Origin of the sequence: Rhodococcus ruber NBRC 15591 (assembly GCF_001894945.1) — a bacterium.
In the GTDB taxonomy this organism is placed as follows: Bacteria; Actinomycetota; Actinomycetes; order Mycobacteriales; family Mycobacteriaceae; genus Rhodococcus; species Rhodococcus ruber.
In genome coordinates, this window is sequence record NZ_BCXE01000019.1 from 1 (window position 1) to 112,541 (window position 112,541).

The 112,541-nt window shown below is 70.8% G+C and carries 114 protein-coding genes (1 of these 114 running past the window's edge); 61 read left to right on the forward strand and 53 right to left on the reverse strand.

Features of this window, described 5'->3' with window-relative positions:
* Positions 1-51: 51 nt before the first annotated feature.
* The 3 genes from RR3_RS11550 to groL all read left to right on the forward strand — a co-directional run bounded on the left by RR3_RS11550 (position 52) and on the right by groL (position 3,331).
* Complete coding sequence (locus tag RR3_RS11550) at positions 52-828, forward strand: HAD-IIA family hydrolase (protein ID WP_010592202.1); 777 nt, start codon at positions 52-54, stop codon at positions 826-828.
* A gap of 100 nt (positions 829-928) precedes the next feature.
* Positions 929-1,456 carry a DUF6764 family protein gene (locus RR3_RS11555; RefSeq protein WP_010592201.1) on the forward strand — a complete coding sequence of 176 codons (528 nt, stop codon included), beginning with the start codon at positions 929-931 and terminating at the stop codon, positions 1,454-1,456.
* Positions 1,457-1,705: 249 nt separating this feature from the next.
* Complete coding sequence (gene groL, locus RR3_RS11560; RefSeq protein ID WP_010592200.1) at positions 1,706-3,331, forward strand: chaperonin GroEL; 1,626 nt, start codon at positions 1,706-1,708, stop codon at positions 3,329-3,331.
* Between the two features lie 467 nt (positions 3,332-3,798).
* On the opposite strand, the gene RR3_RS11565 is transcribed toward groL, so the two are convergent.
* From RR3_RS11565 to RR3_RS11580, 4 genes are all read right to left on the reverse strand, one after another.
* Positions 3,799-4,788: a bile acid:sodium symporter family protein gene (locus RR3_RS11565; protein WP_026137885.1), complete on the reverse strand. Its 990-nt coding sequence runs from the start codon at positions 4,786-4,788 to the stop codon at positions 3,799-3,801.
* Positions 4,789-4,901: 113 nt separating this feature from the next.
* Complete coding sequence (locus RR3_RS11570; RefSeq protein ID WP_003937438.1) at positions 4,902-5,108, reverse strand: PspC domain-containing protein; 207 nt, start codon at positions 5,106-5,108, stop codon at positions 4,902-4,904.
* Between the two features lie 85 nt (positions 5,109-5,193).
* Positions 5,194-5,577 carry a phage holin family protein gene (locus tag RR3_RS11575; RefSeq protein ID WP_048772226.1) on the reverse strand — a complete coding sequence of 128 codons (384 nt, stop codon included), beginning with the start codon at positions 5,575-5,577 and terminating at the stop codon, positions 5,194-5,196.
* A 94-nt stretch (positions 5,578-5,671) separates the two neighbouring features.
* A complete protein-coding gene (locus RR3_RS11580; RefSeq protein ID WP_225222511.1) occupies positions 5,672-6,106 on the reverse strand; it encodes a PASTA domain-containing protein in 435 nt (144 codons plus the stop codon).
* 111 nt (positions 6,107-6,217) lie between these two features.
* On the opposite strand from RR3_RS11580, the gene RR3_RS11585 reads away from it, so the two are divergent.
* On the forward strand, positions 6,218-7,249 hold the full coding sequence (locus tag RR3_RS11585; protein ID WP_010592196.1) for a patatin-like phospholipase family protein: 1,032 nt from the start codon (positions 6,218-6,220) through the stop codon (positions 7,247-7,249).
* A 9-nt stretch (positions 7,250-7,258) separates the two neighbouring features.
* Positions 7,259-8,110 carry an alpha/beta hydrolase family protein gene (locus tag RR3_RS11590; protein ID WP_017681260.1) on the forward strand — a complete coding sequence of 284 codons (852 nt, stop codon included), beginning with the start codon at positions 7,259-7,261 and terminating at the stop codon, positions 8,108-8,110.
* Between the two features lie 3 nt (positions 8,111-8,113).
* On the opposite strand, the gene RR3_RS11595 is transcribed toward RR3_RS11590, so the two are convergent.
* A complete protein-coding gene (locus tag RR3_RS11595) occupies positions 8,114-10,126 on the reverse strand; it encodes a prolyl oligopeptidase family serine peptidase (RefSeq protein WP_048772229.1) in 2,013 nt (670 codons plus the stop codon).
* Positions 10,127-10,210: 84 nt separating this feature from the next.
* Between RR3_RS11595 and RR3_RS11600 the strand changes: the two genes are divergently transcribed.
* The 6 genes from RR3_RS11600 (at position 10,211) to RR3_RS11625 (ending at position 17,776) form a co-directional block, all read left to right on the forward strand.
* A complete protein-coding gene (locus tag RR3_RS11600; RefSeq protein WP_064065802.1) occupies positions 10,211-11,527 on the forward strand; it encodes a wax ester/triacylglycerol synthase domain-containing protein in 1,317 nt (438 codons plus the stop codon).
* A 136-nt stretch (positions 11,528-11,663) separates the two neighbouring features.
* Entirely contained in the window at positions 11,664-12,503 is an 840-nt protein-coding gene (locus RR3_RS11605) for an SDR family oxidoreductase (RefSeq protein ID WP_017681257.1), read from the forward strand.
* A gap of 135 nt (positions 12,504-12,638) precedes the next feature.
* Positions 12,639-14,042 carry a dihydrolipoyl dehydrogenase gene (gene lpdA, locus RR3_RS11610; RefSeq protein ID WP_040270821.1) on the forward strand — a complete coding sequence of 468 codons (1,404 nt, stop codon included), beginning with the start codon at positions 12,639-12,641 and terminating at the stop codon, positions 14,040-14,042.
* A 153-nt stretch (positions 14,043-14,195) separates the two neighbouring features.
* Entirely contained in the window at positions 14,196-15,293 is a 1,098-nt protein-coding gene (locus tag RR3_RS11615) for a ferredoxin reductase (RefSeq protein WP_026137882.1), read from the forward strand.
* Between the two features lie 16 nt (positions 15,294-15,309).
* Positions 15,310-16,713, forward strand: coding sequence for a fatty acid desaturase family protein (locus tag RR3_RS11620; RefSeq protein WP_010592190.1), 1,404 nt, complete (start codon positions 15,310-15,312; stop codon positions 16,711-16,713).
* Positions 16,714-16,882: 169 nt separating this feature from the next.
* Positions 16,883-17,776 carry a hypothetical protein gene (locus tag RR3_RS11625; RefSeq protein ID WP_040270787.1) on the forward strand — a complete coding sequence of 298 codons (894 nt, stop codon included), beginning with the start codon at positions 16,883-16,885 and terminating at the stop codon, positions 17,774-17,776.
* Positions 17,777-17,829: 53 nt separating this feature from the next.
* Here the strand turns inward: RR3_RS11625 and atzF are convergent, their stop codons facing one another.
* The 13 genes from atzF to RR3_RS11690 form a co-directional block, all read right to left on the reverse strand.
* Entirely contained in the window at positions 17,830-19,557 is a 1,728-nt protein-coding gene (gene atzF, locus RR3_RS11630) for an allophanate hydrolase (protein WP_064065801.1), read from the reverse strand.
* On the reverse strand, positions 19,554-23,099 hold the full coding sequence (gene uca, locus RR3_RS11635) for an urea carboxylase (RefSeq protein ID WP_371851034.1): 3,546 nt from the start codon (positions 23,097-23,099) through the stop codon (positions 19,554-19,556). The genes atzF and uca overlap by 4 nt, the downstream gene beginning before the upstream one ends.
* Positions 23,100-23,210: 111 nt before the next feature.
* A complete protein-coding gene (locus tag RR3_RS11640) occupies positions 23,211-23,906 on the reverse strand; it encodes a GntR family transcriptional regulator (protein ID WP_029539848.1) in 696 nt (231 codons plus the stop codon).
* A 70-nt stretch (positions 23,907-23,976) separates the two neighbouring features.
* Complete coding sequence (locus RR3_RS11645; protein ID WP_064065799.1) at positions 23,977-24,507, reverse strand: carboxymuconolactone decarboxylase family protein; 531 nt, start codon at positions 24,505-24,507, stop codon at positions 23,977-23,979.
* A gap of 5 nt (positions 24,508-24,512) precedes the next feature.
* Complete coding sequence (locus RR3_RS11650) at positions 24,513-25,202, reverse strand: GntR family transcriptional regulator (RefSeq protein WP_064065798.1); 690 nt, start codon at positions 25,200-25,202, stop codon at positions 24,513-24,515.
* Positions 25,202-25,894 carry an urea ABC transporter ATP-binding subunit UrtE gene (gene urtE, locus RR3_RS11655; RefSeq protein ID WP_048772245.1) on the reverse strand — a complete coding sequence of 231 codons (693 nt, stop codon included), beginning with the start codon at positions 25,892-25,894 and terminating at the stop codon, positions 25,202-25,204. The genes RR3_RS11650 and urtE overlap by 1 nt, the downstream gene beginning before the upstream one ends.
* A gap of 1 nt (position 25,895) precedes the next feature.
* Complete coding sequence (gene urtD, locus RR3_RS11660; RefSeq protein WP_048772247.1) at positions 25,896-26,678, reverse strand: urea ABC transporter ATP-binding protein UrtD; 783 nt, start codon at positions 26,676-26,678, stop codon at positions 25,896-25,898.
* Positions 26,675-27,793, reverse strand: a complete 1,119-nt coding sequence (gene urtC / locus RR3_RS11665) for an urea ABC transporter permease subunit UrtC (RefSeq protein WP_064065797.1) — start codon at positions 27,791-27,793, stop codon at positions 26,675-26,677. Before urtC ends, urtD begins: the two co-directional genes overlap by 4 nt.
* Positions 27,793-28,677: an urea ABC transporter permease subunit UrtB gene (urtB, locus tag RR3_RS11670; protein ID WP_064065796.1), complete on the reverse strand. Its 885-nt coding sequence runs from the start codon at positions 28,675-28,677 to the stop codon at positions 27,793-27,795. Before urtB ends, urtC begins: the two co-directional genes overlap by 1 nt.
* Positions 28,678-28,714: 37 nt before the next feature.
* The gene (urtA, locus tag RR3_RS11675) at positions 28,715-29,983 is read right to left on the reverse strand and encodes an urea ABC transporter substrate-binding protein (protein WP_017681248.1); all 1,269 of its coding nucleotides are present in this window, start codon (positions 29,981-29,983) and stop codon (positions 28,715-28,717) included.
* 184 nt (positions 29,984-30,167) lie between these two features.
* Complete coding sequence (locus RR3_RS11680) at positions 30,168-31,154, reverse strand: hypothetical protein (RefSeq protein WP_234420102.1); 987 nt, start codon at positions 31,152-31,154, stop codon at positions 30,168-30,170.
* Positions 31,155-31,313: 159 nt separating this feature from the next.
* On the reverse strand, positions 31,314-32,726 hold the full coding sequence (ramB, locus tag RR3_RS11685; protein ID WP_017681246.1) for an acetate metabolism transcriptional regulator RamB: 1,413 nt from the start codon (positions 32,724-32,726) through the stop codon (positions 31,314-31,316).
* Between the two features lie 51 nt (positions 32,727-32,777).
* A complete protein-coding gene (locus RR3_RS11690) occupies positions 32,778-33,932 on the reverse strand; it encodes a globin domain-containing protein (protein WP_010592174.1) in 1,155 nt (384 codons plus the stop codon).
* 532 nt (positions 33,933-34,464) lie between these two features.
* On the opposite strand from RR3_RS11690, the gene aceA reads away from it, so the two are divergent.
* The 5 genes from aceA (at position 34,465) to RR3_RS11715 (ending at position 40,607) form a co-directional block, all read left to right on the forward strand.
* A complete protein-coding gene (gene aceA, locus RR3_RS11695; protein WP_010592173.1) occupies positions 34,465-35,754 on the forward strand; it encodes an isocitrate lyase in 1,290 nt (429 codons plus the stop codon).
* A 117-nt stretch (positions 35,755-35,871) separates the two neighbouring features.
* The gene (locus RR3_RS11700; RefSeq protein ID WP_003937464.1) at positions 35,872-36,768 is read left to right on the forward strand and encodes a 3-hydroxybutyryl-CoA dehydrogenase; all 897 of its coding nucleotides are present in this window, start codon (positions 35,872-35,874) and stop codon (positions 36,766-36,768) included.
* Between the two features lie 108 nt (positions 36,769-36,876).
* Entirely contained in the window at positions 36,877-39,162 is a 2,286-nt protein-coding gene (gene metE, locus RR3_RS11705; RefSeq protein ID WP_010592172.1) for a 5-methyltetrahydropteroyltriglutamate--homocysteine S-methyltransferase, read from the forward strand.
* 68 nt (positions 39,163-39,230) lie between these two features.
* Positions 39,231-40,271 carry an NAD(P)-dependent alcohol dehydrogenase gene (locus tag RR3_RS11710; protein ID WP_010592171.1) on the forward strand — a complete coding sequence of 347 codons (1,041 nt, stop codon included), beginning with the start codon at positions 39,231-39,233 and terminating at the stop codon, positions 40,269-40,271.
* A gap of 69 nt (positions 40,272-40,340) precedes the next feature.
* Positions 40,341-40,607 carry a DUF4235 domain-containing protein gene (locus RR3_RS11715; RefSeq protein ID WP_010592170.1) on the forward strand — a complete coding sequence of 89 codons (267 nt, stop codon included), beginning with the start codon at positions 40,341-40,343 and terminating at the stop codon, positions 40,605-40,607.
* A 29-nt stretch (positions 40,608-40,636) separates the two neighbouring features.
* Here RR3_RS11715 and RR3_RS11720 read toward each other — a convergent pair whose 3' ends face one another.
* Complete coding sequence (locus RR3_RS11720) at positions 40,637-41,434, reverse strand: SigB/SigF/SigG family RNA polymerase sigma factor (RefSeq protein WP_010592169.1); 798 nt, start codon at positions 41,432-41,434, stop codon at positions 40,637-40,639.
* Positions 41,431-41,862, reverse strand: coding sequence for an ATP-binding protein (locus tag RR3_RS11725; RefSeq protein WP_010592168.1), 432 nt, complete (start codon positions 41,860-41,862; stop codon positions 41,431-41,433). Before RR3_RS11725 ends, RR3_RS11720 begins: the two co-directional genes overlap by 4 nt.
* A 281-nt stretch (positions 41,863-42,143) precedes the next feature.
* Here RR3_RS11725 and RR3_RS11730 point away from each other — a divergent pair, with 281 nt between their 5' ends.
* Positions 42,144-42,563, forward strand: a complete 420-nt coding sequence (locus RR3_RS11730; protein ID WP_064065795.1) for an STAS domain-containing protein — start codon at positions 42,144-42,146, stop codon at positions 42,561-42,563.
* Between the two features lie 64 nt (positions 42,564-42,627).
* Here the strand turns inward: RR3_RS11730 and RR3_RS11735 are convergent, their stop codons facing one another.
* From RR3_RS11735 to RR3_RS11745, 3 genes are all read right to left on the reverse strand, one after another.
* Positions 42,628-43,089: a DUF4383 domain-containing protein gene (locus RR3_RS11735; RefSeq protein ID WP_010592166.1), complete on the reverse strand. Its 462-nt coding sequence runs from the start codon at positions 43,087-43,089 to the stop codon at positions 42,628-42,630.
* A gap of 98 nt (positions 43,090-43,187) precedes the next feature.
* Positions 43,188-43,550, reverse strand: a complete 363-nt coding sequence (locus RR3_RS11740; protein ID WP_026137879.1) for a hypothetical protein — start codon at positions 43,548-43,550, stop codon at positions 43,188-43,190.
* A gap of 9 nt (positions 43,551-43,559) precedes the next feature.
* Positions 43,560-43,793: a metallothionein gene (locus RR3_RS11745; protein ID WP_010592164.1), complete on the reverse strand. Its 234-nt coding sequence runs from the start codon at positions 43,791-43,793 to the stop codon at positions 43,560-43,562.
* 213 nt (positions 43,794-44,006) lie between these two features.
* Here RR3_RS11745 and RR3_RS11750 point away from each other — a divergent pair, with 213 nt between their 5' ends.
* The 3 genes from RR3_RS11750 (at position 44,007) to RR3_RS11760 (ending at position 44,894) form a co-directional block, all read left to right on the forward strand.
* A complete protein-coding gene (locus tag RR3_RS11750; protein WP_010592163.1) occupies positions 44,007-44,270 on the forward strand; it encodes a DUF6480 family protein in 264 nt (87 codons plus the stop codon).
* Positions 44,271-44,369: 99 nt separating this feature from the next.
* Positions 44,370-44,609 carry a microaggregate-binding protein 1 gene (gene mbp1 / locus RR3_RS11755; protein WP_010592162.1) on the forward strand — a complete coding sequence of 80 codons (240 nt, stop codon included), beginning with the start codon at positions 44,370-44,372 and terminating at the stop codon, positions 44,607-44,609.
* A gap of 84 nt (positions 44,610-44,693) precedes the next feature.
* The gene (locus RR3_RS11760; protein ID WP_010592161.1) at positions 44,694-44,894 is read left to right on the forward strand and encodes a hypothetical protein; all 201 of its coding nucleotides are present in this window, start codon (positions 44,694-44,696) and stop codon (positions 44,892-44,894) included.
* On the opposite strand, the gene RR3_RS11765 is transcribed toward RR3_RS11760, so the two are convergent.
* The 3 genes from RR3_RS11765 to RR3_RS11775 form a co-directional block, all read right to left on the reverse strand.
* The gene (locus tag RR3_RS11765) at positions 44,851-45,600 is read right to left on the reverse strand and encodes a PAS and ANTAR domain-containing protein (RefSeq protein ID WP_017681244.1); all 750 of its coding nucleotides are present in this window, start codon (positions 45,598-45,600) and stop codon (positions 44,851-44,853) included. The genes RR3_RS11760 and RR3_RS11765 overlap by 44 nt on opposite strands.
* A 59-nt stretch (positions 45,601-45,659) precedes the next feature.
* Complete coding sequence (locus RR3_RS11770) at positions 45,660-46,232, reverse strand: type 1 glutamine amidotransferase domain-containing protein (RefSeq protein ID WP_017681243.1); 573 nt, start codon at positions 46,230-46,232, stop codon at positions 45,660-45,662.
* A gap of 63 nt (positions 46,233-46,295) precedes the next feature.
* Positions 46,296-47,834, reverse strand: a complete 1,539-nt coding sequence (locus RR3_RS11775) for an FAD-dependent oxidoreductase (protein ID WP_064065794.1) — start codon at positions 47,832-47,834, stop codon at positions 46,296-46,298.
* Positions 47,835-47,947: 113 nt separating this feature from the next.
* Between RR3_RS11775 and RR3_RS11780 the strand changes: the two genes are divergently transcribed.
* The 6 genes from RR3_RS11780 to RR3_RS11805 all read left to right on the forward strand — a co-directional run bounded on the left by RR3_RS11780 (position 47,948) and on the right by RR3_RS11805 (position 52,777).
* A complete protein-coding gene (locus RR3_RS11780; RefSeq protein WP_064065793.1) occupies positions 47,948-48,955 on the forward strand; it encodes a DNA topoisomerase IB in 1,008 nt (335 codons plus the stop codon).
* A 90-nt stretch (positions 48,956-49,045) separates the two neighbouring features.
* The gene (locus tag RR3_RS11785; RefSeq protein WP_228287080.1) at positions 49,046-49,504 is read left to right on the forward strand and encodes a hypothetical protein; all 459 of its coding nucleotides are present in this window, start codon (positions 49,046-49,048) and stop codon (positions 49,502-49,504) included.
* A complete protein-coding gene (locus RR3_RS11790) occupies positions 49,501-50,730 on the forward strand; it encodes an NRAMP family divalent metal transporter (RefSeq protein ID WP_064065792.1) in 1,230 nt (409 codons plus the stop codon). Before RR3_RS11785 ends, RR3_RS11790 begins: the two co-directional genes overlap by 4 nt.
* Positions 50,727-51,131, forward strand: a complete 405-nt coding sequence (locus tag RR3_RS11795; protein ID WP_017681240.1) for a hypothetical protein — start codon at positions 50,727-50,729, stop codon at positions 51,129-51,131. The genes RR3_RS11790 and RR3_RS11795 overlap by 4 nt, the downstream gene beginning before the upstream one ends.
* The gene (locus RR3_RS11800) at positions 51,118-51,435 is read left to right on the forward strand and encodes a PRC-barrel domain-containing protein (protein ID WP_010592153.1); all 318 of its coding nucleotides are present in this window, start codon (positions 51,118-51,120) and stop codon (positions 51,433-51,435) included. The genes RR3_RS11795 and RR3_RS11800 overlap by 14 nt, the downstream gene beginning before the upstream one ends.
* A gap of 160 nt (positions 51,436-51,595) precedes the next feature.
* Positions 51,596-52,777: a zinc-dependent alcohol dehydrogenase gene (locus RR3_RS11805; RefSeq protein ID WP_010592152.1), complete on the forward strand. Its 1,182-nt coding sequence runs from the start codon at positions 51,596-51,598 to the stop codon at positions 52,775-52,777.
* Between the two features lie 30 nt (positions 52,778-52,807).
* Here the strand turns inward: RR3_RS11805 and surE are convergent, their stop codons facing one another.
* The 3 genes from surE to RR3_RS11820 form a co-directional block, all read right to left on the reverse strand.
* Complete coding sequence (gene surE, locus RR3_RS11810; RefSeq protein ID WP_010592151.1) at positions 52,808-53,599, reverse strand: 5'/3'-nucleotidase SurE; 792 nt, start codon at positions 53,597-53,599, stop codon at positions 52,808-52,810.
* 4 nt (positions 53,600-53,603) lie between these two features.
* Entirely contained in the window at positions 53,604-54,578 is a 975-nt protein-coding gene (locus tag RR3_RS11815; protein ID WP_064065791.1) for a PfkB family carbohydrate kinase, read from the reverse strand.
* Between the two features lie 74 nt (positions 54,579-54,652).
* Positions 54,653-55,291, reverse strand: coding sequence for a DUF2231 domain-containing protein (locus RR3_RS11820; protein ID WP_082900273.1), 639 nt, complete (start codon positions 55,289-55,291; stop codon positions 54,653-54,655).
* A gap of 72 nt (positions 55,292-55,363) precedes the next feature.
* Here RR3_RS11820 and RR3_RS11825 point away from each other — a divergent pair, with 72 nt between their 5' ends.
* The 6 genes from RR3_RS11825 to RR3_RS11850 all read left to right on the forward strand — a co-directional run bounded on the left by RR3_RS11825 (position 55,364) and on the right by RR3_RS11850 (position 59,994).
* Entirely contained in the window at positions 55,364-56,443 is a 1,080-nt protein-coding gene (locus RR3_RS11825; protein WP_010592148.1) for an NAD-dependent epimerase/dehydratase family protein, read from the forward strand.
* 35 nt (positions 56,444-56,478) lie between these two features.
* Positions 56,479-56,937 (forward strand): SRPBCC family protein, encoded by a 459-nt coding sequence (locus tag RR3_RS11830; protein WP_017681238.1) that lies wholly within the window; start codon positions 56,479-56,481, stop codon positions 56,935-56,937.
* Complete coding sequence (locus tag RR3_RS11835; RefSeq protein ID WP_017681237.1) at positions 56,934-58,529, forward strand: phytoene desaturase family protein; 1,596 nt, start codon at positions 56,934-56,936, stop codon at positions 58,527-58,529. Before RR3_RS11830 ends, RR3_RS11835 begins: the two co-directional genes overlap by 4 nt.
* 63 nt (positions 58,530-58,592) lie before the next feature.
* Positions 58,593-58,964 carry a hypothetical protein gene (locus tag RR3_RS11840; protein ID WP_235435230.1) on the forward strand — a complete coding sequence of 124 codons (372 nt, stop codon included), beginning with the start codon at positions 58,593-58,595 and terminating at the stop codon, positions 58,962-58,964.
* 102 nt (positions 58,965-59,066) lie between these two features.
* The gene (locus RR3_RS11845; RefSeq protein WP_017681235.1) at positions 59,067-59,708 is read left to right on the forward strand and encodes a HemK2/MTQ2 family protein methyltransferase; all 642 of its coding nucleotides are present in this window, start codon (positions 59,067-59,069) and stop codon (positions 59,706-59,708) included.
* Positions 59,709-59,784: 76 nt separating this feature from the next.
* Positions 59,785-59,994 carry a CDGSH iron-sulfur domain-containing protein gene (locus RR3_RS11850; protein WP_040270934.1) on the forward strand — a complete coding sequence of 70 codons (210 nt, stop codon included), beginning with the start codon at positions 59,785-59,787 and terminating at the stop codon, positions 59,992-59,994.
* A 112-nt stretch (positions 59,995-60,106) separates the two neighbouring features.
* Here the strand turns inward: RR3_RS11850 and RR3_RS24905 are convergent, their stop codons facing one another.
* Positions 60,107-60,262 (reverse strand): DUF6131 family protein, encoded by a 156-nt coding sequence (locus RR3_RS24905; RefSeq protein WP_003937495.1) that lies wholly within the window; start codon positions 60,260-60,262, stop codon positions 60,107-60,109.
* Positions 60,263-60,427: 165 nt separating this feature from the next.
* Here RR3_RS24905 and RR3_RS11860 point away from each other — a divergent pair, with 165 nt between their 5' ends.
* On the forward strand, positions 60,428-60,841 hold the full coding sequence (locus RR3_RS11860; protein ID WP_064065790.1) for a DUF5709 domain-containing protein: 414 nt from the start codon (positions 60,428-60,430) through the stop codon (positions 60,839-60,841).
* A 61-nt stretch (positions 60,842-60,902) separates the two neighbouring features.
* Here the strand turns inward: RR3_RS11860 and RR3_RS11865 are convergent, their stop codons facing one another.
* Positions 60,903-61,916, reverse strand: a complete 1,014-nt coding sequence (locus tag RR3_RS11865) for an iron-containing redox enzyme family protein (protein WP_064065789.1) — start codon at positions 61,914-61,916, stop codon at positions 60,903-60,905.
* A 74-nt stretch (positions 61,917-61,990) separates the two neighbouring features.
* Between RR3_RS11865 and RR3_RS11870 the strand changes: the two genes are divergently transcribed.
* Positions 61,991-62,905 (forward strand): SDR family oxidoreductase, encoded by a 915-nt coding sequence (locus RR3_RS11870; protein ID WP_371851033.1) that lies wholly within the window; start codon positions 61,991-61,993, stop codon positions 62,903-62,905.
* Positions 62,906-62,911: 6 nt separating this feature from the next.
* Here the strand turns inward: RR3_RS11870 and RR3_RS11875 are convergent, their stop codons facing one another.
* Entirely contained in the window at positions 62,912-63,400 is a 489-nt protein-coding gene (locus RR3_RS11875; protein WP_010592139.1) for a DUF6328 family protein, read from the reverse strand.
* Positions 63,401-63,533: 133 nt separating this feature from the next.
* Here RR3_RS11875 and RR3_RS11880 point away from each other — a divergent pair, with 133 nt between their 5' ends.
* Complete coding sequence (locus RR3_RS11880) at positions 63,534-63,755, forward strand: hypothetical protein (RefSeq protein ID WP_010592138.1); 222 nt, start codon at positions 63,534-63,536, stop codon at positions 63,753-63,755.
* Positions 63,756-63,768: 13 nt separating this feature from the next.
* On the opposite strand, the gene RR3_RS11885 is transcribed toward RR3_RS11880, so the two are convergent.
* Genes RR3_RS11885 through RR3_RS11895 form a run of 3 tightly spaced genes read right to left on the reverse strand, consistent with a single transcriptional unit; the run spans position 63,769 to position 65,786 of the window.
* Entirely contained in the window at positions 63,769-64,629 is an 861-nt protein-coding gene (locus RR3_RS11885; RefSeq protein ID WP_010592137.1) for a PPK2 family polyphosphate kinase, read from the reverse strand.
* Between the two features lie 30 nt (positions 64,630-64,659).
* Entirely contained in the window at positions 64,660-65,004 is a 345-nt protein-coding gene (locus tag RR3_RS11890; protein ID WP_010592136.1) for a DUF4873 domain-containing protein, read from the reverse strand.
* 41 nt (positions 65,005-65,045) lie between these two features.
* Positions 65,046-65,786, reverse strand: a complete 741-nt coding sequence (locus tag RR3_RS11895; RefSeq protein WP_040270853.1) for a TetR/AcrR family transcriptional regulator — start codon at positions 65,784-65,786, stop codon at positions 65,046-65,048.
* Positions 65,787-65,938: 152 nt separating this feature from the next.
* Between RR3_RS11895 and RR3_RS11900 the strand changes: the two genes are divergently transcribed.
* From RR3_RS11900 to RR3_RS11930, 7 genes are all read left to right on the forward strand, one after another.
* Positions 65,939-67,192, forward strand: coding sequence for a DUF445 domain-containing protein (locus tag RR3_RS11900; protein ID WP_225222515.1), 1,254 nt, complete (start codon positions 65,939-65,941; stop codon positions 67,190-67,192).
* Positions 67,193-67,252: 60 nt separating this feature from the next.
* Positions 67,253-67,786 carry a helix-turn-helix domain-containing protein gene (locus RR3_RS11905; RefSeq protein WP_010592133.1) on the forward strand — a complete coding sequence of 178 codons (534 nt, stop codon included), beginning with the start codon at positions 67,253-67,255 and terminating at the stop codon, positions 67,784-67,786.
* A gap of 1 nt (position 67,787) precedes the next feature.
* A complete protein-coding gene (locus RR3_RS11910; protein WP_064065788.1) occupies positions 67,788-68,627 on the forward strand; it encodes a hypothetical protein in 840 nt (279 codons plus the stop codon).
* A gap of 75 nt (positions 68,628-68,702) precedes the next feature.
* Positions 68,703-68,996 carry a DUF2516 family protein gene (locus RR3_RS11915; protein ID WP_003937507.1) on the forward strand — a complete coding sequence of 98 codons (294 nt, stop codon included), beginning with the start codon at positions 68,703-68,705 and terminating at the stop codon, positions 68,994-68,996.
* An 82-nt stretch (positions 68,997-69,078) separates the two neighbouring features.
* Positions 69,079-69,981 (forward strand): AurF N-oxygenase family protein, encoded by a 903-nt coding sequence (locus tag RR3_RS11920; protein WP_010592131.1) that lies wholly within the window; start codon positions 69,079-69,081, stop codon positions 69,979-69,981.
* A 70-nt stretch (positions 69,982-70,051) separates the two neighbouring features.
* Positions 70,052-71,089 carry an alpha/beta fold hydrolase gene (locus tag RR3_RS11925; protein WP_017681229.1) on the forward strand — a complete coding sequence of 346 codons (1,038 nt, stop codon included), beginning with the start codon at positions 70,052-70,054 and terminating at the stop codon, positions 71,087-71,089.
* Positions 71,090-71,152: 63 nt separating this feature from the next.
* Positions 71,153-72,694, forward strand: coding sequence for a molybdopterin-dependent oxidoreductase (locus RR3_RS11930; RefSeq protein WP_082335476.1), 1,542 nt, complete (start codon positions 71,153-71,155; stop codon positions 72,692-72,694).
* Between the two features lie 18 nt (positions 72,695-72,712).
* On the opposite strand, the gene purU is transcribed toward RR3_RS11930, so the two are convergent.
* On the reverse strand, positions 72,713-73,600 hold the full coding sequence (gene purU / locus RR3_RS11935) for a formyltetrahydrofolate deformylase (RefSeq protein WP_017681766.1): 888 nt from the start codon (positions 73,598-73,600) through the stop codon (positions 72,713-72,715).
* 43 nt (positions 73,601-73,643) lie between these two features.
* Positions 73,644-74,504, reverse strand: a complete 861-nt coding sequence (locus RR3_RS11940) for a class I SAM-dependent methyltransferase (RefSeq protein ID WP_017681767.1) — start codon at positions 74,502-74,504, stop codon at positions 73,644-73,646.
* A 490-nt stretch (positions 74,505-74,994) separates the two neighbouring features.
* On the opposite strand from RR3_RS11940, the gene RR3_RS11945 reads away from it, so the two are divergent.
* Entirely contained in the window at positions 74,995-78,474 is a 3,480-nt protein-coding gene (locus RR3_RS11945) for a protein kinase domain-containing protein (protein ID WP_443096429.1), read from the forward strand.
* Between the two features lie 73 nt (positions 78,475-78,547).
* Here the strand turns inward: RR3_RS11945 and RR3_RS11950 are convergent, their stop codons facing one another.
* On the reverse strand, positions 78,548-79,096 hold the full coding sequence (locus RR3_RS11950; RefSeq protein WP_010592124.1) for a GNAT family N-acetyltransferase: 549 nt from the start codon (positions 79,094-79,096) through the stop codon (positions 78,548-78,550).
* A gap of 64 nt (positions 79,097-79,160) precedes the next feature.
* On the opposite strand from RR3_RS11950, the gene deoC reads away from it, so the two are divergent.
* Positions 79,161-79,826 (forward strand): deoxyribose-phosphate aldolase, encoded by a 666-nt coding sequence (deoC, locus tag RR3_RS11955; RefSeq protein WP_010592123.1) that lies wholly within the window; start codon positions 79,161-79,163, stop codon positions 79,824-79,826.
* Between the two features lie 13 nt (positions 79,827-79,839).
* Here the strand turns inward: deoC and RR3_RS11960 are convergent, their stop codons facing one another.
* Complete coding sequence (locus RR3_RS11960) at positions 79,840-80,577, reverse strand: LmeA family phospholipid-binding protein (RefSeq protein WP_010592122.1); 738 nt, start codon at positions 80,575-80,577, stop codon at positions 79,840-79,842.
* A 102-nt stretch (positions 80,578-80,679) separates the two neighbouring features.
* Between RR3_RS11960 and RR3_RS11965 the strand changes: the two genes are divergently transcribed.
* Complete coding sequence (locus RR3_RS11965; RefSeq protein WP_010592121.1) at positions 80,680-81,297, forward strand: type IV toxin-antitoxin system AbiEi family antitoxin domain-containing protein; 618 nt, start codon at positions 80,680-80,682, stop codon at positions 81,295-81,297.
* Here RR3_RS11965 and RR3_RS11970 read toward each other — a convergent pair.
* The 3 genes from RR3_RS11970 to RR3_RS11980 all read right to left on the reverse strand — a co-directional run bounded on the left by RR3_RS11970 (position 81,243) and on the right by RR3_RS11980 (position 83,180).
* Positions 81,243-82,076, reverse strand: coding sequence for a hypothetical protein (locus RR3_RS11970; protein ID WP_064065787.1), 834 nt, complete (start codon positions 82,074-82,076; stop codon positions 81,243-81,245). The genes RR3_RS11965 and RR3_RS11970 overlap by 55 nt on opposite strands.
* A 9-nt stretch (positions 82,077-82,085) precedes the next feature.
* The gene (locus RR3_RS11975) at positions 82,086-82,592 is read right to left on the reverse strand and encodes a DUF2505 domain-containing protein (protein WP_064065786.1); all 507 of its coding nucleotides are present in this window, start codon (positions 82,590-82,592) and stop codon (positions 82,086-82,088) included.
* 84 nt (positions 82,593-82,676) lie between these two features.
* On the reverse strand, positions 82,677-83,180 hold the full coding sequence (locus RR3_RS11980; RefSeq protein ID WP_010592119.1) for a DUF2505 domain-containing protein: 504 nt from the start codon (positions 83,178-83,180) through the stop codon (positions 82,677-82,679).
* A gap of 71 nt (positions 83,181-83,251) precedes the next feature.
* On the opposite strand from RR3_RS11980, the gene RR3_RS11985 reads away from it, so the two are divergent.
* The 4 genes from RR3_RS11985 to RR3_RS12000 all read left to right on the forward strand — a co-directional run bounded on the left by RR3_RS11985 (position 83,252) and on the right by RR3_RS12000 (position 87,990).
* Positions 83,252-84,298 carry a UDP-N-acetylmuramate dehydrogenase gene (locus RR3_RS11985; protein WP_064065785.1) on the forward strand — a complete coding sequence of 349 codons (1,047 nt, stop codon included), beginning with the start codon at positions 83,252-83,254 and terminating at the stop codon, positions 84,296-84,298.
* Positions 84,299-84,364: 66 nt separating this feature from the next.
* A complete protein-coding gene (locus RR3_RS11990; protein ID WP_043804083.1) occupies positions 84,365-85,540 on the forward strand; it encodes a L,D-transpeptidase in 1,176 nt (391 codons plus the stop codon).
* A 521-nt stretch (positions 85,541-86,061) separates the two neighbouring features.
* Positions 86,062-86,271 (forward strand): hypothetical protein, encoded by a 210-nt coding sequence (locus RR3_RS25155; RefSeq protein WP_010592116.1) that lies wholly within the window; start codon positions 86,062-86,064, stop codon positions 86,269-86,271.
* Between the two features lie 120 nt (positions 86,272-86,391).
* Positions 86,392-87,990, forward strand: coding sequence for an MFS transporter (locus RR3_RS12000; RefSeq protein ID WP_010592115.1), 1,599 nt, complete (start codon positions 86,392-86,394; stop codon positions 87,988-87,990).
* A 213-nt stretch (positions 87,991-88,203) separates the two neighbouring features.
* On the opposite strand, the gene RR3_RS12005 is transcribed toward RR3_RS12000, so the two are convergent.
* Positions 88,204-88,947 (reverse strand): SDR family NAD(P)-dependent oxidoreductase, encoded by a 744-nt coding sequence (locus RR3_RS12005; RefSeq protein WP_010592114.1) that lies wholly within the window; start codon positions 88,945-88,947, stop codon positions 88,204-88,206.
* Between the two features lie 62 nt (positions 88,948-89,009).
* Positions 89,010-89,966 carry a TauD/TfdA dioxygenase family protein gene (locus tag RR3_RS12010; protein ID WP_040270874.1) on the reverse strand — a complete coding sequence of 319 codons (957 nt, stop codon included), beginning with the start codon at positions 89,964-89,966 and terminating at the stop codon, positions 89,010-89,012.
* Positions 89,967-90,361: 395 nt separating this feature from the next.
* Here RR3_RS12010 and RR3_RS12020 point away from each other — a divergent pair, with 395 nt between their 5' ends.
* Entirely contained in the window at positions 90,362-91,618 is a 1,257-nt protein-coding gene (locus RR3_RS12020) for an ROK family protein (RefSeq protein WP_064065784.1), read from the forward strand.
* A 78-nt stretch (positions 91,619-91,696) separates the two neighbouring features.
* Here RR3_RS12020 and RR3_RS12025 read toward each other — a convergent pair whose 3' ends face one another.
* The 3 genes from RR3_RS12025 to RR3_RS12035 are packed head-to-tail and all read right to left on the reverse strand — an operon-like array spanning position 91,697 to position 94,004.
* On the reverse strand, positions 91,697-92,731 hold the full coding sequence (locus RR3_RS12025) for a tocopherol cyclase family protein (RefSeq protein ID WP_064065783.1): 1,035 nt from the start codon (positions 92,729-92,731) through the stop codon (positions 91,697-91,699).
* A 5-nt stretch (positions 92,732-92,736) separates the two neighbouring features.
* Entirely contained in the window at positions 92,737-93,198 is a 462-nt protein-coding gene (locus RR3_RS12030; protein ID WP_010592109.1) for an SRPBCC family protein, read from the reverse strand.
* 23 nt (positions 93,199-93,221) lie between these two features.
* Positions 93,222-94,004 (reverse strand): PIG-L family deacetylase, encoded by a 783-nt coding sequence (locus RR3_RS12035; RefSeq protein WP_010592108.1) that lies wholly within the window; start codon positions 94,002-94,004, stop codon positions 93,222-93,224.
* On the opposite strand from RR3_RS12035, the gene RR3_RS12040 reads away from it, so the two are divergent.
* Positions 94,003-95,193: an MFS transporter gene (locus RR3_RS12040; RefSeq protein WP_040270889.1), complete on the forward strand. Its 1,191-nt coding sequence runs from the start codon at positions 94,003-94,005 to the stop codon at positions 95,191-95,193. The two genes, RR3_RS12035 and RR3_RS12040, sit on opposite strands and share 2 nt — an antisense overlap.
* A 5-nt stretch (positions 95,194-95,198) precedes the next feature.
* The gene (locus tag RR3_RS12045; RefSeq protein ID WP_029539844.1) at positions 95,199-96,020 is read left to right on the forward strand and encodes an alpha/beta fold hydrolase; all 822 of its coding nucleotides are present in this window, start codon (positions 95,199-95,201) and stop codon (positions 96,018-96,020) included.
* Here RR3_RS12045 and RR3_RS12050 read toward each other — a convergent pair.
* Positions 95,995-97,173 carry an acyl-CoA dehydrogenase family protein gene (locus tag RR3_RS12050; protein WP_064065782.1) on the reverse strand — a complete coding sequence of 393 codons (1,179 nt, stop codon included), beginning with the start codon at positions 97,171-97,173 and terminating at the stop codon, positions 95,995-95,997. The two genes, RR3_RS12045 and RR3_RS12050, sit on opposite strands and share 26 nt — an antisense overlap.
* A 63-nt stretch (positions 97,174-97,236) precedes the next feature.
* Here RR3_RS12050 and RR3_RS12055 point away from each other — a divergent pair, with 63 nt between their 5' ends.
* From RR3_RS12055 to RR3_RS12070, 4 genes are all read left to right on the forward strand, one after another.
* Positions 97,237-97,938: a winged helix-turn-helix transcriptional regulator gene (locus RR3_RS12055; protein WP_064065781.1), complete on the forward strand. Its 702-nt coding sequence runs from the start codon at positions 97,237-97,239 to the stop codon at positions 97,936-97,938.
* 107 nt (positions 97,939-98,045) lie between these two features.
* Positions 98,046-99,383: a D-inositol-3-phosphate glycosyltransferase gene (mshA, locus tag RR3_RS12060; RefSeq protein ID WP_010592103.1), complete on the forward strand. Its 1,338-nt coding sequence runs from the start codon at positions 98,046-98,048 to the stop codon at positions 99,381-99,383.
* Positions 99,380-99,898 (forward strand): type III secretion system chaperone family protein, encoded by a 519-nt coding sequence (locus RR3_RS12065; protein ID WP_026138013.1) that lies wholly within the window; start codon positions 99,380-99,382, stop codon positions 99,896-99,898. The genes mshA and RR3_RS12065 overlap by 4 nt, the downstream gene beginning before the upstream one ends.
* Positions 99,899-100,277: 379 nt before the next feature.
* Positions 100,278-100,616, forward strand: a complete 339-nt coding sequence (locus RR3_RS12070; protein ID WP_017681788.1) for a transglycosylase family protein — start codon at positions 100,278-100,280, stop codon at positions 100,614-100,616.
* Positions 100,617-100,700: 84 nt separating this feature from the next.
* Here the strand turns inward: RR3_RS12070 and acmB are convergent, their stop codons facing one another.
* Both acmB and RR3_RS12080 read right to left on the reverse strand, forming a co-directional pair.
* Entirely contained in the window at positions 100,701-101,891 is a 1,191-nt protein-coding gene (acmB, locus tag RR3_RS12075) for a methyl acetate hydrolase AcmB (protein ID WP_017681789.1), read from the reverse strand.
* Positions 101,892-101,991: 100 nt separating this feature from the next.
* Positions 101,992-103,008: a helix-turn-helix transcriptional regulator gene (locus tag RR3_RS12080; RefSeq protein WP_064065780.1), complete on the reverse strand. Its 1,017-nt coding sequence runs from the start codon at positions 103,006-103,008 to the stop codon at positions 101,992-101,994.
* Positions 103,009-103,205: 197 nt separating this feature from the next.
* Here RR3_RS12080 and RR3_RS12085 point away from each other — a divergent pair, with 197 nt between their 5' ends.
* Complete coding sequence (locus RR3_RS12085) at positions 103,206-104,792, forward strand: AMP-binding protein (protein ID WP_017681791.1); 1,587 nt, start codon at positions 103,206-103,208, stop codon at positions 104,790-104,792.
* Between the two features lie 4 nt (positions 104,793-104,796).
* Here RR3_RS12085 and RR3_RS12090 read toward each other — a convergent pair whose 3' ends face one another.
* Entirely contained in the window at positions 104,797-106,437 is a 1,641-nt protein-coding gene (locus tag RR3_RS12090) for an FAD-dependent oxidoreductase (protein ID WP_064065779.1), read from the reverse strand.
* A 117-nt stretch (positions 106,438-106,554) separates the two neighbouring features.
* Complete coding sequence (locus RR3_RS12095; RefSeq protein WP_064065778.1) at positions 106,555-108,321, reverse strand: hydroxysqualene dehydroxylase; 1,767 nt, start codon at positions 108,319-108,321, stop codon at positions 106,555-106,557.
* Between the two features lie 131 nt (positions 108,322-108,452).
* Here RR3_RS12095 and RR3_RS12100 point away from each other — a divergent pair, with 131 nt between their 5' ends.
* The 3 genes from RR3_RS12100 to RR3_RS12110 all read left to right on the forward strand — a co-directional run bounded on the left by RR3_RS12100 (position 108,453) and on the right by RR3_RS12110 (position 111,326).
* Positions 108,453-109,199, forward strand: coding sequence for a phosphoglyceromutase (locus tag RR3_RS12100; RefSeq protein ID WP_010592094.1), 747 nt, complete (start codon positions 108,453-108,455; stop codon positions 109,197-109,199).
* A 145-nt stretch (positions 109,200-109,344) separates the two neighbouring features.
* Positions 109,345-110,532 (forward strand): sensor histidine kinase, encoded by a 1,188-nt coding sequence (locus RR3_RS12105; RefSeq protein WP_010592093.1) that lies wholly within the window; start codon positions 109,345-109,347, stop codon positions 110,530-110,532.
* A gap of 104 nt (positions 110,533-110,636) precedes the next feature.
* Positions 110,637-111,326: a winged helix-turn-helix domain-containing protein gene (locus RR3_RS12110; RefSeq protein ID WP_010592092.1), complete on the forward strand. Its 690-nt coding sequence runs from the start codon at positions 110,637-110,639 to the stop codon at positions 111,324-111,326.
* Here RR3_RS12110 and RR3_RS12115 read toward each other — a convergent pair.
* Positions 111,308-112,138 (reverse strand): DUF3109 family protein, encoded by an 831-nt coding sequence (locus RR3_RS12115; RefSeq protein ID WP_010592091.1) that lies wholly within the window; start codon positions 112,136-112,138, stop codon positions 111,308-111,310. The genes RR3_RS12110 and RR3_RS12115 overlap by 19 nt on opposite strands.
* A gap of 45 nt (positions 112,139-112,183) precedes the next feature.
* Here RR3_RS12115 and RR3_RS12120 point away from each other — a divergent pair, with 45 nt between their 5' ends.
* Positions 112,184-112,541: the 5' end (the start) of a Ppx/GppA family phosphatase gene (locus RR3_RS12120; protein WP_082752488.1), read on the forward strand. The gene runs 596 nt beyond the window's last position; only the first 358 of its 954 coding nucleotides appear in the window; its start codon is at positions 112,184-112,186; its stop codon lies off the right edge, out of view.

A 112,541-nucleotide genomic window follows, 5' to 3' on the forward strand; every position in this document is an offset into this window, starting at 1 on the left:
GACATTCGGTCCGTGGGCGGCGGGGGCGGGGCGACCCGATAGGCTCGCACCATGGCCGGTGTGGACGGGGTGTTGTTCGATATCGAGGGCGTGATCGTGACGTCGTGGGTGCCCGTGCCGGGCGCCGCCGAGGTGCTCGCCGGGCTTCGTGAGCGGGGCGTGCATCGGGCCTTCCTGACCAACACCACGTCGCGGACGTGTGCGCAGATCGCCGAGACCCTCTCCGGCCTGGGCATGCCGGTCGAACCCGCCGAGATCGTGACGGCCGCGTCCCTCACCGCCGAGTATCTGCGGCAGACCTACCCGGACCGGCGCTGCTGGGTGCTCAACCACGGCGACGTGGAGGCGGACCTCGCGGGCATCGTGCGCGACGAGGACGATCCCGAGGTGGTCGTGCTGGGCGGGGCCGGGCCGGAGTTCAGTCACCGCGCCCTCAGCCGTGTCGCCGAACTGATGCTCGACGGGGTGCCGGTGGTGGCGATGCACCGCGGCGCCACGTGGCAGGCCGCGGACGGGTTGCACATCGACACCGGCGTCTACCTGCCGGGTCTCGAGGAACTGAGCGGGCAGACCGTCGTCGCGGTCGGGAAGCCGTCGATGCGGGGCTTTCTCGCCGCGGCCGAGCTGATGGGCACCGAACCGGACCGGATGGCGGTGGTGGGCGACGATCTCCACGCCGAGGTCATTCCGGGCCAGCGCCTCGGTATGACGGGAATCCTGGTGCGCACCGGCAAGTTTCGGCAGTCGGTGCTCGATCTCGCGGTCGAGCGTCCCGACCGGGTGATCGATTCGGTGGCCGACCTGCCGGAGCTGCTCGACACGCTCTGACGACCTCTCGCTCCGGAAGGGTCCGGCCGGTACCCTCGCGCCGGGGGAGTCGCCCCCGTCCGCAGTATCCGAGCCCCGGCCCAGCGCAGAGGAGACCTTGTTGTCCATCCGATCCATCCGTGCCGTCGTAGTCCCCCGCCGTCTCCTCCGGGCCGGTGTGGTCGCCGCTCTCGGTGTCGCATCGGCGGCCCTGCTCGGCGTGGGCACCGCCGCGGCGGCACCGGTGACGTGCGTGTCGCCGCCGTCGGCCAACGAGATCCTGGTGTCCGACGCCGCGAGCTGCGGTGCGACGGCCACCGAGGGCGGCACGGCCCACTCCTTCGCCTCCGAGAGCGGCACCGCGGTGTCGTCGGCCCGGACGGCCGGCGCGGCCGAAGCCCGTGCGACGGGCTTCGGGACGGCCTTGAGCGGCGCCGGGGACGGTGGCCGCGCCTACGCGTACGCCCTCGGCGGCGGGCTGAGCCATTCCTCGGCCCAGGGCCCGGTGACGACGGTGTCCGTCGCCGGCTGGGGTTCGGGGGCGACGGCCGATCCGACCGGCGTGACCTGCGTCGGTCCGCAGTCGTTCGCGGTCAACACGGCCACCGGCCAGTGGTGCGCCGTCGGCGTCGGTTCCACGCGTCGCTGAGCCCACCCCGGACCGGTCCTGCACGACGAGGGTGGCGGGTGCTCCAAACCTTGCACTCGCCACCCTCGAGTGCTAAGAATGCTCTTGGCACTCGCAACACGTGAGTGCCAGGTCGGGACGGTGAGGCCGGGAATATCGACACCCCTGGTCGTCCGTCGCGGGCACTGCTTCCGGCCGAAGGCGTACATGGGGCGACCCGACGAGCGGTCGCCCTGCGTGTCACCCCCATATCCGGAGGATCACTTCGCAATGGCCAAGATCATCGCGTTCGACGAAGAGGCCCGTCGCGGCCTCGAGCGGGGCCTGAACAGCCTCGCCGACGCTGTCAAGGTGACGTTGGGGCCCAAGGGTCGCAACGTCGTGCTCGAGAAGAAGTGGGGCGCCCCCACGATCACCAACGATGGTGTGTCCATCGCCAAGGAGATCGAGCTCGAGGACCCGTACGAGAAGATCGGCGCCGAGCTGGTCAAGGAAGTTGCCAAGAAGACGGACGACGTCGCGGGTGACGGCACCACCACCGCCACCGTGCTCGCCCAGGCGCTGGTGCGCGAGGGTCTGCGCAACGTCGCTGCCGGTGCGAACCCGCTCGGTCTCAAGCGCGGCATCGAGAAGGCCGTCGAGGCCGTCACCGCCAAGCTGCTCGACACCGCCAAGGAGGTCGAGACCAAGGAGCAGATCGGCGCCACCGCCGGCATCTCCGCGGGCGACCCCGCGATCGGTGAACTGATCGCCGAGGCCATCGACAAGGTGGGCAAGGAAGGCGTCATCACCGTCGAGGAGTCCAACACCTTCGGCCTCCAGCTCGAGCTGACCGAGGGTATGCGCTTCGACAAGGGCTACATCTCGCTGTACTTCGCCACCGACGCCGAGCGTCAGGAGGCCGTGCTCGAGGACGCCTACATCCTGCTCGTGTCGGGCAAGATCTCGACCGTCAAGGACCTGCTGCCGCTGCTGGAGAAGGTCATCCAGTCCGGCAAGCCGCTCGCGATCATCGCCGAGGACGTCGAGGGCGAGGCCCTGTCCACGCTGGTCGTCAACAAGATCCGTGGCACCTTCAAGTCGGTCGCCGTCAAGGCCCCCGGCTTCGGTGACCGTCGCAAGGCCCAGCTCGCCGACATCGCCATCCTCACCGGTGGCGAGGTCATCAGCGAAGAGGTCGGTCTCTCCCTCGAGACCGCCGGCCTCGAGCTGCTCGGCCGTGCGCGCAAGGTCGTCGTCACCAAGGACGAGACCACCATCGTCGACGGTGCCGGCGACGCCGACGCCATCGCCGGTCGCGTGAACCAGATCCGCGCCGAGATCGAGGCGTCGGACTCGGACTACGACCGCGAGAAGCTGCAGGAGCGCCTGGCCAAGCTGGCCGGCGGTGTCGCGGTCATCAAGGCCGGCGCCGCCACCGAGGTCGAGCTCAAGGAGCGCAAGCACCGCATCGAGGATGCCGTCCGCAACGCCAAGGCTGCGGTCGAGGAGGGCATCGTCGCCGGCGGCGGCGTCGCGCTGCTGCAGGCCGCTCCGGTTCTGGACGACCTGAAGCTCGAGGGTGACGAGGCCACCGGTGCCAACATCGTCAAGGTCGCCCTCGAGGCTCCGCTGAAGCAGATCGCCTTCAACGCCGGCCTCGAGCCCGGCGTCGTCGCCGAGAAGGTGCGCAACCTGCCCGCCGGCCACGGCCTCAACGCCGCCACGGGCGAGTACGAGGACCTGCTGGGCGCCGGCATCAACGATCCGGTCAAGGTCACCCGCTCGGCGCTGCAGAACGCGGCGTCCATCGCGGCGCTGTTCCTGACCACCGAGGCTGTCGTCGCCGACAAGCCGGAGAAGGCCGCCGCTCCCGCCGGCGACCCGACCGGCGGCATGGGTGGCATGGACTTCTGATCCACCCCCGACCGTCTTCGAGGCCCGGTTCCACTTCGGTGGGGCCGGGCCTCGTGGCGTCGGTCGTTCGGGTGATTTCTCCGATTTCCGCGTTCTCGGGTCGTCGACTCTTGTAACAATGGCGTCGCGGCCGTACTTCCAGGACCGCGCATCCGTGACACGGACGAAATCAAGGAGGAGTCGCCATGGGATCTCTCGCGGACATCATCGGCTGGGTGCTCGAAAACTTCGATCTGCTGGAAGTTCTGGACTCGCTGAGTGCAGACGACTAGCGGCCACCCACGACCTGGACGGAGAAGATCATGATCGGCAGCCTGCTCGACCTCATCACGCCCATCCTCGAACTGATCGCCGACCTCGGCTCGGGCAGCGCGGACTAGTCCCGGCCCGAGAGCACACCCGAATCGCAGCCGCAGCGCCGGGATCTCCCGCCGCTGCGGCTGCGTTCGTGTGAGGTGCCGACCGGGTCAGACCGCGACGGCCGGGGCGGCCGCGCGCTTCGCCAGCCGCGCCGCGATCGCCGCGCACACCAGCAGCTGGATCTGGTGGAACAGCATGAGTGGCAGGACGATCAGTCCGATCGGTTGGCCCGGGAACAGGACCGTCGCCATCGGCAGGCCCGTGGCCAGGGACTTGGTCGAACCGCAGAACAGGATCGTCGCGCGGTCCTCGTAGGCGAAGCCCAGGCGCGGTGCGCCGAACCACGTGAGCGCCAGGACCAGGGCGAGCAGCACGAGGCACACACCCGCCAGGGCGAGCAGCCGCCCGAGCGACAGGCTCGACCAGATGCCCTCGTTCATGCCGCGACTGAACGCGACGTACACGACGAGCAGGATCGAGCCGCGGTCGACGATCTTCAGCGGCCCGCCGTGCCTGCCGACCCATCCGCCGATCCAGCGGCGCAGGAGCTGGCCGGCCAGGAACGGGACCAGCAGCATGAGCACGATGTCGAGCACCGCGGAGGCGCTGAACGTCACGCCCTGCGTGGTCATCGTCAGCGCGACGAGCAGCGGCGTCACGACGATGCCCAGCAGGCTCGAGGCACTGGCGGAGACGACCGCACCCGCGATGTTGCCGCGGGCCACGGAGACCAGCGCGATCGACGACTGCACCGTCGACGGCAGCAGGCACAGGTAGAGGACCCCGAGATACAGCGGTTCGGTCAGGACGGTCGGCACCAGCATCTTCGTCGCCAGCCCGAGCAGCGGGAACAGCGCGAACGTGGTGGCGAGGATCGTCAGGTGCAGGCGCCAGTGCCGGAGGCCCTCGAACGCCTCGCGCGTGGACAGTCGCGCCCCGTAGAGGAAGAACAGCAGACCGATGGCGATTTTCGCAGCCCACGTGAAGATGTTCAGGGCCGTGCCCGAGACCGGCAGCAGTCCCGCGACCGCGACGGTGGTGAGGATGCCGACGAGGAACGGGTCGAGGCGACCGAGCACGGGAATCCTGGAGAACATGAGTCGACGCTAGGACACCGCCGGGACGAGCCGACACCCGGTGTGGGAAGCGTGCACCCTCTCCGGCGTCCCGGAGCGGGTGCATGCTTCCTGGAACGGGTGCAGGCTCGCGGTCACTCCGGCAGCAGCATCCAGAGCGCCAGGTAGACCAGGGCGGCGCCGCCTCCGGTCACGAACGCGGCGACCACCACGCCGGCGCGGACGAGGTTGACGTCGATGCCGAAGTACTCGGCGAGGCCGCCGCACACACCGCCGAGCATGCGCTGCGAGCGGGACCGGGCGAAGGGACGGGGAGCGGGGGTGTTGTTCTCGAATGTCATGCGACAAGAGTGCCGCCACGGGCCTGCCGGTCGCATCGGGTGACGCCCCGATTCCTACCCTGATCTTTCGTCTCGGGGTGTGTCCTCAGCGCTTCTGGGCAAGCGTCTTCTTGAAGACCACCAGGGGCAGCAGCATCCGGGCGACCAGCGCGACGGCCCACACGATCACCGTCGCGAGGATCCAGGTCGCCGCGCCACTGATCTGCAGTCCGTCGCTGACGAGTGAGGTGACGATCAGCGCGACCAGCGTCGAGACGAGCGCGCTGCTGCCCAGGAGCGCCGGGGTCTTGGTGACCGCCAGCTGGCGCAGCAGCGGGTCGACGAGCATCGCCGTCACGGTGAACAGGGCGACGGCGATGACGAAGGCGACGCCGTCGAGCGACATGCCGGGCAGGACCCAGGCGCCGACGAGCAGCGCCAGGGCATTGGCGAGCAGTGCGACGACCGCGGACGCGAGCAGACGGACCATGCGAGGAGAGTAGCCTTCCCGGCCGGGTCGGTGAACCGGAAAGACGATCGGGCGGGCCGGAATCCCGGCCCGCCCGATCGTCGGCGAGAACTCGTCAGTTGCAGACCACCGTCAGGCCCACACCCCGCCAGATCGGCGTCTCGACACGTTCGAACTCGTTCTTCTCGTGGTTGTACTGCATGTCGACCTCGGTGCGGTAGCCCCGGTCGCGCTGCCCGGTGACGTGGCAGTGGCCGGACGCCGTGCCCGCGCGGTTGACCACGCCGTACGGCACGCCCTGCGCCTCGAGCGTGGCCCGGGCGCTCTGTTCGCTCATGCCGACCACGTTCGGGACCGGCCGGGTCGCAGCCTGGGCCGCCGCCGTCCCGGCGCCCAGGAGCACCGCCGTCCCGGCGCCCAGCAACACCGCCGTCCCGGCGCCCAGCAGCACCGCCGCGGTGCACACGGCGGCGACCGAGGCGCGTATCGAACGTCCTGCGCGGTGCGCGGTTTCGGGTACGACGAGAGAACTGCTCGAAGTGGATGTCATGCCTTCGAGCGTGCCGGGCGCAGGACCCGCTCCACATCGGGTGACGCCCCGATCCGCACCCTGAACTTTCTTCTCGGGGTGCGCGCCGACGATGCTCCGTAGGATCTGGGAATGGCCGGACCGACGCGGGTGGCGCTCGCCCTGGGCAGCGGGGGTGCCCGCGGCTACGCCCACATCGGTGTGATCGAGGCGCTCGAGGAACGCGGACTCGAGATCGCCGGTGTGGCGGGCTCGTCCATGGGCGCGCTCGTGGGTGGGTTGTACGCGGCCGGCAGGCTCGACGACTACACCCGCTGGGCGACGTCGTTGACGCAGCTCGACGTGCTGCGGCTGCTCGACGTGTCGCTGTCCGCGCCGGGCGCCATCCACGCCGAGAAGATCCTCGACAAGGTGCGCGAGATCCTCGGCGACACCCCCATCGAGGGGCTGCGGATCCCGTACACGGCCGTCGCGACGGACCTGGCCGCCGGACGATCCGTCTGGTTCCAGCGCGGCCCCGTCGACGTGGCGATCCGCGCGTCCATCGCGATTCCCGGCGTGATCACCCCGTACGTGCTCAACGGGCGGGTGCTCGCGGACGGCGGGATCCTCGATCCGCTGCCGCTCGCCCCGATCCTCGCCGCGGGTGCCGACGTCACCATCGGTGTCAGTCTCGGGGCCGAGGAACGCGACGTCGACGGCGGCGCCCCGGCCCACGCGAGTGCGGAGCCGCGACCGGTCGACGAGTGGATCGGCCGATTCCGCCGCAGCGCCGCGCAACTGCTCGAGCGGGACGTCGTCCGCTCGATGGTGGGTCGTTTCGGCGGTGGGCCGGGGGCGCGCAGCGACGCCGCGGAGGACGTGGCATCCGAGGACGCCGAGGTCGTCGACGATCCGGTCCCGGTCCCGAAGCTGAGCCGTTTCGAGGTGATGAACCGCTCGCTCGATCTGATGCAGTCGGCCCTGGCCCGCTACCAGCTCGCCGGGTACCCGCCGGACGTGCTCATCCGCATCCCCCGCAAGTCGGGTCGCAGTCTCGACTTCCACCGCGCGGCGGAGATGATCGCGCTCGGCCGCAGCCTCACCGAGTCCGCCCTCGACGCCGCGGGACTCGGGACCGCGCCGGCGGCCGAACCGCCTGACCCGGACACCGGAACCGCCTAGGCTGAGCCGGTGGAGACCGTACCGATCCAGCTGCCGGGCGGCACGACGACACCCGTTCGCCTGTTCCCCGGTCCGGAACAGCCGGCCCGCATCGACGCGCCGCGGCCCGTGGTGGTGATCCTGCCCGGTCTCGGCATTCCGGCGGGCTACTACGAGCCCTTCGCCGACGCCCTGACCGCGCACGGGTTCGACGCCGCGCTCTGCGAGCTGCCCGGACAGGGCGACAGCCGGCCCCGCCCCGGACCCGACAGCGACTACGGCTACCAGGAGCTGGTGGCCGTCGACCTGCCGGCCATGCTGGAGGTGGTGCACGAGCGGTTCCTCGACTCCACCCCGTACCTGCTGGGGCATTCGATGGGCGGGCAGCTCGGGGCGCTCTATGCCGCCCGCAACCCCGGACGGCTCGGCGGGCTGGTCCTCGTCGCCGCGGGGACCCCGTACTACCGCCACCACGCGGGCATCCGCGGGCCGGGTCTGCTCCTCGGGTCCGCGGCGATGTCGATCACCGCGAGCATCGCCGGATTCTGGCCCGGCGACCGGCTCGACGTCGCCGGTTTCGGTCGCCAGTCCCGGCAGCTCATCTCGGACTGGGCGCGCCTGGCCCGGAGCGGGCGTTTCGAGCCCCGCGACGCCGACGTCGACTACGAGCAGCGGCTCGCCGAGCTGAGCCTGCCGGTCCTGTCCGTCACTGTCGAGGGCGACGACCTCACGCCGGTCGCCGCCGCCCGGCACCTGCTCGAGAAGATGCCGGGCGCGGACGTGACGACGTGGCACCAGTCCCGGCCGCTGGGGCACAACGGCTGGATTCGCGACAACGCGGACACCGTCGACCGCATCGCGGCCTGGTTGAAGGACCGGTGAGTTCTACCCGGACAGCATGCGTTCGAGGAACGTGAACGTCAGCGCCGCCTTGAAGGCGGCCTGGGCGTTGTCCGCGGCACCGCCGTGGCCGCCCTCGATGTTCTCGTAGTACCAGACCTCGTGGCCCTGTTCCTCGAGCCGCGCCACCATCTTCCGGGCGTGCCCGGGGTGCACCCGGTCGTCCCGCGTCGACGTGGTGATGAGGATCGGCGGGTACTTCGCGTCCGCGGCGGTGTTCTGGTACGGCGAGTACTCGCGCAGGTAGGCCCACTCGTCGGGGTTGTCGGGGTCGCCGTACTCGGCCATCCACGACGCTCCGGCGAGCAGCAGGTGGTAGCGCTTCATGTCGAGGAGCGGCACCTGGCACACGATCGTCCCGAACAGTTCGGGGTAGCGGGTGAGCATCACGCCCATGAGCAGGCCGCCGTTGCTCCCACCCTGGATGCCGAGACGATCGGCGGTGGTGATGCCCCGCGCGACCAGATCTCGTGCCACCGCGGCGAAGTCCTCGAACACCTTGTGCCGGTTCTCCTTCAGCGCCTGGGTGTGCCACTGCGGTCCGTACTCGCCGCCGCCGCGGATGTTGGCGATCACGTACGTGTACCCGCGTTCGAGCCACGCCAGGCCGACACCGCCGCTGTACGCCGGCACCATCGAGTTCTCGAATCCGCCGTAGCCGTACAGCAGGGTCGGAGCCGGGGACGAGGTGTCGCGGCCGACCACGAAGTACGGAATCCGGGTCCCGTCGTCCGAAGTGGCGAAATGCTGTGTGGCGGTGATGTTCTCGGCTTCGAAGAACGCCGGTGCCTGCTTGATCGACGCCAGCGGCCCGCCGACCGTGCCGGACAGCAGCGTCGCGGGCACGGTGAAACCGCTGGAGTTGAGGAAGAATTCGTCGCTCTCGAGCGGATCGACGTCGATCACGGAGGTGGTGGTCGCGGGCGGCACGTCGTCGACCGGCCGATCGGTCCACCCGTCCACGCCCGGGGTGAGCACCCGCACCTCGGTCTGCACGTCGCGCAGCACGACCGTCAGCAGGTGGTTGCGCGTCCAGGCGTACTGTTCCAGCGAGCTGTGCGCGTCCGGCGCGAACAGCACCGTCATCTCCCGGGAGCCGGCCAGGAAATCCGGGTAGTTCGCGGCCAGCAGGGTGCCCGCCGGATGTCCGAGCCACGGCGACCGGGTCCGGATCAGCAGGTGGTCGCGGTACACGGAGACCTTCGCATCGTCCGGGGCCTCGATCCGGACGAGTTCCCCGTCGGGCCGCAGTTCGAACCGGTGCGACGTGTAGAAGTCGATCGCGCGCTCGACGAAACTGCGCTCGAAACCCGTGCGGTCGTACCAGGCGGAGACGGCGACGTCGGATCTGTCGCCCTCGTACACCGTCTCGGCCTCCGCCAGCGGCGTACCGCGGCGCCAGCGCTTGGCCAGGCGCGGGTACCCGGAGTCGGTGAGCGAGCCGTCGCCGAAGTCGGTGCCGACGTACACGGTGTCCGCATCGATCCAGCCGATGTCGGTCTTCGCCTCCGGCACCGTGAAACTGTCCGGTCCGTCGACGAATTTCCTTGACTCCATGTCGAACTCGCGGATCACGGTGGCGTCGGCGCCGCCGCGTGACAGTCCGATCAGGGCCCGGGACTGGTCGGGTCGCAGCACCTGCGCCCCCGACCACACCCAGTTCTCGCCCTCCGCCTCGGCGACCGCGTCGAGGTCGACCAGCACGTCCCAGTCCGGTTCGTCGCGCAGGTACTGCTCCATGGTGGTCCGCCGCCACAGGCCGCGCACGTGCCGAGCGTCGCGCCAGTAGTTGTACAGATACTCACCGCGGCGCCGCGCGTACGGGATGCGCGCGTCGGTGTCGAGCACCTCCCGGATCCGGGACTGCAGCGTCCCGAACGCCTCCGTGCGGGTGTATTCGTCGACGGTGCGGTCGTTGTGCGCGCGCACCCACCCGAGCTGGTCGTCGCCGGTGACGTCCTCGAGCCAGAGGTGCGGGTCGTTCGTGTCGTCGGCCATAGGCAATTCTTACCCATCCGGCCCGGGACGACCCGGCGGGGACCGCGGGCGCGGCTCCCGCGCCGCGCCCGCCACACTGGCGGAATGCAGTTGCATCCCTCCGACGCCCTGCGGGACTGGCTCGACGACCGTGTCCGCAGCGACCAGTTCCTGCTGTTCTGTTTCGAAGGGGAAGCCGGCGACCCGGACACCCTGGTGACCGAGCTTCGGCATCGGGCGTCGGCCGTCCCCGAACTCCGGTTGCGCGCCGTGCCGGTGCCGGGTCGTCTGGACTATCCGTACTGGGCGGCGGGGCTAGTCGGCGCCGACCGGTTCGTCGTGCACCGGCTGCCGGATCCGTCCTGGCCGGGAGTGCAGCGGGCCCTCGGTGAACTGCTCACCGACCGGCTCGACATCACGACCTCGCCGTGGCGAGTGCATCTGCTGGCCGGCGTGACGGGGGCGCCCCGCTGCGCCACAACCGCAACCGTTGTGGTGCTGCAGGTTTCGCACGCCTTCGCGGACGGGATGCGCGCCTCGACCCTGGCCCGGGCGTTGCTGTCGGGTACGGGCCCGGCCGCCGACGGTACCCCGACGGGGCCGGAGGCGCCGTCGGTGCCGGCGATGCTGCTGCGTGCCGTGGCCCGGGTGCCGATCCAGCTGGGCGCACTGCTGGCGACGGGGGTACGCGCGGGCCGCGCCGAACGGGACCTGGCCGATCCGGCTGTCCCGCCGGCGGCCCCGGGATGTCCGCTGAGCGCCGTGAACACCGACCCCGGCCCGGGGCGTGCGGTGCGGACGATCGTGTGCTCCGCGACGGACCTGCGCACGGTGGGGACCGTGACCGTCGGTGCACTGACCGCGATCGCGTCCGCGCTCGGCGAGTTCCTCGGCGACTTCCCGGCCGACCGGCTCGGCGCGGAGGTGCCGGTCTCCGTCGCCCCGAACGGGACGGCGCGCAACTCCTACCGCAGCGCCGGTGTCCGGCTGTTCGCGCACGTGGACGATCCCCGGGAGCGTGCCGCGGCGATCGCCGCCGACCTGGCGCTGCGGCGACGACGGCTCGTGCATCCGGCCGTGGATCTCCGGGACCGTCCGTTCGCGCACCTTCCGGCGCCGCTGTTGCGGTTCGGGCTCGCCCGCGCCGACCTGGGTGCGGTGCCGCGAACCGTCACCGGCAACACGGTCGTGTCCAGCGTGTACCGCGGCGCGGACGACCTGGTGCTCGGCGGGGCCGCCGTGCGCTTCACCGCCGGTTTCCCGGGGTTGTCGCCTGTCATGGGCCTGACCCACGGCGTGCACGGAATCGGCGACGCGGTCACGTTGTCGATCACCACCAGTCCGCAGGTGATCGGGCTTGGGGAGCTGGACCGGTACGAGAGCTTGCTGCGCGGCGCCGTCGCGCGGCTCGCGCGCGCGTAGGGGGCGCCGTCGCGCGGCTCGCGCGCGTAGGACAGACGCGCCCGGAGGCCCCGAGGTGGCGGGCGAGCAACTGCTTGGTTCGGGGCGGCTCCGGCGGTAGCGTGCCGGTCGGAACCGGATCGACGAGGGAGTGGCGATGGGCGTGTACGCGGTGACCGGGGCGGCGTCCGGCATGGGCGCGGCGAGCGCGGACCGGCTGCGGGCCGCGGGCCACACCGTGATCACCGTCGACCTGAAGGAGGCCGACGTCGTCGCCGACCTCTCGACCCCCGCGGGGCGGTCCGCGGCGGTGCGTCGAACCCTCGAGCGGGCCGGGAACCGGCTCGACGGTGCGGTGCTCGCGGCGGGTCTCGGCCCGGTGCCCGGCAAGGAGCACACCCTCGCCCAGGTCAACGTCCGGGGCGTGATCGAGTTGCTCGAAGGGTGGCGGCCGGCGCTCGCCGCGGCCGGAAACAGCAAGGTCGTGGTGTTCGGGTCGAATTCGACGACCACCACCCCGGCCGTGCCCATGTCGGCCGTGCGGGCGTTTCTCGCCGGCGACCTCGAGAAGGGGGTGCGGCGGGCGGGACGCATCAGGCCCGCGGCCGCCCCCTTCACCTACGCCGCGTCGAAGATCGCCGTCACCCACTGGGTGCGCCGGAACGCGGTGACCCCGGACTGGGCGGGGGCGGGGATCCGCCTGAACGTCCTCGCGCCGGGCGCGGTGTCGACCCCCCTCCTCGACACTCAGCTCGCGAGCCCGGAGGGCGATCGGGTCCGGAGTTTCCCCGTCCCGATCGGGGGGTTCGGTGAGCCGGACCGGATTGCCGAGTGGGTGGAGTTCATGCTGTCCCCGGCCGCCGACTTCCTCGTCGGCTCGGTCGTGGTGGTCGACGGCGGCAGCGAGGCGTGGTTCCGTGCCGTCGACTGGCCGCGACCGGTGCCGGTGCGGAAGGTGCTGCGGTACGTGCGGCGGATGCGGAGCTTCCGCCGCTGACCGGGGGCTGCGCCCGCCGCTTCCGCCACGTTCGGGCCCGTGTGCACGCCCGATTCGTGCCTGGTGCCGGGACTACCGGCGGGTAACCGGACCATCCGCAGACACGCCGGAGCGGCAGGTCTACGCTGTTTGTTCGTGACCTCACACTATGACGTCGTTGTCCTCGGAGCCGGTCCCGGTGGGTACGTCGCTGCTATCCGCGCGGCACAGCTGGGCCTGAGCACCGCCATCATCGAGAAGAAGTACTGGGGTGGTGTCTGCCTGAACGTGGGCTGCATTCCCTCCAAGGCGCTTCTCCGCAATGCCGAACTGGCGCATCTCTTCACGAAAGAGGCCAAGACGTTCGGCATGTCCGGGGACGTGTCCTTCGACTTCGGTGCGGCCCTGGACCGCAGCCGCAAGGTCGCGGACGGCCGCGTCAAGGGCGTGCACTTCCTGATGAAGAAGAACAAGATCACCGAATACGACGGTGCCGGCTCGTTCGTCGACGCCAACACCATCTCGGTCGAGCTCAACAAGGGCGGGACCGAGACGGTGACCTTCGACAACGCGATCATCGCGACCGGGTCGGTGACCAAGCTGCTGCCCGGCACGCAGCTGAGCGAGAACGTCGTCACCTACGAGGAGCAGATCCTCACCCGCGACCTGCCGGGCTCGATCCTGATCGTCGGCGCCGGTGCCATCGGCATGGAGTTCGGCTACGTGCTGAAGAACTACGGCGTGGACGTCACCATCGTCGAGTTCCTCGACCGGGCGCTGCCCAACGAGGACGCCGACATCTCCAAGGAGATCGCGAAGGCGTACAAGAAGCTCGGCGTGAAGATCATGACCGGGGCCGCGGTGCAGTCCATCGACGACGACGGCAACAAGGTGACCGTCGCGATCAAGGACAACAAGTCCGGCAACGTCGAGTCCGTGGTCGTCGACAAGGTCATGCAGTCCGTCGGGTTCGCCCCGCGGGTGGAGGGCTTCGGCCTCGAGAACACCGGTGTCGAGCTCACCGACCGGGGCGCCATCGCCATCGACGACGTGATGCGCACCAACGTGCCGCACATCTACGCCATCGGCGACGTCACCGCCAAGCTCATGCTCGCGCACGTCGCAGAGGCGATGGGCGTGGTCGCGGCCGAGACCATCGGCGGCGCCGAGACCCTCACCTTCGACGACTACCGGATGATGCCGCGTGCGACGTTCTGCCAGCCGCAGGTCGCCAGCTTCGGACTGACCGAGCAGCAGGCGCGCGACGAGGGTTACGACGTCAAGGTCGCCACCTTCCCCTTCACCGCGAACGGCAAGGCCCACGGCCTCGGCGATCCCAACGGCTTCGTCAAGCTGATCGCCGACAACAAGCACGGAGAGCTGCTCGGCGGCCACCTGATCGGCCCCGACGTCTCCGAACTCCTGCCCGAGCTGACCCTCGCGCAGAAGTGGGACCTGACGGTCAACGAACTGGCCCGCAACGTCCACACCCACCCGACGCTGAGCGAGGCGCTGCAGGAGGCCATCCACGGCCTCGCAGGCCACATGATCAACTTCTGATCCCGGCGCGTCGAAGATCCTCCGCGCGGGCAGATCCCCGTTCGGATGTACCGGCCTCAGCCCGCGGTGACCGAAACGTCGCCGCGGGCTGTCGTCGTCTCGGGCAACGACGAAACCTGATTGGATACCCGTGACGCGGGGTACCTTGTCGGCATGGCAGAACGGGGTGCGCGTCCCAGGGTGCATCCGGTGCGCAGAATGATGTTGCGCGCCGTCCGACACCTTTTCACTCCTCTCCGGCCCGACGACTACCTCGAGATGATCAATCCCCTGTGGACCACGAGGGAGTTGCGGGGCCGGGTCGAGCGGGTGGTACCGGAAGGTCCCGACGCGGCGTCCGTGCTCATCCGTCCCGCCTACGAGTGGCGCGGACACCGCCCCGGTCAATACGTACGACTGGGCGTGATCATCGACGGCGTCTACCACTGGCGTGCCTACTCGCTGACCTCCGATCCCGATCCCGAGGACGGGCTCATCAGCGTCACCCCGAAGGTGGTCGAGACCGGCGTGGTCTCGCCGCACCTGGTGCGCCGCATCCAGCCCGGCGACGTGGTGCGGCTCGGCGAGGTCGAGGGCGTGTTCACCCTGCCCGATCCACTGCCTGCGAAGATGCTGTTCGTCAGTGCCGGCAGCGGTATCACCCCCATCATGAGCATGCTGCGCAGCCTGGACCACCGCGACCGCCTCGACGACGTCGTTCTGGTGCACTCGGCGCGCACCGCCGACGAGGTCATCTTCGCTTCCACGTTGCGTGACCTCGAGGCACGCCGGTCCGGGTTCCGGCTGGTGCTGCGGCTCACCGCGGAGCAGGGCCGCATGACGCCGGCCGATCTGGACGAGCTGTGCCCCGACTGGCGGGAGCGGGAGGCGTTCTGCTCCGGCCCCGGCGACATGCTCGACGCATTCGTCGAGCACTGGAACGACCACGGTGATCCGAAAAAACTCCACATGGAGCGTTTCCAGCCGATCATCGGCGGGAATGCGGGATCGGGTGAAGGCGGCACGGTCCACTTCCTCGACAGCGAGGCCGACGTCGAATGCGACGGCGGCACGCCGATCCTGGTGGCGGGCGAGAAGGCGGGTCTGCAGCTTCCGTACGGATGCCGGATCGGGATCTGCCATACCTGCGTGGGCACGCTGCGCTCCGGCAAGGTGCGGGACCTGCGCACGGACGAGGTCGCCGAACCCGTCGGCGCTGCGGTCCGCACCTGCATCCACACCGCCGAAGGCGACATCGAAATCGAGCTGTGAACGGAAGGAACGCGAGATGACGACGGAGATCGAGAGTCCACTCGCGCATCTGAGCGAGGAAACGCTGGACGCGTTGGCGAAGGAGTTCGACGCCATCCACGACAGGGTCTACTCCGAGCTGGGGGAGCGGGACCGTCGCTACATCAAGACCGTGATCGCGACGCAGCGACAGCTCGCCGTCGCCGGCCGTGCGCTGCTCCTGGGTTCGGCGTCGAAGTCGGCCTGGGTCGCGGGCACGGCATGCCTCGGCATGGCCAAGATTCTCGAGAACATGGAGATCGGCCACAACGTCATGCACGGGCAGTGGGACTGGATGAACGATCCGGACATCCATTCGTCGGTGTGGGACTGGGACACCGCCTCGACCGCGGCGGGCTGGAAGCACTCCCACAACTACATCCACCACACCTTCACGAACATCCGCGGCAAGGACAAGGATCTCGGGTACGAGATCATGCGGATCGATCCGCACCAGAAGTGGCACCCGGTCTACCTGGCCCAGCCGTTCTACAACGTGCTGCTCATGGCGTTCTTCGAGTGGGGGGTGGCGCTGCACGACCTCGACCTCGATGCGTTGTGGGCGGGAGAGAAGACGCCGGGGCAGGTGCTCGAGGAGCTGAAGGGCATCGCGGGCAAGGCGCGGCGGCAGTTCGTCAAGGACTACGTGGGTTGGCCCCTGGTCTCGGCCGGCGCGTTCGCGGCCGCGGCGCTGCTGTCGGGAGGGCGGATCCCGCAGCCGCGGACCTCTCGCATCGGACGCCGGCTGCGCGGACTCGGCCGTCTCGGGCGCGGCGGTGCCGCCCCGCGGGCCGACGCCGTCGCCGACGTGCTCGACAAGGTCCTGCCGGGCGTGGAGAAGACGTTCCTGGCCACCCTGGCGGCGGACTTCACCGCCAACATCATCCGCAACGTGTGGTCGCACGCGATCATCTTCTGCGGGCACTTCCCGGACCAGACGTACACCTTCAGCCGGAAGGAGGTGGAGAACGAGAGCCGCGGCGGATGGTACGTCCGCCAGCTGGTCGGCGCGGCCAACATCGAGGGCAGTCCGCTGTTCCACGTCATCAGCGGAAACCTCGGCTACCAGGTCGAACACCACCTCTACCCCGACATGCCGAGCACCCGGTACTCCGAGGTGGCGCCCGCGGTGAAGGACATCTGCGAGCGGTACGGGCTGCCGTACAACACCGGACCCCTGTCGAAGCAGTGGGGCACCGTGCACCGGACGATCCTGCGCCTCGCGTTCCCCGGCGGCAAGCCGCGACCGAAGCCCGGTCCGTACCACAGCGCGGACGATCCGTCGCGCAAGACGGCGCCGAGCGAGGCGGCCCGCTTCCGCAGCCGGCTGCCGGCAGACCACCCGGCCGCCGGTCCGGAGCACGAGCACGGTGGCGTGGAGGTCGAGCCGCCGCCGCGCTGACGATCGCGGATTCGCGCGCCCCTTCGGAATCCGCTCACGTCGTGGCGTGAGCGGATTCCGAAACGCCGTGGGAATCCCGGTTATCCACAGGCTGCGGCTTCATCCCCAGATGTGCCGGTCCGCGCAAAGTCGAGCCGCGGCCGCCCGAGCGGTGCGTCACCCTCCTTGCATGACCGATCCCATCGCCGTGACGAGACAGGACCTCCTGACGCAAGGCGTGCCGGACGACCGGATCCGGGCGGCGCTGCGTGCCGGAGACCTCGTTGCGCTGAAACCCGGCGTCTATCTGCGCCGCACCGACGTCGCGTCCCTCGACGACGTGAGCCGCCACCGGGTCCTGGCGCGGCACTTCGCCGCGGCTCTCCGCCCCGGGGAGGCACTCAGCCACGTGTCTGCCGCCGTCCTGCTCGGACTGGACGTGTGGAACGTCGACCTGCGCCGGGTGCACGTCTCGCGGGCATCCGCGAGCGGGCGCAGGGCCACGTACCTCCACGTGCACGGGACCGACTGGCGCGACGGCGACGTCGTCGCAGTCGACGGCGTCCACGTCACCTCGGTGGCGCGCACCATCGTCGACCTCGCGCGGTCGTTGCCGCTCGACGAGGCCGTCGTCGCCGGGGACTCCGGCCTGCGCGCCGAACCGTCCGCGCGGGAACGCCTGCCGGATGTTCTCACCGCCGCCCGCCACCGCACCGGGGTGTCCCGGGCGGCCGCCGCGGTGCGTCTGCTCGACGGGCGCAGCGAGAGTGTCGGAGAGTCGTTGTCTCGCCTGCGGATGACGCGATGCGGCCTGCCGCGGCCCGAACTGCAACACGAGGTCGTGGCTCGGGACGGACGCCGGTACCGGGTGGACTTCTTCTGGGAAACCCCGGGCGTCGTCGGCGAGTTCGACGGCGCCGGAAAGTACTCCGACCGACGCGACCTCGTGGCCGAGAAGCACCGCGAGGACGCGCTGCGCGATCTCGGCCTCGAGGTCGTCCGGTGGACGTGGGCGGACCTGGAGCGGTTCGACCTCGTCGCCGAGAGATTCGCCCGGGCCGTCGCTCGGAAATCGAAGCGGTGAACCGGAATCCGCCCACGCCGTGGCGTGGGCAGATTCCGAAGTCGCGCACCGATTCAGCGCGTCCGGTAGGCCACCCAGCCGCCGAACTCGGTGATGTCGACGGCGTCCGCCGCGGCGTCGTGCGTGCAACCGAAACCGACGACCCAGCGCCCGTCCGAGAGTTCGACGCTGGTGAGCGTCATCGGAGCGGGCAGTGCGGCCAGGAACCGGCCGAGTCCCGCCTCGGAGACCCGGAAGAGCTCGCCGGCGATCGGCGCGCCCCGGCCCGCGCCGTGCCGGACGAGACCGGGCTTCGGGGGAGTGGTCCTCAGCGCCGTCAGCCGGTACGCGTCGGAGGTGCGGACCTCGTCGACGAACCGGGCACCGATCTGCTCCAGTTGGACGTGCAACGGCTGGCCGCGCAGGTGCGCCCCGAACACCGCCAGCTCCACCCCGCCCGAGACGAACTTCGGCGTGGGGACACCCGTCAGCCGGGCCGCGAGATCGACAGCGACCTGATCGGCGAAGGCCGGCACGACGAACATCACCCCGAAGGGACGATCCTCGGCGGTCGGTGCACCCGGTACCGCGACGGCCGCCATGTCGAGCAGATTGCAGAAGTTCGTGAACGTGCCCATCCGCCGGTTGATCCCGATCGGGTCGGACTGCACCGCCGCGATCGTCGGGTGCTCGGTGGTGGTGGGCAGCAACAGCCCGTCGAACCCGTCCAGCAGGCCCGCCGCGAACGCCTTGGCGCGGGTCAGCGTGTCGAGGTCGGCCACCAGCTCGTGCGCCGCCGGGTGCTCCGCGGCCGCGACGATCGCCGCGACCGTCGGATCGGCTCCGGCGGGGTTCGTCGCCAGGAACTCGCCGACGGCCGCATACCGCTGGGCGACGACGGCGCCGTCGTAGAGCAGTGTCGCGGCCTCCAGGAGCGGGGTGACGTCGACCTCGGTCACCTCCATCCCGGCGTCGCGCGCCGCGCCGACGGTGCGCGCGAATGCGTCCCGGTAGTCGTCGCACAGCGCGACGAGATTCCCGGCGCGCGGAACCGCGACCCGCGGCGACGCGGGCGCCGCGAACGGTACGTCGGCCGGCCACGTCCGGCTGCGCGGGTCGCGCGGTTCCGGCCCGGCCATGACCGCCGCGGCGGTCGCCGCCAGGTCGAGCGACGTGGCGAACACCGTGAGGCAGTCGTAGTCCACGCATGCCGGCACCACGCCGTGGGCGGGGATCACGCCCAGCGTGGCCTTGATCCCCACCAGACCCTGCAGCGCGGCCGGGACGCGGCCGGAACCCGCGGTGTCGGTACCGATCCCGATGTCCGCGATGCCGAGCGCGACCGCCGTCGCCGAACCCGAACTCGAGCCGCCCGACACCCGTTCCGGATCCCAGGAGCAGCGCACCGCGCCGTACGGGCTGCGGGTGCCGACGAGACCGGTGGCGAACTGGTCGAGATTGGTCTTGCCCAGGATCACCGCGCCGGCGTCGACGAGCCGCGCGACGCCCGCCGCGGTATCGGTGGGGGTGTACGCGAATTCGGGACAGCCCGCCGTGGTCGGCATCCCGGCGACGTCCACGTTGTCCTTCACCGCCACGAGCAGGCCTGCGAGCGGCAGGTGCTCGCCCGCCGCGACGCGCGCGTCCACGGCGTCGGCGTCGGCGAGCACCTCGGCGGCAGGCCGCAGCGCGATCCACACCTCGGGCCGGTCGACGTCGTCGATCCGGCGCAGCGCCGCCTCCGCTCGCGCCCGGCTCGATGTCGATGCAGCCGAGAGTTCCTGTTCCACAACGATGCTCATGCTGCTCCGATCACGAGAAGGGGAGTGCCGGGGGCGACCTTCGCGCCCGGCCCGACGAGGACTTTCAGGACGATCCCGTCCACGGCGGCCGGCACCGGCATCTCGAGCTTCATGGCCTCGAGGATGACGGCGGTGTCGTCGGCGCCGACCTGTTGGCCCTCCGCCACCTCGACCCGCCACACGTTGCCGACCATGGGGGCTTCGACGACGACCGATCCCGCCGGCATCCCGGCGAGCGGGTCGACGGCCTCGGTGACCTCTGCCGGTGTCGTCTCGGCCCGGTCGAACTCACCGGCCGCGTGCCATGCCTGCTTCTCGGTCTCGAACGCCGCGGCCTGACGCTCGTGGAACGCGTCGATGGACTCGGCATTGTCCGCCAGGAACCGCAGATGGTCGGCGAGGGCGAACGTACCCTCCGAGACGTCGGCGTCGAACCGGCCCGCCAGGGACGCGGCGCGGTACTCGAGCAGCTGTTCCGGGCTCACCGGTTCCCATACGATCCGGTCGAAGAAGCGGAACAGCCACGGCTTGCCGTCCTCGAACGGCCCGGACTGCCGGTATCCGGACCAGATCGGTACCGTCCGCCCGATCAACTGGTAGCCGCCGGGGGACTCCATCCCGTAGACGCACAGGTACTTGCCGCCGATGCCCACGGCGTCCGACGGGGTCCACGTGCGTGCCGGGTTGTATTTCGTCGTCACGAGCCGGTGCCGGGGGTCGAGCGGGACGGCCAGCGGCGCACCGAGGTACACGTCGCCGAGACCGAGGACGAGGTACTCGGCGTCGAACACCGTGTCCCGGACCTGCTCGACCGAGTCGAGTCCGTTGATGCGCCGGATGAACTCGGTGTTCGACGGCAGCCACGGCGCCGAGTCGCGCACACCGCTGTGGTAGCGGGAGATCGCCTCGGCGATCGACGGGTCGTCGAACGAGAGCGGCAACCGGACGGTGCGGCTGGGCACCACCAGATCGTGCGTGGCCGGCAGTTCCGTCTCGAGGTCCTGCAGGGTCCCGAGCAGGCGGTGCTGGGGCAGCACGTCCGGGTCGAAGTGCACGTGCAGCGAGCGCACCCCCGGCGTGACGTCGACGATCCCCGGCAGGCGCAGCGCCGCGAGCGCCTCGGACAGGGCGTGCACCCGCATCCGCAACCCCAGGTCGAGCACCATGTCGCCGTACTCGACGAGGACGTTGTCGTCGCCGCCCCGCAGGTACACCACCTCGGGACGGTCCAGGAACGCCGGGGTACCGGCCAGCCGGCCGCCGTCGAGCGCGGCGGGCCGCGCCACGGGCGGGACGTCGAGGGCGCGGGTGGCGGCGCCGCGCAGCTCGACCGCCGCCTCGTCGGTCACGGGGACGAACCGCACCGAATCCCCGGGCCGGATCTGCCCCATCTTCCAGCGGTGACCGGAGACGACCGTGAGCGGGCAGGCGAACCCGCCCAGGCTCGGACCGTCCGGGCCGAGCAGGATCGGGGTGTCGCCCGAGACGTTGAGCGCGCCCACCGAGTAGGGGTTGTCGTGCAGGTTCGACGGGTGCAGCCCGGCCTCGCCGCCGTCCGTCCGCGACCAGGTGGGCTTCGGGCCGTCCAGACGGATGCCGGTGCGGTTCGCGTGGGACTGCACCGTCCACGTGGTGTCGTAGAACTGGGCCAGGTCGTCCTCGGTGAAGTAGGCCGGTGCGGGCTGCGGACCCTCGGTGACGGCGAGATGCCACGTGTGGGTGAACTCCGGCCGGCGGTCCACGGGTACCGGTGCCGGGGAGGCTAGCGCGCGGGACTCGGCCACACCGAGCACGTCGCCCGTGGCCACGGCCCTGCCGGTGAGTCCCCCGAAGCCGCCGAGTGTGAACGTCGAAGCGCTGCCGTGGTAGAGCGGGGCGTCGAGACCGCCACGCACCGCGACGTAGGTGCGCAGGCCCTGCTCGGCCGGGGATCCGACGTCGAGCACGCCGCCGGCCGGCACCTTCAGGGGCTCCCACATCGGCACCGGGGTCCCGTCGACGGTGACCACGACCGGGGCACCGGTGACGCACACGAGCGTCGGGTCGGAGAACTCGAGGCGCGGGCCCTGCAACGTGCACTCCAGCGCCGGTGCCCCCTCCGGGTTGCCGACCGCGCCGTTCGCGGCGCGCATCGACAGGTCGTCCATCGGACCCGACGGCGGAATGCCGACCGCCCACAACCCGATCCGGCCGGGGAAGTCCTGCACCGTGGTCATGGTGCCCGCGCGCAGCACGTCGATGCGGTGGCCCGTCGCCCGTACCTCCCGCAGCGTCGCGGTGGTGTGGGCGGCCCCGAGCACCTGCTCCGCCGTGCAGACGCGCCGCAGCTGCGGCAGATTCGTCTGCACGCCGTACAGGTGCGTGTCGTCGAGCGCCTCGGCGAGCGCCGCGAACGCGGTGCGGCGGGACTCGCCGCGCACGATGATCTTGGCGAGCATCGGGTCGTAGAACGAACTCACCTCGGTGCCGGTGTCCACCCACGTCTCGACGCGGGTGTGGGCCGGGAACTCGACGGCGGTGAGCAGTCCGGCGCTGGGCCGGTAGTCGTGCCCCGGGTCCTCCGCGTACACGCGCGCCTCCACGGCGTGACCGAGGATGCGGGGCCCGCTGTCGGGCAGGGCGTCGAGCATCTCGGTCTCGCCCCGGCCGAGCCGCAGCATCCACTCCACCAGGTCCACGCCCGTGACCTCCTCGGTGACCGGATGCTCCACCTGCAGACGGGTGTTCATCTCGAGGAACGAGGCCTCACCGCGTTCGACGTCGTACACGAACTCCACGGTGCCGGCGGAGCGGTAGCTCACCGACGACGCGAGCCGGCGCGACGACGCGAGCAGTTCCTCGACGACCGCGTCGGGCAGGTTCGGGGCGGGCGCCTCCTCGACGACCTTCTGGTTGCGTCGCTGCAACGAGCAGTCGCGCGTACCGAGGCTGATCGTGCGGCCGCGACCGTCGCCGAACACCTGCACCTCGAGGTGGCGGGCGTGTGCGACGAACCGTTCGAGGAACACCCCCGACGAGGAGAAGTGTGCGGACGCGAGACGCTGCACCCGCTCGTACGCGTCCCGCAGTTCGCCCGGAGTGTGGCAGGCCTGCATCCCGATGCCGCCCCCGCCGCCGACGGCCTTGAGCATCACGGGGTAACCGACGGTGTCGGCGGCCGCGAGGGCGGCGTCGACGGACCCGAGCAGGCCGCTGCCCTCGACGAGCGGGACGCCGACGGCGCGTGCCGCCTCTCGCGCGGTGTGCTTGTCGCCGAAGACCCGCAGCTGCCCGGGGGTGGGCCCGATGAACGCGATGCCCGCCTTCTCGCAGGCGTCCGCGAATTCGGCCTTCTCCGAGAGGAATCCGTAGCCGGGATGGACCGCGCCGGCGCCCGCCGACAGGGCCGCCTCGATTACCAGATCCGCCCGGAGATACGACTGCGCTGCCGGGGCCGGGCCGAGACGCACGGCCATGTCCGCCATCTCGACGTGCGCGGCGGACGCGTCCGCATCCGAGTACACGGCGACGGTCTTCAGCCCCAGCGCGTGCGCCGAACGCATGATGCGGCAAGCGATCTCGCCGCGGTTGGCGACGAGCAGGGTGTCGAAAGCGAACGTCACGACAGGCTCCTTCGGTGACGGGGAAGGGGAAGGTATGGGGCGGAACGGACCTCAGTGAGCGAACGACATCGCCGACACGGCGCGGGTCACCCGGTCGAGCACCACCGCGAGGGATTCGCCGATGTGCCGGTGCAGCAGCCGGTGGGCGAGTTCGAGTTCGTCGCCGAGGACGGCATCGACGATGGCGAGATGTTCGGCGATCGACGTCTCGATCCGGCTGTTGACCATGAAGTCGTACATCCGCACGTGCCGGATCCGGGAGTTGACCGACTCGAGCGAGCCGGCCAGTTCCGCATTGCCCGACGCGGCTATCAGGGCCATGTGGAACTCCTCGTCGAGCACCACGAAACCCGGTTCCTGCTGCGGCGGGTCGGCGGACAGACGCAACCATCGTTCGCGCTCGGCGGTGAGGGCGACGCGGTCGTGCCGCACATCGGGATTGTCGATCGCCCGCGCAATGCCCTGCAGTTCGAGGGTGATCCGCAGCTCGTAGAGGTCACGGACGCGGGGAATGCTCACCGGGACCGGCGAGAATCCGAACTCCTCGCGGCGCAACAGCCCGTCCGCGCACAGCATCGCGAGCGCCTCCCGGACCGGGGTGCGGGAGATCCCGAACCGCGCGGACAGTTTCGGCTCGGTCAGCCGCTCGCCGACGCGGATCGAACCGTTCATCAGCTCGGTGCGCAGTTCCCGGTACACGCGCGTCCGCAGCGGTTGCGCCGTGGCTGTATCCGTACGTGTCGACATAGCTGTATACGCTATGGACGTCGTGTTTCGCCGAGATTGCCCGCGGTAAAGCGACGGTTAGGAAGAGCTCTCAGAAGTCCCGCTCGAGGCGCAGCACGCCGATGGTGGTGGCCAGTCCGTCGTATTGCGCTACGAGCAGGCAGAATTCGATCATCCGACGGTCGTCGAGGTGAGCGGCCAGCGCCGCCCACGTCTCGTCGCCGAGGTCTCCGGTGGCGATCAACTCGTCGACGGCTGTGAGCATCGTCCGGTGCCGCGGGCTCCAGCCGGGCGCGCCGGGTCCGTCGAGGATACGCTGCAGGATCTCGGGGGTGATGCCGGCGCGGCGGCCGAGCCGGGTGTGGTGGTCCATCTCGTAGCCGCACTCGCGTAGGTGCGCCACCCGCAGGATGACCAGTTCGGATTCGAACCGGGGCAACCGCCCGAACGGCATGAGCTTGCCGGAGTAGTGCAGCCAGCCGCGGAACAGGCCGCCGGTGCGGCCCAGGGTGCTGAACAGGTGCGCGTCCTTCGTTCCCGCCGCGGTCGAGAGCACGCGCCAGACCGCCCAGTTGAGCGGGCCGAGTTCCTTGAACCGTCCGGGCCGGATGCGAGGCGACATGCCGGTCAGTCTCGCACGGCACGCGCCAATCGGGCCATCGTCCGGGCCTGCTCGGCGCGCTGCACCACCACCGCCCGTGAGGTGTCGATGTGGGCGAGGAGCTGGTCGTGGGCGTCCTCGAGACGGCCGGCGAGCACCGCCTCCGCCACACCGATGTGTTCGTCGACGGTCGCCGCGATCCGGTCGTGCGTCAGGTAGTCGAACATGCGCACGGGCCGGACCTTCGCGTTCACGGCAGCCAGCGCGTCGCACAGGGCCGGGTTGCCGGCGGCGGACAGCAACGCCAGGTGGAACTGCTCGTCGAGCCCGACGAAGCCCGCATCCGGCTCGGGCAGGTCGCGCCGCAGCGCGTACCACCGGTCGAGCTCGGCGCCGAGCACGTGGGGATCGTGCCGGATCGACGGATCGGCCAGCGCGCGGCGGATGCCGCGCAGCTCCAACGTGGTCCGCAGCTCGTACAGGTCGGCGAGGTCGTCGAAGCGCGGCCGGTACGGGAACAGCCCCTGCTCGCGCCGCTCGACCAGACCGTCGGACACCAGCCGCGCCAGCGCCTCCCGCACCGGCGTGCGGGAGACCCCGTACTGCTCGGCGAGCCGTTCCTCGCCGAGCCGTGTCTCCGGCGGCAGAACGCCCGTCATCAGATCCGAACGCAGCGCCCGGTAGACCCGATCACGCCGCGTGCCGCCGGCGCTCATCAGATCGCCATGGCCGCGCGGACGGTGCCTGCGGCATCGGTCCCGCCGTCGCCGCTGGCGGTGATGCGTCCGGATTCGAGGACGTAGTACCGCTGCGCCGCCTGCAGGGCGAAACCGATGTGCTGCTCGACGAGCAGCACCCCGAGGTCGCCGCGCCGGCTGAGTTCGACGACGGTGCTTTCGATCTCGGCGACGACCGACGGCTGGATCCCCTCGGTGGGTTCGTCGAGGATGAGCATGCGGGGCTCGGTGATCAGGGCGCGGGCGATCGCGAGCTGCTGGCGCTGGCCTCCGGAGAGCAGACCGGCGCGCCGGTCCAGCAGTGGCACGAGGGCGGGGAACAGCTCGAGCATGTCGGCGACGAGCTGCTTGCCGCGCTTGCGTCCGTCGGCGACGACCTGCAGGTTCTCGGCGCAGGTGAGCTGCGCGAAGGACTGCTGGCCCTGGGGGACGTAGGCCAGGCCGCGGGCGACGCGCGCGGCCGGCCGCAGCGAGGTGATGTCCGCACCGTCGAGGAGGATCCGGCCGAAGGTGGTGGGCAGCAGGCCGACGGCGGCGCGCAGCAGGGTGGTCTTTCCGGCTCCGTTGTGACCCATGACGGCGACGACCCCGTCGGCGGGGACGGTCAGGGTGGCCCCGTGGATGATCTCGGTGCGGCCGTAACCGGTCCGCACGTCGACGAGCTCGAGCATCTCACGCCTCCTGTACTGCAGTGGCGGTCCCGAGGTAGACCTCCTGGACCTGCGGGTTGTTCTGCACCTGTTCGACGGTGCCGTCGGCGATCACCCTGCCGCGGGCCAGGACGGTGACGGAGGTGGCGAAGGCGCGCATGAAGTCCATGTCGTGTTCGACGACGACGACGGTGCGCTGCGCCCCGATCCGGCGCAGCAACTGCCCCGTCTCCTCGCGTTCGTCGTGGCTCATCCCGGCGACCGGCTCGTCGAGCAGCAGCACGTCGGAGTTCTGGACGAGCAGCATGCCGATCTCGAGCCACTGCTTCTGCCCGTGGGCGAGGATGCCGGCGGGCACGTCGCGCAGGCCGGTCAGGCCGATCGTCTCGAGGGCTTCCTCGATCTGCGGCAGCACGGTCGTGCGGCGGCGCAGCAGCGACCACGGGGAGCGGCCGGAGCCGGCGGCGATGTCGAGGTTCTGCAGCACCGTGAGTTGCTCGAACACCGACGCGGTCTGGAAGGTGCGGCCCACCCCGAGGCGGGCGATCTTGTGCACCTTCTTGCCGAGCAGTTCGATGCCGGACTTGGTGACCGACCCGGTGGCCGATACCAGGCCGGTGACGGCGTCGACGAGGGTGGTCTTGCCGGCGCCGTTGGGGCCGATGAGGAAGCGCAGGTCGCCCTGCAGGAGGGTCAGGTCCACGCCGTCGACGGCGGTGAAGCCGTCGAAGCTGACCCGCAGGTCGCGGATCTCGAGGTACTCGCTGGACATGCCGGCGTTGCCGCCGTAGTGGGGTTCGGTCATCTCGCCGGCTCCATCGTCGTGGTCGGTTCGGGAATCGGGCGCGCCGGGCCGGTGCGGGTGCGTCGCCGGCGCAACGTCGCCAGCCCGGCCAGGCCCGCGGGGAAGAACCCGATGACGACGATGAACAGCAGGCCCTGCGCGTAGGTCCACGCGGACGGGAAGCTCTCCGACAGGGCGGTCTGGGCCCACGCGACGCCGATGGCGCCGAGGACCGGGCCGAGCAGGGTCGTGCGTCCGCCGATGGCGACGCCGATGAGGAAGGCGAGGGAAGGGACGACGCCGACGTCGGCGGGGGAGATGATGCCGACGATGGGCACGAACAGCGCCCCGGCGATGCCCGCGAAGAAGGCCGCTGTGGCGTAGGCGACGACCTTGACGTCGGCGGGGTCGTAGCCGAGGAAGCGGACCCGCTCCTCCTGGTCGCGCACGGCCACGAGCAGTTCGCCGTAGCGGGAGAACATCAACTGCCGGGTGAGCGCGACGACGGCGAGCAGGACACCCGCGGCGACGAAGAACAGCATGCGCTTGTTGGCCGGGTCGGCGAGGGACAGGCCGAAGAAGCTGCGAAAGCGGTTGAGCCCGTTCGATCCCCCGATCGACTGCTGGCCGATCAGCAGGATCGCGAACGCGGCGGTCAGGGCCTGGGAGAGGATCGCGAAGTAGGCACCCTTGACGCGGCGCTTGAACACGCCGAGCCCGAGCAGCACCGCGACCAGGGCGGGCAGCACCAGGATCGCGGCGATCGTCACCAGCGGAGAGGCGAACGGCGCCCAGTAGCCGGGCAATTCGCGGATGCCGGCGATCTGCATGAAGTCCGGGACGGTGTCGCCGCGCAGCCCGGCGTCGGCGATCTTCAGGTGCATCGCCATGAGGTAGGCGCCGAGGCCGAAGAAGACGCCCTGGCCGAGGGTGAGCATGCCGCCGCGGCCCCACGCGAGACCGATCCCGACGGCGACGATCGCGAAACACAGGAACTTCGCGAGCAGGTTCAGACGGAAGTCCGACAACACGGCGGGGGCGAGGGCGAACAGAACGAGTGCGGCGAGGACGAACCCGGCCCACGTGCGGGCCGGTCCGGGCCGGGTGAGCGCCGGAAGACGTGTCGGGGCAGGCATCAGACCAGGCTCCTTGTCTTGACCGCGAACAGGCCCTGCGGCCGGACCTGCAGGAAGATCACGATGAGCACGAAGACGATCACCTTCGCGATCGATGCGGTGGTGGAGTATTCGATGAACGAGTTGAGCAGTCCGAGCGCGACCGCCGCGATGACGGCACCCTCGATCCGTCCGAGGCCGCCGATGACGACCACCAGGAACGCATCGATCAGGTAGGACTGGCCGATGGTGGGGCTCGTGGAGCCGATCAGGGTCAGCGCCACGCCGGCCAGGCCGGCCAGGCCGGAGCCGAGGAAGAACGTGGTGATGTCGGTGCGCCGCGACGAGATGCCCACCGTCTCGGCGAGGTCGCGGTTCTGCACGACGGCCCGGATGCGCCGGCCCATCGGAGTGAACTTCATCGCCGCGATGAGGATCGCCACGCACATCACGGCCAGCGCGAGGATGAACAGCCGGGTCCTGGGCACCACCGCCCCGAGGATCTCCACGCCACCGGAGAGCCACTGCGGCGCAACCACGTTGACGGCCGGTGCGCCGAAGATGTCGCGGGCGGCCTGTTGCAGCAACAGGCCCACGCCGAAGGTCACCAGCAGGGTATCGAGCGGGCGGTGGTACATGCGGCGGATGAGGGTGACCTCGAGCAGCACCCCCATCACGCCGCCGACCAGGAAACCGACGAGCAGCGACACCAGCAGGGACACCCCGGCGGCCGAGACCACCTGCTGCACCACGTACGCGGTGTAGGAGCCGGCCATGATGAACTCGCCGTGGGCCATGTTGATCACGCCCATCTGCCCGAACGTCAGCGACAGGCCCAGCGCCGCCAGCAGCAGGATCGAACCGATGCTCAGTCCCGTGAACAGCTGTCCTACAACGACATCCATGTCGCCTCCCTTCTCGTCGGCTTCCCGGTCACGATGGTCAGCTGCCGGACAGGCCGGCGGCCCAGTCGTAGCTCTCGAGGTACGGGTCCGGCTCGATCGCCCCGTTCGACTCCCACACCGTGTAGATCAGTCCGTCGCCCCGGATCTCGCCGATGCGGGCCGTCTTGGTGATGTGGTGGTTGTCCCCGTCGATCGTGACGGTGCCCTCCGGCGCGTCGAACGAGACGCCGTCGGCCGCGGCCTGCACGTCGGCGACGGCGAACGAGTCCGCCTTCTCGACGGTGTTCTTCCACAGGTACACCGAGGCGTACGCGGCCTCCATCGGGTCGGAGGTGGGCTTGTTCGCACCGTACTTCGCCTTGTACGCATCGACGAACGCCGTGTTCTCGGGACCGCCCACGGTCTGGTAGTAGTTCCAGGCCGTGAGCTGGCCGGCGATGTTCTGCGCGCCGATTCCGACCACTTCCTCCTCGGCGATCGACACCGAGATCACCGGCATGTCGGCGGCGGTGAGGCCGACGTTGGAGTACTCGCGGAAGAACGCGACGTTCGAGTCGCCGTTGAGGGTGTTGAACACCGCGTCCGCGTCGGCGGTGCGGACCTTGTTGACGATCGTGGAGAAGTCGGTGGATCCGAGTGGGGTGTAGTCCTCACCCTTGATCTCGATGCCGTTGGCCTCGGCGTACGCGCGGATGATGCGGTTCGCGGTCTGCGGGAAGACGTAGTCGCTGCCCACGAGGTAGAGGGACTCGACGCCCTTCTCCTTCAGGTAGTCCAGCGCCGGCACGATCTGCTGGTTGGTGGTGGCGCCGGTGTAGAAGATGTTCGGCGACGACTCGAGGCCCTCGTACTGCACGGGGTAGTACAGCAGCGAGTTCAGGTCCTCGAACACCGGCAGCATCGCCTTGCGGCTCGACGACGTCCACCCGCCGAACACCGCGGCCACGCAGTCGGAGCTGATCAGCTTCTCGGCCTTCTCGGCGAACACCGTCGGCTCCGACGCGCCGTCCTCGGCCACGATCCGGATCTGCTTGCCGAGAACGCCGCCGTTCGCGTTGATCTCCTCGACGGCCAGCGCGATCGAATCGCGCACCGTGACCTCGGAGATCGCCATGGTGCCGGACAGCGAGTTCAGCGAACCGACCTTGATCGTGTCCCCGGAGGTGTCGACGCACGAGGCGGACCCGGCGGCGTCGGTACTGTCGGTGGCCTTGCTGCCGCAGGCGCTGAGCACGAGGCCGACGGCGGCCAGCGCGACCGGCGCGGCGACGGCGCGCCTGGCGAACGTGGATGTGGCAACTGGCATGGAGGTGCCCTTCGTCGAAGGTGGGAACCGGACGGGGCCCGGTATATCCGGGCTGCGTATACAGCGCTGTATCCGTGGGTCCGAAGAGTAGGCGGCCGGTGTTGCGTCGGAATGTCTCGCGGTGACGAGTTCATGACGCGTGTTACGACCTCGTTGCCGAACGCGCACACCCCGAGGTAGCACCTTATCCGCACCACGAATAGCCGTCCGCGCCAGCAATTGCCGATGCGGATGCCTGGGAGTTTCGCGGCTGTTCGCAGCGACGCGATCGGGCGATGGCCCGTTCGAAGCGGGCGACGACGGTCGGGAACCGGAACAGCTCCGCCCACGTCCAGCGGACCACCTCGAAGCCGAGGTCTCGCAGCGCATCCTCGCGCAGCTTCTCGCGCCGCACCGTTTCGGCGGTGGCTCCGGGGTCGCCGGTCCCGTACTTGCCCATGCCGTCGAACTCGCCGACGATCCCGGTCTCTTCCCAGAAGAAGTCGGTCCGCGCGACGAATCGGCCCTCGCTCGTCCGGACTTCGTGCTGGAGCGCCGGGGCCGGCATTCCGGCCTGGTGGATGCGGAGCCGGCTGATCGATTCGCCGGGACTCTCGCTGCGACCGTCCAGGAACGGGACGATGCGCCGTGCCGCGGCGATTCCCGTCCGCGCCCCGGCCCGGTGAAGTGCGGCGGCCAGCGCCGGCCGCAGGCCGGGATGCCCGCGCAACGCGGAGTCCCCCGCCACCACGGCCTCCTCGGCGGTGACCGTGCGCGAGAGGTCCACGACCGTCCGCGCAGCCGAGGTGACGCGGATCCCCTCCACGGTCTCGACTTCGTCGTGGGGGAGGGCCGCGGCGTGGACGTGCTGACGCGGAGTGCGTCGACCGCCCGACGCGCGATCGCGGGTGAGGTGGATGCGGGACAGGTCGGTGCGCCAGACCGCGAAGCCGTGGACGACGGCGGTCGAGACGTGGCTGATCGCGGCGCCCTCGTGCAACCGCGCTGCGCCCGACCGGATCCGCAGCACGTGGCGTGCCGCGTCGTCGAGTTGCCCGGCGTCCTCACGCTCGAGGTACACGCCGGGCACGATGCGTTCGAGACGACCCGTACGGATTCCTCGGCGTAGTTCGGCGTCGGTGATCCCGGTTGCGAGGACGGCAGGACGCAGCAGTGGCGTGGGTTCGCTCATACGGGGAGCGTGCCCGAATACCGGCGCTGCGTCCGCGAGCCGCGGGCGGGCGGCGGCGATCTGTGGATGAATAGTCCGCCTGTGGACAGAGTATCCGCGAACGTCGCAGTCAGCCGCGCACGCAATTGCTTTCGCGCACGGCGAATACGTGCGCGGGTGTTACTTGATGAGGTAGGGGGACACCGAGCTCTGGTGCTCGTTGATGACGAGTTCCTTGCCCAGCGGGGGGAATGCGCGCTGCGGGCAGTTCAGACGCTCGCACACTCGGCAGCCGGAACCGATGGGGGTACCCGGGTTGGCGTCGCTGAGGTCGAGTCCGTCGGCGTAGACGAGGCGGTGGGCGTGGCGCAGTTCGCAGCCGAGGCCGATCGCGAAGGTCTTCGACGGCTGCCCGTAGCGGGCGGCGCGGCGTTCGACCGTGCGCGCGACCCACAGGTAGCGACGTCCGTCGGGCATCTGGGCGAGCTGGGTCATGATCTTGCCCGGGTACGCGAACGTCTCGTACACGTTCCACAGGGGACAGGTGCCGCCGCTGGTGGAGAAGTGGAAGCCGGTGGCGGACTGGCGTTTGGACATGTTGCCCGCCCGGTCCACGCGGACGAACGAGAACGGCACGCCGCGCAGCTTCGGCCGCTGCAGGGTCGACAGCCGGTGGGCGATGGTCTCGTAGCTGACCGCGTAGAAGGCGGAGAGCCGCTCGACGTCGTATCGGAAGTCCTCGGCCATCTCGTGGAACTGCGCGTACGGCAGCATGATCGCCGCGGCGAAGTAGTTGGCGAGGCCGTGGCGGGCCAGGGCGAGGGAGGCCTCGCTGGTGAACGCGCCCTCGGCGACCAGCTTCTCGATCAGCTCCCCGCACTCGAGGTAGGCGAGCTCGGTGGCGAGCTTGAACACCTGCTGGCCGCCCGACAGTCGCGCGGAGATCTCGAGGGTGCGCGTGGCGGGGTCGAACCGGTGCAGGACGTTCTCGCCGAGGTCGACGCGACGGACGAGCTGCACGTCGTGCACCGTCTCCATGCGCTTGATGATGCCGCCGGAGATGTCGCCGCGATGGAAGCGGATCCGGGTGGCGAGTTCCTCGGCGGCGGTGTCGAGGTCGTGCAGGTAGTTCTGCCGCTGGTAGAAGTAGTCGCGGACCTCCTCGTGCGGCATGGTGATGGTGCCGGTGCCGCTGCCGTCGCTGTACCGGTCCTCGGTGGCGGCGGCGAGTTGCGCGGTGGTGTTGCGGAATCGCCGGTGCATGTTGACCATGGCCCGTGCCAGCCCGGGGTGGGCCGACACCATCGCGGCGATCTCCTGGGCGTCGGCGTCGATGCCCATCTCCTGGTCGAGAGCCACCTCTCGCATCTCGGCGATGAGCCGGGTGTCGTCCTGGGACGAGAAGAACGTGGTGTCGACCCCGAAGACCTCGCTGATGCGCAGCAGGACCGGAACCGTGAGCGGCCGCACGTCGTGCTCGATCTGGTTGAGGTAGCTGGCCGAGATCTCCAGGGTCTTGGCCAGTGCTGCCTGGCTCAGTCCCCGCTCGGTCCGCAGCTGGCGCAGGCGGGCGCCGACGAACGTCTTTGGCATCACCCCAGCGTACGAGCGTCTACACAGCTTTGCAACGGCGGATTCGCAACGTTAGCTCTCCTCGAGTCCCAGCCAGGATCCGGGCGCGAAGGCCTCGTAGTGGACGGCGTCGGGCGACACCCCCGCAGCGAGCAGCGTCTGCCGGATCGACCGCATGAACGGGACCGGACCGCACACGTAGACCTGCGGGTCGGCCGGCAACTCGACCCCGTCGAGCGGGGAGTGGCCGTCCTCGCGGAGTTCCTCGAACTCGGAGTAGCGGGTCTGCATGCGGGCCCGCGGAAGGCGATCGACCAGGGCCTGCGTCTCCGCGCGGCGGGCATGGTCGTAGGGGGAGCGGTCGACGTGCACGACGAGAACCTCGCGCTCGGATCGGTGCGCCGCCAGGTGCTGCAGCGCCGCGAGCGTCGGGGTGATGCCGATGCCGGCCGAGATCAGCACCAGGGGATCGTCGCCGTCCTCGACGACGAGACTGCCGAACGGATGGGAGACGACGAGTTCGGTGCCGATGCCGACGCCCCCGGCGAGGAACGGGGAGACGATCCCGCCCCGGACCCGCTTGACGGTGACGGCCCACTCGCCCGGGACGTGGCTGCGCACGAGCGTGTACTGGCGGATCTGGCGGGTGCCGTCACCCAGCGTGGTGGCGACGGAGATGTACTGTCCGGGAAGGAAATCCGGCAGCGGGGTGCCGTCGGGGGAGCGCAGCGTCAGCGTCGCGACCTCGGCGCCGTCGAACTGGACGTCGCTGACCACGACGACGCGCCAGATCTGACCGGGCCGGACCCCGGCCTTGTCGTAGAGGGCTGCCTCCTGCTCGATGAGCGAGTTGGCCATCAACGTGTAGACCTCGCGCCAGGCCGCGGCGACCTCGGGGGTGACCGCGTCGCCGAGCACCTCGGCGATCGCGGCGAACAGCTGGTGCCGCACCACCTCGTAGTGGGGTGCCTGGACGCCGAGCGAAGCATGCTTGGCGGCGATCCGGGCCATGATCGCGTCGATGTCCGCGGCGTCCTCGGTGACCAGGAGCGTCGCGAACGCGGCGACCGAGCTGGCGAGTGCCTTCTGCTGCTCCCGGTTCTCCTGGTTGGTGCGGTTGAACAGGTCGGTCCGCAGCGAAGGCGCGGCCGCGAAGAGCTTGTCGTAGAACAGTTCGGAGATCCGGCCGATATGGGCGCCGACGATCGGCAGGGTGGCCTCGATCACCGGCTTCGATGTGGCGGAAAGGATGGCGCCCTCCTCGACTCGTGTGCGAGTGGGGAGTGGGCACGCCCGATCGGCGTGACCGGCCCCGACTGATCAACGCGCACATGGTAGACGAGCGATCTCGAGCCCCCCACCGATTCGACCGGCGCGACTTCCCGATTTGCCGGAGTGCACCTTGTGAGACTGATCACAATCGCGACGGCATCTCTTGCTCCTGTGGCTGGTGGGCTCGCGTTCGGGGGTTTCGTGACCCGCGCCCGGCCGAGGCGCCGGCGCGGACAATGCCGAGGTAGTTGCTACCGGCGGGTAGCTCGGGGCTCGGCGGCCGCGTTCGTTGGACGCCCCGAACATTTACAACCTTTGCAAGGGTGTGGGAAAACCTAGCGAAGATTGGCATTAGCAACAGGTAGACGGCACTTTCCGGGTGTGTCATTGTCGAGTGGTACATCCGAAAGGTCCGCGAAGGATGTGAAGTAGTACGCACGTACTGCAGAGCTTCCGGCGCGGATCAGATCTAGAGAGTGGAGCTTAGATGTCGACCACCGGCACCCCGAGGACCGCTGAGGAAATCCAGAAGGATTGGGACACCAACCCGCGCTGGAAGGGGATCACCCGCAACTACACGGCCGAGCAGGTCGCGAAGCTGCAGGGCACCGTCGTCGAGGAAGCCACCCTCGCCCGCCGCGGCTCGGAGATTCTGTGGGACCTCGTGAACAACGAGGACTACATCAACTCGCTGGGCGCCCTCACCGGCAACCAGGCCGTGCAGCAGGTCCGCGCCGGCCTCAAGGCCATCTACCTGTCCGGCTGGCAGGTCGCCGGCGACGCGAACCTGTCCGGCCACACCTACCCGGACCAGTCGCTGTACCCGGCGAACTCGGTGCCGCAGGTCGTCCGCCGCATCAACAACGCGCTGCTGCGCGCCGACGAGATCGCCAAGATCGAGGGCGACACCTCCGTCGAGAACTGGCTCGCCCCGATCGTCGCCGACGGTGAGGCCGGCTTCGGTGGCGCGCTCAACGTCTACGAGCTGCAGAAGGCGATGATCGCGGCCGGTGTCGCCGGTTCGCACTGGGAGGACCAGCTCGCGTCGGAGAAGAAGTGCGGCCACCTCGGTGGCAAGGTGCTCATCCCGACCCAGCAGCACATCCGCACCCTGACCTCGGCTCGCCTCGCGGCCGACGTCGCCGACGTCCCGACGGTCGTCATCGCCCGCACCGACGCCGAGGCCGCCACGCTGCTGACCTCCGACGTCGACGAGCGTGACCGCGAGTTCCTCGACGGCACCCGCACCGCCGAAGGCTTCTACGGCGTCAAGAACGGGATCGAGCCCTGCATCGCGCGCGCCAAGGCGTACGCGCCGTACTCCGATCTGATCTGGATGGAGACCGGCGTGCCGGACCTCGAGGTCGCCAAGAAGTTCGCCGAGGCCGTCCGTGGCGAGTTCCCGGACCAGCTGCTGGCCTACAACTGCTCGCCGTCCTTCAACTGGAAGGCGCACCTGGACGACGCGACCATCGCGAAGTTCCAGAAGGAGCTCGGCGCGATGGGCTTCAAGTTCCAGTTCATCACCCTCGCCGGCTTCCACTCGCTGAACTACGGCATGTTCGACCTGGCCCACGGCTACGCCCGCCAGGGCATGACCGCCTTCGTCGACCTGCAGGAGCGCGAGTTCAAGGCGGCCGAGGAGCGCGGCTTCACCGCCATCAAGCACCAGCGTGAGGTCGGCGCCGGCTACTTCGACGCCATCGCCACCACCGTCGACCCGAACACCTCCACGGCTGCCCTGAAGGGCTCCACCGAGGAGGGCCAGTTCCACTAGGAACCGGCAACGGATGCAGGCGCGGCGGGATCTCGGACGACCAGGTCCCGCCGCGGCCGTATCCACCCTCTGTCGAAAACCACCTTCACGACCCCCACATGACGAGTAGGAGCTGACGTGACCAGCGAAAAGATTCAGCGCGTCGGCGTGATCGGCGCCGGGATGATGGGCGCAGGTATCGCCGAGGTGTGCGCGCGCGCTCATGTCGACGTACTTGTGTACGAGCAGACCCGCGAGCTCGCGGCTGCCGGGCGTGCCCGCATCCTCCGGTCCCTCGACCGCGGTGTCAGCAGCGGCAAGATCACCGAACGGGAGCGTGAGCAGGCCGCCTGGCGGCTGCGCTTCACCTCCGACCTCGGCGACTTCGCCGATCGCCAGCTCGTCGTGGAGGCGGTCGTCGAGGACGAGAAGGTCAAGGCCGAGATCTTCGCGGAACTCGACAAGATCGTCACGGATCCGAATGCGGTGCTGGCGTCCAACACCTCGTCGATCCCGATCATGAAGCTGGGCATCGCCACCACCCGGCCCGAGCGGGTCATCGGCATGCACTTCTTCAACCCGGTTCCGGTGCTGCCGCTGGTCGAGCTCGTCACCACGCTCAAGACCAGCCCCGCGGTCTCCCAGCGCGCGGAGGCCTTCGCCTCCGAGGTGCTCGGCAAGCAGGTCGTCCGGTCCTCCGACCGGGCCGGCTTCATCGCCAACGCGCTGCTCGTGCCCTACCTGCTGTCGGCGATCCGGATGGTCGAATCCGGCTTCGCCACCAAGGAGGACATCGACAAGGCGATGGTTCTCGGATGTGCGCACCCGATGGGTCCGCTCGCCCTGACCGACCTGGTGGGTCTGGACACGGTCAAGTCGATCGCCGACTCGATGTACGGGGAGTTCAAGGAGCCGCTCTACTCGGCTCCGCCGCTCCTGCTGCGTATGGTCGAGGCGGGCCTCGTCGGCAAGAAGTCGGGCGCCGGCTTCTACGAGTATGCCGACAACGGTCGTGCCGCCAAGAAAGTCAGCTAGGTAGGTAGCACCACACCGCATCTCGGCGCCCGTGTGCCGACAGCACAGCCGTTGCGCTGGCTGTCGGGGCACGGGCGCGAGGTGCATCGAGGGAAAGGTCGACCCCTGATGGCCAGCAATGCAGACGGATACGGCTCCAGCATTCTCGGGTATCCGCGCATCGGACCCCGCCGTGAGCTCAAGCGTGCGCTCGAGGCCTACTGGCACGGGACCGGCACGCGCGACGAGCTCGTCGCCGTGGCCCGCGAGATCCAGGAGTCCACCTGGAGCGAACTCGCCGCCACCGGACTCACCCAGGTGCCGGGCAACACGTTCTCCTACTACGATCACGTGCTCGACAACGCACTGCTGTTCGGTGCGATCCCCGAGCGGTTCCGTCCGCTCGTCGGCGAGCTCGATCCGCTCGACTTCTACTTCACGCTGTGCCGGGGCCGTGAGGACTTCCCGCCGCTCGAGCTGGTCCGCTGGTTCGGCAGCAACTACCACTACCGGCAGCCCGAGCTCGACGAGACCACCACCTTCGCGTTGAACTCGGCGGCGGTCCTCGACGAGTTCGAGCGCGCCAAGGCCCGTGGCATCGAGCTGCGGCCGGTCGTGCTCGGCCCGATGTCCCTGCTGCTGCTGTCCAAGGTCTCGGAGACGTCGGAGCAGGACGGGTTCTCCACGCTCGATCTGCTCGACCGGCTGCTGCCGGAATACGAGAAGCTGTTCGCGGAGCTCGCGCGCGCCGGCGCCTGGTGCGTGCAGCTCGACGAGCCGTCCTTCACCGAGGATCGCACCCCGCAGGAGCTCGAGGCGTTCGCGCGCGCCTACGACACCCTCTCCCACGCACCGCTGCGCCCGCGCCTGCTCGTCACCGGTCCCTACGGTCACCTCGGCGAGGCGCTGCCCCTCCTCGCTGCCACCAAGGTCGAGGCCATCGGTCTCGACCTGGTCAACGGCCGGATGAGCGCGGAGGAGCTGGCCGCGGTGCCGGGACTCAAGCGCAAACGCATCTACGCCGGGGTCGTCGACGGCCGCAACGTGTGGAAGGCCGACCGGCACCGCACGCTCGAATACCTGAGCAGCCTCGCCGCCGTGGCGCCCGACCTGGTGGTCTCCACGTCGTGCTCGCTGCTGCACGTGCCCTACGACGTGCTCGCCGAGTACGACATCCCGGGCGACGTGGCGGACCGGCTGGCGTTCGCCAAACAGAAGGTGGGAGAGGTGGTCTCGCTCGCCAAGGCACTGACCACCGGGGCGGAGGAGCGGTGGCGCAAGCCGCCGACCTCGGTGCACTTCAAGCAGAAGCACACGATCCGCGCGCGCGTCAACGCCCTGCGACCCGAACACCGCCGCCGGGTCCCGTACGAGGAGCGCCGCGCCGCGCAGCAGGAGCGCCTGAAGCTGCCCCCGGTGCCGGCGACCACACTGGGGTCGTTCCCGCAGACGGCCGAGGTCCGCAAGGCTCGCTACGAGCTGGGCGAGGGCCGCATGTCGTGGGACGACTACGTCAAGCGCATCCAGGAGGAGATCGAGTCCACCATCCGGTTGCAGGAGGACATCGGTCTCGACGTGCTCGTCCACGGCGAGCACGAGCGCAACGACATGATCCAGTACTTCGCCGAACTGCTCGAGGGCTTCGCCACGACGCACTTCGGCTGGGTGCAGGCCTACGGTTCGCGGTGCACGCGTCCGCCGATCCTCTACGGCGACATCGTGCGGCCGAAGCCGATGACGGTGGAATGGATCGCGTTCGCGCAGTCGCTGACCGACAAGCCGGTCAAGGGCATGCTCACCGGCCCGGTCACGATGCTGGCACGGTCGTACGTGCGGCAGGACCAGCCGCTGCACGAGACGGCCGACCAGCTGGCGCTGGCGATCCGCGACGAGATCGCCGATCTCGAGCGGGCCGGCATCGCGATCATCCAGGTCGACGAGCCCGCGATCCGGGAACTGCTGCCCTTGCGGCAGGACGGCCGGGCCGAGTACCTGGACTGGGCGGTCGACGCATTCCGGCTCGCGACCGGCGGCGCCAAGCCCGAGACGCAGATCCACACGCACCTGACCTACTCCGGTCAGGCGTCGGTGGTCGACGCGATCGCACGGCTCGACGCGGACGTCACGGCGATCGTCGCGACCCGTTCGATCCGCTGGGTGCTCGAGGCCATCAAGGACAAGGCGCTCACCCACGGTGTCGGGCCCGGGGTCTACGAGAGCCGATCGGCACGCATTCCCGACATCGACGAACTCGACGAATTGCTCAGCACCGCTGCGGAGTCCGTCGAACTCGACCGGTTGTGGGCCAATCCGGACGGTGGGCTCAAGACCCGGCACTACTGGCAGCTCGAGCCGTCGCTGCGCAACCTGGTCGCCGCCGCACGTCGACTGCGGCGCCGGGCCGCCGGACGGTAACCGCCGGCGCGCACCCGCGAGCAGCCCCGCGGGTGCGCGTCGTCGCGCCGGCAGGTAGGCATGAACGCATGACTACCGTTGCTGCGTACGCCGCCACCGCGGCGGACGCTCCCCTCGTCAAGACCACCATCGAGCGGCGCGAGCTCGGTCCCCTCGACGTGCTCGTCGAGATCCGGTACGCCGGGATCTGCCATTCCGACATCCACACCGCCCGCAACGAATGGGGCGGCACCCGTTACCCCGTCGTTCCCGGTCACGAGATCGTCGGGGTGGTGAGCGCTGTCGGCGCCGAGGTCACCAGGCATGCTGTCGGCGACCGGGTCGGTGTCGGCTGCTTCGTCGACTCGTGCCTCGAGTGTGAGGCGTGTACCAGCGGCGACGAGCAGTACTGCGCCGGCCGGGTCACCGGCACCTACAACGCGGTCGGCCGCGACGGCGAGGTGACCCAGGGCGGATACTCCACCCATATCGTCGTCACCGAACACTTCGTCCTGAAGATCCCCGACGGCCTCGAGCTCGATGCGGCGGCGCCGCTGCTCTGCGCGGGCATCACCCTGTACTCCCCGCTCCGGCACTGGGGCGCCGGGCCGGGCAGGAAGGTCGCCGTCATCGGCATGGGCGGTCTCGGTCACGTCGGCGTGAAGATCGCCGCGGCGATGGGTGCCGAGGTGACCGTGCTGGGGCATTCACTGGCCAAGCGGGAGGACGGGCTGCGCTTCGGAGCCGTGGACTACCGCGCCATGACCGATCCGCAGACCTTCGTGGATCTGCGGGGCACGTTCGACCTGATCGTCAACACCGTATCGGTGAACCTCGACATGGATGCCTACCTGTCGCTGCTCGCCCGCAACGGCACCCTCGTCGAGTTGGGTCTGCCCGAACACCCCATCACGGTCCGGGCGTTCTCGCTCGCCCGGAACCGCCGCAGTCTCGCCGGCTCCATGGTCGGCGGGATCCCGCAGACGCAGGAGATGCTCGACTTCTGTGCCGAACACGGGATCGGCGCCGAGATCGAGGTCGTCTCGGCCGACCGGATCGACGAGGCGTACGACCGCGTCGTCGCGAGCGACGTGCGCTACCGATTCGTCATCGACGCCACCACCATCTGAGCCGTCCGGCAGGTGTGAGACCGCGACGGCCGGGTACTCCCGCCTCGTACCTCGACACGTGGAGGAAATGTGAAGAAGGCGTTGTACCGGCCCGTGAGCCTCGTAGTCAGTTCCCTGGCGGGTGTGGCCGCCGGAATGGTGTTCCGGAAGGTGTGGGCGCTCGGTGCCGGCCAGGAGGATCCGCCCGAGGCCATGGACAGCCGCTTCGGGTGGCGTGAGGTGCTGGTCTCCGCCGCCGTGCAGGGTGCGATCTTCGGTGCGGTGAGCGCGGCGGCGAACCGCGCGAGCGCGGTCGGCTTCCGCCGCGTCACCGGCACCTGGCCCGGAAAGGAATGACCCGGGGGACGGGCACGCGACTCGCGGTCCTAGAAGCCCTCGCCCAGTTGTTCACGCAGCTGGGCGAGGGTTTTCGTCAGCAGCCGTGACACGTGCATCTGGGACACGCCGACCCGTTCGGCGATCTGGGTCTGGGTCATGTTCCCGAAGAAGCGCAGCAGCACGACCGTGCGCTCGCGTTCCGGCAGGGCGGCGAGCAGCGGACGCAGCGCTTCGTGGTTCTCCACGTGCGCGAGCGCGGCGTCGTAGTCGCCGAGGGTGTCCGCCAGGGTGACGCCGTCGTCCCCGGCCGGGGCCGGTCGGTCGACCGAGACCGCCTGGTAGGCGTTGCCGGCGACGAGGCCTTCCGCGACCTCTTCGGGATCGAGGCCCAGTTCCGCGGCGAGTTCGGCCGCCGTGGGGGCACGGCCGAGGCGCTGCGACAGCTCCCCGGTCGCCTTGCTCAGCGCCAGGTGCATCTCCTTCATGCGGCGCGGGACGCGCACCGCCCACCCGGCGTCGCGGAAGTGGCGGCGCACCTCGCCCATGATGGTCGGAACCGCGAAGGACACGAAGTCCGAGCCTCGCTCGGGATCGAACCGGTCCACGGCGTTGACCAGGCCGAGGCGGGCGACCTGGAGGAGGTCGTCGAATGCCTCGCCGCGGCCGTCGAATCGGCGGGCGATGTGTTCCGCGAGTGGCAGGCACCGTTCGACCAGGCTGTCCCGCATGGTTCCGCGGGCGGGATCGTCCTCGCCGAGCGTCGTCATCTCCTCGAAAAGGGGGATGACGTCGGCGTATTCGTCGGCGGCTCGGCCGCTGCGCCGTTGGGCGCCGGTCCCCGTCACAGAACAGCGCTGCTGTCGGTCAGGGACACGTCGATGGTGGTGACAGACCCCTCGTCGGTCTCGTCCACCTTCACGTCGACGGAGTCGGCGAGCGCATTGAGCACGTGCCATCCGAAGGTCCGCGAGTCCGCCGTCAGTCCGCCGTCGACCGTGAGGGCGGACGCGCTGATCCGCAGTGCAGGCGGCATCGCCTGGAACCGGCACGACAACGTCGCACCTTCCGGCGCGCGGGTGATGAGCCGGGTGCCCGCCTCGTCGATCGCAAGCTTGACGTCGGCCACCGCGTCGAGGTCGAAACCCTGCTGGATGGCGATGGCGGCAGCGACCGCGCGCAGCACGGGAAGCTGGCCTGGTTCTGCGCGTACCCGCAACTCCACTACGGGATGGGTGCGTTCGAGGGCCGGATCGATCGATGCCGTGTTCGCCATGTGTGTTGTATCTCCGTTGCGGCAGGTTGAGGGCCCGGGCGAGCGGGTGTTCCTGGCGAGACTACCCGCGGCGCGGTGTTCTCAATCATGCGGAAGCGGCCCCCGGCCGGACGCATCGGGTCCGGCAGATCGGCTCTTTGCAGTGCCGCAACGGCTGCCGTAGGGTGTCAGTGAGGTTGAGCACACAGCCTGACTCGGAGGTGCCGCATACCTGCGGAGACCGGTGTCGGTGCGGTCCCGCTCTGTCGACGCTTCCATCCTCTTCCGAAGATGGGAAGCTCATGACTGTCGCTACTCAACGCAAAGTCACATCGCTGTGGGTCACCCGTTCGGATCGGTCGTCGACCTTCTTCGCCTCGACCGGTGCCGATTTCTCCACCGAGAGAATCAGTTCCGCTCTCGTCCGGGTCGCTGTGGCGGGCGAACTCGACCTTCGCAACGCTCCCGCGTTGTGCAGCTACGCGGGCGCCCGGCTGCACACCTCGTCGCGTCTGGTGCTCGACCTGTCGGAGGTGGAGTTCTTCGGGTCGGCAGGACTGACCGTGTTCGAGGAGCTCGACACCCTGGCCCGGCATCGGAGCTCTCGGTGGGCGCTCGTGGGCGGACGGGCGGTGAACCGGCTGCTGTGGGTGCTCGGCGAACCGGTCCACGCGCATGCCACCCTCGAGAGCGCGATCCACGCCCTGCGAGTGCCGGCCTGATCCGTACTCGCCCTGATGCGCCGACGCGACGTTGCGTCCGAGCACCGGCTCGCTCGACCGCGGATCAGGCAGGTTTCGGGGGCTTCGGGCGACGGTTACCGCGCGGATCGACCGCCAGGACGAGCAACAGCACGCCCAGGGCCAGGTGCAGCCAGTTGTCGGCCGCATTGACCGGCACCACGTTGACACGGCTGTCGTGTCCGACCACCATGCCGAACGCCGACAACGCCAGGTATCCGGCACCACCCGCGATCAGGTAGATGCGCGACGCACGCACCTTGCGGGCGGCCAGGATTCCCACCGCGCCGTAGGCGAGGTGCAGCAGGTTGTGGGCGATCGAGACCCGGAACAGGCCCAGCAGATGGGCGTGCGACTCCTGTCCCGCGAGCGTCATCGAGTCGTACCCGCTGGTCAGGCCGGGCACGAATCCGAGCGCCCCGATGAGGAGAAACACGATGCCGACCGCGAAGGCATAGCCCTGGACCCGGGTGCGCTGCACCCTGGGATACGGACTGGGTCGGATCATCGTTCCTCCATCGGGGTGCGCGGGGCGCTGCGCCCCGGGACGGAGGAATAGCCCGGGCGGGTGTTCCCGAAACACGCCCGGCGGGCGTCCTCGCCGGCTCACCCCGTGACGAGGACGCCGGACGAGATCGTCCCGTACACCAGGGTCAGGATCATCAGCCCCCAGCCCGTGCCGTGCCAGATCGGCCATGTCCCACCCGAGCGCCACACCCGGTAGGTCTGCACGAATGCGCCGACCGCGCCGAGGAGCAGGATCGCCGTGGGGCCGAGGGCCAGGACCAGCCGTGCCGGGTCGGTGCACACGAGGAACTCCTCGTCGGCGCACCGGTCACCGTTCGCGGCGGCCCAGATCACCACCGCCGCCATCAGCAGCAGGGCCGCGACCACGACGACGGCCGCATAGCGCACCGCCGAGCGCGCGGTGCGGGGATCCCGCCATCGCTTCTCCACATCCTGTGTCACACTGTCTCCTCATGCTCGGTCGGTGAGCGCACTCTGCCCCGATTGCCGGGCGCAGTGGGCGCAGCAGAACATGGTGCCGTCGGCTTCGACGCCGTGGCCGAGAATGCGGCAACCGCAGTGCGCGCACTGCGGCGCCATCGCCTGTGCCGCACATTCGAAACTGTCGAATGTGCCGGAGACGTCGCCCCGGGTCACGGTGAAGGTCTTGTCGTAGTCGTTGCCGCACGTATCGCACGTGGTCATCACGGTCCTCCTCTCCGGATGTCCGGTCCTGTGGATCGGGTGCCCGGCGCCCGGACCCCTCAAACTGCTCGTCGTCGCCGGCCCTCCACGCGCGTCGTCACCCGGCCGTTTGGCCGGAGACGGTGCGGGAATTCTCCGAGGGATGGGGTGCCCGCTGCGGTCGCGAACCCGTCGGTTCCGGGGTCACCGGCCGCCGAGAGAAAGGAGTGGGTGATGAACGCACCCGATCCGCGCAACATCCCCGATCCGCAGGCACATTCCGGTACCGATCCCGATCCTGCCCGCACACCCGATCTGGAGCCCGGCGGCGGGGTGGCACCGGGGTCGACGCCGCCGGACTCGGGAACCACCTCCGGACTGTCGGCGCCCGAGCCGCGCACTCGGAACAATTTTCCGCCCACCGGCGTCCTCGCGATCGGTGCGGTCGCGCTGATCGTCGTTCTCTTCCTCGTGGTGATCGTGGGAATTCTGCTGTAGGCGGCGCAGGTTCGGCTGCCGCACGCGCGCGTGGTTTGCCGGAGTCCGCCGAGGGTATTCCTGGCTCGCAAGCGAGGAACGCCGACGAGGGAGAGTCGCATGGCAGAGAACACGAGCGGACCGAGCGAAGGCGTGAAGGGCGTCGTCGAAGACGTCAAGGGAAAGGCCAAGGAGGCGGCCGGCGCCGTCGCCGGCAACGACGAGCTCACCCGGGAGGGGCGGGCCCAGCAGGACAAGGCGGACAGCCAGCGCGAGGCCGCGAAGAAGGAAGCCGAGGCCGAGAAGGCCCGCGCCGACGCCGACGTGGACGAAGCACGGCAGCGCTCGCATCAGCAGTGACGGGGAGCGGCCCCCGGGTCGCGCCCGTCGTTCGTCCCACGACCCGGGGGCCGCTCGGCTCCCGGGTCTTCGTCCCTAGGAGCAATGATGCGCATTCTGACGTTCGTGGTGCTGGTGTGGCTGGTGATCGGAGCGGTTGCGGCGGGCCAGCGCGGATACTTCACGGAAGCCGAACAGAACTGCGCCGACTTCGCCACCGTCGCGGTCACGGTGATCGCGGGACCGCTGAACTACGCCGGGGTCAATCCGAAGGTGGAGTGCGAGCTTCCGCAGCCGAGTCCGTGACCGGACCTGGAGGCGTCTGCACAGACGGGACGCGCTCGTGCACGGTCATGAGCAGATGGTCGAACTCGTTGCGGAACGTCGTCGGTACGTCGAGTCCGGTGGAGACGTCCCGGACGAGCTGCTCGGCGAGCGCGCGGAGCTTGACATTCGACTCCTGCGACCGCCAGGCGAGGATCTCGAAGGCGTGATCCGCCTGGATCCGGTAGACCGCCATGATCATGCCCTTGGCCTGTTCGATGACGGCACGGTCGTGCGCGAGTGCCGAGACCGCCTCGTCGACGCCCTCGCGGACCTCGTCCTCGTACGCGTCGGACAGGTCCACATAGAACCCGGCCGTGCCGACGATCCGTCCGCACTCGTCCAGCAGACGGTCGGCGACCACGACCACCGGCCGGACCTTGCCGTGCGCATCGACGATGCGGTGCCGGCCGCTGAACGGCTCGCCGTTGCGCTGCATGGCGCCCAGCAGGGCTGCGACCTGGACCTTGTCGTCGGGGTGCTTGTGCTTCAGCAGCAGTTCGGTGGTCGGCCGTACGGTCCCGGGGGTGTACCCGTGCATCCGTGCCACGTCGTCCGACCATTCCCACGTGTCGTCGCCGATCAGATAGCGGAAACTGCCGACCCGCTGCGGCTTCACACTCGCGAACACCTGTTCGAAGGCGTCGCCCGCCCTCGTGTCGCTGATGCGCGTGCTCGGTTCACTCACGCACCGATTATGCCCCCGGAAGCGCGCACGACCGCCGGGGTCGCATGAGGGGACCCGAGCTAACCGGCGCGCTGCTCCGCGTTCGCGAACACCTCGACGAGGGTCGTGCAGAACGCGGGCAGATCCTTCGGATTGCGGCTCGACACCAGGTTCCCGTCGACGACCACCTCCTCGTCGACCACGTTTCCGCCCGCGTTGCGGATATCCGTGCGGACACTCGGGTAGGACGTCAGGGTCCGTCCCCGGACCACGTCGGCCTCGACCAGCGTCCAGGGGCCGTGACAGATCACCGCGACGGGCCGGCCCGACTCGACGAAGTCCCGTACGAACGCCACGGCGGTGGAGTCCTGGCGCAGGTGATCGGGGTTGGTGGTGCCACCGGGCAGGATCAGCGCGTCGAAGTCCGACACCGACGCCTCCTGCACCGCCTGGTCGACCCGGTATCTTCCGGCCGCGTTCACGTCGGACTTCATGGCCTGGATCTCGCCGGGTTCGAGCGACAGCAGGCGCACCGTACCGCCCGCTTCCTCGACCGCGCGCCGCGGCTCCACCAGCTCGACCTCCTCGACACCGTTCGTGGCGAGGACGGCCACGGTGCGTCCCGCCAGCCGGCCGTTTCCTGGATCACTCATCGCCGAGTCGTCCTTTCGTCGTGGTTCACCGGTCGCGTACCCGACGCCGGCAACGGGGAAACGTCACTCCCGCGGCAGGTCCCGGGTGGCGGGACCCTCGAGCAGGCCCCCGTCCGCGGCGAAGCGGGAGCCGTGCAGCGGACAGTCCCAGGAGGCTTCGGCATCGTTCCACCGCAGCACACCGCCCAGGTGCGGGCACACCGCGGAGACCCGGTGCGTGGTGCCGTCCACGGTGCACACCCCGACCGGGCGGAGCTTGTCCCGGCGAACCTCGCCGCTGCCGTCGGGCGGCGGCGCGCCGTCCCCGGACAACTCGGCACGCATCCATCCGCGCGTCATCTCCACCGCCACGGCGGCATTGAGACGGGTCGCGGCCGCGAGGTCGAAAACCTGCGTGGGATTCCAGGACTGGAACGCCGATCCCCACTCCGGGGCTGCCTCGCCGAGGATGCGGTCCGCCAGCAACCGGGCCGCAGCCACCCCGTTCGTCATTCCCCACTTGCCGTACCCGGTCCCCACGAGCAACCGGTCGTTTCCGGGTAGCAGCGGACCCACGTACGGCAGATGGTCGAGCGTCGAATAGTCCTGCGCCGACCAGCGTGCCACGGTCTTCGCGCCGGGGAAGTGGCGGCCCGTCCACGCGACGAGATCGTCCGCGGCGCCGCGATGATCGTGTGCCCGCCCGACGGTGTGCCCGTTGCCGCCCACGAGGAAGTACTGCCCCCCGTACGCCGTGCGCAGCGAGCGCGTCGGCGAATCCACGGACAGGTACATGCCGCTCGGGACGTCGCCCGGCACTTCGAATGCGGCCGCATACGACCGTTGGGGCTCGAGGCGGGCGAAGAATCCGCCGCGATCGAGGATCGGTGTCCCCGTTGCGAGCACGATGTGCCCGGCCCGCACCTCGCCGCGATCGGTGACGGCCACGCATCCGTTCCGGTCCGAGCGGACCTTCCGGACCCGGCAGCCGGTGAACAGCGCGCCACCGCGTTCCCGGAATTCCCGGACCAGTTCGTGCAGCAACGGCATCGGATCGATCTGCGACTGGTCCGCCAGCGTCACCGCGGCGGCCACGGGGTACGGCAGTTCCGTCTCGGTCGTCATGCGGGCGTCGAGCCCGGCGGCGCGGCAGGCCTCGTACTCGGCGCGCACCGTGGCGGCGCCCTCCTCCCCGGCGCTGTAGGTGAAGGCCGCCGCGGATTCGATCGGCAGATCCCGTTCGCGGCACAGCTGCACCACCCACCGTTGGGCCTCGAGGTTGCCGGCCACGTAGTTGCGCAGGACGTCGCGCGAATGGCCCCTGGCGATACTCGAGAGGGTGCTGCCCTGCAGCAGGCTGACCTTGCCGGTGGTGTTGCCGGTGGTGACGGCGCCGACCGTGCGGGCCTCGAGGACGGCCACGCGGTGCCCGGCGCGCGCGAGCAGGAGAGCGGTCACCACTCCGGTGAGGCCGGCCCCGGCCACGACGGTGTCGAAGCGGGCCGGACCCTCGGGCCACGGAGTGTCGTCGAGGCGGGCGGTGTCGTCGAGGCGGGCGGTGTCGTCGAGGCGGGCGGTGTCGGTGCGGGCGGTGCCGGTGCGGGAGAGCCACAGGGAGGTCACCTGTGGGGAATGCCCCGTGCCGCGGACGGGAAACCTGCGATTGTCCGGGTGCCCGCAGGGGTATCCGCGGCGCAGCGCGCCGGTGGACGAGTGCGCGAGGAGGAGCGACCGGGATGCGAGTGCGGCGGAGCAACCCGTTCGGTCCCGGCATCCGGCGGGTGCGGCGCGGGCGGGGCTTCACCTATCAGGACGCCGACGGCAATCGTGTGACCGACGAGGCCGTCCTCGCCCGTATCGACGAACTCGTCATCCCTCCGGCGTGGCGCAAGGTGTGGATCTGTCCCCACCCCGACGGGCACATCCAGGCCGTGGGCATCGACGCCGCCGGTCGGCGCCAGTACCTGTACCACCAGCGGTGGCGCGAGGAGCGTGACGAGGAGAAGCACGACCGGGTCCTGGCGATGGCGGCCCGGCTGCCGGCCTGGCGGGACCAGGTGCAGGCCGACCTGACCGAGCGGGGGGTCGGGCGGCGCCGGGCCGAGGCGGTGGCGCTGCGGTTGCTGGACCGGGCCGTGTTCCGGGTGGGTGGGGAGGAGTACGCGGCCGAGAACGGAACCTACGGGGTCGCGACGTTGCTGCGCAGCCACGTGCGGCTGCGTGATACCGCCCTGACGTTCGACTACCCGGCCAAGGGCGGAATCCGGCGGGTCGTCACGGTCGACGACGCCGACCTGGCGACGGCTGTCGGGGCGCTGCGCCGGGTCCGCAGGGGGCCCGGCCGGCTGCTGGTCTACCGCGACGGTGACGCGATCCGCGAGTTGCACGCGGACGACGTCAACGCCCGGTTCAAGGAGCTCGCCGGTGAGGACTGCAGTGCGAAGGATCTGCGCACGTGGGGTGCGACGGTGCTGGCCGCCGCGGCCTTCGCCGAGCACGACGTGCCTGGGAGTCGGCGCGGCCGGGCGCGGGTCGAGGCGGCCGTGATGCGGGCGGTCTCGGAGGAGCTCGGCAACACCCCCGCCGTGGCACGGGCCTCGTACGTCGACCCGCGCGTGGTGCGGGCCTGGGCGGAGGGCCGCACGATCCGTGCCGCACTGCGGCGAGCCGGAAAGTGCGGCGATCCGGACGAATCCCGGGCCGTCGTCGAGCGCGCCGTGATCCGGCTGCTGCGCCGGTCCTGAGTCCGCCCGCGTGTTTCGACGCGGGCGCGGCGCGGTATCCGGCAGTGCCCGCTCGTGGACCCGCGGGCATCGGACTGCGAGGTGGATCCGGTGGGAGCAGGGTACGGGAGCGTGGGGCGGACGGTCGCCGCATGGCTCGTCGCATCGGCCGCGGTGCTGAGCGGCTGTGCGGGGCTGCCGGGTGGCGCGGAGGGTGACCTCTCGCGGGCCGCAGCGCAATCCGCCTCGGCCACCGCCTCCGCGGGACTGGCGATGGAACTGGTGTCCGAGCACCGCACCACCCGCGCCCACGCCGTGACCGTGCTGTCGGACGCACTCGACGAGGTGCTCGCCGCCTACTCGGCCGTGGCTGCGGTCGAGGTCGCCACCGGGCAGCAGGCGGCGCACCGCGCCGCGCTTCTCGACCGGATCGATGCCGCCGCCACCGTCCTCGGCGAGGCCCGCGCTCGAACGGACGCCGTCGCCACAGCCCCGCCCGCGTCGGACCTGACGGGCCGCCTGGCCGATCTCACCGGCTACCTGTCCGAGTTCGCGGAGGGACGCCGATGAAGAGACTCCTCGGTGTCGCCCTCGGAATCCTCACGGCCATCGGCGGCTTCCTCGACATCGGCGACATGGTCACCAACGCCGTGGTGGGCTCGCGGTTCGGGCTGGGCCTGGTCTGGGTCGTCGTCCTCGGGGTCGGCGGCATCTGCCTGTACGCGAGCATGGCCGGGCGCGTCGCCGCGGTGAGCGGCCGCGCGACCTTCGAGATCATCCGGGAACGGCTCGGCCCGCGCGCGGCGCTGGCGAACCTCGCTGCGTCCTTCCTGATCAATCTGCTGACCCTGACCGCCGAGGTCGGTGGGGTGGCCCTGGCCCTGCAACTGGCCGCGGGGACGGGACCGCTGATGTGGATGCCCGTGGCGGCGTTCGCGGTGTGGCTCGTGATCTGGCGGGTGCGGTTCTCGGTGATGGAGAACGTCACGGGACTGCTGGGCCTGTGTCTGATCGTGTTCGCCGTCGCGTTGTTCCTGACGGGCCCGGACTGGGGAGAACTCACCGGTCAGGCTTTCGCGCCCGCGATCCCCGAGTCCGAGGCGACGTCCGTGTACTGGTTCTACGCCGTCGCCCTCTTCGGTGCCGCGATGACCCCGTACGAGGTGTTCTTCTTCTCCTCCGGCGCCGTGGAGGAGCGGTGGACGGTCGCCGATCTCGCCCGCTCCCGGATCAACGTGGCGGTGGGGTTCCCGCTCGGTGGGATCCTGTCGGTCGCGATCGCCGGATGCGCCGCGGTGGTTCTTCTTCCCCGCGGCATCGAGGTGACGTCGCTGTCGGAGGTCGTGATGCCCGTCGTGGTGGCCGGGGGCACGCTCGCGTTGGCGTTCGTCCTCGTCGGGATCGTCGCGGCGACCTTCGGGGCGGCGCTCGAGACCACCCTGTCGAGCGGGTACACGCTCGCGCAGTTCTTCGGGTGGTCGTGGGGCAAGTTCCGGCGGCCGGCGGAGGCAGCCCGGTTCCACCTGTCGATGATGATCGCCCTGGTCGTCGGTCTCGCGGTGCTGGCGACCGGGGTGGACCCGATCCTGGTCACCGAGGTGTCGGTGGTGTTCTCGGCGGTTGCCCTGCCGCTGACCTACCTGCCGATCCTCCTGGTCGCGAACGACCTCGAGTACATGGGAGAACACGTCAACGGACCGGTCGTCAACGCGCTCGCCCTCGCCTACCTTCCGGTGATCGTGGTCGCGTCGATCGCAGCGGTGCCGTTGCTGGTGATGACGGGAGCGGGAGCATGAACGAATCCGGACGGCTGCCCGAGGCGCCGCTGCGCGGCCGGCTCGTCGATGCCCGGCTGCATCTGCTCGACCGGCTGGTCGTGGACGTCGACGGCCGGCCGGTGACCACCGTCGACGATGTCGACCTGGCCGGGGTCGAGGTGGGGACGGACGTCGACCCCGCCGCGCCGGCACCGACGGTGCGGGCAATTCTGAGCGGAAACGCGCTTCCCACGAGGATATTCGGCGGCCGACCGCCCGATTCCCGACTCGACACGATCGACTGGTCGGACGTCGCCCGGCTGGGCACCACGGTGGAGTTGCGCGTGACCGGTGACCGGCTGGACCACCTGTGGGTCGAGCGGTGGGTCCGGGACCGCATCGTCGCGCGCATCCCCGGAGGTCGTCGTGCGCCTCAGTGAACTCGTCGGGGCGCGGGTGCACGACGCGGACGGTCGTCGCGTGGGTTTCGCCGTCGATGTGCGGTTCGTGGAGTCGCCGCAGAACCGGCTGCGGCTCGAGGGCCTGCTCGTCAGCCCGAGTTCGAGCGGCTCCTTCCTCGGCTACGAACGCACGGAGGAGATCCGGCCCGCGCTGATCGCCCGGTATCTGCGGTGGCGTCACCGTGGTGCGTTCCTCGTGCTGTGGCGCGACGTGCGCCGGGTCGGTGACGGCCGGGTCGAGCTGCGGCCGGGGTATTCGCGCTGGTCGCCGATGCTGCGGTAGGGCAGGGAAGGTTTGCGCCCCGCCGTGCGGGGTAGGCGGTTCGAGCCGGCGTTGTGCCGCGTAGCCCACGAGGAAGAGAGCCCGGCACGGCCGGGGTGAGAAGAGCCCGGCACGGCCGGGGTGAAAAGAGCCCGGCACGACCGGGGCGAGAGGAGCGGCGATGAAGGCAGTGACATGGCAGGGCAAGCGGAAGGTGAGCGTCGACACGGTCCCCGACCCGAAGATCGAGCAGCCCACCGATGCGATCATCCGTGTGACGACCACCAACATCTGCGGTTCGGATCTGCATCTGTACGAGGTGCTCGGGCCGTTCATGTCGCCGGGGGACATCCTCGGGCACGAACCCATGGGCATCGTCGAGGAGGTCGGGGCGGACGTCACGAAGATCAAACCCGGTGACCGCGTGGTCATTCCGTTCCAGATCTCGTGCGGCAGCTGTTTCATGTGCGGGGACGGCCTGTTCTCCCAGTGCGAGACCACGCAGGTGCGGGACCAGGGTTCCGGTGCGGCGCTGTTCGGGTACTCGAAGCTGTACGGGAGCGTTCCCGGCGGGCAGGCGCAGTATCTGCGTGTGCCGCATGCGGATTCGACCCACATCTCGGTTCCGGAGGGGCCGTCGGACTCGCGGTTCGTCTACCTGTCCGACGTGCTGCCCACCGCGTGGCAGGCCGTGGAGTACGCGCACGTTCCCGACGGCGGTTCGGTGACGGTGCTCGGCCTCGGACCCATCGGTGAGATGGCCGGGCGGATCGCGGTGCACCACGGCTACCGGGTGATCGGTGTCGACATGGTGCCCGAGCGGCTCGGGCGGGCCGCCACGCGCGGCATCGAGACCATCGACCTGAAGGAGGCCGGGAACTCGCTGGGCGAGATGATCCGGGACCGCACGGACGGCCGTGGCACCGATTCGGTGATCGACGCCGTCGGCATGGAGGCCCACGGGTCACCCGTCGCGACGGCGATGCAGACCGCGACGGGCCTGCTGCCCTCCGCGCTGTCGGCGCCGCTGATGACCCACGTCGGCATCGATCGTCTGCACGCCCTCTACACCGCGATCGACGTGGTACGGCGGGGCGGCACGATCTCGCTCAGCGGCGTGTACGGCGGCATGACCGACCCGATGCCGATGATGACCCTGTTCGACAAGCAGATCCGGCTGCGGATGGGTCAGGCGAACGTCAACAACTGGGTGCCGCAGATCATGCCGCTGCTCACCGACGACGATCCGCTCGGTGTGGACACCTTCGCCACGCACCGGCTGCCGCTGTCGGACGCCCCGCACGCGTACGAGATCTTCCAGCGCAAGCAGGAGGGGGCGATCAAGATCCAGCTCGAACCCTGACCGGGTTCCCGGCTTTCGGTGCCGCCGGGGTCACCCCAGGTCGGCCGCGGTGCGCGGCAGATCCTCGGTGGCGACGTCGGCGGCCTCGAAAGGCGACCGCAGCACCGTCGCGGTCGCCCAGCCCTGGGCGAGCAGGCCCGCATCCGTGTCCTCGGACTCGTCGGCCCGGATGTCGCTGAACGTCACCGTCACGAACCGGCGGTCGTCGTCGTCCGGGGTCTGGTCCGACTCGCCGATGTCGGCCTGCACGGCACCGAATGCAGCGAGCGGTGCCGTGCGCAGCCCCCGCAGCTCGCTCAGCGGGACGTCGGGCACGTTGACGTTGAGCACGGTGCCCGGCACGCCCTGGCCCAGCACCCATTGCAGGGCATGCCGGGCGATGACCTCCGCGCCGTCCCAGTGCTCGTGGACCGATCCCGCCAGGGACACGGCCAGGGCCAGACTGCCGTGGTTGGCGCCGGTCAGCGCCGCGCCGACCGTTCCGGAGTGCAGGATCGCATGACCGGTGTTGGGGCCGTGATTGATCCCGGAGAGCACGATGTCGGGCCGGGGACCGAAGGCGCCGTACATCGAGACGAAGGTGATCAGTGCCGGCGACGCCTCCACGGCGAGCACCGTCGTGTCCGGCAGGTCCGGGAACGTGCGCGGCGAGACGACGAGCCGGCCGTCCTCCTCGAGGGCGCTGAGCGAGGCGCTGGCGCCGCTGCGTTCGGCGTGTGGCGCGGCGACCACCACGTCGAGACCGGCCTCGACCGCCACCCGGCTGAGCACCGAGATGCCGTGACTGTCCACCCCGTCGTCGTTGACGATCAGCGCTCTCACGTGACTACCTCCCCTTCTTCCCCTTCGCGAACGGCCGGACCTCGACGCTCTCGGCGACCTTGGCGACGAGTTCTCGCTGCCCGGTGGCCAGCCCGTGCCGGGTGACGTTGACGGCGCCCGCGGCCGCCCCGAGCCGGAGGGCCTCGGCGAGGGGCCGCCCGGCAGCCAGCGCAGCTCCGATCCCCGCGGTCATGGAGTCGCCGGCGCCGCGGTGGTCGGCAATGTTCAGCGGCGGCGAGACGATCTCCATCAGTTCGTCGTCGACGAGCGCGAGCGCCGGGTCGCCGGCACGGGAGAGCACCACGTTCCGGGCCCCCTGGGCGACGAGTTCCTTCATCGCGGCGATCAGGTCGTCGACGTCGTCGGACCGGGCGCGACCGTCTTCGATGAGATCCTCGTGGCTGACCTTGAGCACGCTGAGGCCGCCCTCGAGCGCCGCGGTCATCGTCGGACCGGACAGATCGGCGACGACGGGGACGTTCATCGCGGTCAGGTCGGCGGCCAGCCGGGTGTAGACGTCGTGCGGTATCGCCTCGTCGCAGTGCGGGCCGCCGAGCAGCGCCACGTCCGCGTCGAGACCCTCGGACAGTGCCGCACCGAACAGGTCGTCGGCCTCGTGCCGGTTGAGTGTCGGCGGCGGGACCTCGACGATCTCCTCGCGCTCGCCGCCGCGACGGTCGTGCACGTACGAGCCGTTCTGCCCGGCGGTGACCACCGGCCGCACCGACACTCCCTCGCGTGCGATGAGATCGCTGACGACGGGACCGGTCTCGCCACCGAAGGTGCCGCACAGCCGCACGTTCAGGCCGAGGGTGGCTGCCATGCGGGCAATCCAGAACCCCTGCCCGCCGGCGTGGATGTGCAGTTCCGGGACGTCGGACGGCGACGACTCGATGGTCACGGTGAGCAGCGGGGTGGGAGCGAAAACGAAGGCGGAGGGGGCACTGTCGTCGCTGCCGTCTCGGGGCGGGGGAGTCATGCGGATCCTTCGGAGAGAGGTGGACGCGCCGCCCGTGGGGACGGGCGTGCGGTTCGGATGGCGGTGTCGGCCCGTCAGGCTGTTCCGTCGGGCGAGCCCGCGAGGACGGGATCGTAGGCGGGAGCGTTCGGCACCTCGGCCGGGCGCACGTTGGCGCCGAGCGAATACGCGAGGTGACCGCCCAGCAGGCCACCCAGCCCGATCAGTGCCGCGCCGGCGGCGCTGAGTGCCACCGCGCCGGGGGCGTTGAGTGTCACCGCGCCGGGGGCGTTGAGGGTCACCGCGCCGGGGGTGCGCCCGCGCCGTCGGCGGCGGTAGGACAGGGCCATGAGGGCCGCTCCGGTGCCGTTGACCACCGCATGGATCAGCCCGACCCGGCGCTGCACGGTGTCGGTGTGCACCCAGTCGACCCAGCCGGCCAGGACCGTCGGCGGAGTCGCCAGCAGTCCGAGCCCGATCAGCCGCCGCGCGGCCTCGGGTTGCCGCAGGGCGTCGAAGGCGACGGCCGCGGTCCATGCCCCGATGGGCACGGTCACGAGTGCCGGATGCAGTGGGTGACCCACCGGCGTCCCGTGGAGCACGGCGCCGACCGGAGTGTCCGCCAGCCGCGAGAGCTGCCTGCCCAACAGTTCGGCGGGGCCGTCCAGCCACGTCGCCGATTCCGTCCCGGAATAGAGGATCTCCATCTGCGAGCCCGTCATGCCCACGGGCATACCCGTCCCCGAGCGGGTGAAACCTGCCACGACGGGTGTACGACGCAGCCCGGTGGGGTAACTCCTGCGATCATGGGACAGCGCATCGTGATCACCGGCGCCAGCGGCAACGTCGGCACCGCCCTGCTGCGACGACTCGCTCTGCGATCGGAACCGCCGGAGATCGTCGCCGTCGCCCGCCGCGTGCCCCCGGCCACCGAACCCTACGGCGAGATGACCTGGCACAGCATCGACCTCGCCGCGCCCGACGCCGGGACCAGGCTGCGCCCGGTCGTCGAGGGCGCCGACGCCGTCGTGCACCTGGCCTGGGGCTTCCAGCCCTCGCACCGCCGGGACTACCTGCGCCGCACCGGGGTGGACGGCACCGCAGCCGTGATCGACGCCGTCCTCGCCGCGGGTGTCGGGCATCTGGTCCACATGTCCTCGGCTGCGGTGTACGCGGCCGGGGCGTACGGCCGTGCGGTCGACGAGTCGTGGCCCGCGACCGGCATCGACTCGTGCGCGTACAGCGTCGACAAGGTCGCGGCGGAGCGGCTGCTCGACCGACGCGTCGCGGACGCGGCCGCGGCGCCGACCGTCACCCGGTTCCGGCCGGGATTCATCGGTCAGTACGCGGGTGGCAGTGCGTTGCGACGCTACGCGGTGCCGGGATACGTGCCCGACCTGGTGCTCCGTCACCTACCGTTGCTGCCCGTGGACCCCGGAACGACGATCCCCGCCGTGCACGCCGACGACGTGGCCGCCGCCCTCGACGTCGCTCTGGAGCGGCGCGCACCGGGGGTGTTCAACCTCGCGACGCCCGAACCGCTGCGGGCGGCCGACATCGCCGGCGCGTTCGGGGCGCGGGCCGTCCCGCTGCCGCGGCAGGTACTGCGTGCCGTCGTCGAGGCGACCTGGCAGGCCCACCTGCAACCGATCGCCGGTGGCTGGATCGACCTGGCGTACAACACCCCGATGCTGAACTGCGACCGGGCCCGCCGGGACCTGGACTGGGAACCGACCGTCCCGGGTCCCCGGGTGTGGCGCGAGGCCATTGCGGGTATGCAGGCCGAGGCCGGCACCGACAGCCCGGTCCTGCGCAGTCGCGGACCGCTCGAGACGATGAGCGCCCTGCTCGGGCGGGGGACCGTCGGGCGCCGCGTGCCGCCGTGACCACTCGCGGCGGAGCGACGAGAGAGGGTATCGGGATGAGTGAGACGGCGCAGCGCGACACCACGGCGACGTCGCAGCAGGTGTGGGACGTCCTCGCCGACGGCTGGTCGTACGCGAGCTGGGTGGTGGGGGCCTCCCGGATCCGGGCGGTGGACGACACGTGGCCGGCGGTGGGCAGCCGCATCCACCACTCGGTGGGGGTGTGGCCCGCCCTGCTGAACGACCACACCGAGGTGGTGGAGTCGGTTCCCGGCAAGGAGCTGAAGCTGCGTGCGCGGGCGTGGCCGGCCGGACAGGCCGAGATCACCATGCGCCTGCACGAGCGACCCGGCGGTTGCCGGATCGAGATGGCGGAGAAGGCCGCCGCCGGCCCGGGTCAGCTCGTTCCCGATGCGATCCAGGCCCGGCTGGTGCTGCCGCGCAACATCGAATGCCTGCGCCGGCTCGTCCTCATGGCCGAACGCGCCACCGAGCCGAAGGGCGTCGGCGAGTGAGTACCGAGACCGTCGATGCCGTCGTCGTCGGCGCCGGTCAGAACGGCCTGACGGCCGCGGCCGTGCTCGCCGACGCCGGGTGGGACGTCCTGGTGCTCGAGGAACAGCACGAGGTCGGCGGCGCAGTCCGCACGGCGGAACTGCACCCGGGCTTCCGGATGGACCTGTTCAGCGCCTTCTATCCCCTCGCGGCGGCCTCCCCGGCCTTCCGCGCGCTCGACCTGTCCTCGCACGGGTTGCGGCTGCGCCGGGCGCCGAGGGTGTACGGGCACGCCGCCGGTCCGCACGACGAGGACGCCGCGGTGGTCTTCCCGGACGTCACCGAGACCGCGGCCGAACTCGAACGGCGGCATCCCGGCGACGGCAGCACCTGGATCCGGCTGACCGAGCAGTGGAAAGACATCCGTGAACCGTTCCTGAGCGCCCTGTTCGAACCCTTCCCGCCCGTGCGCGGCCCGGCGGGGCTGATCCGCCGACTCGGTACCGCGGACGCTCTGCGCTTCGTCCGGATGCTGGCGCTGCCGGCGCGCCGGATGTCCGAGGAATTGTTCGGTGGCGAACACGCGCGGCTGCTGCTGCTCGGCAACGCGATGCACGCCGACACTCCCGTCGACTCGGCGGGCAGCGGAATCATGGGGTACGTGCTGACCATGCTCGCGCAGGATGTGGGCTATCCGGTGCCCGAGGGCGGGGCCGGGGAGCTCGCGGCGGCCCTGGCGCGTCGCGGCGAACACAGCGGGGCCCGGATACTGTGCGGCCGGAAGGTCACCGGCATCGAGGTCGGCGGCGGCAGGGTGACCGAGGTCCGCACCGAGCAGGGCGAACGCGTCCGGGTCCGGCGGGCGGTACTGGCCGACGTGTCCGCGCCGGCGCTGTTCGGCTCGCTCCTGCCCGCGGACGCCGTGCCCGCCGCCGTCCGGGACGACCTGCGGCGCTTCGAGTGGGACACACCCGTCGTGAAGGTGAACTACGCGTTCGACCGGCCGATTCCGTGGCGCTCGCAGGCACTCGCGACGGCCGGGACCGTCCATCTCGGCGCCGACGCCGACGGTCTCGTGCACTGGTCGGCCGACCTGGCGACCGGCCGCGTGCCGGAGCACCCGTTCATCATCTTCGGTCAGATGACCACCACCGATCCGGCCCGCTCCCCGGAGGGGACGGAAAGCGCCTGGGCGTACACCCACCTGCCGCGCGGTGTCGCCGACGACGCCTCCGCCGAGGAGCTCGCCCGGCGCGTCGACGCGGAGCTCGAGGCACACGCTCCGGGGGTGCTGAGCTCGATCGTGCACCGCAGCGTGCAGCGTCCCCGCGACCTCGAGGCCGCCAACGCGAACCTGGTCGGCGGCGCGGTCAACGGCGGCACCGCTCAGATCCATCAGCAGCTCGTGTTCCGGCCGTTGCCCGGCTTCGGTGGTCCCCGCACGCCGGTCGAGGGCGTGTATCTGGCCGGATCGTCGACTCACCCCGGCGGCGGTGTGCACGGCATGTGCGGGTGGAACGCGGCCCGCGCAGCCCTGCGTGACCACGGCGTGGGCGGCAGGCTGCGCCGGCGGCTGAACGAGGCGATCTCGGACGTGCTGACGCGCAGCTGATTTCCCGATGCCGTTGCCGACGCGATTGAGCAGTCCGCCGAACGGGTATCAGTAGGCATGGGAATGCCAGTGGGAACACCGATCCGGCAGGTACACGGCCCGTCGCTCGTGCCGCAGGCGCTGCGCGAGGTGGAAGGCGGAGTCGCCGCCCTCGCCGCCGGGATCTGCGTGATCGCCGCCGTCGGTGTGGGTGTGCTCTCCGCTTCCGCACTCACGGGCGTCGGGGCCGGACTCGCCGTGGCGGCGGGCCTGTCGTTCATGCTCGGTTCGCTGACCTCGGCACCGGCCGCCGGACAGCCGGATCCGGCGCGGTCCTCGGCGGTCCGCACTCGACCGGACGGAGCCGCGGTGTCGCGACGCGGCACCGCCACCGCCACCGCCTTCCGCCGGCACCGGGTTTCGGGGGGCGTCCCGGAGGGGTACTCCCACGTATGACAACGACGTCTCGCCCGGAATTCATCGTGTCCCTCGCCCGGTCCACCTACGGGGGCCGTGCCGTCACAGCCGGGGTCCGGTAACGTGCCGGCGCCCAGGAGGGTGTGGCGACTGCCCGGTGTGTACCGCCCGCAGGAGGATTCGCATCTGCTCGCCGGAGCGCTCGACCGTGCTGCGGCACCCCCCGGCGCCAAGGTGCTCGACTTCTGCACCGGCACAGGCTTCATCGCCGTGTCGGCGGCGATGTCCGGAGCCGGGTCCGTGACGGCACTGGACATCGCCCCCCGCGCGGTCCTCGCGGCGCGCCTCAATGCGAGGTCGCGGAAGCTTCCGATCCGCGTCGTGCGCGGCGGGCTGGACGAGGCCGGCCGGCACGGACCGTTCGACGTGGTCCTGTCCAACCCGCCCTACGTTCCGCACGACGCCGATTCCGGCGACGCCCGCTGGGATGCCGGGGCCGACGGCCGGGCGGTGCTGGACCCGCTGTGTCGGAGACTGCCGAACCTGTTGTCTCCCGGCGGTTTCGCTCTCGTCGTGCATTCCGAGTTCTCCGGGGTGGACGAGACGCTCGTCCGGTTGCGCGACGCCGGTCTCAAGGCCTCCGTCGTCGCCCGGCGCCGGATTCCGTTCGGGCCCGTGATGCGCAGCCGCGCCGGATATCTGCGGACGCGCTACGAGCTGCCTGCCGGCGTCGACACCGAGGAAGTGGTGGTGATCCGTGCCGATCGAACACACTGCCCGTGAGGTAGCCACGGGTGACAGCCCCCGGGACACGTCCCCCGGGGGCGTCGCTGTGCCCGGCCTGTGCCCGGGACTGCGGGTGGAGGGTCTCGCGGCGGAGGAGCCGAGGGTCGTCCGGCTGGTCCGCGGCGGTCCCGCCCTGGTGGAAGGTCCGGTGCGCATCGTCGCCGAGGACGGCGACGAGGTGGAATCGGACCGGTTCGTCGTCGCGATCTGCCGGTGCCGTCGCAGCGAGCGGTACCCGCTGTGCGACACCAGTCACCGTCGGCCCCGGCGCGATCCGCGCTGAGTCCGGTCCACGTCCGGTCCACGTCGACCGGCCCCTGGCGCACGGCACGCACACAGCGGGGCGGGCGGTTCCTGAGGAACCGCCCGCCCCGCAACGCGTCACACGTCACGCGTCAATACCAGTACTTCCGGCCGCCGACAGCCCGGCCCGTCGCTCCGAGGATCGCCAGGATTGCGCCCACCACCAGGAGAATGATCCCGAGTGTCCACAGGATCGAGATGTTGGTGAGGAAACCCACCACGAGCAGAATCAAACCCAGAATGATCATGAGTGTCACCTCGCTGTCGGTGCCCGTTGCCGGTCGGATCCGGGCCTTGCCGAGGGGATACCCGCATCGGATGTGCCGAAACCTCACGAACCTCACACCGGTGGACAGCAGGTACTTCCCGTCGATTCGTGGCGCGCCGACGGTCCCGATGGCATTGTCTGGGGCATGCCTACTTCGGAGAACCCCGGGGACAGCGTCCCGGGCGAGTACAGCGTCGACGACGAGGACCAGTTGCAGCCGGAGGACTCCCTGATCGACCGCGGCGTCGACGACGTCCTCGACGAGGGATTCTCACCGATGGAACGACCTGTCGGCCTCGACCGGCACGAGACCCTGGACGAGCGGCTTCGTGAGGAGGAGCCCGAACGGGAGGACGAGGGCGAGAGCGAGTTCCGCAGCTCCGTCGCCGAGGCCGGCCGGACGCGCGCCGGGCGTCTCGTCGCGCCGGACGAGGGCACCGCCGAGGACGAGGACGCCGAGTTGTTCGGAACGGACGTGGGAATCGACGGGGGCGCCGCGTCCGCCGAGGAAGCGGCCGTGCACCTGATCGACGAGGAGGATTCCCGCCGGGAGGACTGAACGGCGACGGCCCGGCACCCGAGAACTCGGATGCCGGGCCGGATATCGGCCGGAGGGACGCTCAGACGGATCCGGTGCCGAGCAGGGACGATTCGTCGTTCTTCCACCGCTCGAGCAGGTACGCGGCGAGCCGGCCCTCGAGGTATTCCATCGCCTCTGCGCCGAACGCGACGTCGCCGGCACAGCGCGGATCGCGCTCGACGAGATCACCCGCCACGTCGTAGCGGAGCACCTGCTCGTGCACCGCGTCCGCCTCGATGTGCTCGGTGTAGAAGTGGATGCACGCGTCCGGCGCGCCCAGGCGTTCGAGGCCGCGTGCCATCCGGCGCGCCATCGGCGAGGAGGTGATCTCCGCGGAGGCGAACAGGCCCACGAGTTTCGGGGTGTGCGCGCGGTGCAGTCCGCACAGGGACATGAAGTTCACCGTCGCGAGCGTCTCCGCGGGCACCCGGTCCAGATAGGCCAGGTATCCCGTGTCGAGACCGGCCGCGGCGAGCAGGTCCGAGTAGAGGACCGAGTGCATGCGCTCGGCCCGGCCGCCGCCGAACTCGTCGAACTCCACCGCCACCAGCGCCGCCTTCGCCCTGCCGGTGAGCCGCGGGATGGCGAACGAGTGGGGGTCGGCCTCCTTGAGGTGGTAGACGGACCGGTGGACGAAGAACTCGCGCACCTGCTCCCACGTGCCCCGGTCACGGATGTGATGGGACACGCCCCACGCGTCCTCGGGTTCGCGGCACAGGTCGTCGAACACCCGCTGGGGATCGTCGCCCGACGGCACGTCGGCGCGCAGCCGGTCCAGGAAGAGCCGTTCGAGACCGGCTCGGACGGCCAGCGGGCCCGGCGCCCATTCCCAGCCGGCGTCGACCCCGTCGAACCCGCGGTAGGACAGTTCGTACAACACCGTCAGAGCCAGCTGGGCATCCTCGCCGTAGGGGTCGGTCCCGGCCACCTCGATCGGCCAGAGGCCGGTGTCGGCCGGACGCGCGAGCCGTTCGATCACCTGCCGGGAGACAGGCCCCCGGGCCCGGGGGAGGGCGGCGGACTGCAGCACGGCGGTCGCAGAATTCGCAGGCATGTGCGCGGATACCCGGACCCGATTCGTGCGAAACGCCGGGTGTGGGGCGGGTCCGGGCGGGTATCCGCCCGGACATGAACAGTGAAAAAAGCGACGGTGACAACAGCGACGTGGAGAACGGGACTGCATCCGGCGGCGAGGATGTCGAGCGCCCGCCGCACACGATCGATTACCCCGGTGAGACGGCCGACATGGCCGAGCAGCCCCGCGACGAGATGCGGAACTATCGGGGCCGCGACCTGCTCGCCGGCCGCAAGGCCCTGATCACCGGCGGTGACTCCGGTATCGGGCGCGCGGTGGCGGTGGCCTTCGCGAAGGAGGGCGCCGACGTCGCGATCGCCTACCTCGACGAGCACGACGACGCCGAGCACACCGCGGACCTCGTGCGGCGTGCGGGTCGTCGATGCCACCTCCTCCCGGGAGATCTCGCCGCGGCGGACCACTGCCGGGCGGTCGTCGCCGAGACGGCCGCGGCGCTCGGCGGCCTCGATCTGCTGGTCAACAACGTCGCGTACCAGGAGCCGGTGGACGACCTCACCGAACTCGACGACGCCCAGTGGCGGCGGACGTTCGCGGTGAACATCGACAGCTACTTCCACGTGACGAAGGCGGCGCTCGCCCACCTGCCGCGCGGTTCCGCGGTGATCAACACCGCCTCCATCAACGGTCTGCGGGGCAACAAGTCGCTGATCGACTACTCGGCCACCAAGGGTGCGGTGCTCGCGCTGACGTACTCGCTGGCGCAGTCGTTCCAGGACCGGGGAATCCGCATCAACTGCGTCGCGCCGGGACCGGTGTGGACGCCGCTGATCCCGGCGACCATGGATGCGGAGAAAGTCGCGACGTTCGGGCAGCAGGCCCCGTTCGGCCGGGCGGCGCAGCCGGACGAGATCGCACCCTCGTACGTGTTCTTCGCCTCCGAGACGATGTCGTCGTACTACAGCGGTGAGGTGCTCGCACCGATCGGTGGTGAGACGCTGCCGGGCTGAGCCGGGTCAGCGTCGGTATCGCCAGGGGTAGGCCACCCACAGGGTCAGGAACAGCACGACCGTGACGATGCCCCCGGCGATGCCGGCGGCGGTGTTGACCACCAGCCCGACGACCAGCACGACGACGCCGGCCATCGCGACCCCGAGCAGGAGCAGGCCCGCCATGGCGAAGCGGTGCGCCGTGACCACCAGTTCCGGGAGGCGGCGCTGCCGGAAGAGCAGGCGGTGCATACCGACGGGGGCGACGAGCAGGATGGTGGCCGTGATCGACGCCAGCACGGTGACGAGATAGACGCCGCGCTGGAAGCCGGTCAGCTCGTCGAACCGGCTCTGGAACGGCAGGGTGAGCAGGAAGCCGGTGAGGAGCTGGACGCCGGTCTGCACGACGCGCAGCTCCTGCAGCAGACTCGACCAGTTCCGGTCCAGTCGCTGCACGGGCGTCTCGTGCCGGACCCGCTTGTTCCAGTCCTCGTTCGGAACCGCTGTGGGCTGCACTCTCTCGGCATGCCCCGTACGGCGCTCGTCAAACCTCCCCGGTAGCACCACCGTCCTCTTGTGACCTGTGTCACTGTACGGGTACTGTCGGCTCCACCAGGGACAACGTCGCTCCGAGGAAAGGAGGGCGGTCATGAAGCTCAATCTGTTCGTCGCATGGACCGGCTACATGCTCGCGTTGGTCTCGATCGTGAGTCTTGCGGGTTTCCTCTACGCCGCGGGGTCCGGCAACGGCGGGTGGGCGCTCGTCGCGGGCGCGGTGTGCGTCCTCGCGGTGGCGTCGGCGATCGCGATGATCGGTAGTACCGTCCATCACGACCATCGTCTGCATCGCGAGACACCGCACCTGTTCTGACGGTTCCGCCGTCTCACGCCTCGGCCAGGCGCCGCTTCTCGAGTTCCACATCGAATCCGGCTGCCGGCCAGTCCAGGTCGAGGCGTTCGAACGCGTCGACGAGCAGTTCCATGACGGCGATGCGGCTGTACCACTTGCGGTCGCAGGGCACGACATACCAGGGGGCGTGCTCCGTCGAGGTCTTGTCCAGCATCGCCTGGTACGCCTCCTGGTAGGCGGGCCACAGCGTGCGTTCGGAGACGTCGCCGGGGTTGTACTTCCAGTGCTTGTCCCGCCGCTCGAGCCGTTCGGCCAGGCGGCGCTTCTGCTCGTCGAGCGAGACGAACATCGCCACCTTGACCAGCGTGGTCCCACTGTCGACGAGTTCACGCTCGAACTGGTTGATCTCGTCGTACCGGGTGCTCCACACGCTCTCGGGCACGAGGTTGCGGACCCGCACGACGAGCACGTCCTCGTAGTGCGAGCGGTCGAACACCCCGAGTTGTCCCGCCCGCGGCAGCGCCTTGTGGATGCGCCACAGGTAGTGGTGGCGCTTCTCCTCGGGCGTGGGTACACCGAACGACGTGTGGTCGACGCCCTGCGGATCCACGTGGCCGATGACGTTGCGGACCATGCCGCCCTTGCCGGCGGTATCCATGCCCTGCAGGATCAGCAGGATTGACCGGCGGTCCCCCGAGCGTCCGTTGGCGAACAGCATCTCCTGCAGGCGCGAGAGCACCGCCCCGCGTTCCTCGATGAGCCGTTCGCCGGTGGCCTTGTCGCCGGTGAAGCCCGGGGTTCCGTTCGTCTCGATGTCGGCGACCCTGGTCCCGGGGTGGGCACGGAGCACCTCGACGGCCGGCGCCTGCCACGGATCGGTGCTCTTGACGGTCATCTGCCGAGCGTGCCACATCCCGTGGCCGGATCAGCCGAGTTCGAGCTCGGTGTCGTCCGGGCGGGTGGGGTAGGGCGGAGCCGACATCCCGTCGACCATGTGGCTGCCCCACAGGTCCGTCTCGGTGATCCGGGCGATCGCCGGAACGGGGCCGTCGGGTCCGGGCACTGTGAGGTGGACGTCGGTGCCGGGGGAGAGGTCGGTGCCCGGCAGGGCTGCCGCGAGTCCGCGGAGACGCCCCCGCCAGCGGTAGCGGCCGCTGATCGGGTCGAATGCCCCCGAGAGCTGGACCTCCGTCGTGGCGTGCTGCTCGCCGACGGTGACCTCGGCGGGGCCGCGGTAGCCGTCGGGTTCGTCGTCGTGTGGGTCGGACATGCCCGCGACCTTACATGTAAACGTCAGTTACATAAACAGGGTCACGGGGTGCCGGCGTCCGGAAGCAGCGGGTGCGGCCGGCTCTTGAAGCGGGCCGGCGAGCCGCCGACGGCTGCGATCCCGGATATGCCGCCCCAGGTCATCATCGTGAGGTAGTCGGTCAGGTCCTCCGCCGACATCGACTTGTTGGAAATCCACCAGTGGGTGGCGAGCTGGATCGCGCCCACGATCGCGTACGCCCACGGGACGGACCCGCCCGAGTCCATCTCCAGGTGCCGCAGCCGCTCACCGATCACCGTCGCGACGAGCTCGGCGATCATCCGCTCCGAGTCGGCCACGACGTCGCGCCCGGCCGCGGCGCTGTTGGTCATCACGTACAGATACACCTCGGGATCGGAGGCGACGGTCTCGACGTAGGTGGCGATCGCGACCCGGGTCAGGTCGTACTCGTCGAGGTCCTCGGCCACCGCCGCGTAGATGCGCGGCGCCAGGATCGTCTCCACGTACCGCAGCATCGTCGCCGTGGTCAGGTCGTTCTTGTCGGTGAAGTACCGGTAGAGAACGGTCTTGGAGACACCGATCTCGGCGGCGATCTCGTCCATCCCGACGTCGCGTCCGCGGGACCGGATCGCCTTGATCGTGCCGTCGACGAGTTCCTCGCGCCGGGCGATCTTGTGTTCGTGCCAGCGACGCTTGCGGCCGTCCTGTTTGGTCGGCGCGGCGGCCGTCGGGACCGGCGTGTCGGTCGGGGACGGGGGCTGGGGAACTCGGTGGTTCGGCACTGGGTGGCACATCCGTTCGCTCGATCGTCCGTCCAGTTTAGAGGGGGCCACGCGGCCGGCCGTGCGGACGTCCCGTTCGGGGCACGACGTCCGTTTCCGCCGCGTCCGCCCTCGCCGGGCGCAGCTTCGGCACAATAGCGGAGGTGCAGCTGATGAGCATCGACGATGACGCCAAGCGCAGGGACCTGCGCCGGATGAAGGCGGTCGCCACCGGCTTCCTGCTCGTGGCGACCGCAATCTACCTGTTCTGCCGCTGGCAGGAGACGCGCGGCGCCGGCGAATGGGTGGGGTACGTGCGGGCCGCCTCCGAGGCCGGGATGGTCGGCGCGCTCGCGGACTGGTTCGCGGTCACGGCGCTGTTCCGGCATCCGCTGGGCATCCCCGTTCCGCACACGGCCATCATCAAACGGAAGAAGGATCAGCTCGGGGCGAGCCTGAGTTCGTTCGTCGGCTCCAACTTCCTCGCCCCCGAGGTGGTGTCGGCGAAGGTCGAGAACGCCCGGATCCCGCTGCGCCTGGGAACCTGGATGGCGGAGCCCGAACACGCCGAGCGGATCGCGCAGGAGACGTCGACGGTGCTGCGGGGACTCGTGACGGTCCTGCGCGAGGAGGACATCCAGCAGATCATCGACAACACCATCGTCAAGCGCATCGCCGAGCCGGAGTGGGGGCCGCCCATCGGCCGGGTGCTGTCCGAGCTGCTCGCCGAGAACCGGCAGCTGCCGCTGATCGACATGCTGGCCGAACGGGCTCACCAGTGGGCCCTCGGCAGCCAGGAGACGATCGATCGCATCATCAGCCGCGACTCGCCGTCGTGGTCGCCGAAGTTCGTGGACCTGCTGCTCGGCGAGCGGATCCACCGCGAGCTGGTCGAGTTCACCTGGAAGGTGCGGTCCGACCCCGACCACGAGGTGCGTGTGGCCGCGAACCGGTTCCTCGCCGACTACGCGCGGGACCTGCAGCACGATCCGGTCACCATCGCCAAGGCGGAGAAGGTCAAGGCGGAGATCATGGGTCGGGAGGAGGTCACCCAGCTGGCCTCCGCGACCTGGCGGGCCGCCAAGCGGATGATCCTCGAGTCGGTCGACGACCCGCACAGCACGCTGCGCACGAAGGTCACCGAGAACGTCATCCACTTCGGGGTGCGGCTGATGGAGGACCACGAGCTGCGCGGCAAGTTCGACCGCTGGCTGCTCGACGGGGCCCGGTACATCGCGGCCAACTACGCCGACGAGATCACCGCGGTCATCCGGGAGACGGTGGAGCGCTGGGACGCGGAGGAGGCCAGCCGCAAGATCGAGCTCCAGGTGGGGCGCGATCTGCAGTTCATCCGGATCAACGGCACGGTGGTCGGGTCGCTCGCCGGTCTGGCCATCTACACGTTCTCGAATCTGCTGTTCGCGTGACGTTCCACACCTGCTAGCAGAGTGCTTGCTACAGCTAGCACTTGTCGGTACAGTGGAACCGTGTCCACGAAGGAACGGGGTGAACCCGCCGACGGAGGGGACGATGACAAGGACGATGCGTCCGGCGCCACCGAGATCGCCACGCGGGTGGTCAGCACTGCCGCGCAGGACATCGGCAGTTTCATCCGCTCGCAGCGCGAGGCGGCGCAGGTGTCCCTGCGTCAGCTTTCCCAGCTCGCCGGCGTCAGCAATCCCTATCTGAGCCAGATCGAGCGAGGGCTGCGCAAGCCCTCGGCCGAGGTGCTCGGGCAGATTGCCAAGGGGCTCCGGATGTCCGCGGAGGTCCTCTACGTCCGGGCCGGGATCCTGGAGCAGCGCCCGACGAGCGCGGTGCGCGACGCGCTGCTGGCCGACGCCGTGCTCAACGAACGGCAGAAGCAGGTCCTGCTCGACATCTACGAATCGTTCTGCCGAGAGAACGGTTCCCACCCTTCCGGGGCGGACCTCTCACCCGAGGTGTCTGCACCCGAGGTATCCGCACCCGCGGCCGCTGCCCCGAACGGCGCGACCGACCCCGATCGACAGGAGAACTGACATGACCGATCCGAAGAACCTCGCCACCCCGCTGTACGCCGCTGTCGGCGCCGGCGACACCGTGGTCCAGGCGGTGGCCGACATCGTGGCTCGCACCCGCCGTCGCGCCGAGACCACCCAGACCGACGTCGGCGACCGGGTCGACAGTGCCCGGGGCCGTCTCGCCGAGTTCCAGGAGGACCTGACCGAGAACGTCGAGTCCCTGCGCGAGCGGCTCGCCGGCCTGCCGGCCGAACTGCCCGAGGATCTCGCCGAGCTGCGCGAGAAGTTCACCGCAGAGGAGCTGCGCAAGGTCGCCGAGGCCTACCTGAAGGTGGCCTCCGACATCTACACCGCACTCGCCGAGCGCGGTGAGGAGACCATCGAGCGGCTGCGCAAGCAGCCGGTCGTGGAGGAGGGCATCGGTCGCGCCGAGGCCGCGTTCGGTGACGCCGTCGAGCTCACCGAGGAGGCGCTGGGCACCGTGGCCCGACAGACCCGCGCCGTGGGCGAACAGGCCGCCCGGCTCGCGGGCCGCGCCGCCGGCCGGATCGAGGAGACCGCCGGCGACGTCGGCGAGGCCATCTCCGGGGCCGGCGAGGAGGCCGGCCTGCGGGTGCTCGACCTCGGTGGCCAGGCCCAGGAGGCGGCTTCGGAGGCCGCGGACCGGGTCGAAACCGCCGCGCTCGAGCTCGACGAGGCCGCCACCAAGGTCGAGGAGGCCGCGGAGAAGGCAGCCGCGCCGAAGACCGAGGCTCCGGCGCCCAAGACGCCGGCCAAGGCCCCCGCCAAGGCTGCGGCCAAGACGCCGGCCAAGGCGCCCGCCAAGAAGGCGGCGCCGCGCAAGACCACCGGCGCCTGATCACACCGGTCGGTAGAACCGCCGACGGCCCCCACGCGACCTCCGCGTGGGGGCCGTTGCTCGTACCATGGGAACGTGCCCAACGTCGATTCTCTCGCCGCCCTGATCATTTTCGCTCTGCAGATCGTCGCGCTCGCCGGGGCGGGTTTCGCCCTCCTGCATGCCGTGCGGCAGCCCGCCGAGGCGTTCCCCGCGGTCGACAAGCTCACCAAGCCGGTGTGGCTCGGCATCCTCGCCGCCTCGCTGCTGGTGATCGTCGTCTTCTGGGGCACCTTCATGATGCTCGGAATCATCGCGGTGATCGCCGTGAGCGTGTACCTCGTCGACGTGCGACCGCGGGTGGACGAGGTACAGCGGCCGCGCTGGTAGTTCCGCTCGGAGGCCTTGACAAGCGCCGAGCGGTTGATGACACTTCGGGTAACGGGTAATTACCGAGACGAGGTGATCGACGATGGCGCTCACCCGGACCGTCCGCACGGACGACCGTGAGGACACCGCCGAGAGGCTGCTGGCCTCCGCGGCCCGTTCCTCCTACGACCCGGCCCTCGAGATCGACTGGGACGCCCCTGTCCCCGCCGACAAGTACGGGATGACCCCCGAGTGGAGCAGCCTCTACGGCACCGCCCTGTGGGAGTCGATGAGCGAGCGGCAGCGGATCGTCCTGACCCAGCACGAGGCCGCCAGTATCGCCGGCACCGGCATCTGGTTCGAGATGATCCTGATGCAGATGCTCGTGCGCGACCTCTACCGCCGTGACCCCGCCACCGCCTACGTCCAGTTCGGGCTCACCGAGATCGCCGACGAATGCCGGCACTCGACGATGTTCGCGCGCGCGGCACAGCACTTCGGGATCCCGTCCTACCGGCCGAAACGCTGGATCCGGGAGAGCGGCCGGCTGTTCAAGGCCACGGCAGGCGGGGCCCTCGCGTTCGGTGGAACCCTGTTCGCCGAGGAGATCCTCGACGCGATGCAGCGCGACTTCATGCGCGACGAGCGGGTCCAGCCCGTCACCCGCACCGTCAGCCGCATCCACGTCGTCGAGGAGTCCCGGCACATCCGCTACGCGCGCGAGGAGATCGTCCGCCGCACCCGCCACCTGTCCCGCACCGAGCGCGTCCGCGTCCGGCTGCAGCTGGGCATCTCCGCGTACTTCGTCGTCACGAGCCTCGTGCACGACGACGTCTACGCCGCCGCGGGGCTCGACGTGGCCGAGGCCACGGCTGCGGTACGGGCCAACACGCACTACCACGACCGGCTCCGTGAGGGCGCCCGACGGACGATCGAGTTCCTCGACGGCGTGGGCCTGATCGGGGGGCCGTCGACCCTGCTGCTCCGCCGCGCCCACGTCCTGTGATCGCGGACCCGTCCCTCGGCCGTCGCGTCCCGCGACGGCCGTCGTTCCAGGAACCAGGAGAACAACACAGGTGAAGAAGCCGTCCCGCAGGACCACCCTGGCGCTCGCCGGGGTGGCCGGCGCTGCCGCCGTCGCCGGACTCGTGGCCTACCGCGCCCGCCGTCGCCGCACCGTGGTGCGCGCCGCCGACCGGCCACCGCATGCGCTGCTCGCGCCGCCCACGCTGGACCCCGACATCGTCGACCTCACCACCGACGACGGCGCTCACCTCCACATCCGCGCCTACGGCGATCCGGACGCCGACCCGATCGTGCTCAGCCACGGGTGGACGTGCAACGCCGACTACTGGATCCCGCAGATCAACGCACTCGCCGGGCGCTACCGGGTGATCACCTACGACCAGCGCGGTCACGGCCGCAGTGACCTCGGTACCCGGACCTTCGGCCCCGACGTTCTCGCCGACGATCTCGCAGCGGTCCTCGCGGCGACGGTGCCGGCCGGCCGCAGGGCAGTGCTCGCCGGGCACAGCATGGGCGGCATGAGCATCATCGCGTGGGCCGGCCGCCACCCCGAGCAGGTGCGGGAGAAGGCGTCCGGAGTGCTGCTCGCGAGCACCGGCACCGACAGCCTGCTCGCCGAGGCCGCGCTGCTGCCGCCCCGCCTGGGCCGGGTACCGGAGCCCGTCGCGCGGCGTGTTCTCGGCGCCGCCGTGCCGCTCGTCGCCTCCCCCCTGACCACCCGCGCGCTGAAGTACGTCGCCCTCGCGCCCGGCTCGAGCACCGCCGAGGTGGAGTTCTGCGAGAAGATCGTGCTCGGCTGCACCCCCCGGGCCCGGGGCAACTGGGGGACGGCGCTCAGCGCAATCGACATCCGAACGGGGCTCGAGCACCTCACCGTCCCGACCACCGTGCTGGTCGGCACCGCGGACCGCCTCACGCCGCCGGTGCACGCGCACCGGCTCGCCGAGGCCCTCGAGGCCGCCGGGCACCTCGAGCATTTCGTCGTCCTCGACGGGATCGGGCACATGAGCTCGGTCGAGGCGATCGACGCGTTCGACGACGAACTGCTGTACCTCGCCGAACGGGAGCCCGTGCAGGCAACCGCCTGACGCTCCCATCCGCGGGGGTCGCGGCACCGAACCCCCGATGTGCCGTCGACCAGAGAAGGACCCGTGACAGTGTCGGGCCACCGCGCCGCGCGTGCCCTCGCCGGACTGGTGTCGTTCGGCGTCGTCCTCGGCGTCGGCGAACTGCTCGCCGTGCTGATCGGCCCGGCGTCGTCGCCGTTCTACGCAGTCGGCGCCACGACCGTGGACCGGGCGCCCGCGTGGGCCCGCGAGTTCGCGATCGACACCTTCGGAACGTCGGACAAACCGGCGTTGTTCATCGGCATGTCGGTGATCCTCGCGGTGCTCGCCGTGGTGGCGGGGCTGCTCGAACAGCCCCGCCGCCCGCGTGGCGGCGTCGTCCTCGCGGTCCTGGCCGCCGTCGGCGGGTACGCGGCGCTGAGCCGGCCGGGCGCCACCGCCGTCGCCGCGCTGCCCACGGTCGTCGGCGCCGTCGCGGGCGCGGTGCTGCTGCAGTACGCCGTCCGGCTCCTTGCCGCATCCGGCGTCCGCGACGACGGGACGGTCACCCCGGCGGCGTGGCCGCGCCGCCGGTTCCTCACGGTGCTCGGCACCGCGGCCGCCGTGGCCGTGGCCGCCGGCGCCGCCGGCCGGCGCCTCACCGACCGGCTGGCGCGGGCCGTCGAGGACCGTGCCCGGTTCCTGATCCCGCGGCCGGCTCGGGCCGCCGCTCCCGTGCCGGCGGGCACCGAGGTGACGGTCCCCGGCGCGACCCCCTTCCTCACCTCGCCGGCGGAGTTCTACCGCATCGACACCGCACTGCGGGTGCCGCGGTTGCGCACCGCGGACTGGCAGCTGCGCATCCACGGCATGGTCGAGCGGGAGGTGACGCTCACCTGGGACGATCTGGCCGCGTTCGAACCCGTCGAACGGATCCTCACCCTCACCTGCGTGTCCAACGAGGTCGGGGGCGACCTGGCCGGCAACGCCCGCTGGATCGGATACCGGATGCGCGACCTGCTCGCGCGGGCCGGAGTCCGGGCCGACGCCGACATGCTCCTGTCCACCAGCGCCGACGGCTTCACCTGCGGCACCCCCGTCGACGCCGTCCTCGACGGCCGCGACGCCCTGCTCGCCGTCGCGATGAACGGCGAACCGCTGCCGTTCGAACACGGATACCCGGCCCGGCAGGTGGTACCGGGCCTGTACGGCTACGTCTCCGCCACCAAGTGGGTCGTCGACTGGGAACTGACCCGCTTCGACCGGGCCGAGGCCTACTGGACGAAACGCGGCTGGGCCGAGCAGGCCCCCGTCCGGACCGCCTCACGCATCGACGTTCCCGCCGCCTTCGGCCGGCTCGGGTCCGGGCCCGTGGTCGTCGCCGGTACCGCGTGGGCGCAGCATCGCGGCATCGACCGCGTCGAGGTCCGTGTCGACGGCGGCCCCTGGAACGAGGCCGTGCTCGCCGAGGAGTACTCGCTCGACACGTGGCGGCAGTGGACGTGGCGCTGGGATGCGACGCCCGGCACGCACACCCTCGAGGTGCGTGCCACCGACGGGGAGGGCCGGGTGCAGGACGAGCAGCGCCGCCCGCCGATCCCCGACGGCGCCACCGGCTGGCACAGCCGCACCGTCACCGTGGGCTGACCGGCGGATCCCGCGTCGTCAGCTGAAGACGACGGTCTTGCTGCCGTGCACCAGCACCCGGTCCTCGAGGTGCCAGCGCAGACCGCGGGCCAGCACCAGCTTCTCGACGTCCCGTCCGAGGCGCACCATGTCGCCGACGGTGTCGGCGTGACCGACGCGCACCACGTCCTGCTCGATGATCGGGCCGGCGTCCAGCTCGGGGGTCACGTAGTGGCACGTCGCGCCGATCAGCTTCACACCGCGTGCGAAGGCCTGATGGTAGGGGCGTGCGCCGATGAACGACGGCAGGAAGCTGTGGTGGATGTTGATCGCCCGGCCCGCCCAGTGCTCGCACAACTCGGGCGGCAGGATCTGCATGAACCGCGCGAGCACGACCGCGTGCGGGTCGTGCACGTCGACGAGTTTGCGCACCTGCTCGAACGCGGGCCCGCGCTGCTGCGGATCCTTGGGGAAGGACACGTAGTGGAAGTCGATGCCGTGCCGGCGGGTCACCCGCTCGAGGTCGGGATGGTTCCCCACGACCGCACAGATCTCCGCGTTCAGCTCGCCGGCGGCCACCCGGCCCAGGATGTCGTGCAGGCAGTGGCCTTCCTTGCTGACGAGGAGCACCACCCGCTTGGTCTCGCCGGTGTCCTGCAGCGTCCACTCGGTTTCCGGGCCCAGTTCCGCCGCGACGGTCGCGAATCGCTCGCGCAGTTCGTCGAGGCCGAGCGGAATGGAGGAGGCGCGCACCGCCTGACGAGTGAAGAACCAGCCGCTGTCGGGGTCCGCGTGGTAGCCGGCTTCGACGATCGAGCCGCCCACGTCCGCGAGGAAGGTCGAGATGCGGGCGACGATGCCGGTGGCGTCGGGGCAGCCCAGTGACAGTACATACCGACGGTCGTCGGACGAGGCAGCGGAGGTCATGCCGTCCAGTCTCTCAGGTGGGATCCCGGCCCCACCCGACCGGTCACACCGTCGCGGGGGGCCGCCGGACCGTGGCGGTCCCGACGAGGGTCGTCGCGTCGATCGTGTGGATGCCGCGCTCGGTGACGGCCGCGAGGAATTCGGCGCGCACCGCGGCGACCGCGTCGGCGTCGAGCCCGGCCAGGACCGCCCGCAAGCCCGATCCGGTCACCAGTGCCCAGCACAGCTCGTCGGTGGCGGGGAGCAGGTTCGACAGGGTGCGTACCTCCACCGAGTGGGTGCCGGCGGCCGCGAGCCACGCCTCGAGGGTGCGCGGCAGATCGATCGTGTGCAGCGGCGTCCGGTCCCGCAGCGACGGCCGGCCGGCCACCGCCGGGTTGCGCAGGCCGACGACGTCGAACAGCGTCGCGCTGATCTCCTCCATCGCCCCGGCCCGCCATACGGTCACACCGACCCGGCCGCCGTGCCGCACCAGGCCCACCAGACGATCGAACGTCGCGTCCATGCGGGGCAGCAGGAACACCCCGTAGGAGACGGCGAGCGCGTCGTACCCGTCCTCCGGGACCGCGGACGGCGGTTCCCACGTGGTGGCGTCCGCGCACACGAAGTCGATGTTCTGCAGCGCCCGCTCGGCGGCGACGAGCCGGCCGATCTCGAGCAGGTCGTCGGCGACGTCGATCGCGTGGACCCGGCCGGTCGGTCCCACCGCCGCCGCAGCGGGCAGCGCCGAGGCGCCGGCGCCGCAGCACACGTCCAGCACCGTCGCGCCGGGACCGGGCCCGAGCTGGAAGATCAGCGCCTGCCCGGCCGGACCCCACACCGTCGGGGTGAGCCGGTCGAAGTCGCCGCTCGCGTCGTCGAAGGTGCTCGCGAGCCGTGCCGTCTCGTCCACTGCGTCGGCCATGCCTGGTCCTCGGGTTCTCGAAGCCGGGGCCGGAGCCCCGGACGCCCAGCGGTGCAGCCGATACCTTATGGCAATACCGAACGTTTCAGTTCCGTAGGCTGGATGGCCCCTTCGCGTCCGGTGAGACGAGTGCGGTGCGGCGGCGAGGACGGGGATGCCGGTCGTGACCGTCTTCCGGGCGACAGGAAGCGTTGGGCGAGTTCGACGTCGGAGCCGGGGTGCGCATGGTCACCGCCGGCGCGGTGCCGTTCACCCGCGCAGGACCTCGCGCTCCTCGCCGGCAGGGAATCACCCGGGAATCCGGCCCCAGCCGTGGAGAGAACCGGCCCGTCGGCACGACGGACTTCGCGCGGGCGGCGCCTAGAATCGGAAGCAATCCGAGGTGGCGTCATGATCAGGTCCGCAGATCACCGGCCGGCAGAACCGGCCACCGGCAGTGCCGCGGTACACCTCCCGGAGTGCCGGGCGCAGTCCGAAGACCGGGTGCACAGTGTCCGGTGACGCCGCTGCACGTTCCGCTGATCCGCCCCCGAGGGAGCTCGCGGACGAATTGGGCGCGGCCGGTTTCGTCGAGCCGCGGGTGGCAGGGCGGGGAGGGTTCGGCATCGTCTACCGCTGTCGTCAGCCCGCCCTCGACCGAGTGGTAGCGGTCAAGGTGATGAGCCCCAGTCCGGACGAGACCGACCGCGTGCGGTTTCTGCGCGAGCAGCAGGCGATGGGCCGGCTGTCGGGGCATCCGAACATCGTGCACGTGCTCGAGGCCGGCGTCACCCGTACCGGGCGTCCCTTCATCGTGATGCCGTTCCACCGCCGGGACTCCCTCGAAGCGTGGATCGACCGGCGCGGGGCCCGCACGGTCGCCGAGGTTCTCGACATCGGCATCAAGGTGGCCGGGGCGCTCGAGACGGCGCATCGGGCGGGTGTCCTGCACCGCGACGTCAAACCGGCGAACATCCTGATCTCCGAGTACGGCGAACCGCAACTGACCGATTTCGGGATCGCCCGGCTGTCGGATCGGCAGGACACCACGCGGGGCTTGGTGGTGGGCTCGCCCGCCTACACCGCGCCGGAGCTGCTGCACGGGCAGTCTCCGTCGGTCGTCTCGGACGTCTACGGACTCGGCGCCACCTTGTTCACCGCTCTGGCCGGCCGGCCTGCCTACGCGCGCCGCCGTGGGGAGGAACTGGTGGCGCAGCTGCTGCGGATCAGCACCGAACCGATTCCGGATCTGCGCGAGCGGGATGTTCCGGAGGGGGTGTGTGCGGTGATCGAGCAGGCGATGGCCCGGGAGCCCGCCCACCGTTTCGGTACGGCGGCGGCGTTGGGGGAGGCGCTGCGCAGCGCCGGGACCGATCTCGGTTACCTCGTTGCCGACCTGCCGCTGCCGTTGGCCTGGGACGAGGAGAGCCCACCGCAGCAGGAAGGTCGCGAATCCCCCGCGACCGCGGCGTATCTGCGCCTCGACCCGTCGGCTGGTGGATCCGTGCCCGCTCGTCCGCCCGCCGCGGCGACCAAGTACCGTCCACCGGTCGCGGCTCATGCGATGGTGCAGCGCACCCGGTTGCTCGACCGGCTCGGTACCGCGACCCGGGCGCGACTGATCTTGATCCACGGCCCGGCCGGATACGGCAAGACCACCGTGGCCGCCCAGTACGTGCGGATGCTCGAGCACGACGGTGGCAAGACCGCGTGGTTGTCGATCGACGAGGACGACAACACCCCCGCCTGGTTTCTCGCGCATCTCGTCGATGCGGTCACGGTGACCCTGCCCCGGCTGGGCAGAGAGCTGACCCGTGTCCTGGAGGGACACGGGGAGGGTGCCGAGCGGTTCGTGCTGACCACCCTCATCAACCGGACACACACGGGCGGGCAGCACATCGCGGTGGTACTCGACGACTGGCACCGGGTGACCAACCCCGCCAGCCGGGCCATCGCCCGGTTCCTGCTCGAGCAAGGGTGCCACCACTTGCAGCTGGTCGTCACCAGCCGGGCCCGGCAGGGTCTGCCGCTGAGCGGCCTGCGCGTGCACAACGAGTTGATCGAGATCGACGCCGCCGCATTGCGCTTCGATGTCGACGAGTCCCGCGAGCTGCTCACCGGTACTACCGGATTGACCATGGAGGACAAAGACATTGCCGAGCTCGAGGAAACAACCGATGGGTGGGCGGCGGCCCTGCAGCTGGCCTCGCTGGCACTACGCGAACACCATGACCCCCGGACGGTCATCCGCCAGCTGTCGGGCCGGCATCGCGCCCTCGGCGAGTACCTCGCCGAAAACGTCCTCGACAGCCTCGAACCGGACCTGCTCGACTTCCTGTTGGCCACCGCGGTCAGCGAACGCACGTGCGCAGCCCTGGCCACCGCCCTGACCGGCCGCCGGGACGCCCAGGCCGTGCTCGAGGACGTCGAAGACCGGGACCTGTTCCTCACCCGGCTCGACGAGGAAGGACAGTGGTTCCGTTACCACCACCTGTTCACCGACTATCTACGCCGCCGGCTCGAACGAGGCGACCCGGAACGGCTGCACGAGCTGCACCGGACCGCGGCCCGGTGGTTCGCCGATCAACGCCTGTCGAGTGCGGCGGTCGATCATTTCCGCGCTGCCGGCGACGACGACGCGGCGATCGACGTGGTCGAGCGGGAAGCGATCCCACTGCTCGAACAATCCCGGATGAACACTCTGCTCGGGTTGGAGACCAAGCTACCGACGACCGCCGGCGCGATGCGGCCACGCCTGCAGCTGGCGGTGGCCTGGGCGCACGCACTGCTACACCACCGCACTGCGGCCAACGACGCCCTCAGCCGCCTCGAGACAGTGCTGCCGACCGTGCCCGGCGACGAAGAGGCTGACGCCCGGGCCGAGGCCTCTCTCATCCGGGCCACCATCACCGTCTTCGACGACCGTCTCGACCACCTCGGCGAGGCACTCGAGGCATGCATCGCCCGCGCCGACAGACTCCGTCCGTGGATTCTGTGCGGTGTTGCCGATGTGGCCTCGTTCCGCGAGATCCAGCGGTTCGACTTCGACGAGGCCCGGCGCTGGCAGCAATGGGCACGCCCGTATCACCGCCGCGCCTCCGGGCCGTTCAGTGTCATCTACGGCTATTGCCTCGATGCGGTGGCCGCACGGGAACAACTCGATCTCGACGGCGCCGAGACGAGCCTGCGCCACGCCATGCACCTGGCCACCGCTTCCGACGAAGACAATTCCTACAGCTCCCGCCTCACCGGTGCCCTCCTCGGGGAAATGCTGTACGAACAGGGAAACCTCGCCGAGGCCGAAGGCCTGCTCGACGAGAGCTACAGCCTCGGCGCCGAAGGCGGAACCGTCGAGTTCATGCTCGCCACGTACGTCATCGGCGCTCGCCTGAAGCATCGCCTGGGGCAGCACGAACAGGCCGCCGAGCGACTGGCCGAAGGGGAGCGGCTGGCACTGTCACTGCAACTGCCCCGTCTGGCGGTGCATATCACCAACGAGCGCATCCGGACCGGCATCGGGATACCGCAGGTCTCCCCGGACGCCTTCCCTGCCGGGCTTCCGAGCGACGTTCCTGACGGGATCGCCCAGGTCACGGCCGAGACCACGGAAGAGGCGGCAATCCGGCTGCTGCTCGCCGCCGGCTCCGACAGTGACCGGACACACGCGTGCCGGCGCGCCCGAATCCTCACCGAGTCGATCAGCGCCACCGACCGGCCCCGAGCGTCCCTCTATGCCCGCTTGCTGCTGACCGAGTGCCTTGTCACGGTCGGCTCACTCGCGGAAGCGGAACGAGTGTTGCTGCCCGTCCTCGAGCAGTGTGCACGGTCGGGGTTGGTCCAGCCGGTCCTCGATACCGGACCCGCTGTGCGAGAACTCGTTCGGCGGGTCGGTGCGGACCGGCACGGCCGCAGCATCAGCCCCGCCCTCGGCCACTTCCTCGATCGGCTGCACACAGCACCACGGCCGTCCGCAACACCGGAGGACACGTGAGTCCTCCCACCCCGGGGAACACCGGATCGAGCGCATCGCGACACCGCGATTGCCGCCCCGACGATCCCCCGCGCTAGCCGATCTCGTAGAACGGAGGGGCGTAGCGGAAGACGCCGCGCAGCTGCGGCCGGTGCGCGGTGAGGGCGCGGGCCTGCAGGTGCGACGCCCATTCGGGCACGTCGGGATCGACACCGAGCTCGGCGGCCGGGACGAACCCGAAACGCGGGTAGTAGTCCAGGTGCCCGAGCAGCACGACGAGCGGTTCGTCGAGGGCATCCGCCGCGCCGAGCACCGCGTGCATCAGGGCGCCCCCGACGCCGGCGCGCTGCCACGCCGGCAGCACCCCGATCGGCCCGAGCGCCAGCGCCGGCTCGCCGTCGACCGTGCCGCGGGTGACGCACACGTGCCCGACGACCGAGCCCTCGGCTCCGGTTGTGCCCGAGTCCTCGGCTCCGGTTGCGACGAGCGAGAGCCGGGGCAACCACGCCGGGCCGGCACGCAGCGCCTCGACGAGGCCGGGCTCGACCGGCTCCACGCCGGCGGGAGCGAGCGGCGCGAATGCGGCGCGGTGCACGTCGCCGATCGCAGGGACATCGGCGGGACGTTCTCGTCGGATGAACACCAGAGCAGTGTGGACACCGGCGCCGGGCCGGGCAACGGAATATCGCTGTGGAAAGCTGACGGGCATGCCGGAGACCACCCTCACCCGTGCCCGGGTCGCCGCGATGGTCGACCACACCCTGCTCAAACCCGAGGCGTCGGGCGCCGACGTGCGCGCGCTCGTCGACGAGGCCCGCGAACTCGGGGTCTGGTCGGTCTGCGTGTCGCCGTCGATGCTGCCGCTGCGGGCGGACGGACTCGTCGTCGCCACCGTGGCGGGCTTCCCGTCGGGCAAGCACCATTCGCTGATCAAGGGCGCCGAGGCCCGGCTCGCCGTGGATCAGGGCGCCGCCGAGATCGACATGGTGATCGACATCGGCGCGGCCGTCGCGGGGGACTACAACGCGGTGCTCGCCGACATCCTCACCGTCCGGGAGGCGATCGGGTTCGAGCCCGTGCTGAAGGTGATCCTCGAGTCGGCGGCCCTGTCGGACGAGGCGATCGTCGAGGCGTGCCGGTGCGCCGAGCGGGCGGGCGCGAACTTCGTCAAGACGTCCACCGGGTTCCATCCCGCCGGGGGCGCGTCCGTGCACGCGGTGCGGCTGATGGCCGAGACCGTGGGCGGCCGGCTCGGCGTCAAGGCCAGCGGCGGCATCCGCACGGCCGAGGCGGCGCTGGCCATGATCGAGGCCGGTGCCACCCGGCTCGGCCTGTCCGGCACCCGCGCGGTGCTCGACGGCCTGCCCGAGTGAGCGGGCCGCGGCCTCAGCAGTCGAGCTGGTTCTGCGACTGCTGGCCGGCCGGCGGCTCGGGCATCGTGTAGGCGCCGCCCTCGAGCGTCACCGCGATGCCGGAGTCGGTGACCGACACGGACGTCGCCTGCATGTCCAGCGGGTACTGCTGCAGGCTCTCGGTGAGGATCTGCACAATGCCGTCGACCAGCGCTGTCGGCAACCCGATGCCGAACAGCGACGCGTCCACCGTCTCGATCGCGATCGTCCCGTTCCGGGCCTCCGGGCGCACGGTCAGTTCCGCCAGCCCGGCGCCGCCCACGGTGAAGCGGAGGGTGCCGGCGGCCGCGTCCGGGGTGACGTCGGTGATCAGCGAGCCGAGGGGCAGCGTCTGCACCGTCGCGAGAATGCCCGACGACGGCCACACGACCTCCGCGCTCGAGCTGCCGATGGTGCCGGCCCCGGCGGCGCTCTCCCGCAGGTCCACGTCGCGGACCACGGCGTGCACCTGCATCTCCTGAGCGGGGCCGAACGCCGTGTCGTCGCTGTCGAGCGTGACGGACGAGACCTGCTTGTCCACGAGCGAGAGCAGCACCGGTTTCCACCCGAGATCCACGTCGACGTTCGTGCCGAGTTCGCTCTCGAACGACTGCGCGAGGCAGTTGGTGGCACGGTTGCGGACGTACACCTCGGCGCCGACGAGCACCGCGACCAGCGCGACGGCGAGGACGATGCCGATGGTGGCGAAGGGGACACGCTTCCGGTTCGTCATGGTTCCGGATTCTCCCGAAGAACTCTGAGGAAGGTCTGTGAAGATGCGCCGCCGGGACCGGAAAGTGTGAGGTGTACCACAGTTGTTCGGTACTGTGGCGGCATGACGGGCTGGACGGAACCTGAACACGACGCCTCCGGCCGGGTGGATCCGGACGAGGCCCTGCGACACACCGCGCTCGCCCAGGCGGGCTTCTTCACCACGCGGCAGGCCGTGGCCCACGGCATCGCCACGATCGACTTCGTCGGCCGGATCGCGGCCGGGCACTGGGTCCGGATCCAGACGGATCTGTTCCGGCTCGGTGACAGCCCGCACACGAAGTTCGACGAATTCGCGCAGTGGTGCGCCTGGTACGAGGGCGCCGCGGTGGTCTCCCACCAGAGCGCGGCGGACCTGCACGGCATGGGCCACCTGCAACCCCGCTTCCTGCACCTGTCGACGGCCGACCAGCGGACGGTGCCGAGCAACCGGCTCGCCCTGCACCACCGGCAGCTGCGCGAGCAGGACTGCGAGCAGGTGGGGTGCTTCCGCATCACGACCCCCGCGCGGACCGCCGTCGACCTGGCGGCGGGCGGAGTCTCCCAGGAGGTGCTCGACGAGCTCGTCGGCGACGCCATCGCCATCGGACGGGTCACCTCGGCGCAGCTGCACGCCGCGGTCGTCGATCAGCCCGCGGCCGTCGCCGACCGCATCGAGCTCGCGCTGCTCGCGGCCGGCTGAGTCTGCGCGGGGGCGACGAAGTCCCACGGCACGGTCAGCACACAGTCCCGCAGGCGACGGCGTTGCGGCGCCGCCGGCACCCCCTGGGCGCGCAACAGGTCCAGGGTCGCGCGCCAGCGCACGCGCGGCCCGAACGCCGCGTGCGGGGCCGCCGCCGCCCAGGCCCGATCCGCCACCTGCAGCAGCTCGTGGATCCGTTCCCCCGGCACATTGCGGTGGATCAGCGCCTTCGGCAGCCGCTCGGCCAGGTCCGACGGTGTGGCCGAATGGAACGGGCTCCACGCGAGGGTGAGCGTGCGCGGGCCGTGCTCGTCGAGCAGCACCCATGCGCACCGCCGGCCCAGTTCGTCGCACGTGCCGTCGAGCAGCAGCCCGCCCGGTGCGAGCCCGGCCCGCAGCCGAGCCCACGCCGGCGCCACCGCCTCCTCCGGGTACTGACGCAACACGTTGAATGCGCGGATCAGCACCGGCCGGAGCCCGGCCAGCTCGAAGCCCCCGCGGGCGAACTCCACGCCGTCGCGGCCCGGCACCACCCGCTCGGGATCGATCTCGAGACCCACCACCCGCAGCCGGCGGCGCACCGTGCGCAGCCGCGCGGCCAGTTCGAGGGTGGTCACCGGCATCGCGCCGTAACCGAGGTCGACGACGAGCGCATCGTCCCGCGAGTGCAGGACGCGGGCGACGTCGGGATGGTGCATCAGCCACCGGTCGCTGCGGCGCAGGCGATTGATGCCCGTGGTGCCGCGGGTGACGACACCTTCCGGGCGCGGTACGCGCACGGGGGGGAACTACCCGAACCGGCGCGCGAGCCAGTCGGCGGTGATCTCCGCCTCGGTGCGGAACAGGTCGACGAGGTTGACGAGCATGAGCTGCTCGAGTTTGCCGCCGATGAACGGCAGGAAGACCTTGGCCTCCGACGTGGTGCGCAGGGTGCTGCCCCCGTCCGAGGCGAACAGTTCCATCGTGCCGGTGAGGCTGCCGGGCCCGGCGGGGATCGAGGCCTGGTAGCTGCCGGTGATCGTGTCGCCGAGGGGGGTGTAGGTCTCCTTGCGGGTGATGACCATGTCCTTCTTCATCACCGTCCGGGCGATCTCGGGCAGTTCCGTGCGGGGCAGGACGTGGTGCAGGACCAGGTCGATACCGTCGTCCGACACCTCGAACTCGGCGAGATGGTTCTCGGAGTACTTGCGCATCTCCACGATGCGCGCCTCCCAGTGCGTGCGGTCCGAGAGCGCCTCGTACACCTGCTCCGGGCTGTACGGATAGCGGGCGGAGTAGTCGATTCGCCGTGCCATGACAGCCGAGGTTACCGGTTCGTTACCGAACCACGGAAATCGTCACGGCTCCGCAACGGCACGTCGGTGCGGTTCGGACAGCCGTCAGTGCGGTTCGGACAGCCACTGCGCTGTGAACGTGCGCTCGACGTCGAACAGTTCGACGATCTGCTCGACGATGATGCCCTCGATCTTGCCGCCGAGGAAGGGGATCCGCACCTCGGCGGTGCCGTCGATCTCCACGATGGTGCCCGAGCCGTCCGGGGCCATCGTGGACGTGCCGTCCACCTTGCCGGGCAGCCCGTCCACGTGCGCGGAGAAGCTGCCCGTCGCGCGGTCCCCGCTCAGCGGCTGCCACGACTCGTGCCGATGGATGACCAGGTCGCCGGGATGGAAGTTGGTGACGAAGCTCGGCAGGTGCTCGGCCGGGATGGACTGCGTCATGTGCAGGTCGATCGTCCCGTCGCCGATGCGCACGTCCTCGAGGGTCGCGCCCGGGCCGCCGATCTCCGCCAGCCGGGTCCGCCAGTAGTTCTCGTCGACGAGCGCCGCGTGCACCGTGGCGACGGGGAACGCGTAGTGCGAGTAATGGTCGATGCGGCTGCCCATGGTCGGCACGCTACCGTTTGCGGGTGTCTGATCCGCGTATTGGGGCCCAACTCGTCGAGGCGGGCGCCGCTGTGTCCGAGCACGTGCCGCTGTCGACGCTGACCACGCTGCGGCTGGGCGGTCCGGCGCGGTGGCTCGCCGAGTGCACCACCACCGACACCCTCGTCGACGTCGTCCGCCTGCTCGACGCGGCCCGCGTCCCCACCCTGGTCCTGGCGGGTGGCTCCAATCTCGTGATCGGCGACGCCGGATTCGACGGCGTGGTGGTGCGCATCGCGACCACCGGGATCGAACCGGGGGAGGACACCGTCCGCGCCGAGGCGGGCGCGGTGTGGGACGACGTCGTCGCCCTCACCGTGAAGTCCGGTCTCGGGGGACTCGAGTGCCTGTCGGGGATCCCCGGCTCCACCGGCGCGACCCCGGTGCAGAATGTCGGCGCCTACGGGGTGGAGGTCGGATCGGTCCTGCGCGCCGTACGGCTGCTCGACCGCACCAGCGGCGACGTCCGGTGGGTCGGCCCCGGGGAACTCGGGCTCGGCTACCGCACCAGCGTCCTCAAACATTCCGACGAAGCGCTGGTGCTCGAGGTGGACCTCGCCGTGCGGCCGGACGGGGCGAGCGCACCGCTCGGCTACCGGGAACTGGCGTCGGCGCTGCACGCCGAGGAGGGGGAGCGGCGCCCGGCGGCGGAGGTGCGTGAGCAGGTGCTGACGTTGCGCCGCGGCAAGGGCATGGTGCTCGATCCGGGCGACCTCGACACCTGGAGCGCCGGATCGTTCTTCACCAACCCGGTGCTCTCCGACGACGAGCTGTCCCGGGTGCTCGCGGTCGTCGAGGAACGCGTCGGGCCCGACGTGCGGATCCCGCGATTCCCCGCGGACGGTGGCACCAAGCTCTCCGCGGGATGGCTGATCGAGCGAGCCGGGTTCGGCAAGGGCTTCCCCGGGGCCGACGCACCGGTGCGGCTGTCCACCAAGCACACCCTCGCACTCACCAACCGGGGAGCCGCGACCACCGCCGATCTGGTGGCCCTCGCCCGGGAGGTGCGCGACGGCGTGCAGGACGCGTTCGGGGTGCGGCTCGAGCCGGAGCCGGTGACCGTGGGCTGCTTCATCTGAGAGCCGGTCTGCCAGACCTGCCGCCGCGCTGCGACGCGACAGCGCGGCGGGCGTACCCTCGTCGGAGTGCTCCACCTGGGTGAACGAAGTCGTCGGTTGTTGTGGTTCGGGCTGCTCGCACTCGTCGCGGTGCTTGCGGCGTGCTCGTCGGGTCCCGGCGGGAGCGCGGTACCCGCCGGCACCGGGCCCGTCGTGTCGATCGTCACCGACCCCGCCGACGGCGCCACCGACGTGAACCCCACCGCCCCGGTCCGTGTTTCGGTCACCGACGGCGAGCTCACCGACGTCGCCCTCACGAACGTCGGAACGAGCGCCGTCGTGCGTGGCGCCCTCGCCGCCGACCGCCGCAGCTACACCGTCGCCGAACCGCTCGGCTACGGCGCGACCTACCGCTGGTCCGGCACGGCCGTCGGCTCCGACGACGAGACCGTGGCCGTCGAGGGCAGCTTCGACACCGTCGACCCCGACCGGGTCGTCTCCGCGAACCTGAACATCGCCGACGCACAGCCGGTCGGAATCGCCGCCCCGATCATCGTCCAGTTCGACGGCCCGATCACCGACAAGGCCGCCGTCGAGAAGGCCATGGTGGTCGGCACCGACCCGCCGACCGTCGGCAGCTGGGCGTGGCTGCCCGACGACAACGGCGGTGCCCGCGCGCACTGGCGCCCGCAGCAGTACTGGACGCCGGGCACCGCGGTACACCTCGACGCGCGGCTCTACGGCCTCGACTACGGCGACGGCGCCTACGGGGCGGAGGACCTCACCCTCGACTTCACCGTCGGCCGGAGCCAGGTCGTCGTGGCCGACGCCACGTCGCACCGCATGCAGGTCGTGCGCGACGGGGTGACGATCATGGACATCCCGGTGAGCTACGGGCAGGGCAACCAAGCCCGCAACGTCACCCGCAGCGGCGTCCACGTGGTCACCGAGAAGCACGAGGACTTCCTGATGTCCAACCCGCCGTACTACGAGAACGTGCGGGAACGCTGGGCGGTGCGGATCTCCAACAACGGCGAGTTCATCCACGCCAACCCCGCGACCCTCGGCCAGCAGGGCGCGACCAACGTCACCAACGGCTGCATCAACCTCTCGCTCGGGGACGCCCAGGAGTACTTCGCGACGGCGATGTACGGCGACCCGGTCGAGGTGTCCGGAACGTCGATCGAGCTGTCCGCCGCGGACGGCGACCTGTACGACTGGGCGATCGACTGGCCCACCTGGCAGTCGATGTCCGCGCTGTAGAAACCCGCCGGAACCGGGGCGGCACCGAGCGGCAACGGGTGCAGGCTGCGGCGCTGTCGGGGGGACCGCGCGTCGTCGGTGGCCACCGAGTATCCGCTGAATTCTCACGTGCTGGAAAAGCTCTTCGGTGCCGAGGTGCAGAAGCTCCCGACGCGGGCAATCAGGGACCCGGTCGTGCTTGTGGGATCGCGACCGATCGCATCCGAAACGCCGGCGACGGGACGGCGTGAGGGTGATCATGTAGGCGGAGGTAACCATGGAACCGAAGGTCCCGGGTTCGCGCGGCGGTTCGCTGCCGAGCACCCCAGAGGCACCGGACGACCATGGAGTTCGGCTCGAGACCGGGCAGGGTGCCGCGGCGGTCCGGAATGCCGCCGGCACCGACGCTGGTGGGCCGCCCGAGGCCGGGGAACGCCGGAAGCTGCTGTACGTCACCTTTCCGGGGTGCTGGGGTGCACTCGTTTTCGCGTGTCTGTCGTTCACGCCGTCGCTCGCTCCCGCGCGGCGGGCTCCTGCAGGGCATGATCTGCGGGATCACTGCCGCGATCGGATACGGGCCGGGCGTGCTCGCAGCCTTCGTGTGGCGCGCGTTCGCCGACCGCCCGGCCCTGGAGCCGATTCGGAGCTATGCCGGGCTCACCTCGGCCGAGGACTCCGAGAGCCGGGCGGCCGTGGCAGTCGAGGGCCTGACCCGGGTCGGGGTTTCCAGCGCGGCGATTCGGTCGTGGTGACGACGACCGGGAGCGGCTGGGTGGACCCGGCCCTGGTGGACACGCACCCGCCCCCGCAAGCCCGACGCGGGCGACCGGGCGTTCGACCACGTCCACGGATGCGAGGAGGGTGGGTCTGCCGTGACCGAAGAATCGACCGCCGCCGGTTCCGCGGGGGCAGCGCGCCCGCAACGACTGCTGGCCATCCTGCTGGCGATGGCGATGTTCGTGCTGGTCGTCGACACGTCACTGATGAACGTCTCGATCTCGTCGGTGGTCCGGGATCTCGAGACGACCGTGAGCGGCGTCCAGGCGGCGATCGCGCTCGAGGCGCTGGTGTCGGCGGCGTTCATCCTGATAGGTAGCAAGGTCGGCGATCTGATCGGACGCAAACGTGCCTACGTGCTGGGTCTGCTCGGCTACGCCGTAGGTGCGGCGGCGATGGCACTCGCGCAGAGCCTGACGGCGGTCATCGTCTTCTGGGCACTTCTGGGTGGAATCGGCGCATCACTCCTCCTGCCCGCGATGCAGTCCCTCATACACGGCAACTTCGAAGGAGACGATCAGAAGAAGGTCTACGCCCTCGTCGGGGCGGCGGCCGCGATCGCCGCGGCCGTCGGACCGCTGCTCGGAGGTTTCATCACCACCTACCTTTCCTGGCGCCTCGCGTTCGTGCTCGAGGTCGTCATCATTGCGATCGTGCTGTCCGGCATCAGACTCGTCCGAGATGTGCCGTACACAGGACCTCGGGGCGTCGACACAGTCGGTGCCGTGCTCTCGGTGTTGGGCATGGGCGGCATCGTGCTGGGAATCCTGGTGTGGCAGGAGGGCGGCGAGGCAGTCGCCGCGCTCCTGGTGAGCGGTGCGGCGGCCCTGGCCGGACTGGCGTACTGGCTCGGGCGGCGCAAGCGGCGAGGCGAACCCAGCCTGCTGGACCCGGATCTGTTCACGTCCAAGATCTTCAGACTGGGGATCTCCCAGCAGATGCTCCAGCAGATAGCGCTGGGTGGCACCATGATTGCGCTGCCGATCTACCTGCAGATGGTGCTCGAATACAATGCGATGCAGGCGGGTTTGTCCCTCGCACCCCTCTCCCTCAGCATGTTCGCAGTGGCGCTGCTCGCGGGGAAGAAGGCGGGCGATCGGCGCCCCAGCAGCATCATCCGGTGGGGATTCGTTCTGCTCACGATCGGGATCGTGGCGCTGATCCCGATCGTGCCCCGGGCAGAGTTCGGTTGGGCCCTGGTGGTCCCCCTCATGATCGCGGGGTCGGGTCTGGGGCTGTTGGTGTCGCAACTCAACAACTACACGCTGGCTCCGATCTCGCAGGAGCGTGTCAGCGAGGCAGCAGGTGTGAACTCGGCGGCCGGATCGTTCGGGTTGTCGTTCGGGTTGGCGTTCGCCGGTGCCATCATGCTGGCAACGCTGTCCATCACGTTCACCGCGATGGCGGAATCGAGCACCGTCCTTCCCCCAGCCGAGCAGCAACAGGTGGCACAGGTGCTCGAGGACGACGCCGAGGTCATGAGCAACACCCAGCTCACGGAGTTGCTCGCCGATCAGCCCCCGGACGTTCAGGACGAGATCATCCGCATCAACACGGACGCGCGGCCTCTCGCCCTGCAGGTGGCGCTGCTCGTTCCGCTCCTGGCCGGTCTCCTCGGGCTGTTCAACTCGTTCCGAATGAATCGGCTACCGGACACCCCGTCCACGGTCTCCGACCGGACGGAACCGCACTGACGGACGGGAATGTCACGGCTCGGGTGGACCTTCGACCCGAGATCGTCCGTCCCCCTGCCGTGGACGGACGATCATCATGCCCGAGCCGCATGCCGTGGAGTTCCGCGCGACGTCGTTGCGTGGCAGGAATGACTGCAGTACTCCGGCACGCGCACGCCACTCGTCTCGTCGGTGCACCGCGACTCGGTGGACTGCGGTTCAGGGGATCGGGACTCAGTGGCGGTGGAACCTCGACGGGCTGGCCTGGTCGCGCGGCTGCACGATGATCTGGTCCAGATTCACGTGCGACGGGCGCGACGCGACGAACCCGACGATCTCCGCGATGTCCTCGGCCACCAGCGGCGTGATGCCCTCGTACACCTTGGCGGCGCGCTCGGCGTCGCCCTCGAACCGCACGAGGGAGAACTCGGTCTCCACCGCGCCCGGCGCGATCTCGGTCAGACGCACCGGCTTGCCGAGCAGCTCACCGCGCAGCGTCCGGTGCAGCACCGCCTGGGCGTGCTTGGCGGAGGTGTAGCCCGCGCCGTTGTCGTAGGCGTGGAACGCCGCCACCGAGGTGATCGTGACGATCAGGCCGTCGCCGGAGTCGACGAGCTTGGGCAGCAGGGCCTTCGTCATCCGCAGTGTGCCGAGGACGTTGGTCTCCCACATCCAGCGCCAGTCGTCGAGGTCGGCCTCGGCGACCGGGGCCATGCCCTTGGCGCCGCCCGCGTTGTTGACCAGGACGTCCACCCGGGGGAGCACCGTCGTGAAGGCGGTCACCGAGTCCTCGTCCGTGACGTCCAGCTCGAGGGCCGTGCCCCCGATCTCGTCCGCGAGCTTCTCGATCCGGTCGACGCGGCGAGCGCCGACGACGACGTGGAAGCCCTGGGCTGCGAGGGTGCGGGCGGTGGCCTCGCCGATGCCGGAGGAGGCACCGGTGACGACGGCGACGGGGGAATCGGGAGAAATCGTCATGCGAGCGATCCTAGGGTGCCCCGGGTGCGGTCGCGCGGGGGTCCGCGCGACCGCGGCACCCGCTACGACGCGAGCGGCCGGGGCGTCTCGATGATCGAGTAGGCGCCCGCGTCGCCGGCGACGGACCGGCTCGTCTCGCCGTGGACGCTCACCGGGACGTCGCCGGCGAGGGTGATGCGGTGCAGCCGACGATGCCGGCCGTCGTAGTCGGCGACGGCATAGTGCTGGGTGGCCCGGTTGTCCCAGATCGCCACGTCGCCGGCGGCCCAGTGCCAGCGGGTGGTGTACTCGAGCCGCGTCTGGTGGTCCTGCAGCAGCCGGAACAGCGCCTGCGACTGCCGGCCGCTCAACCCGACGAAGCCCTCGACGAAGTGGCCGAGCAGCAGCGACCGCTCCCCGGTCTCGGGGTGCACCCGCACCACGGGATGCTCGGTCGCGAAGTATTCGGACCGGAACTCGGCGCGGTACTCGGCGACCCGCTCGTCGGCGCCGTCGCGGAGGTGCTCGGCGCTCTCGGCGGCGTAGTCGTACACGTTGGTGTGGGTGGCCCACAGGTTCTCGGCCAGTGTCTTCAGCGGTCCGGGCAGGCCCTCGTAGGCCGCCACGCCGGAGGCCCACGTGGTCGAACCACCGTAGGGGGGCAGTTCCACCGCGCGCAGGATCGACGCCTTCGGGATGCGGTCGACGAACGAGACGTCGGTGTGCCAGCTGTTCGCTGTGCCGTAGTCGGAGTCGATGGGCAGCACGTGCGCCCCGCGCGACGTCACCGTCGGGTGCGCGGTGGTCGGTGTGCCGAGCAACTCGGCGAACGCGTACTGCGACGCGTCGTCGAGGTGGTGTTGGTCCCGGAAGAAGATCACCTTGTGCTCGGCCAGCGCGCGACGGATCGCTTCGACGGTGCGCCCGTCGAGGTCGCCGCCGAGCCGGACTCCGTCGATGCGGGCACCGACGTGCCCGCCCAGGCGGACCACGGTCACGTCGCGAGCGGGTGCGGTGCGGGTATCGAAATCGACAGACATGAAGGACCTTTCGTGGATCGGATATCGGTACCGTCGACCTCATCACCGGTGGTGTTCCGGCGTAAGGGTTTTCGTCACCCTGATCGGGATGGTTGCCTGCGCGTCGCCGGGCGGAGTGGACACGGCGGCGCGCGGCGGCTAGGTTGCGGGTATGTCAGCTCGCCGTCTCCGTGCTCCGCGGGTCACCTATGTGACCGCCGCGCTGGGCTCGCGGCTGCCGCTGGCGCGCGACCTGTGTTGTCGCTGACACCGCACCTCGCGCCCCGCTTCGTCGCCCGCCGTCACCCGGCGGATCGCCACGGTCGAGCGGATCGGCGCCTCCCCGTCACGCCCCGGGTCCTCGAACCCGTCCCCGAGGAAGAGCCGCAGTGTCTGCAGCAACCACATCGAATGTCTTGTACCCCAATGCCGTCCGTCCGAAGACCGGTGCCCGGTCCCGCGGCGCCGCCGCCCGCGTGCAGCCGACGGCGCGCGTGCAGATCGTGCCGCCCGAACTGAAGATCGCCGACGGCACCGCCGCGGCCGTGTTCCGGACCGCCGCGGCGCGCGGGCCGATCTGCCGCGACCAGGCGGCAGCGGCGACGGGCGCGAGCATCGCCACCGTCAACCGACAGGTCTCCGCGATGCTCGCCGCGGGACTGCTGCGGGAGCGGCCGGATCTGATCGAGTCCGGCGCCGTGGGCCGGCCCCGGGTGCCGTTCGAGACCGACCACGAGCGCTACCTGACCGTCGGGATCCACGTCGGGGCGGCCGTCACCGGCATCGTCGCGAGCGATCTGCGCGGGCGCGTGATCGGCGGGGTGGAGATCCCCACTCCGCGCGGCGGCCAGGAGGCGGCGCTCGGGACGATCACCGGCAGTGCGAAGGCCTTCGCGGCGCGCTGGCATCGGCGCATGCCGCTGTGGGCGGGCGTCGCGCTCGGTGGGCGCGTCGACTCGGCCACCGGAACCGTGGACCACCCGCGGCTCGGCTGGGCGGATGCGCCCGTCGGCGCCGTGGTGAGCCGGGGTCTGGGCCTGCCGGTTTCCGTCGCCGCGCACGTCGAGGCGATGGCCGCGTCGGAGCTGCTGCTCACCCCCGACCGCGACACCGCCGACGTCGAGGGCGTCACCCTGTACTTCTATGCCCGTGAAACCGTGGGTATCGCAATCGCATTCGACGGCCGGGTGCACACGCCGCGCGGTGGCCCGGGTTCGGTCTCGCACCTGCCCACCGGATCGTCCGTGCCGTGCGCCTGCGGTGCCCGCGGCTGCCTCGAGGCCACCGTCGCCGACCGGGCGGTGCTGGCCCGGGCCCGCGCCGCCGGGTTGCTCGACGCGCGTGCCACGTCCGTCGCCGCACTGTACGCGCTGGCCCGCAACGGCTCTCGCGAGGCGCACGAGATCCTCGCGGAGCGCGCGCAGGTGCTGGGGCGGTCCGTCGCGATGCTCCGCGACCTGTTCAATCCGGACCGGGTGATCCTCGGCGGCCAGGCGTTCACCGCGTACCCGGCGGCGGCACCGCACGTCGCGCGCGCGCTCGGGTCGACGTCGGGCGCCGACGTCCGCGTCACCGGATTCGGCGACCGGGTACAGGCGCACGCCGCGAGCGTGGTGTCCCTGAGTTCGCTGTACTCCGATCCGCTCGGAGCGATGCGCCGGGCGCTGGGCTGATACGCGCACGAAATATCCATCCGAGCATACGATTTCATTCGCGTGTGGCCGGAAAGTGCGCGGATCCGGGGCCGCCGGTCATCGGCTGCGCAGTGGCGGGGCGTCCGTGGCGTCCGCCGGCGCAGCGCGACGGTCCAGTTCGGCCCGTGCGCGCGCCAGACCGCCGTGTTCGAGTGCCGCGAGGGGGGACTCGTCCGCCCACACCGGGGTGCCGCGGTCTCGGACGGTCACGCTCAACGAGCCCGCCAGGTGCTCGAGGGAGCCGGGCACGTTGCGGCGTTCGAGCGGCAGCGGGACCGGCAGCACGTGCGCGTCGCCCAGCGGGGCGGTCCCCTCGATCTCGACGGTCCACCGCGGCCCGCGCCCGAACAGCGACCACCGCTCGTCGGTGACGTGGGCTCGCACCGGCGAGACCACCGGGTTGCCGAGTCGGATCACGGGCCCGTCCGGCAGGGCGACCACCACGGCCGTCACCTCGGTCCGCAGGGGACCGGCGTGGACCTGCCCACCGGCGAAGGCGACGCACGCGGCGGAGTTCGCGAAGCCGTGCGCCTGGCCCCACCACCACGACTCCGGGAAACCGCCCCTGCCCCAGTTCTTCTCCGCGTACACCTGCGCGCCGTCGAGGTTCCACGTCTCGCCGCCGAGCACGGCCTCGCCCTCGGCCCGCCCGTCGAGCAGCCACGGGTGCCAGTACTGGTTGAGGGCGGGAACCGCGTGGAAGACGCTGGAGCCGCCGAATCGGCGACGCGGCCACGGCCGGGGCGCCGTCACTCGCACGTCGAGGCGTGCGTCGTCGCCGAGGTCCACGCGCAGCCGGTCGGGTTCCCCGCGGAACGCCGTGCCCGCCGAGGCGCCGAGCCGCAGGGGGTCGGCGAATCCGTCCGGATGCGCCGTCGTCCGCAGGAACCCGCCCGGGTGCGCCGCCAGGCCGAGCGTCGCCCACGACCCGTCGCCGGCGCGGTTGACGCCGCACAGCGCGATCACCACCCGTTCGGTTCCGGGTTGGGTGAATCGCCAGAAGTACCCCTCCATCGCGACGTCGTGGGCCGTCAGGGGGTCGCCGAAGGGCAGGTCGGCGCCGGTGGCGCGGTAGCGCGAGTACAGCGACACGGCGCTCAGATCCCGGCCCGGGCCGCGGCCGCGATGTCGTCGAGGTCCCGCTGCAGCGCCGTGCGCGTCGCCCGCAGGCCCAGCGGAGCGAGGAGCGCCGTCAGTACCCGCCGGATCCGGCCGGGACGTCCGTCGTCCGCGGAGAACCGCACGGTCAGCATCGTGCCGGCCCGATCCGGGGCCACGTCGAATTCGGTGCGGTAGCGCACCCCGCCGGATTCGGCCTCGACGACCGTGTGCCGCCCCGGCTCCACGGCCGTCACCGTCATCTCCTCGGTTGCCGCCCTGCCGAACATCGTGCGTGTCTCGCGCCAGCGGGTGCCGACCTCGTAGCCGACGCCCGCGAGCCGTTCGACACTGTCCACCCCGCTCAGGACCTGCGGGGCCGAGTCGACGGAGGTGAGCACCCGCCACACCCGGTCGGGTGGGGCGTCGACGGAACGGCTCAGCTCGATGTGGTGGCCCATTCGTGCTCCTTCGGTCGGATCGGTCACAGGGGCAGGGCGTGCTCGCGCAGCGCCGGTTCCGCGCCGCGCCGGCGGAACCACTCGAGCCCGAACGCGCTCGCGAGCTGTTCCGGCGTCATCGCCAGCATCGGCCCGAAGTCACCGACCTGCGAGGCGTGCGCGAGCATCGCCGCCCGTTTCGCGGGGATCGTCGCGGACACGTCGATCGTGGTGGTGATCTCGGCCTCCGGCAGGCCGAACGTGTCCAGGTCCGGTGGCGCCGCGTCCGGGCTCACCTCCGGGGCGGCGGCGAGCAGGCGACGGATGTGGTCCCGGTTCATGGCCGCCTCGTACACCGACGGATGTGCCGTCAGCTCCTGGGCCCGGGCACCGACGCGGTGCACCTGCACGTGGTCGGGGTGCCCGTACCCGCCGTTGGGGTCGTAGATGGTGACGACGTCGGCGCTCTCCTCCTCGAGCACGGCCGCGAACCGGGCCGCGGCCGCCTCCACATCGACGTTGCAGAACGCCGCCGGGTCCGAGTTCCGCGGCGTCCCCGCCATGCCCGAATCGGCGTAGCCGAGCGGCACCAGGCGGGCGACCCCGAGCGTCTCGGCCGACGCCTCGAGTTCGGCGCGGCGGCGCTGGGCCAGGGACTCGCCGGGACCGAGCAGGCCGTCGGGAACCTCGCCCGCGGCACCGTCCGTGGCCACGACCAGCACCACCCGATGCCCCGCGTCCGCGGCCAGGCGCATCACCCCGCCGGTGGTGAACACCTCGTCGTCGGGATGGGCATGGAAACACACCAGCACGCTCACGTACTGCATGCTGGCACGAATGCGCTCCTACCGTGCACTGTTCACCGCGCCGGGCGCCGCCGGGTTCTGCCTGGCGGGGTTCGTCGCGCGGCTGCCGATCGCGATGGTCGGCATCGGCATCGTGACGATGTTCTCGCAGCTGCGCGGCGACTACGGCCTCGGCGGCGCCCTGGCCGCGGTGTTCGCGCTGTCCTACGCCGCGCTCACCCCGCTGGTCTCGCGGGCCGCCGACCGGCACGGACAGTTCCGCGTCCTGCCGGTCGCCGCCGGGATCAGCGCGGCCGCGACCGCCGCGATGCTGGCGGGGGTGCGGTGGGAGGCCCCCGAGGCGCTGCTGTTCGCGTGCGCGATCCCGGCGGGACTGATGCCCACGATCGGTGCCATGGTCCGGGCCCGGTGGACCGAGCTGCTCCGCGGCACCGATCGGTTGCGGACCGCGTTCGCGCTCGAGGCGGTGATCGACGAACTGTGCTTCATCGTCGGGCCGGTGCTGTCGGTGGGGCTGAGCGTCGCCGCGTTCCCCGAGGCGGGCGCGTTGCTCGGGGCGGTGCTGCTGGTGATCGGCACCGTCGCCCTCGCCGTGCAGCGCGGCACCGAACCGCCCGCGCGCCCGGTCGCCCGGGGTGCGCCCGGGGTGAGCGTGCTGCGGATCCCGGTGTTGCTCGTGCTGGTGGTCGCGATGACGGCGATGGGCACGATCTTCGGTGTCGTCGACGTGGTCGGGGTCGCGTTCACCGCCGAGCAGGGCGTGCCCGGCGCCGCGACCGTGGTGCTGGCGATGTTCGCGACGGGATCCGCGCTCGGCGGCCTCGTCTTCGGTGCGGTGCGGCTGCGGGCGCCGCTGACGCGGCAGCTACTCGGGGCGACGACGGCCGTCGCGGTGCTGCTGTGGCCGCTGCTGCTCGCCGGCACCGTGCCGGCCCTCGCCGTGCTCTACCTCGCGGCCGGGGTGGCCGTCGCCCCCACCATGATCGTCGCGACCTCCCTGACCGAGCGGATCGTGCCGCCGGGCCGGCTCACGGAGGGCATCACCTGGACGGTCACGGGACTCGGGGTCGGGGTCGCGGTCGGCTCCGCCGTCGTCGGTCAGGTCATCGACCGGTCCGGGCCGAGTGCGGGCATCGCGGTCGCCGTCGTGGCCGCGCTCGTCGGGTGCGCGTGTGCCGTGGGAGTGGCCCGGCTCGCCCGGCTAGGGTGACCCGCATGACAATCCGTGAGGTCGAGAGTTCCGACGGCACCCCCATCGTCTACCGCGTCACCGGCGATCCCGCCCACCGCCGGCTGGTCCTGCTGCACGGATGGGCCCAGTCGTCGCGGTGCTGGGGCGAGTCCGTGCTCGACGAGCTGGCCCGCACCCACCGGGTGATCGCCGTCGACCTCCGCGGACACGGGTACTCGGGCGCCCCGGAGACCGGATACGACGAGTCGAAACTGTGGGCCGGGGACGTGCAGGCCGTGCTCGGCGCCGAGGACGCCCACGACGCGGTGCTGCTCGGCTGGTCCTACGGCGGCCTGGTGATCTGCGACTACCTCGCGACGCACGGCACCGACCGCGTCGCCGGGATCGTGCTGGTCGGCGCGATCACCAGCATCGGGCGCGGTGAGAAGGGCGGCAAGGTCGGGTCGGCCATGCGCGCCGCCGTCCCCGACGCGATGTCCGAGGATGCGGCGACGGCGATCCGCGCACTCGGTGCCTTCGGCACCGCCCTCACCGGGACCGGGGCGGACACGGGCGTCGCGGCGCAGGCGCTGTTCGGCACCAGCCTGTGCACCCCGCCCCGCGTGCGGGCGGCGATGTTCGCCCGGACGGTGAGCAACGACGAGCTGCTGCGCAGTCTCGACATCCCGGTGCTCGTCCTGCACGGCACCGCCGACTCGGTCGTCGACGTCTCGGCCGCCGAGCACGCGGCGGCACTGCTGCCGAACGCGACGACGTCGTACTGGGAGGGCACCGACCACGGCCCGTTCGTCGAGGACCCGCAGCGGTTCGCCGCGGAGGTCACGCGCTTCGCGGGATCGCTGTAGCGTCCACCGACCCGATCGCCTGCGTCCCGGCGAGCAGGAGCGTCTCCTCCGGTGTGAGCGGGTGGAACTTGACCCCGCGCACGTCGCGATAGCACTGTTCGAGCGGGCTCGACCGGTAGAAGCCGCGGCCCCCGGCGACGTCGAGCGCCAGGTCGCACACCTCGATCGCGGTCCGCGCGATCTCGGCCTTGGCGGTCATCACCGCGGCGACCGTGCTCATCGACGGCACCGGATCGTCGCCGACGGTGTCGAGGGCACCGTCGAGGGCCCACGACGCGACCTGCAGGCGGGTGGCCGCCACCCCGAGCTGGCGGCGCACCGTCGGGTCGTTCGCCCGCGGGGTTCCGGCGACGAGTGCGGTCGCGTGCGCGTGCGCGGTCTCGGCGACGCCGAGATAGACGGCCGCGACCACGGGCATGGCGACGCTGAGCACCAGCTGGAACGGCGGGTCGATCACCCCGTAGGGGCGGCGGGCGACCACGGCCGCGTCCGGGACGAACACGTCGGTCAGCTCGACGTCGTGGCTGCCGGTGCCGCGCATGCCCAGTGAGTCCCAGTTGTCGTGGACTCGTACCCCGTCGGTGTTCATCGGGATCATCATGTTGAGCACGATGCGGCCCTCGTCGGGGTCGTCGAACGGGAACATGGTGGCGAGCACGTCGCCGACGGGGGCCTGGCTGCAGAACACCTTGCGGCCGTCGACGCGGTAGCCGCCGGGCACCTTCCGGGCGGACCCGCGGGGGTGGGTCTGGTCGGCGCCGCCGGTGGAGACGAGCACGAGCGCCTCCTCGGCGACGCGGCGCAGCATCCGGTCCGCGCCGGGCGCGCCGTGCCGGTACCGCCACGCGGCGGCGAGCACGACGTGGTGGTGCATGGCCGAGGCGAGCGCGGTCGCCGCGCAGTGGTGTGCCAGGGTGCGCTGCACGGTGGCGACATCGCGCACGGTCGCGCCGCCGCCGCCGAGTTCGCGGGGGACGGCGAGGGCGAGACGGCCCTCCGAGCGCAGGATCTCGTAGGCCTCGGCGACGAACGTGCCGTCGCGGTCGTGGGCGCGGGCGTAGGGGGCGATCCGCCGGCCGAGTTCGTCGGCGCCGGCGACGAGTTCCTCGCGGGGCCGGGATCGGGGGTACTGGGTGATGTCTACGGTGGTCATGTCTCGACGGTAGGAGCACGGATCGATACCGCCCAGTGCACGTTCTGGACCTACTCTGGAGGTGTGCGCGAGTACGGGCAGTACTGTCCGGTCTCGATCGGCAGCGAGGTGCTCGCCGACCGGTGGACCCCGCTGATCCTGCGCGAAATGGTCTACGGAAGTACCCGCTTCAACGAGATCGAACGCGGTCTGCCCGGCATCTCGCGCACCCTCCTCGCCACCCGGCTGCGGCACCTCGAGCGCAAGGGCGTGCTGGAGCGGGTCCCGCAGGCGCGGGGCTGCGAGTACCACCTCACCCCGGCCGGCCGCGAACTCGCCCCGATCCTCGTCGCGATCGGGGAGTGGGCGGTGAAGTGGTTGTTCTCCGAGCCCCTGCCCGCCGAGGTCGACCCCGTGACACTGACCTGGTGGATGCACCGGCGGGTGGACCGGGAGCGGGTGCCGCCGCAGCGGGTGGTGATCGAGTTCGACTACACCGGTCCCGCCCCGATCCGGTTGTGGATCGTCCTGGACCGCGGCGAGCCGTCGGTGTGCCGGAAGCATCCGGGCTTCGACGTCGACGTGTACGTGACCGCGGAACCGGTGGCCCTGATGCGCGTGTTCGCCGGCACGCGGACGCTGACCGAGGCGCTCGACGACGGCAGCGTGCGACTGCACGGGCCGGCCGCGCTGGTGCGCGGGTTCGGCGTCTGGTTCCTGTGGAGCCCGTTCCACGCCGCGGTGCGCCGCGCAGTCACGGGTTCCGAGACGGGCGAGCGGTCCTGACCGGCCGGGTGCGACGTCGCGCAGACGAGCCCGGTCGGGGCGCAGCGGGACGGAGCGCAGGGGAGGGCGGAACCGGACGGGGATGCCCGGCAGGGCAGTATGGAGAAGTGACGTCGAAGTCGAACAGCCGTCCCCGCCGCGTGGCCGTCCTGTCGGTCCACACCTCGCCTCTCGCCCAACCCGGCACCGGGGACGCCGGCGGAATGAACGTCTACGTTCTGCAGACCGCCGTGCAGCTCGCGCGGCGCGGGGTGGAGGTGGAGATCTTCACCCGGGCGACCTCGTCGGCGGACCCCGTGGTGCAGGAGGCGGCACCGGGCGTGCTCGTACGCAACGTCGCCGCCGGTCCCTACGAGGGACTCGACAAGCACGACCTGCCCACGCAGTTGTGCGCCTTCGCCGCCGGGGTGCTGCGGGAGGAGGCCCGGCACCCGCAGGGCTACTACGACCTGGTGCACTCGCACTACTGGCTGTCCGGCCAGGTGGGCTGGCTCGCCCGCGACCGGTGGGGCGTCCCGCTCGTGCACACCGCCCACACTCTCGCCGCAGTGAAGAACGCCTCGCTCGCCGACGGTGACGTGCCCGAGCCGGCGGCCCGGCAGATCGGCGAGCAGCAGGTGGTCGCCGAGTCCGACCGGCTCGTCGCCAACACGATCGACGAAGCGGCGCAGCTCGAGCGCAGCTACGGTGCCGACCCGTCACGGATCGACGTGGTGGCGCCGGGCGCGGACCTGTCCCGCTACCGGCCGGGGGACCGGGCGCTCGCCCGCGCCGAGCTGGGGCTGGACCCGAACGAGACGATCGTGACATTCGTCGGCCGGATCCAGCCGCTCAAGGCACCCGACGTGCTGCTGCGCGCCGCCGCGGCGGCGATGGCCGCCGACCCCGAGGTGCCCCTGCGGGTGCTGGTGGTGGGCGGGCCCTCGGGCACCGGGCTCGAGCGCCCGCACTCGCTGATCGACCTGGCCGCCGAGCTCGGGATCGCCGCCCGGGTGACGTTCCTGCCCCCGCAACCTCCCGAACGGCTCGTGCAGGTCTACCGCGCGTCGGACGTGGTGGCGGTGCCGAGCTACTCCGAGTCGTTCGGCCTGGTGGCGATCGAGGCGCAGGCGTGCGGGACCCCGGTGCTGGCGGCGAACGTCGGCGGCCTCGGCGTCGCGGTGCGCGACGGCGAGACCGGGCTGCTCGTCGACGGGCATCGCACGAGCGACTGGGCCGCCGCGCTGCGCTCGCTGGTCACGGATCCGGGTCGGCGGGCCGTGCTGGCGGCGGCGGCGCCCCTGCACGCGGAGAACTTCTCCTGGGAGCACACGGCGGACGGGCTGCTCGCCAGTTACCGTAAGGCCGGTGCGCTGCGGAACCGCTCCCTCGCGAGCGGCGAGTTTCCGCTGCGCCGGCAGCGCGGAGTGTGGAAGATCCGGCGGACGACGGGGGTGCGGGCGTGAGCGAGCGACTGAGCGAGACGATCGAGGCGACGCTGCGCGATCGCGGCCTCGAGTTCTCCCGCAAGGAGGGTGGGCACTTCGTCGTCGACCTGCCGGGGGAGAACAAGCTCAAGACGACGACCCTGCTCTCCCTCGGCAACCACGGCCTGCGGGTCGAGGCGTTCGTGTGCCGCAAGCCCGACGAGAACTTCGAGGGCGTGTACCGGTTCCTGCTCCGGCGCAATCGGCGGCTGTACGGGGTCGCGTACACCCTCGACAAGATCGGGGACATCTACCTCGTCGGCCGGATGTCGGAGGCATCGGTCACTCCGGACGAACTGGACGCGGTGCTCGGCCAGGTGCTCGAGGCCGCCGATCACGACTTCAACGTCATCCTCGGACTCGGTTTCCTCGCCTCCATCAAGCGGGAATGGGAGTGGCGGGTCTCGCGGGGCGAGTCGCTGCGCAACCTCGAACCCTTCCGGCACCTGATCGAGGACGGCCGGCCCTTCGTGGTGGAGGACGCGCAGCCGTAACGGCGCGATATCGGTGACCCGTCCCACAATATTACTGTGAGCCTGGTCACATAACGGCCGTGTAACTACGCGGTGTCGAAACGGCGATACTTCCGACGTCACCTGGGAAAACGGCGCCGCCCGATCTTGGAATGTGGGACGCACGTGCCGGAAAACAGCGCGTGACCGATCCGTGATGACTCTCTAGCGTCGTAATCAGCCCGATACCACCGGGCAAGCAAGACCGGCCCGTCGCCGCTGACTCTGCCCCGCGGGACCGGAACTCGATACCTGATCGAGGGGCAGGGACGAGGCACAGCTCCGAATCCGGGCAGCGGGATCGACATCGTCGGCCGCCGCAGTGCCTCGCCAGCAGACGCGAGAGGAATTCAACCGCATCATGGCTAACTTCACCTTCAAGCGCGCCCTCGGCACCGTCGCCGCCACCGCGGCCCTGGCCGTCACCCCGCTCGCCCTCGGCACCGGCACCGCCAACGCCGCGTCCGGCAACTGGGACGCCGTCGCGCAGTGCGAGAGCAGCGGGAACTGGGCGATCAACACTGGCAACGGCTACCACGGCGGCCTGCAGTTCGCTCCGAGCACCTGGAACGCCTACGGCGGCCAGCAGTACGCCCCCACCGCCGACCAGGCGACCCGGGAGCAGCAGATCGCCATCGCCGAGAACGTCCTGGACGGCCAGGGTCGCGGCGCGTGGCCGGTGTGCGGTCAGTACCTCTGATCCGACACTCGGACACGTGCCCGGGCTCGCGCCCGTAGCAGCCGAACGAGCCCCGCGTGCACCGCACGCGGGGCTCGTCGCATCTCACCGGATCGCCGCACCTCGATAAGCGGCGGTCTCGAAGTCGAGATAGCCCTGGAACGACACGGCGTCCGCGAACGGCAGGATCTGCGTGGCCCAGAAGCCGCCGAGCCCGTTCTCCCGGTCGATCCAGTAGTAGAGATTCGCCAGACCCGCCCAGCCGAGGGCACCGGCCGGGCGGCCCGTCGGCGCCGGCTCCTCGTTCACCAGGAACGTGTACGCCCAGTTCTTGGCCAGCCCAGGGAAGAACTCCGCGTCGTTCGACAGCGCCGGGACGACCCCCGGCAGCGCGGTCACCTGCTGCCCGTCCAGGCCGCCACGCACCGCGTCGGCGACGGTCGCAGGCGAGAGAACCCGGTCACCGCCGGGGGCCGCGCCGTCGCGCAGCCACATCCGGATGAACTTCAGGTAGTCCGGCACGGTGGTGTAGAGCCCGTGGCCTCCCATGTGGATCTCCGGGTCCTGGGGCAGCACCATCTCCGGCATCGGCGCGAGTGCTCCGTCCTCGCTGCGCTGGTGGACGACGGCCAGCCGCGCGCGCATGTCGTCGGTGAGTGCGAACGCCGTGTCGCCCATCCCGAGCGGCTCGAAGATCCGCTCGCGCATGACCTCGCCGAGACGCCGGCCCCGCACGGCCTCCACCACGAGACCGCACCAGTCGATGTTCGAGCCGTACATCCACCGGTCGCCGGGATCGAACAGCAGCGGTGTCGTCAGCGCGGCCTTCGATCCCGTGATCACGCTGGGCTGACCGTGCTCCTCGGCGAGGCGCCGGTAGTTCTCGTCGAAGAAGTCGTATCCGAGACCGGCCGTGTGGAGCAGCAGCATGCGGGTGGTGATGTCGCGCTTCGGCGCGCGCAGCAGGGGCGCGCCGTCCGTTCCGAAGCCCTCGAGAACCTGGAGTTCCCCGATCTCCGGGACGTAGCGGGCGGCGGGGGCGTCGAGGTCGAGCAGGCCCTCCTCGACGCACTGGAGTGCGGCGGTGCCGGTGATCGCCTTGGTCGTGGAGAAGGCGGCGAACACGGTGTCCGCCGTCATCGCCGAGCCCGAGCCCGCTGCGCGTTCCCCGGCCACCCCCTCGTACACGACGCCGTCCCGGTCGGTGAGCATGGCCACCACGCCCGGCACGCCCGTCGGGCGGTGGGTGAGTTCTCGCAGGGTTGCGTCCATCGTGGTCGCGAAGTCGTCTGTCACGGTTCCTCCTGTGTGCGGTCCGCCGCCGGCCGGCGTCGGAGGGGGACGCTACGGACGGAGCTGTGACGCGGGCCACCTCGGATCGGCACGCGTTGTCGGATTACGGCACCCGGCGCCCGCGGGCCCGGGCGAGCGTGCGCGACGGATTCTCGCCGAATCGGCGACGGTAGGCGGCGGCGAAGACCCCCATGTTGACGTAGCCCCACCGGGCCGCCACCGCCGAGACGGTGCACTCGGCCGACGGGGTGGAGAGTTCGTCGCGGATGTGCCGCAATCGCACGTCGGTGAGGTACCGGTTCGGCGTGGTGTCCAGGTGGCGGCGGAACGCCCCCGACAGGGCGCGCACGCTGACACCCACGGCGGCAGCGACCTCGGAGACCGTGGGCAGGTCCGCGGCGTGCTCGCGAATGTAGCGCTCCGCGTGCCGGACGTACGCCGGGGCGGCCGGCGGTTCGCCGGGGTCGAGCGCGACGCCCGCCGCGGCGGCCCATTCGGTGACGAGGTGACCGAGGAGCAACTCCTGCAGATGGGCGCCCGGCCGGCCCTGCGCGATCCGCACCGGATCGGCCCGGATCGCGCGGACCGCATACGCGAGCAGCGTGTTCCAGCCCGACGACTCGGTCCCGACGACGCACTTGTGCTGCCACAGGCGATCGTCGGGGACGACGCCGAACCAGCGGTCGGCGAGGTCGGCGACGAGCCGGTGCGGCACCGTCAGGTTCAGCTGCAAGTGCTCGTCGTCGAAGTCGACGCGATGCTCGATGCGGCTGCAGTCGGCCACGAACGTGGCGCCGGAATCGACCTCCACCTCGCGCGCTCCGACGCGGTGCCGCGCGTGCCCGCGGATCGTCGTGAGCACGAGGATGTTGCCGGCCTCGGCGGAGAGCCGGTCGACGGTCACCGGAATGCCGTAGCGGAACCGGGTGAGCACGATGTCGCCGATCGACGCCGAGAACATGCTCGATCGCGGGTGCAGCAGGCGTCCGCTCGGCCGCACGCGATAGGGCATGTACACCCGGTCCGACCACGTCCGGATCTCGTCCCAGTCGGTCGAGACCGTCGCGGGCGAGGAGCCGCGGCCGGAGAACGGGTCCAGCGAGTGCACGACGTCCGTCATCCGGTCGAGCCTAGGGTGCCGGACCGGCCGCCGACACTGCCCGATCGGCCGGGCTCCGGGGCGCGTGACCGGGCCCGCGACGGTCCCCGACCCGGTAGTGTCCGGCATGCCTGTGACTGCCTTCACAGCCGTCGGATACCGTACTCCCGGCACGTCTGGCACGGCGTGCCACAGATTCCTGCCCCCGAGGAGAACCAATGAGCTTTCGCAGTCCCTTTCCCGACGTCGACATCCCGGCACTGAGTGTCTACGACTTCCTGTTCGGTTCGATCGCGGAGTCGGACCTCGATCGTCCGGCGTTGACCGAGGGCGCGACCGGGGCCGTCACCGACTACCGGACCCTGATCGGGCAGATCGACGCGATCGCCGGTGCGCTCGCGGCGCGCGGTGTGGGAGTCGGCGACGTCGTCGGCCTGCTCTCGCCGAACGTGCCCGCCTTCGCGACCGTGTTCCACGGCATCCTGCGGGCGGGGGCCACCGCGACCACCGTCAACGCGCTCTACACCGCAGAGGACATCGCCAAGCAGCTCGAGGATTCCAAGGCGACGTTCTTCTTCACGGTCTCGCCGCTGCTGCCGCACGCGAAGGAGGCCGCGGCCGCGGTCGGTATCCCCGACGATCGTCTGGTCGTGCTCGACGGCGCCGAGGGGCATCCCTCCCTGCGCGACCTGCTCGCCGAGAACGCCCCCGCCCCCGAGGTGTCGTTCGATCCGGCCACCCATCTGGCGGTGCTGCCGTACTCGTCCGGCACCACCGGTCGCCCGAAGGGCGTGATGCTCACGCACACGAACCTGGTGGCCAACGTGTGCCAGATCAAGTCCCCGATCAGGATCGACCCCGACGACCGGATCCTCGCCGTCCTGCCGTTCTTCCACATCTACGGCATGACCGTTCTTCTCAACGCCGCCCTGTTCAACCGCGCGTCGCTGGTGACGATGCCGAAGTTCGACCTGCCGGAGTTCCTGCGGATCGTCTCCGAACAGAAGTGCACCTACGTGTTCATCGCACCGCCCGTCGCGGTCGCCCTGGCCAAGCATCCGCTCGTGGACCAGTACGACCTCTCGAGCGTGCACACCGTGTTCTCCGGCGCGGCGCCGCTGGACAGGGCGCTCGGGAACGCGGTCGCCGCGCGACTGGGATGGAAGGTCCGTCAGGGGTACGGCATGTCCGAGATGAGCCCGGTCAGCCACGCCATCCCGTTCGACGGCGACGACGTGCCGCTCGACTCGGTGGGACCGACGATCGCCAACATGGAGTGCAAGCTCGTCGACCCGACCACCGGCGAAGAGGTCGAGTACCCCACCGGTGAGGGTGTCTCCGAGCCGGGTGAGCTGTGGTGCAAGGGCCCCAACGTCATGGTCGGCTACCTCGGCAACCCGCAGGCCACCGCGGAGACCCTCGACGCCGACGGGTTCCTGCACACCGGCGACATCGCCACGGTCGATGCGGCCGGCAACGTCACCATCGTCGACCGGCTCAAGGAGCTGATCAAGTACAAGGGCTACCAGGTGCCGCCCGCCGAACTCGAGGCGCTGCTGCTGACCCACCCGAAGATCGCCGACGTCGCGGTGATCGGTGTGCTCGACGACGAAGGCGAGGAGGTGCCCAAGGCGTTCGTCGTGCGTCAGCCGGACGCCGACCTCACCGAGGCCGAGGTCGTCGAGTTCGTCGCCGAGCGGGTCTCGCCGCACAAGAAGGTGCGGCAGGTGCAGTTCATCGACATCGTCCCGAAGTCCGCCGCCGGCAAGATCCTCCGGAAGGATCTGCGCACCCCGGCGACGTAGCCGGTCATTGCCCGGGCCGCAGGATCCGGCCGAGATGCGCCGCGAGCGCCTCGATCGTCGGATCTTGCGCCCGGAACCCGACGTAGCCGTCCGGCCGCACCACCACAGCCGCGGCGGCACCGTCGAAACCGTACGCCCGCGCGGCGCGGCCCGCGTCGTCGCGCAGTACCCGGCCGTCGGCCGGGCTCCCGGTGCTTCCCGCCACGAGCACGTATGCCCGCAGCGCGTCACCGAAGCGGTCCGTCGCCCGCTCGGCGAGCTCTCGCTGCGCCTGCAGCGCCTGCGCCGTGGGCGCCCACAGCAGCACGGTGTGACCGGGGTGGCGCAGCAGCTCGTGCAGCCGCAGCGGCGAGGCGACGGCGTCCTGCCGCAACTCCGTCGCATCGGGGGCGCGATCGCCGGGAGCCGGACCGCCGCCGTGCGGCACGTCGCTACCGCCGCCGTGCGGCACGTCTTCACCGACGAGCGGGCTGTCCCGGTAGCCGAGCAGCAGCTGGGCCTCGCGCGCGATCGCGGTCGCGGCGTCCGTCTCGCCGGCCCCGAGGCCCTGCCGGGCGTGCCGCACGGTGCGGCCCACCACCTCCTCCCCGACGGGCCGGCGCTCGGCGTCGTAGCTGTCGAGCAGGCCGTCGGCAGCGCGTCCCTGCACCGCCAGCGCGAGCTTCCAGCCGAGGTTGTAGGCGTCCTGGATGCCGGTGTTCATGCCCTGTGCCCCGGTCGGGGGATGGATGTGCGCGGCGTCTCCGGCCAGGAACACCCGGCCCCCGCCGTAGCTCCCGGCGAGGCGGTGGCTGATCCGGAACACCGACGACCAGCGCAGGGCACCGGCCCGGGTCGGTTCGGGCGCCAGCCGGTCGAGCACGGCCTGGATGTGGCCGAGCGTGGGCCGGCGCCCGCCCTCCAGTCCGTGCGCCACGGCTCCGGCGCCGGACGCGGAGGTCGCCAGGTCCGGCGCGACGAAGGTCGACAGGCGGTAGCGGCCGGTGCCGGGCAGCGGGATGCACACCATCATGTCCGTGGTCGTGCCGTCGCTCGTCGTCGAGGCGCGGATGCCGTAGCCGCCCGGCATCGACCAGTCCAGTTCGACGTCGGCGAGCATGTACTCCTCGGGGAACGCGTCGCCGTCGAAGGACACCCCGAGTCCTTTCCGTACGGCGCTGTGCGCACCGTCGCAGCCGACCAGGTAGCGGGCCGCCAGCCGCGTCGTGTCGTCGCCGTCGCGCAGGTCGGCGACCACGCCGTCCGCGGTCTGCTCGAACCCGGTGAGCTCGATGCCGCGGCGCACGACGGTGCCGTGCTCGGCCAGGGCCTGCGTCAGCACCCGTTCCGTGGCGTACTGGGGCATGCAGACGAACCGGTACGGCACGTCCTCGGGCAGTTCGAGTTCGAGGCGCATCACCTGCCGGCCGTCGACGTAGACGATCTGCCCGTGCATCGGCGCGGACACGTCGAGCGAAGGGCGGACCACGCCCATCGCGTCCCAGACCTCGAGGGTGCGCGGCTGGATGCCGACCGCCTTGGCGTACTGCGGCGGTTCCGGCAGCCGGTCGACGATCACGACGTCGACGCCGCGCCGGCGCAGTTCCAGCGCGGCGGTCAGTCCGACCGGGCCGGCGCCGACCACGAGTACCGAGGTCTCGCTCATGGGCATGCCCTTTCGTCGCGTTCGAGGGCAGTATGTCGGAATTCGGCGGCCGCGCGGGCCTGTTCGCCGCATCCGGATCCTCGACGTGAGCGGTGCCCGGCGCCGGAACGCGCGCCGTCACACGTCGAGCAGGTGCGGCAGGCCCGCGCGGTAGCGGTCGGCGTCGATGCGGCGCATCGGTTCGAGTTCGGGTGGCTCGTGCAGTCGGTACAGCGCCGGCGGTGCGGCCGGCGAGTCGGCGGCTTCGAGCAGCGCGGTGACGGCCGCACGCGCGGATTCGCCGGCCGACTCCATGGTCGCGAGATCGATGTCGGTGCGGACGTAGTCCCCGGCCAGGAAGAGGTTCGGGATCGCGGTGCGGGCGTCGGGCCGGTCGGACAGGGAGCCGACGGTGTTGACGAGCAGGGGTGTGGCGTTGGTGTTGCGGCCCTGCGCGGGATCCCACCGGATGCCGGGGTCGAGGAACCACGAGACGATGTCGTCCTCGTCGAGGACGCCGGTGCCGGTGTCGTCGAGGCATGCCGACATCTGGGCCCACGTCTCCTGGGCGATCTCCTCGGCCGTGCACTCCTTGGCGGTCTTGCCGTGGAGGACGCCCGGGGTGTCCCAGTCGGAGATGTCCACGGACAGGCAGTCGTGGGCGCTGCCGTCGCCGTAGCGGCCGGCGAAGTCGCCGCGCCAGAACTGGCCCTGGCTGATGGAGGTCAGTGCCCACGGCGAGCCGAGGTATGCGACGTGGCCGGCGGCGATCGGGGTGGGCCGGCGCAGGAAGTACTGGATGCCCACCATCCAGTCCGTCTGCAGGTTCCGCATGCCTTCGAGGCGAGGATCTGCGGCGAGGATCCGCGGTGACCACAGGGGCGCGGCCCGTTCGACGGGCATCGCCGCGACGTACCAGTCGGCTTCGGCGACGGACCGGGTGCCGTCGCCGTCCACCAGCCGCACTCCGGTGATCGAACCGGACGCGATGTCGAGTGCTTCTGCCGCCCAACCCATTTCGAATACGACGCCCAGGTCGCGCAGGTGCGCGGCCCACGGGCCGATCCACGCCTCGTCGGTGGGAGCGGCCAGGACCCGGTCCAGATGGCCGTATGCGGGGACGGTGCCCATCGCGTTCCACACGAACGCCTGGCCCATGATGCCGATGGTGCGGGTGGAGGCGACGGTGGGCCGGGCGGCCACCAGTTGACGGGTCAGGGCCGAGACGAGGATGTCGCGGTAGGCCGACGACTTGCCGTCGGCCTCGAGCGTCTGCGACCACGTCCGGTGTTCCCACTGGCCGTCGCGTCGTTCGAGACTGCTGGTCAGGAACATCACCAGCTTGCGGGTGAAGACGGCCAGTTCGTGCGGGGGGATGGCGTTGCCGAGGGAGAAGGCCGCGGCCAGGGATTCCTGCAGCGAGGCGGGATCGAGGACGCCGTGGGGGAGCGGGGCGATCGACGCCGGGGCGATGAGGTCGGGCCCGCCGGGGATCGCCATCCGGAAGGCGGCGCCGGCGACGAGATTGTCGAACACGCCGTTCGGATTGCCCGGGAAGGGGATCCGTCGCATCGTGTCGGGGATGTGCTGGTAGAAGCCCGGGAAGAAGCGGAATCCGTGCTCGCCGGGCAGGTCGGCGCGGCCGCCGGCCGCGGTGCCCGGCGACGGGATGCTGCGGGCCTTGCCGCCCAGGGCGGTCGGTTCGAAGACGGTGACGTCGAAGCCGCGTTCGATCAGTTCGTGGGCGGCCGTCAGGCCCGCCACCCCGCCGCCGAGCACGGCGACGCGGCGGCCCGTCGAGCGCAGCGCCGGGGAGCGCGGGGCGGCGTGGGCGGGGGCGGGCGCGACCGCGAGGGCGCCCAGGGCGGTGAGGAAGGTGCGGCGGGAAAGTCGGGTGTCGAACACGAGAAGCCCCCATCCGGACGTCGTCCTGAAAACAACCGTTGTCACATATATCCGATGTGTGCGTCTCGCGCGGGGAATTCACTGAACGGTGCCGACGTAGCGTTGCCACGCGGGCGTGCCAGGATTGGCCCATGACCAACGGAACACTTGTGTTGCTCCGCCACGGCGAGAGCGAATGGAACGCGATGAACCTCTTCACGGGATGGGTGGACGTCCACCTGACCGACAAGGGGATCGCCGAGGGCAAGCGGGCCGGCGAACTGCTCGCCGAGCACGATCTCCTGCCGGACGTGCTCTACACGTCGCTGCTGCGCCGCGCCATCAGCACCGCCAACTACGCGCTCGACGCCGCGGATCGGCACTGGATTCCGGTCGTGCGCGACTGGCGCCTGAACGAGCGGCACTACGGTGCGCTGCAGGGCAAGAACAAGGCGGAGATCAAGGCGGAGTTCGGCGACGAGCAGTTCATGCTGTGGCGCCGCAGCTACGACACCCCGCCCCCGCCGATCGAGCCCGGCAGCAAGTACAGCCAGGACAGCGACGTCCGGTACGCGGACGTCGACGAGGTGCCGCTCACCGAGTGCCTGAAGGACGTCGTCGATCGCCTCATCCCGTACTGGGAGGAGACCATCTCCCAGGACGTGCGGGCCGGCCGGACCGTCCTGATCACGGCCCACGGCAACTCGCTGCGTGCTCTGGTCAAGCACCTCGACGGGATCTCCGACGAGGAGATCGCCGGGCTGAACATCCCCACCGGCATCCCGCTGCGTTACGACCTCGACGAGAACCTGCGCCCGCTGAACCCGGGTGGCACGTACCTCGATCCCGAGGCGGCCGCGGCGGGTGCCGCCGCCGTCGCGGGTCAGGGCGGCCGGTAGTTCCCAGGGGCCGCGGGCGACTGTCCGCGGCCCCGGGAAACGGGCGGTGAACACGCGGCAAATGCTGCGAACATGCGGTGTGACGTGCGGCGGAATGCCCCGACCCGCTGTCACCGCCGCGCCGCGCGTACGTACGATTCGAGACGTGACTGTTGCGCAGGCCGTGCTGCTCGCCGGGGCCGCCGTCCTCGGTGCCGTGTCCGCGATCGTGCTGATGCGGCTCCTCCGGCGCCGGGCCGCCGACCGCACCGACGCCGACCTCACCATGGCGCAGGTCCTCGATCGCGTGGTCTTCGGCGCGGACACCGGCATCGCCGTCGTCGACCGGTTCCACGACGTCGTCCTGTTCAATCCGCGTGCGGAGGAACTCGGCCTGGTCCGCAACCGGCTCGTCGAGGACTCGGCCTGGGCCGCCGCCACCCGTGTCCTCGAGACGGGTGAACCCGCCGAGCTCGACCTCACCGCGAAGACGCCCCGCGGTCGCGAGCGCGTGGCGGTGCGCTGCGTCGCGCGGCGTCTGCTCGACGACGACGCGCGCTTCGTCGCGCTCTACGCCTACGACGACTCCGAGCAGGTCCGGATGGAGGCCACCCGCCGGGACTTCGTCGCCAACGTCAGTCACGAACTCAAGACCCCCGTGGGCGCGATGGCCCTGCTCGCCGAAGCCCTGCTCGAATCCGCCGACGACCCGGAATCCGTGCGGCACTTCGGAACCCGGCTACAGAGCGAGGCCAACCGGCTCGGCAACATGGTGACCGAACTGATCGCGCTCTCGCGCCTGCAGGGGGCCGAGAAGCTGCCGAACCTCGAGGTGGTCGAGGTCGACGACGTCGTCGAGGAGGCGCTGCGCCGCACCCGCCTGACCGCCGAGAACGCGCAGATCACCGTCACCACCGACGCCGCCGGCGGGTACGAGGTCCTCGGCGACCAGACCCTGCTCGTCACCGCGCTGGCCAATCTGATCGAGAATGCGATCGCCTACTCGTCTCCGGGTTCGCCGGTGTCGGTCAGCCGGTCCCTGCGCGCGGGCAAGGTCGCGATCGCGGTGACCGACCGCGGCATCGGGATCGAGAAGGAGGACCAGGAGCGCGTCTTCGAACGGTTCTTCCGGGTCGACAAGGCCCGTTCCCGCGCCACCGGTGGCACCGGTCTCGGGCTGGCGATCGTCAAGCACGTCGCCGCCAACCACAACGGGGAGATCCGGTTGTGGAGCCAGCCGGGAACCGGGTCGACGTTCACGCTCCTCATCCCCGCCTGTTCGCCCGATCCCCGCGAATCCCACGGAGCCACACCTCGCCACGAGGGCGGCCCCGCGCTGACGGTGGAGCGGTGACGGGCGAGCGGTGACGGTGGAGCGGGGCGACCATGCCGACACCTACGACGAGAATCGGAAATGAGCCGGATGCACCAGGTGACAAAGGGTACGGAGGACCAGCAGTGACGCGTGTGCTGATCGTGGAGGACGAGGAATCGCTGGCGGATCCGCTCGCGTTCCTCCTGCGCAAGGAGGGCTTCGAGACCACCGTCGTCGGTGACGGACCGTCGGCGCTCGCGGAATTCGACCGCGCCGGCGCGGACATCGTCCTGCTGGACCTGATGCTGCCCGGCATGAGCGGCACCGATGTCTGCAAGCAGCTGCGCAACCGGTCCGGCGTGCCGGTGATCATGGTGACCGCGCGCGACAGCGAGATCGACAAGGTGGTCGGCCTCGAACTGGGGGCGGACGACTACGTCACCAAGCCGTACTCGGCGCGCGAACTCATCGCCCGCATCCGTGCGGTGCTGCGCCGCGGCGGGGAGAACGACGCCGAGGCGACGCAGGACGACGGGATCCTCGAGGCCGGGCCGGTGCGGATGGACGTGGACCGGCACGTCGTGCACGTGGCCGGGAATCCCGTCACGCTGCCGCTCAAGGAGTTCGACCTGCTGGAGTACCTGCTGCGCAACTCCGGCCGGGTGCTCACGCGCGGCCAGCTGATCGACCGGGTGTGGGGTGCCGACTACGTCGGCGACACCAAGACCCTCGACGTGCACGTCAAGCGGCTGCGCTCGAAGATCGAGGCCGACCCCGCCAAGCCGCAGCACCTGGTCACGGTCCGCGGCCTCGGCTACAAGCTCGAGGGGTAGGGGCCCGCCCCCGGGGTGCGCTCGGCGGCGGCCGTCGTCGCGGGATGCACGGCGATCAGGCCCAGCCCCTCGCGACGACGGCACAGCCGCGCGAGTTCGTCGTAGGCGGCGTCGCCGATCAGCTCGCGCAGTTCCGGTGCGTACGACTGCCAGACCGGTGCGGCCCCCACGTGGGCGTCCGGCGAGCCGGAGCAGTACCAGTCCAGGTCGTGGCCGCCCTCGCCCCAACCGCGCCGGTCGTACTCGGTGACGACGGTGCGCAGCACCTCGGTGCCGTCGGGACGCTCGACCCAGTCCTGGGTGCGGCGGATCGGCAGTTGCCAGCACACGTCCGGCTTCACCTCGAGAGGCTCGATGCCGCGTCGCAGCGCCATCTTGTGCAGCGCGCAGCCGATGCCGCCGGCGAAGCCCGGCCGGTTGAGGAAGATGCACGCCCCCTTGTAGCGGCGAGTGCGCAGGGCCGGCTCGTCCTCGAGGTCGTCCTCCTCGAGATAGCCCTTCTTGCCGAGTCCCTTCGGCATCAACTGCCAGTCCTCCGGCGTGAGATGTCTCACTGCGGCGTCCAGCTTGGCGCGATCGTCGTCGTCCGACAGGAACGCGCCGTGCGAGCAGCATCCGTCGTCCGGCCGGCCGGCGATGATGCCCTGGCACGCGGGCGTGCCGAACACGCAGGTCCAGCGGGAGAGCAGCCACGTCAGGTCGGCGGCGACGACGTGCTCGCTGTTGTCCGGGTCGATGAACTCCACCCATTCGCGCGGGAAATCGAGGGGCACTTCGGGGGCCGGGACCTGCTTGTGTGCGGCACCGGGCATACCTGCTGTCACAGGACCCGACGGTAGACCCAGTACCGTATGTATGTGCGCCTTGGGGTACTCGACGTCGGAAGCAACACCGTTCATCTACTCGTGGTGGACGCTCATCGCGGTGGCCATCCCACCCCCATGAGCTCGACGAAGGCAACCCTACGCCTGTCCGAGAACACGGACGACCGCGGTGACATCACCCCGCAGGGCGCCGACCGGCTGGTCGAGACGGTCGCCGACTTCGCCGGCATCGCCCGCACCTCCGGATGCGAGGAGCTGATGGCGTTCGCGACCTCCGCGGTGCGCGATGCCACCAACTCCGACGCGGTGCTCAGTCGCGTCCGCGCCGAGACCGGCGTCGCGCTCGAGGTGCTCTCCGGTGTGGACGAGGCCCGGCTGACGTTCCTCGCGG

What these genes read in the sequence shown, in the direction of transcription:
- RR3_RS12100 (WP_010592094.1), top strand. Translation starts at nt 108,453, where the DNA reads ATGACCAACGGAACACTTGTGTTGCTCCGCCACGGCGAGAGCGAATGG.
- RR3_RS11575 (WP_048772226.1), bottom strand. Translation starts at nt 5,577, where the DNA reads ATGGTCCGTCTGCTCGCGTCCGCGGTCGTCGCACTGCTCGCCAATGCC.
- RR3_RS24905 (WP_003937495.1), bottom strand. Translation starts at nt 60,262, where the DNA reads ATGATCATTCTGGGTTTGATTCTGCTCGTGGTGGGTTTCCTCACCAAC.
- RR3_RS11650 (WP_064065798.1), bottom strand. Translation starts at nt 25,202, where the DNA reads ATGAGCGCCGGCGGCACGCGGCGTGATCGGGTCTACCGGGCGCTGCGT.
- RR3_RS12005 (WP_010592114.1), bottom strand. Translation starts at nt 88,947, where the DNA reads ATGACGATTTCTCCCGATTCCCCCGTCGCCGTCGTCACCGGTGCCTCC.
- RR3_RS12035 (WP_010592108.1), bottom strand. Translation starts at nt 94,004, where the DNA reads ATGCAGTACGTGAGCGTGCTGGTGTGTTTCCATGCCCATCCCGACGAC.
- RR3_RS11550 (WP_010592202.1), top strand. Translation starts at nt 52, where the DNA reads ATGGCCGGTGTGGACGGGGTGTTGTTCGATATCGAGGGCGTGATCGTG.
- RR3_RS11965 (WP_010592121.1), top strand. Translation starts at nt 80,680, where the DNA reads ATGACGGGCTGGACGGAACCTGAACACGACGCCTCCGGCCGGGTGGAT.
- mbp1 (WP_010592162.1), top strand. Translation starts at nt 44,370, where the DNA reads ATGGCAGAGAACACGAGCGGACCGAGCGAAGGCGTGAAGGGCGTCGTC.
- deoC (WP_010592123.1), top strand. Translation starts at nt 79,161, where the DNA reads ATGCCGGAGACCACCCTCACCCGTGCCCGGGTCGCCGCGATGGTCGAC.
- RR3_RS12080 (WP_064065780.1), bottom strand. Translation starts at nt 103,008, where the DNA reads ATGACGGACGTCGTGCACTCGCTGGACCCGTTCTCCGGCCGCGGCTCC.
- RR3_RS11645 (WP_064065799.1), bottom strand. Translation starts at nt 24,507, where the DNA reads ATGTCGCCTCGCATCCGGCCCGGACGGTTCAAGGAACTCGGCCCGCTC.
- RR3_RS11840 (WP_235435230.1), top strand. Translation starts at nt 58,593, where the DNA reads ATGCCAGTGGGAACACCGATCCGGCAGGTACACGGCCCGTCGCTCGTG.
- RR3_RS12050 (WP_064065782.1), bottom strand. Translation starts at nt 97,173, where the DNA reads ATGACCACCGTAGACATCACCCAGTACCCCCGATCCCGGCCCCGCGAG.
- RR3_RS11680 (WP_234420102.1), bottom strand. Translation starts at nt 31,154, where the DNA reads ATGAGCGAACCCACGCCACTGCTGCGTCCTGCCGTCCTCGCAACCGGG.
- RR3_RS11960 (WP_010592122.1), bottom strand. Translation starts at nt 80,577, where the DNA reads ATGACGAACCGGAAGCGTGTCCCCTTCGCCACCATCGGCATCGTCCTC.
- RR3_RS12070 (WP_017681788.1), top strand. Translation starts at nt 100,278, where the DNA reads ATGGCTAACTTCACCTTCAAGCGCGCCCTCGGCACCGTCGCCGCCACC.
- RR3_RS11790 (WP_064065792.1), top strand. Translation starts at nt 49,501, where the DNA reads ATGAAGAGACTCCTCGGTGTCGCCCTCGGAATCCTCACGGCCATCGGC.
- RR3_RS12045 (WP_029539844.1), top strand. Translation starts at nt 95,199, where the DNA reads ATGACAATCCGTGAGGTCGAGAGTTCCGACGGCACCCCCATCGTCTAC.
- RR3_RS12115 (WP_010592091.1), bottom strand. Translation starts at nt 112,138, where the DNA reads ATGCCCGGTGCCGCACACAAGCAGGTCCCGGCCCCCGAAGTGCCCCTC.
- RR3_RS11980 (WP_010592119.1), bottom strand. Translation starts at nt 83,180, where the DNA reads ATGGGCAGCCGCATCGACCATTACTCGCACTACGCGTTCCCCGTCGCC.
- RR3_RS11565 (WP_026137885.1), bottom strand. Translation starts at nt 4,788, where the DNA reads ATGTTCTCCAGGATTCCCGTGCTCGGTCGCCTCGACCCGTTCCTCGTC.
- RR3_RS11620 (WP_010592190.1), top strand. Translation starts at nt 15,310, where the DNA reads ATGACGACGGAGATCGAGAGTCCACTCGCGCATCTGAGCGAGGAAACG.
- RR3_RS11940 (WP_017681767.1), bottom strand. Translation starts at nt 74,504, where the DNA reads ATGGCCGACGCAGTGGACGAGACGGCACGGCTCGCGAGCACCTTCGAC.
- aceA (WP_010592173.1), top strand. Translation starts at nt 34,465, where the DNA reads ATGTCGACCACCGGCACCCCGAGGACCGCTGAGGAAATCCAGAAGGAT.
- RR3_RS11795 (WP_017681240.1), top strand. Translation starts at nt 50,727, where the DNA reads ATGAACGAATCCGGACGGCTGCCCGAGGCGCCGCTGCGCGGCCGGCTC.
- RR3_RS11750 (WP_010592163.1), top strand. Translation starts at nt 44,007, where the DNA reads ATGAACGCACCCGATCCGCGCAACATCCCCGATCCGCAGGCACATTCC.
- RR3_RS11605 (WP_017681257.1), top strand. Translation starts at nt 11,664, where the DNA reads ATGGGCGTGTACGCGGTGACCGGGGCGGCGTCCGGCATGGGCGCGGCG.
- RR3_RS11725 (WP_010592168.1), bottom strand. Translation starts at nt 41,862, where the DNA reads ATGGCGAACACGGCATCGATCGATCCGGCCCTCGAACGCACCCATCCC.
- RR3_RS11805 (WP_010592152.1), top strand. Translation starts at nt 51,596, where the DNA reads ATGAAGGCAGTGACATGGCAGGGCAAGCGGAAGGTGAGCGTCGACACG.
- RR3_RS12030 (WP_010592109.1), bottom strand. Translation starts at nt 93,198, where the DNA reads ATGGGCCACCACATCGAGCTGAGCCGTTCCGTCGACGCCCCACCCGAC.
- RR3_RS11585 (WP_010592196.1), top strand. Translation starts at nt 6,218, where the DNA reads ATGGCCGGACCGACGCGGGTGGCGCTCGCCCTGGGCAGCGGGGGTGCC.
- RR3_RS11890 (WP_010592136.1), bottom strand. Translation starts at nt 65,004, where the DNA reads ATGTCCGACCCACACGACGACGAACCCGACGGCTACCGCGGCCCCGCC.
- RR3_RS11780 (WP_064065793.1), top strand. Translation starts at nt 47,948, where the DNA reads ATGCGAGTGCGGCGGAGCAACCCGTTCGGTCCCGGCATCCGGCGGGTG.
- RR3_RS11975 (WP_064065786.1), bottom strand. Translation starts at nt 82,592, where the DNA reads ATGGCACGGCGAATCGACTACTCCGCCCGCTATCCGTACAGCCCGGAG.
- RR3_RS11760 (WP_010592161.1), top strand. Translation starts at nt 44,694, where the DNA reads ATGATGCGCATTCTGACGTTCGTGGTGCTGGTGTGGCTGGTGATCGGA.
- uca (WP_371851034.1), bottom strand. Translation starts at nt 23,099, where the DNA reads ATGCGTTCGGCGCACGCGCTGGGGCTGAAGACCGTCGCCGTGTACTCG.
- groL (WP_010592200.1), top strand. Translation starts at nt 1,706, where the DNA reads ATGGCCAAGATCATCGCGTTCGACGAAGAGGCCCGTCGCGGCCTCGAG.
- RR3_RS11745 (WP_010592164.1), bottom strand. Translation starts at nt 43,793, where the DNA reads ATGACCACGTGCGATACGTGCGGCAACGACTACGACAAGACCTTCACC.
- RR3_RS11830 (WP_017681238.1), top strand. Translation starts at nt 56,479, where the DNA reads ATGAGTGAGACGGCGCAGCGCGACACCACGGCGACGTCGCAGCAGGTG.
- RR3_RS11595 (WP_048772229.1), bottom strand. Translation starts at nt 10,126, where the DNA reads ATGGCCGACGACACGAACGACCCGCACCTCTGGCTCGAGGACGTCACC.
- RR3_RS11770 (WP_017681243.1), bottom strand. Translation starts at nt 46,232, where the DNA reads ATGAGTGATCCAGGAAACGGCCGGCTGGCGGGACGCACCGTGGCCGTC.
- RR3_RS11820 (WP_082900273.1), bottom strand. Translation starts at nt 55,291, where the DNA reads ATGCCCGTGGGCATGACGGGCTCGCAGATGGAGATCCTCTATTCCGGG.
- RR3_RS11640 (WP_029539848.1), bottom strand. Translation starts at nt 23,906, where the DNA reads ATGTCGACACGTACGGATACAGCCACGGCGCAACCGCTGCGGACGCGC.
- RR3_RS11870 (WP_371851033.1), top strand. Translation starts at nt 61,991, where the DNA reads ATGAACAGTGAAAAAAGCGACGGTGACAACAGCGACGTGGAGAACGGG.
- RR3_RS11920 (WP_010592131.1), top strand. Translation starts at nt 69,079, where the DNA reads ATGGCGCTCACCCGGACCGTCCGCACGGACGACCGTGAGGACACCGCC.
- RR3_RS11625 (WP_040270787.1), top strand. Translation starts at nt 16,883, where the DNA reads ATGACCGATCCCATCGCCGTGACGAGACAGGACCTCCTGACGCAAGGC.
- RR3_RS11910 (WP_064065788.1), top strand. Translation starts at nt 67,788, where the DNA reads ATGACCGATCCGAAGAACCTCGCCACCCCGCTGTACGCCGCTGTCGGC.
- RR3_RS12090 (WP_064065779.1), bottom strand. Translation starts at nt 106,437, where the DNA reads ATGAGCGAGACCTCGGTACTCGTGGTCGGCGCCGGCCCGGTCGGACTG.
- RR3_RS11865 (WP_064065789.1), bottom strand. Translation starts at nt 61,916, where the DNA reads ATGCCTGCGAATTCTGCGACCGCCGTGCTGCAGTCCGCCGCCCTCCCC.
- urtA (WP_017681248.1), bottom strand. Translation starts at nt 29,983, where the DNA reads ATGCCAGTTGCCACATCCACGTTCGCCAGGCGCGCCGTCGCCGCGCCG.
- RR3_RS11730 (WP_064065795.1), top strand. Translation starts at nt 42,144, where the DNA reads ATGACTGTCGCTACTCAACGCAAAGTCACATCGCTGTGGGTCACCCGT.
- RR3_RS11615 (WP_026137882.1), top strand. Translation starts at nt 14,196, where the DNA reads ATGGCAGAACGGGGTGCGCGTCCCAGGGTGCATCCGGTGCGCAGAATG.
- RR3_RS12010 (WP_040270874.1), bottom strand. Translation starts at nt 89,966, where the DNA reads ATGTCTGTCGATTTCGATACCCGCACCGCACCCGCTCGCGACGTGACC.
- atzF (WP_064065801.1), bottom strand. Translation starts at nt 19,557, where the DNA reads ATGAGCATCGTTGTGGAACAGGAACTCTCGGCTGCATCGACATCGAGC.
- RR3_RS11860 (WP_064065790.1), top strand. Translation starts at nt 60,428, where the DNA reads ATGCCTACTTCGGAGAACCCCGGGGACAGCGTCCCGGGCGAGTACAGC.
- RR3_RS12040 (WP_040270889.1), top strand. Translation starts at nt 94,003, where the DNA reads ATGCTGGCACGAATGCGCTCCTACCGTGCACTGTTCACCGCGCCGGGC.
- RR3_RS25155 (WP_010592116.1), top strand. Translation starts at nt 86,062, where the DNA reads ATGATCTGCGGGATCACTGCCGCGATCGGATACGGGCCGGGCGTGCTC.
- RR3_RS11885 (WP_010592137.1), bottom strand. Translation starts at nt 64,629, where the DNA reads ATGACCGTCAAGAGCACCGATCCGTGGCAGGCGCCGGCCGTCGAGGTG.
- RR3_RS12085 (WP_017681791.1), top strand. Translation starts at nt 103,206, where the DNA reads ATGAGCTTTCGCAGTCCCTTTCCCGACGTCGACATCCCGGCACTGAGT.
- RR3_RS11900 (WP_225222515.1), top strand. Translation starts at nt 65,939, where the DNA reads ATGAGCATCGACGATGACGCCAAGCGCAGGGACCTGCGCCGGATGAAG.
- RR3_RS11600 (WP_064065802.1), top strand. Translation starts at nt 10,211, where the DNA reads ATGCAGTTGCATCCCTCCGACGCCCTGCGGGACTGGCTCGACGACCGT.
- urtE (WP_048772245.1), bottom strand. Translation starts at nt 25,894, where the DNA reads ATGCTCGAGCTCGTCGACGTGCGGACCGGTTACGGCCGCACCGAGATC.
- urtD (WP_048772247.1), bottom strand. Translation starts at nt 26,678, where the DNA reads ATGACCGAACCCCACTACGGCGGCAACGCCGGCATGTCCAGCGAGTAC.
- RR3_RS11735 (WP_010592166.1), bottom strand. Translation starts at nt 43,089, where the DNA reads ATGATCCGACCCAGTCCGTATCCCAGGGTGCAGCGCACCCGGGTCCAG.
- RR3_RS11825 (WP_010592148.1), top strand. Translation starts at nt 55,364, where the DNA reads ATGGGACAGCGCATCGTGATCACCGGCGCCAGCGGCAACGTCGGCACC.
- purU (WP_017681766.1), bottom strand. Translation starts at nt 73,600, where the DNA reads ATGACCTCCGCTGCCTCGTCCGACGACCGTCGGTATGTACTGTCACTG.
- urtC (WP_064065797.1), bottom strand. Translation starts at nt 27,793, where the DNA reads ATGCCTGCCCCGACACGTCTTCCGGCGCTCACCCGGCCCGGACCGGCC.
- RR3_RS11815 (WP_064065791.1), bottom strand. Translation starts at nt 54,578, where the DNA reads ATGACTCCCCCGCCCCGAGACGGCAGCGACGACAGTGCCCCCTCCGCC.
- RR3_RS11710 (WP_010592171.1), top strand. Translation starts at nt 39,231, where the DNA reads ATGACTACCGTTGCTGCGTACGCCGCCACCGCGGCGGACGCTCCCCTC.
- RR3_RS11580 (WP_225222511.1), bottom strand. Translation starts at nt 6,106, where the DNA reads ATGACATCCACTTCGAGCAGTTCTCTCGTCGTACCCGAAACCGCGCAC.
- RR3_RS11880 (WP_010592138.1), top strand. Translation starts at nt 63,534, where the DNA reads ATGAAGCTCAATCTGTTCGTCGCATGGACCGGCTACATGCTCGCGTTG.
- ramB (WP_017681246.1), bottom strand. Translation starts at nt 32,726, where the DNA reads ATGCCAAAGACGTTCGTCGGCGCCCGCCTGCGCCAGCTGCGGACCGAG.
- urtB (WP_064065796.1), bottom strand. Translation starts at nt 28,677, where the DNA reads ATGGATGTCGTTGTAGGACAGCTGTTCACGGGACTGAGCATCGGTTCG.
- RR3_RS11570 (WP_003937438.1), bottom strand. Translation starts at nt 5,108, where the DNA reads ATGACATTCGAGAACAACACCCCCGCTCCCCGTCCCTTCGCCCGGTCC.
- metE (WP_010592172.1), top strand. Translation starts at nt 36,877, where the DNA reads ATGGCCAGCAATGCAGACGGATACGGCTCCAGCATTCTCGGGTATCCG.